Origin of the sequence: uncultured Alsobacter sp., assembly GCF_945952055.1 — a bacterium.
In the GTDB taxonomy this organism is placed as follows: domain Bacteria; phylum Pseudomonadota; class Alphaproteobacteria; order Rhizobiales; family Beijerinckiaceae; genus Alsobacter.
Genome location: NZ_CAMFHB010000002.1, coordinates 110,474 through 220,762 on the forward strand (window position 1 = coordinate 110,474; position 110,289 = coordinate 220,762).

Here is a 110,289-nt window from a genome sequence, read left to right on the forward strand (position 1 = left end):
GGTCCCAGGCGAGCTTGGCGGTCTTCTCGTCGTAGCGCGGCGTCGAGTCGTTGTGGAAGCCGTGGTTCACGCCTTCGTAGATGTAGGCCTCGTAGACCTTGTTGTTGTCCTTGAGCGCCTTCTCGTAGGCGGGCCAGCCGTCGTTGATGCCCTTGTCGAGGCCGGCATAGTGGATGAGCAGCGGGGCCTTGATGCGCGGCACGTCCTCGGCGCGGGGCTGGCGGCCGTAGAAGGGCACCGAGGCGGCGAGTTCGGGATAGGCGACCGCGGCCGCGTTGCACACGCCGCCGCCGTAGCAGAAGCCGACGATGCCGACCTTGCCGTTGCCGGCCGGGTCCTTCATCTGGGTCTCGATCGCGGCGAAGAAGTCGTTCATGAGCTTGGTCGGATCGACCTTGCGCTGCAGCTCCACGCCCTTCTCGTCATTGCCCGGGTAGCCGCCCTGGGACGTCAGGCCGTCCGGCGCCATGGCGATGAAGCCCGCCTTCGCGACGCGGCGCGCCACGTCCTCGATGTAGGGGTTGAGCCCGCGGTTCTCGTGCACCACGATCACGCTGCCGACCTTCTCCGTGACCTTGGCCGGCCGCACACGGTAGGCGCGCACCTTGCCGTTGCCGTTCGGCGAGTCGTAGGTCACGTACTCGGCCACGATCTCGGGATCGGTGAACTGCACCTGCTGCGCCAGCGCGTAGTTCGGCGCCAGCGAGTTCAGGATGGTGAGCGCGGTGGCGCCGCCGACCGCGTATTTGGCGGCGCGGTCCAGGAACTCGCGCTTCGTGATCTTGCCGTGCGCGTAATAGTCGTAAAGGTCCAGGAGCTCCTGCGGGAAGTCCTTGGCGGTCAGGCGCGTCATGGTCGTTGTCCTCGTTGTCATTTTTTGTCGACGGGGCGCGCCAGTTAAGGCGAAGCGGCCCGCGGGCGTCCCATCACGATCGTGTGTGCCCATCGTCGCGATGCCTGGGGTGGGCGGCGAGGAAGCGCTCGGTCACGGGCGTGCCCTCGGCCCAGGTGTGGCAACCGCCGATCCAGTAGGGCTTCTCGCCTTCGTACTGGCCTTCTCCGCGGGCGATGCGCTGCATCTGGCGCAGCGCGGTGGTGGCCTGGATGAAGGCGGTCGGCGCGCTGCCCAGCATCTCGCGCAGGTGCGTGCAGCCGCAGGTGCCGCCGAGAATCTCGGCCAGCGCCTTGCGCCAGCCCCTCGTGAGCGAGCGGCCGACGAGCCCCTGCGCCGCCGCGGTGCTGCCCTCGCACATGTCGTAGGGCCTGTCGCGCATCGTCACGGCAACGGCGTTCACGAGGCCCTCGCCATCGGCGGTCAGCGTGCAGGCGATGTCGTGAATGAAGCCTCCCGGCGGAATGACGCCGCGGTCGCGGTCGGGATAGGCGAAGGGTTTCGAGTCCTGCACCGTGCACTCGACGTCGATCAGCCCGTCCTCGCGCTCATAGACATCGAAGGTCACCGCGCGCTTGTGAATGGGCCGGCGCGCCACCGGTGAAGTCATGCTCTCGTCCTCTGCTGGCCGGCTCCTGGAGCCTGGGCGCAGAGGTTGTCCCATGGCCGTTGCAGCAGTGGCAAGCGCGTGCCGGGCGGTGCCGGCATGCGCGTCGTGTCGCGGAAGGGATGCAGGGCGGCTCAGCCCAGACTGACCGCGCCCGCCAGCGTCGTCACCCCGTCGAAGGTGGCGATCAGCGTGGCGTCCTCCGCGCCGCCGCCCGTCCGGTCGAGATAGAGCCCCCGGCTGGTCGTGTCGAACAGGAGGTAGGCGGCCGCCGTGTCGCGCGAGAAGCCGGCCCGCGGAGCCTCGAAGATCGACGACAGGTTCGACAGGCCGAACCCGGCGGACCGGACGACGACGAGGTCGCCCGCCGCGAAGTCGGTGACGCGGGCGACCCCGGGCGCGCCGTCGAAGATGAACAGGTCGTTTCCGGCCCCGCCGGTCAGCACGTCCGCGCCACCGCCCCCCGTCAGCTCGTCGTCCCCCGCCTCGCCATCGAGCGTCTCCGCGCCCGCACCACCGACGAGGGTGTCGCCGAAGCGCCCCGCCGTGACGGCCTCGACCCCGGCGATGGCCCCCTGGGCAAGGCTCCCGACCCTCCACCGGCCCGCGCCGAGGTCGACGTTCAGGCTGCCGAGAGTCTCGAAGTTGGTAAACACGACATGGTCCGCTCCGGCCCCGCCCGTCACGTCGTAGAGGCTCGCGGATGCGCCTTCGAACTTGACCGCGTAGAGGGCCTTGTAGACGTCGTACACGAGGGTGGTGACTTCGGCGGGTTGCTCGACGACCGTGTCGAAGGCCTCCACTAGCGCCGTCATGGCCGCCGGGCGCCGCAGGTCCTCGGCCGTCCTGTCACCGTTGGCGAAGCGGAAGGTGCCGATGCCGGACACGAGGTCGATCCCCTCGCCGGCCTGGCGCCGGTCGGCGATGGTGAAGCGTCCCGCCGCGGCGTCCCAGTCGATCGCGTAGTGCGTGTCGGCGCCGGCGAGAACGAGCATGTCCGTGCCGCTTCCCCGGATCGTGTCGTCGCCACTTCCCCCGGCGAGGGTGTCCGCCCCCGTGCCGATCAGCAGGTCCGCGCCGTCCCCTCCCGACAGGTAGGCGCCCGCGCCGCCTCCCTGAAGGGTGTCGGCCCCGTCCCCGCCGAAGGCCGCGTCCGCCCCTGCCCCTGCCGTCAGGAGATCGTCGCCTCCCTCCCCGTAGAGGACCGCGGCGTCGTCCTCGGCCAGGGACCCGACGAGGGTGTCGTCGCCCTCCCCGGCATAGAGCACGTCCGAGCCGGACCCCGCCGTCAGAGAGTCGCGGCCGGCCCCGGCGAAGAGCACGTCGTCGCCCCCGCCGGCCTCCAGCGTGTCGTCGCCCGCCCCTCCATCGATCAGGTCGGCGCCCTCGCCGCCCGAGAGCCTGTCGGCGCCGGCGCCGCCCAACAGGGTGTCGTTGCCCTCCCCGCCGTCGAGCCAGTCGTCGCCGGCCTCGCCCACCACGGAGTCGTCGCCGAGCGATCCCAGCGCCGTGTCGTTGCCGTTGCCCATGGCGATGACGTAACGGGTGCCCCGGTTTCCGTAGCCGGTCAGCGCGAGGCGGTCGGCCCCGGCGCCGAAGGAGAAAGCCTCGACCGAGCGGATGTTGTCCGCCGCGTAGGCGACGAGCGTCGCCGCGTCGGCCCCGGTCAGCCGATCCCAACCCCGCCCGCCGTCGATGCTGCCGGACAGGACGGCGCCGAAGCGCCGGCCGTCCCGGTCGACCCCGGCGTCGGCTCCCGACAAGGATATCGTGTCGTCGCCGTCCCCCGCGTCGATGACGTTGGTGCCCCCTTCGCCGGCGATGCGATCGGCCCCCGTGCCGCCCCGGATCGTGTCGTTTCCGCCGCCACCCCAGATGTGGTCGCGGCCGGAACCGCCGTCGATCCGGTCGTCGCGATCGCGACCGATGACAGTGTCGTCCCCGTCGCCGGCGTCGAACACGGCGTCGGCTTCCAGCGCGGACAGCGGCACGCCGGCGGAGGCCAGGACGACCTCGTCGTCCCCGCCGAGGGCCGCGAAACGGCGCAGGGCCGCGATGGGCAGCCCGTCGAAGTCGACGCGGTCGGAGCCGGTCGTAAAGACGCCGTCGGCCCGTGCCGCGGCATCGGACGGATCACCACGGACCTGGACGTCCAGCGCCTCAAACCCCGACGCCTCCAGTTTCAAGGGTGCTGCGGCCAGGCCAGCCGTCAGCTGCGAGAAATCGATCGCCTCACCCATCATGTGCCGCAGCAGCGGCGCCAGCACCGATGCGAAGGCCTCGTACTGCGCGGGCGAGAGAACGAGGCGCAAGGTATCCGAGCCTTCGCCTCCGCGGACGACCTCGTTGCGCTGCTGGCGGGGATCGCTGGTGAAGATGACAAGGTCGTCGCCCCCGCCCCCGTCCACGGTGTCGGCGCCCGCGCCGCCGTCGAGAACGTCGCCGTCGGCACCGCCGTCGAGCAGGTCGTTCCCCGTTCCTCCGAACAGGGTATCGCGTCCGGCGCCGCCGGCCAGCGTGTCGTCGCCGCCGTCCCCGGAGAGCCTGTCACGCCCCTCGCCGCCGTCGAGGCTGTCGCGGCCGCCCTCGCCGGCGATCCAGTCCTGGCCGAGCCCGCCGCTCAGGGTGTCACCCGCTTCGGCATCGCCTTCGTTGCCGCCCCAGATGGTGTCGTTGCCGTCCTCCCCGTCGATCTCGTCGGCCCCGGCCCCGCCAAAGATCACGTCCGCTCCGCGATCGCCCAGGATCGTGTCGCGGCCGGCGTCCCCGGCCAGCGTGTCGTTGCCGTCGCCACCATCGATGACGTCGTCGCCGGTTCCGCCCGAGACCACGTCGTTGCCGCCGCCGGCGAGGATCCGGTCGTCGCCGGAGCCGCCATGCACCGTGTCGTGACCCTGGCCCGCGAAGATGACGTCGGCGCCCGATCCCCCGTCGATGACGTCCGACAGGCTGCGCTGCTGGTCGGCGTCGAGCGGGCCGCCGCCGGCGATCTCGCGGGCTATCGCTGCATCGAGATAGCGAGCCGCCGCCCGGTCGTCCTCGATCCGGGCGCGGCCGGTGCGCGAGGCCACCCGGGCGGGGGACCAGATGGCTGCCGGCACCGAGAGGTCGGCCCACACGATGGCGTCACCCGCGCCGGCGTCGATGATGTCGCTGCCCAGTCCGCCCTGCAGGACCGCGTCCGACGGCGAGCCGACGACGACGCTGCGCGCCCTGCGACGACCAGATGATCCTAACGCCATGACCCCTACCCCACCGACCCGGACGGGAGCACGATACACAGCGGCGGGATGGATGAATACTTGTCATGATAGTTGCGTTACTGCCGCGCTCAGCCGATCCATGGACCATCTCTACTTTTCCGACACTCGCCCGCCGGGAGCGTCCGCGGAAAGGGCGGATGGTGCGACATTGAACGGCATGCTGTTTTCAGCTAAATAGACCGAGCATCCTTCATCAGTATTCGACGGCATATACTTTGAGTTGTTTTTTTGATCGAAATTGTTTGCCTGCACGTCTCTGGCAGAACGTGATCGCGGGCGGTTCCGGTCGGGCCGCGCGCGATGGGGCGGGGCCCGGCGCGCGGGCTGGCCTTTGCAGCGGATGACCCATGCAACGCCCCAGTCCCCAGCCTGAGGCGCACGCGCCCGTGGACTCCGGGCTGATGGCCCTCACCGGCGTCGCCGCCTTCTACCGGATCGCGGCGGACGTCGCGGGGCTGCGGCACGAGCTCGCGCTCGGGTCGCGGCCGGCCGACGAGGACGACCTGGTGCGCGCCGCCGCGCTGCTGGGGCTGAAGGCGCGGGTCATCAGGCCGGCGTCGGTGGCGCGGCTCGCCGCCCTGCCCACGCCCGCGCTGGCCCGCACGCGCGAAGGCGGGTTCATCGTCCTCGGCGGCGTCGACGCCAACCGGCAATGCCGCACCGTCGATCCGGTGACGCGGCTCGACCGGCAGCGGCCGCTCGACGAGGTGGTGGGGGAACTCGCAGGCCCGATCGTGCTGGTGCAACGCAGGATCGGCGGTGCGGGGCAGGATCCGGTCGCCTTCTCCATGCGCTGGTTCGTGCCGTCGATCTGGCGCTACCGTCGCCCGCTCGCCCATGTGCTGCTGGCGTCGCTGTGCGTCCAGCTCTTCGCGCTGGTCTCGCCGCTGTTCTTCCAGGTCGTGATCGACAAGGTGCTGGTGCACCGCAGCCCGTCCACGCTCTACGTGCTGGTGTTCGGCCTGGTCGCCATCGCGGTGTTCGACGCGCTGCTGCAATGGCTGCGCAGCTACGCCCTGAACCACACGACCAACCGGATCGACGTGGAGCTCGGGCGCAGGCTGTTCGCGCATCTTCTGCGCCTGCCGGTCGGCTATTTCGAGACGCGCCCCACCGGCCAGACCGTGGCGCGCATGCGCGAGCTGGAGACCATCCGGAGCTTCCTCACGGGCCAGGGCCTGTTCGCGGCGCTCGATCTCGTCTTCACGACGCTCTTCCTCGCCGTGCTCTTCGCCTATTCGACCGTCCTCGCCCTGGTGGTCGTGGCGACGATCCCGCTCTACGTCGCGATCGCCGCCCTGATCGGGCCCGCCCTGCGCGAGCGGGTCAAGGAACGCTTCAGCCGCGGAGCGGAGAGCCAGCAGTTCCTGGTCGAGACCGTGGTCGGGGCGGGCACCGTGAAGGCCGCGGCGGTCGAGCCCGCCATGCGGCTCGAGTGGGAGGAGCGGCTGGCCGCCTATGTCCGGTCGAGCTTCGACGCCTCCATCCTGGCGACCACGGGCCAGGGCGCGGTGCAGTTCGTGAGCAAGCTGTCCGCGGCCCTGCTGCTGCTGCTGGGCGCCGAGGCCGTCATGCGCGGCGACATGACCGTGGGCGCCCTCGTCGCCTTCAACATGATCGCAGGCCAGGTGTCGCAACCGGTCCTGCGCCTGTCACAGGTGTGGCAGGAGCTGCAGCAGGTGCGCATCTCGGTGCATCGGCTGGCCGACATCCTGGACGCGGCGCCCGAGCCCGGCAATCCCGCCATGGCCGCGCTGCCGCCGCCCAAGGGCGCCATCGCGCTGCGCAACGTGGGCTTCCGCTATACCCCGTCCGGCCAGGACGTGCTGCGCGGCGTCACCCTCACGATCAAGCCCGGCGAGGTCGTGGGGATCGTGGGTCCCTCGGGATCCGGCAAATCCACCCTCACAAAGCTCATCCAGCGCTTCTACGTGCCGCAGGAGGGGCAGATCCTGATCGACGGGCTCGACCTGTCGCACGTCGATCCGGGCTGGCTGCGCCGCCACGTCGGCGTGGTGCTGCAGGAGAACCTCCTGTTCAACCGCAGCCTGCACGACAACATCGCCCTGGCCGATCCTGCCCTGCCCCGGGCGCGGGTCATCGAAGCGGCGCGGCTCGCCGGCGCCGACGCGTTCATCGCGCAGTTGCCCCAGGGCTACGACACGCTCATCGAGGAGCGGGGCAGCAACCTCTCCGGCGGCCAGCGCCAGCGCATCGCGCTCGCCCGCGCCCTCGTGACCAATCCGCGCATCCTCATCCTCGACGAGGCGACGAGCGCGCTCGACTACGAGAGCGAGCGGATCATCCGTGCCAACATGCGCCACATCGTGCGCGGCCGGACGGTGATCATGATCGCGCATCGGCTGACGACGGTCCGCGAGGCGGACTGCATCCATGGCATGGTCGACGGGCGGATCGTCGAGTCCGGCACGCATGACGATCTGCTGCGCAAGCCCGGCGGCCTCTATGCGCGGCTGTGGGCGCTGCAGGGTGCCGAGGGCGCGCCGTGAGCGTCGCCCGGCTGTCCAACCATCTGCGCCGCGTCTTGTCGGTCTCCGATCAGCAGGCCCACCGCGACGACCAGGAGTTCCTGCCGGCCGCGCTCGCGGTGATGGAGCGGCCGCCCTCGCCGATCGCCATGGCGATGATCCTGTCGATCTGCGCCATGGCCGCCGCCGCCCTCCTGTGGGCGACCTTCGGCTGGACCGACATCGTCGCCGTCGCGCCCGGCAAGGTGCAACCGGACGGGCGGGTGCGCACCGTCCAACCGCTCGAGACCGGCAGAGTCAGGCGCATCGCCGCCCGCAACGGCCAGCACGTGGACACCGGCGACGTCCTCGTGGAACTCGACCCCGACGAGGCGGGCGAGGACGTGCGCATGCTGGCCCAGGGCCTCGCGGCGGCCCAGGCCGAGGTCGCCCGCCGGGATCTGGCATTGGCGGCCGCGGTCGCCGAGCCTGCGGCCAAACCGCTCCAGTCGCGCTGGCCCGCGGACCTGCCCCCGCCCATCCGCCAGCGCGAGGAGGCGGTGCTGGAGGCCGAACTGGCGTCCCTCGGGGCGCAGATGCGCAGCCTGGATGCCCAACGCGCCCAGAAGGACGCGGAGGTGGCGCGGCTGACCGAGACCATCGCCCGCCAGGAAGATCTCGTCGACGCGCTGGGCCAGCGGGTGCAGATGCGGCAGTCCCTGCTCAGCAAGGACGCGGGAACGCGCGGCGGCCTCATCGACGCCCAGGAAAGCCTGCTGACCCAGCTCACGGTGCTCGCCGGGCAGCGCGGCCAGCTCAACGAATCCCGCAGGGCCGCGGAAACGCTGGCGGCCGAGCGCGACCGGACGCTCCGCCAGTTCCGCGCGGAGCAGGCCACAAAGCGCAGCGAGGCCTCCCGGCAGGCCGACGAGCTGGCGCCGCGCCTGGCCAAGGCACGCCTGCGCGTGGAGCGCATGGTCCTGCGCAGCCCGGTGAAAGGCACCGTGCAGGCCTCCTCGGTCACCAGCGTCGGGCAGGTCCTCACCGTCGGCCAGGAAGCAATGCGCGTGGTGCCGGACCTCGAGGCGCTGGAGCTGGAGGTCTACCTGCCCAACAAGGATGCCGGTTTCGTCCGCGAGGGCCAGTCGGCCAGCATCAAGGTCGATGCCTTTCCCTTCACCCGCTACGGCACGCTCGACGCCACGGTGGTGCGGGTCGCGACCGATGCCATCCCCGAGCCCGATGCCCGCGTTTCCGAGGCGGACCCCACCCGCGGCGGCGAGGGCCGGCTGGTGGGCGCCGGGCAGCGCGTGCAGAACCTGGTCTATCCCGTTGTGCTGCGGACCGGCGCCACCGGCTTCACGGTCGACGGGCAGCTGCTGCCGCTCACGCCGGGCATGGCCATCGTGGCCGAAATCAAGACGGGCAAGCGACGGCTCATCGACTACGTGCTCAGCCCCCTCGTCGAGGTCACCTCCACGGCCGGCCGGGAGCGCTGAGGCTCAGACGACCAGCCGGTCCAGGTCCGCGTCCGTCACGCGTCCGCCGGTCGCCGCCCGCACGAAGCTGCGCGCGCCGCCATGGTGGGCGCGGACCTCCTCGAACGCGGCGGCGAGGTAGTCGGCGTCGGCCAGCAGGACCGGCTGGACGGCCGGATGGTCGAGCGGCATGTGGCCGCGCACGCTGGCGCGATCCCAGGCCCGGTTGGTGGTCAGATAGTCCTCGACGATGTCGGCCTCGTCGGCGCCCAGCGCGGCCTGCAGCACGCCCACGATGAAGCCGGTGCGGTCCTTGCCGGCGGTGCAGTGCACGAGCGCCGGTCGGCCGGCCTGGACGATCGCCGTCAGCGCCCCGCCGAAATCGGCCGCATGGTGCGTGACGTAGGCGCGATAGGCCGTGATCATGAGATCCTTGGTCACCGGCGCGGACGCGGTGCCCGCCTGCAGCATCGCGAACAGGGCGCCGGACGTGCGCGGCTCGACGGGATGCGACAGCACCTCGAAGCCCGCGTCGGCGAAGCCGGCATGCGAGGAGGGTCCGCGCTCGACCCGGCCACGCAGGTCCACGACCACCGACACGTGCTGCCCGAGCGCGGCGAGGCCTGCCTGCTCCAGAGTGAGCGGCGCCGCCGAGCGGAAGAAGCGCCCCGTCACGATCCGGCCCCCGCCGGCCACCGGCAGCCCGCCGAAATCGCGGAAGTTCGACAGTCCGGGCGGACCCGCGATCCCTTCGGCGGTGCCGTTTCCCGTGCCTGCGCGCGCCATCACCTTGCCCCCGCCGTCGATTGGCCTAGGCTGTCAGTGAACGCCTGCCGGCACGGGTGCTGTCAAGGCCGCGATCGGCGAGGAGGCGCATGAGCGGGTTCGATTTCATCGTGGTGGGGGCCGGCGTTTCCGGCGCCTCGGCCGCGGCGGCGCTCGCCGAATGGGGGCGGGTCGCCCTCGTCGAGGCGGAAGACGCGCCGGGCATGCACAGCACGGGGCGCTCGGCCGCGCTCTACACGCCCAACTACGGCGGCCCCGTCGCACGGCGGATCAACATCGCCAGCGGCATCTTCTACACCAGCCCGCCGGAGGGTTTCTCCGATGCTCCCCTGCTCGCCCCGCGCGGCGCCCTGACGCTGGCGAGGCCGGGCCAGGAGGCCCTCCTGGACGAGGTGCTGGCCAATGCCAACGTCCGGCATCCGATCGAGCGCGTGACGGCGGCCCGCGCCAGCGAACTCGCCGCCTTCATCCGCCCCGAATTCATCGCCGACGCCGCCTACGAGGCCGGCGTGATGGACATGGACGTCGCCGCCATTCACCAGGGCTTCCTGCGGGCCCACCGGCAGCGCGGCGGCACCCTCCTCTGCCGGGCGCCCGTGGAGAACCTGCGCCGCGTCGGCGGAGTGTGGCAGGTGCAGGCGGGGCGGCACGCGCTGGAAGCGCCCGTCCTCGTCAACGCCTCCGGCGCCTGGGGCGACGTCGTGGCGGCCAGGGCCGGAGCGCGGCCGGTCGGCCTGGTGCCGAAGCGCCGCACCGCCATCGTTGTCGAGCCGCCCGCCGGGATGGATGTGTCCCGCATGCCGGTGATCGAGTTCGCCGGCCACGGACCCTACATGAAGCCGCAGGCCAGCGGCATCATGTGCTCGCCCGCGGACGAGACGCCCGACGTCCCCCGGGACGTCCAGCCCGACGACATGGACGTCGCCGTGCTCGTCGACTGGGTGGAGCGCCATTCCTTCGTCACCGTCCGCAAGGCGCCGCGCACCTGGGCGGGCCTGCGCAGCTTCGTGACGGACGCGGCGCCCGTGGTGGGCTTCGACCCCGCCGCGGAGGGCTTCTTCTGGCTGGTCGGCCAGGGCGGCTTCGGCATCATGATGGCGCCGGTCCTGGCGCGGGTGACCGCGGCACTGGCGACCGGCGGCGCGATGCCCGCCGACTTGGCCGAGCGCGGGATCACCGCGGCGGACCTGGCGCCGGACAGGCCTTCGCTGGCGGCGTGAAGGTCAGGCGCCCGAGAAGCGGGCCATGAAGCGGCGGTCGATCCAGTCCTTCCAGCGCCAGACCCAGGAGCCCTCCACCGCGAGCCAGCGGCCTTTCCCGGCGATCGCGCGCCCATCGCCGGTCGACAGGATCACGAGGAAGGTCCGCTGCGCGTGATGCCGGCGCAACGGTTCGCCACGCGCCTTTCGAAGCAGGTTGTCGGCCAGCACGGGCCCTTGCCGGACGGCGAAGACCCCCGCCTTCTCGCGCGGCTCGTCGGTGCGCGTTGCGCAATCGCCCACGGCGAAGATGGCCTCCTCGCCCTCGACCTGAAGCGTTGGACCAATGCGCAGGAAGCCGTCCGGCGTCGTCGGCAATCCCGTCGCCGTGAGCCAGCCGGGCGCACGCGCGGCGGTGGAGACGAGGACGAGGCCAGCCTCGTGCACCTGCCCATCCGCCGCGGTCACGCGCGAACCATGGAGAGACGCGGCCCGAAAGTCGCGGACGACGTCGATCCCCAGCCGTGCCAACGCCTTCTCCAACCGCCGGCGGACGCCACCGTTCAGCGTGGACACGAGCGGCGCGGCCGTGAGGATCGCGATCGCGGGCGTGGTGCCGAACCGGGCGCGCAGCGCGCAGGCGAGTTCGACCCCGGCCGCGCCGCCACCGACAATGGCGATGCGGCGGGGGATCCCCTCGGTCTCCGCGGCCTCCAGGCGCTCCAGGAAGGTGCTGATCGGCTTCACGAGAAGGGCGTTCCTGTCGGCGCCCGCGATGGCCGAGACGTCCGGGGTGATGCCGACGTCGAGCGACAGCGTGTCGTAGGCCAGCGGCGGCCGATCGGCGAAGAGCACCTGCCGCGAGCCGCGATCGACGCCCGTCGCCGGCGCATGGACCAGGCTTGTGCCGGTCGCATGGGCGAGCCGCGCGAGATCGATGTGCATCTCGTCGCGGTCATAGAAGCCGGCCACGTGTCCTGGCAGCATGCCCGAATAGGGCGTCGTCAGCCGGTCCGTGACCAGCATCAGGCGCACGCCGCTCTCCGGGCGCATTGCGAAGTCCGTCATGACCTGCACATGGGCATGTCCACCGCCGACAAGGACGACGTGGTGGGCGGTGCCCGTGCCTTGCCCTGCGGCCATCACTTCGACATCACTGTTCGCGAACCTGTCACAGGGGCTTGGATCATGACCGTTGGTACACGTGCGGACTGAGGCAGCTTACATCACGAAGTCTTTCCGTCCGCCACCGTCACGGGAGGGTGCCGACACCCCTGCCGGAGCACTCGAGCACCGGGCGACCGCGGTCGCGGCCAGCCTCCAGGCGCCCGTGTCGAAGGCATGAGCCAAAGGTGATGAACCGCATGTCGGGGCGCTGGTCCCTCAGGTCGTTTGCGATCGCGCTCCTCGGCATGATGGCCGCCGCCTATGTCGCGGCCGTCGGCACGCTCCACGTCAAGCAGCGTACGATGGTGTTCAATGCCAGCCCCGCCTTCCATGGCGTAGCGGAGCTGAACCTGCCGGGCTTTCGCGACGCGACCATCGCCACGTCCGACGGCGAACGCCTCGTCGCGCTCTACCGGCCTGCCGACCAGGGGCGACCGACGGTCCTCTACTTCCACGGCAACAGCGGAACGATGCCGCGCATCTCCCGTCGGCTGCGGGCCCTCGCGGCGGAAGGCTTCGGCGTCCTGGCCCCCGCATACCGGGGCTACAACGGCTCCACGGGCACCCCGACCGAGGAAGGGCTCGCCGAAGACGCGCGGGCGTCCTTCGACTGGCTCGCCCGGACGGCGCCGGGCGCCACGGTGGTGGTCTACGGGGAATCGCTGGGCTCCGGTGTCGCCGTGCGGCTTGCCACCGAGCGGCGGTTCGCCGCCCTCGTCCTCGATGCGCCCTACACGGAACTCCCCGACGTCGCCGCCGAGCGCTATCCGTGGGTGCCGGTCCATGCACTCATGAAGGACCGGTTCCCCTCGGCTTCGCGCATCGCCGGCATCGCTCGCCCGCTGCTGATCCTGCACGGCGACGCCGACACCGTCGTGCCGTTCCGGTTCGGCGAGCGGCTCTATGCCCTCGCCCAGTCCCCGAAGCGTTTCGTCAGGATCCCCGGCGGCAACCACGCCGACAACATGGAAGCCGCCTGGGACGATGTGCGGGCGTTCATCGCGAGCGCGGGGACCGGCACGCGGTAGCGGTCGACCTTCGATGTCGGGTTGAGGCCGACGGAGAGCATGGCCCCGGTGACGGAGGCGCCTGATCTAGGCTGGGAGGACGATCACCTTCGTGCCGTCGGGAGTCCGCCCGTACAGGTGGATCATGTCCTGGTTGATCAGGCGTACGCAGCCCGACGACACGTTGGTGCCCACCGTCTCTGGCTCGGTCGTGCCGTGGATGCGGTAACCCGTGTCGCCGCTCGCCGTGTAAAGGTACATGGCCCGCGCGCCGAGCGGGTTGCGCGGCCCGCCGGGAACGCCGGCGCCGCGCGACGTCGAGACGAGCTGCGCCTTCACGTCCGGATCGCGCTCGACCATCTCCTTCGGCGGCACCCAGTCGGGCCAGCTGCGGTGCATGTTGATCTGCGCCGCACCGGACCAGGCGAAGCCTTCGCGGCCCACGCCGACCCCGTAGCGCGTGGCGCGCTGCCCAGGCTCGACCAGATAGAGGAGCCGCTCCGACGTCGCCACGACGATCGTGCCGGGTGCCTCTGGCCCGCGATACTCCACCTCCTGCCGCAGGAAGGTCGGGTCTACGGAGGTGTAGGCAAAGGCATTCACCGGATGGGGCTCGCCGGGGTATTTCGCGTAGACGTCCGCATAGTTAGGGCGGCTCAGCGTCCGCCCACTGCGCTTCTCGGCGGGCATCAACCCCGCGAAGAGCTGGTTGTCGAACATGGTGCCGCAGCCAGACAGTGGAAGCGCGAGCGCGCCTCCGAGACCCAGAAGCGCGTTTCGTCGTGTCAGCATCGATCGCTCCAGCCGTGTGCCCTCTTGATGGGGTAACGGCGGGCAGGGTCAACGGATCCTGGCTTGGATCTCTTTTCCTTGCAGCAGAGCGACAGCACCTGCCTGTCAGCCCTGCGCCCCCAACGCCCCCAACTCCATCTGCGTCTGCAGCGCCAGTTCGTCGTACACGGTCCACTCGTCGACGATCTTCCCGTCGATGACGTGGTAGTGCGACATGCCCAGCACGAAGAGCCGCTGGCCGGACGGGACGCCCAGAATGCCGTGGCCGGTGTGATGGCCTTCCATGATCCAGCGCACCGCCACCTTCTCGCCGCCCTCCTCGCAGGGGTTCGAGCAGACGTGCTGGGGCACGAAGGAGCAGTCGGGGAACGAGCCGACGAGGCCGAGCGTCTGGTGGAGCACGGCGGCGGGGCCGTAGAACTCCTTCATCAGCGGGCCATGCCACTGGCACGTCGGCGCGTAGATGTCGCGGATGCGGCCGAACATGCGCTTGTTGAAGATGTGGTGGAGCTGTGTGAGCAGCCAGGCTTCCGTGTCGGTGTGGGCGATCGAGACGTCGGCCTCGCTCTCCGGCGGATACTGGCCGAGCAGGCGACGGTTCTCGCCGATGTCGATGTTGCGCACACCCCTGGCGAACATGTCCTTGGCGCGGGCGGCGGCGATGGCGCGGCCATCGAGGCCGAGCTGCTGGATGATGGCCATCTGGTCGGCCACGACCCATTCCCGGTAGATCTTGTTCTCCAGGATCATGCAGTCGGCCACCGTGCGCGACGAGAACATGCGCCCGGTCGGCTTGCCGAAGTGGCCGTACTGGGTGTGCCGGCCGACGCCGGTCACGAGGTGGGACGTGTAGAAGCCGTCCACGTCGTTGCCGCGCCAGATCACCTGGGTCGCCATGCCACGGCGCTCGGGGAACGACACGAGCCGCTGGATGGTGTCGTGCACCACCTCCTCGCGCGAGTAGAGCGCGCCAGTGGTGTGGTAGAGAACCGCGTTGTGCGTGTAGTGCGTGTAGATGAGCCCGATGTCGCGCTCATCCCAGATCTTGTGGGTGCAACGGACGATGTAGTCGACGATGTCGGTGTAGCAGTCGTCGAAGCCGCGCAGGCTCTGCACGCGCGGACGGTTGTCGGGCGCGAGCTCGGTGTAGTCGCGCCGCTCTACCTGCAGCACGGCGCCGCCCTGGGCCGCTCCGTTCGCCGTTGCCATGTCGTTCATCGCCCGCCCCTTCTTCGCCATCGTGCGCCCCGTCGTCCTTAGAGCCTCAAACAGTGTCCGTCTGACTGCCGGTATCCGGTCAGTGCGCCCTCCCTCCCCTGCAGGGGAGGGTGGATCGCGCGCAGCGCGAGACGGGTGGGGGCGGTGGTGCCGGAGAAGCGAGAGGCCGGGGCCGGCCCCAGCCGCTCACATCGCCCTCTGCGCGTTCCCCACCCGTCAGCCGCTTCGCGGCTGCCACCCTCCCCTGCAGGGGAGGGAGAGCGCCTATCGCCTCGTCGTCGTGTTCTCCTGACCGTCTCTTTGTCTCTCAGTTCTGGCCCGGCACCGGGCGCTGCAGCCATTCCAGCCGCAGGGCCGCGGCCCGGCGGTGTCCTTCCAACCCTTCGCTGGCGCTCTGGCGCACGGCGGGCGGGGCGACGGCGTCGACGCCGCGCTCGTCCAGCCACTGGTGCGTGCAGATCTTGACGTAGGAGCCGACCCACAGGCCGCCCGTGTAGCGGCCGGCGCCACCCGTCGGCAGCGTGTGGTTGGTGCCGCAGCACTTGTCGGAATAGACGACGCTGGCCAGCTTGCCGATGAACAGCGAGCCGTAGTTGCGCAGCTTCTTGGCCATGCCCTGCGCGTCGGCCGTGTGCACCTGCAGGTGCTCGGCCGCGACGTGGTCCGAATAGGCGATCATCGCCGCCTCGTCGTCGCAAAGCACGATCTCGCCGGCATTGTCCCAGGACTTGCCGGCGACGCCCGCCGTGGAGAGGCCTTGGAGCTGGCGCTCGACCTCCTTCAGCGTCGCCTCGGCGAGCGCCCTGTCGGTGGTGATGAGGCCGACGCGGGTGTGGATGTCGTGCTCGGCCTGCGCCAGCAGGTCGGTGGCGATCGTGACGGCGTCGCCGGTCGAGTCCGCCACGACGAAGATCTCGCTGGGGCCGGCGAGCTGGTCGATGCCGACGGGGCCGAAGACCTGGCGCTTGGCCTCGTTCACATAGGCGTTGCCCGGGCCGAAGATCTTGTTCACCGCCGGCACGGACTGCGTGCCGTAGGCCATGGCGGCGATGGCCTGCGCGCCGCCGATGCGGAAGATGCGGTCGGCGCCCGACAGATGGCAGCCGGCGATCATGGCCGGATGGGCGGTTGGCGGCAGGCAGGCGATCACTTCGTCGCAGCCGGCGACCTTGGCCGGCACCAGCGTCATGATGGGCGCCGAGAGCAGCGGGTAGCGCCCGCCCGGCACGTAGCAGCCCACGCGCTCGATCGGGATGACGCGGTGGCCGAGATGCAGGCCGGGCAGCGCCTCGACCTCCAGCGGCAGGATGGTGGCGAGTTGCGCCTGCGCGAAGGCCTTCACCCGGCCGATGGCGAACTCGGTGTCGGCGCGGGTCTGCGGCGCGAGCTCTGCGAGCGCGGCCTCGCGTTCCTCCATCGTCACTTCGAGCGCGCCGACCTCGGTCTTGTCGAAGTCCCTGGAATAGCGGCGGACGGCGTCATCGCCGCCCTCGCGGACATTGCGCAGGATCTCGGCGACGGTGGCGCCGATGGCGGCGGCCTCGGCGGCCGCGCCCGCGCGCGGCGCCTTGACGTAGCGGGTGCCGGCGACGGGCGGGGTGGGCTGCGCGGTCATGGGTCGGGTCCTTTGTCGGAAGGGTCGCGTCAGGCCTTGTCGAGGCCAGCGAGGGCCTCGAAGGTCTCGAGGATGGAATAGATGTCGCGCTTGCCACGGCCGGCGGCCTGGGCGGCAGCCTGGAGCTGGCGCACGGTGGAGGCGAGCGGCAGCGGCATCGCGTCCCGGCGCGCGGTGTCGAGGATGAGGTCCATGTCCTTGGCCGCCGTGTCGATGTCGGAGGGCGGCGAGGTGAACCGGCGCTCCTTCAGGATCGGCGCCTTGAGGGTCAGCTGGCGCGAGCCCAGCGGCCCGGCCTCGAGGATGTCGATCATGGTGTCGAGATCGAGCCCGCCACGCTCGCCGAAGGCCAGCGCCTCGCCGATCATCGAGGAGTAGACGCCGACGATGAGGCTGTGCACGAGCTTCAGGTAGGCGGCGGAACTCCCCTCCCCCACATGGTGCACCTTGGCGGCCATGGCCTCGAAGGCCGGGCGACAGCGCTCGAAGTCCCCGGCAGCGCCCGAGCCGAACAAGGTCAGTCCCGCCGTCTCGGCGAGGCCGATGCTGCCGGCGACCTTGGCGCAGACATAGCCGACGCCGGCCTTCGCGGCCGCCGCCTCGACCTCGCCGGAGGCCTTCGGCGACACGGTCGAGAGATCGGCGAAGACGTGGCCAGGCTTCGCCCCCGCCAGCACGCCCGAGGGCCCCAGCGCGACGGCGCGCAGGATGTCGTCGTTCATGATGATCGAGAAGGTCACGTCGGCCTGCGCCGCCGCGTCTGCGGCGGTCGCGGCGACGGTGGCGCCCTTGGCGGCGAGTGCCGCCGTGCGCGCCGTGTCGAGGTCGCAGCCGACGACGGAAAAGCCGCGCGCCAGCAGGTTCGAGGCCATGGGCAGGCCCATGCGGCCAAGCCCGATAAAGGCGATCGTGGTCATCTCACGAGGCCTTCTGAAGTTGCGCCGCCTTCACCTGCACCATGAGCGAGAAGATGTCGTAGACGGTCCAGTCGTCGACGATCTGCCCGTCCTGGACGTGGAAGTGGTTCATGCCCATGAGCACGAGCGGGCAGCCCGTCGGCGCGCCGAGCACGCCCCAGCCCATGTGATGGCCGTGCATGATCCAGCGCACCGCGATCTTCTCGCCGCCTTCCTCGCAGGGGATGGAGCAGACGTGCAGGGGCGTGAAGGCCAGATCCGGGATCATGGCGGCAAGGCGCACCACCTGCGTGATCAGCGAGGCTATGCCGGTCAGCTCCGCCATGGCCGGCCCGTGCCAGCGCACGCCGGGCGCATAGACCTCGTTGAGATGGCCATACATGCGCCGGTTCCACACCTCGTGCATCCACCGCAGGCAGGCCGCCTCGCTCTCGGTGTGGGCGATGGAGGTGTCGCATTTCGCGTTGGGCGGATACTGGCCGACGCGGTGGCCGTTCTCGCCGAGGTCGGTGAGCACGACGTTGCGGGCGATCAGGTCCTTCGCGGTGCGCTCCGCGTGGGCCCAGACGTCGATGCCCAGCGAGCGGAACATGGCGTAGCCGTCGCGCACCAGCCACTCGCGGTAGATCTTGTTCTCGTAGACCATGCAGTCGGCAATGGTCCGCATCACGAAGGTACGGTTGGTGGGCGGCCCGAGGGGCCCGGGCTCCGTGTGCCGTCCGGTGCTCGTCACGAGGTGGGAGGTGTAGAAGCCCTCGTCCTCGTTGCCGCGCCAGATCACCTGCGTCGCCATGCCCCGCCGGTCGGGGAACTCGGCGATGCGCTGGATGGTGGCGCGCACCACCTCCTCGCGGTCGTAGATCGTGCCGAGCGGCGTGTAGACGACCGAATTGTGGGTGTAGTGCGAGTAGATGAGCCCCACATTGCGCTCGTCCCAAATGCGGTGGGTGCAGCGCACGATGTAGTCGACGATGTCGGTGTATTCGGGATCGAAGCCGCGCAGTCCATGCGCCCGCGGCCGGTCGGTCGGAACGAGATCGACGAAGTCCCGCCGCTCGGACTGCAGGACCTCGCGCACATTGCTGCTGCCGGGATCGGTGGGCCTCTGGTCGGTCATGACGCAGTCCTTTTCACGCGGACGTCGGAGTGAGACGGGATGTCGAGGTCGAGCCAGTCGCGCAGGGCGGCGGCGACGGCATCGGGATCCTCGATCAGGGCGAAGTGGCCGGTGCGCGGCACCTGGACGAGACGTGCGCCGGGAATGCCGGCCGCCATCTCCTCGTGCACGGCGGGGGTGCAGAGCTTGTCCTCGGCGCCGCACAGCACGAGCGTCGGCACGCGGATCGCGCCGAGGCGCGGGCGGCTGTCGGCACGGCTGATGGCCAGTTCGCTCTGGCTCCGGAACGTGTCGAGGCCGGCTGCGGCCGACATGGCGGCGACGAGGCTGCGCTTCGCCTCGTCGGCCACGTGGTCGCCGCTGACATACACCGACCACAGCTTGTCGGAGACGTAGCGTTCCATGCCGAGCTGCGCGGCCCGTTCGACCGCGTTGCGACGGGCGGTGTGGTTGGCCGGCGGATCCGGGCGGGCGTTCGTGTCGACAAGGGCAAGGCGCGCGATGCGCTCCGGCGCCTGGGCGATCATCTCGAGCGCCACGATGCCGCCGAGCGAGAAGCCGGCCAGCGAAAAGCGCGCGGGCAGTTCCGCGAGCAGTCGGCGCGCCATGGCGGCCGTGCTGGATTCGCCGACGAGCGGCTTCACGATGACGGGCCGGTGCAGGAGGCGGCAGACGACGGGCTGCCAGACGCGCTCGTCGCACAGCGTGCCGGGCAAGAGCACGAGGGGCTCGGCGGGACCAGGCGCCGCGGCGGACACGGGGCGCGCCGTGCCTGGCACCAGGGTGGTCACGGCTGCGGCCCGCGGGCGGCGGCGATGGCGGCCTTCGACGCCTTGGAGAGCAGGCCGACGTCGTTGCCGGGCGTCACGAGGCCAAAGCCCTCGCGGATGCGCCGCGCGGCCGCTTCGCCCGACGAGCAGAAGATGCCGGCGATCCGGCCCGCGGCGCGGGTCGTCTGGCAGAGCGACAGGATCGTGCCCGCGACCTCGGGATCGTCCGGCTCGGCCGAGGGCCGGCGGCCCATGGCGAGCGACAGGTCGTTGGGGCCGACATAGATGCCGTCGAGGCCCGGCACCGCCAGGATCGCGTCGGCATTGGCGACCGCCTCGGCCGTCTCCAGCATGGCGAGCGTCAGGATCTCGCCGTCCGCGTGGTCGAAGTAGTCCGGCCCGCCGTAGAGCAGCCCGCGCGCCGGGCCGAACGAGCGCTGGCCCTTCGGCGGGTAGCGGCAAGCGGAGACGAAGAGCTCGGCCTCGGCGACCGTCGAGATCATCGGGCAGATGATGCCGTAGGCGCCGGCGTCGAGGAGTTGCATCACCAGCGCCGGCTCGTTGCGCGACACGCGGGCGAGCGGCACCGCGGGGGTCGAGGCGATCGCCTGCAGCATCGCCACGGCGGCGTCGAAGCCGACCATGCCGTGCTGCAGGTCGACAGTGACGCTGTCGAACCCCTGGTGCCCCATCACCTCGGCCGAATAGGCCGAGGGGATCGCGAGCCAGGCGTTGACGGCGGGCGTGCCCGCCGCCGCAAGCTGCTTGAGCCGGTTGGGGCGCATGGGATCAGAGCTTGCCCATGGCGTAGACCGGCAGCAGGTCGGCGCGCGCGATGAAGCCGCTCTTATCGACGGCGCGGCCCATGGCCCTCGCCGCTTCCAGCACCTCCGGCGCCCATTCCGGCGTCTTGCGGCCGTCGCCGGCGGTCACGACCACGATCTCGGCGTCCGTGTCACCGAGGTTGCGGATGGAACGCCAGGCATGGGCCGGGATCGAGGCCGTATCCCACGGTCCGGCCTGCATCTCGACCTCCTCGCCAGGGCCGTTCAGGGTCACGGCCACCGTGCCCGTCAGGATCTGCAGGACCTGCTTTTCCTTGACGCGGAAGCGGGACACGGACTGGCCCGGGGGCAGCTTCAGCCACTCGATCGAAAACCCGTGGGGGTTGGTGATCTTGGGCGCGTGATTTCGGTCCTGGGTGATGCCGTAGCCGATCACCGGCGCCATCTCCGAGGCATGACCCGGCAGGCCGCTGTCGAGCAGCGCGTCCTTCGACCAGGCGCGCTCCTCCCGGGTGACGATGCGCTGGCGCATCTCATCCACCGTGTAGCGGCGCAGCTTGGCGATCTCCTCGTCCGGGATGACCTTGATGAGATCCTCGTCGGCGGGCTTCTCCTGGCCCTTGGTGGTGTCGACGAGGAAGTTGTCCTTGGTCAGGTAGAGACCATACTGGGCCGCTTCCTTGATGATGGACGGATGCCAGATGATGCCGCCGGTATCGTCGCCGCCGAGCGTCGTGAAGATCCAGCCGTCATCCGGGCCCACATTGGTGAAGCCCCGGAAGATCCAGGTCGGCACCGAGACGATGTCGCCGGTCTTGCCGACGATCTCGCCGTCGTCGCCGTTCGGTCCCCAGCGGAACTTCCACTCGCCCTTGAAGACGAGGAACACTTCCGCGGTGAAGTGGATGTGCAGGTTGTTGGTGATGCCGTGCGGCATGGCGGCCGCGCCGACGTTGAAGCCGTGCGGCTCGCGCAGGTTGATGACCTGGTCGGTGGACGTGGTCACGCCTGGCCCGATCATCGAGTAGTTCTGCTTAAGGTGCGAGCCCGGCTTCTTGCAGTCGATGAAGGCGACGGAGCACGAGACGTACTGGTCGCGCCGGATGAGGCGTTCCTGCGCCTCCCGGGCGGAAACGACGATGTCGGTCATGGCGGTCCTCTTTCCTTAAAGGCGAATGCGGTTCTCGGTGGCGGCGTCGAACAGGTAGGCCCGCTGGGGGTCCACCGCGACGCCGACCACTTCGCCGATCTCGCAGCGGAAGTGGCGGTCGCCGCGCGCGCAGACATGCCTGCCGCCGACGTTGAAGGTGACGAGCGTGGACTCGCCGGTGAGTTCGGAGGAATAGACGGGGGCGTCGAAGACGCCCTGGCCCGGACCGACGACCCGCAGGTCTTCGGGACGGATGCCGAGGACGACACCGGTGCGCGAGCCGCCGCCGATGCCGGGCACGGCGACGCCTTCGGCCCGGAAGGTGCCGTCGACGAGGTCGCCGTGGACGAGGTTCATGCTCGGTGAGCCGATGAAGCCGGCGACGAACATGTTGGCGGGGTCGTTGTAGACCTCCTCCGGGGGCGCGAGCTGTTGCATCACGCCCTTGTTCATCACGCCGACGCGGGTGGCGAGCGTCATCGCCTCCATCTGGTCGTGGGTGACGTAGATGGTGGTGATGCGCAGCTCGTGGTGCAGATGCTTGAGCTCGGCGCGCATGGTGACGCGCAGCTTGGCGTCGAGGTTCGACAGCGGCTCGTCCATGAGGAAGACGCGCGGGGTGCGCACCAGAGAACGCGCCAGCGCCACGCGCTGGCGCTGACCGCCGGAGAGCTGGGCGGGCTTGCGCTCGAGAAACGGCCCGAGTTCGACCTTGGCGGCGGCCGCGTCGATGCGCTTCTGTGCGTCCTCGCGGGGGATGCCGCGGACCTTCAGCGGATAGCCGATGTTGTCGCGCACGCTCATGTGCGGGTAGAGGCCATAGTTCTGGAACACCATCGCGATGTCGCGCTCGCGCGGCGGCATGTCGTTGACGAGATCGTCGCCGATGAAGATCTCGCCGCTCGAGGGCTCCTCCAGCCCGGCGACCATCCGCATGGTCGTTGTCTTGCCGCAGCCCGAGGGGCCCAGCAGCACCAGGAACTCCTGGTCGGCGACCGCGAGGTCGAGCTCGCGGACCCCGAAGAAGTCGCCCCAGCGCTTGGTGACGGCGTTGAACTGGATGCTGGCCATGGGTGCTCCGCTCTCAGCGCACGGCGCCGAGATTCATGCCTTTCGTGAAGTGCCGCTGGATGATGAGCGCGAAGAAGAACATCGGGATGGTGATGATGATGCCGGTGGCGGCGATGAGCTCCCACACGGGCCCGCGCTCCAACAGGAAGCCGATGATGCCGACCGGCAGTGGCACGGCCTTCTGGCGCGACAGCAGGTAGCCGAACAGGAACTCGTTCCAGGTGAGGATGAAGCAGAAGATCGCCGCGGTGAGGATACCGGGGCGCGCCATCGGCACCACGATGTCCCAGATCACGCGCAGCCGGCTCGCGCCGTCGATGATCGCCGCCTCCTCCGCCTCCAGCGGGATCGCGTCGATGAAACCCTTGATGGTCCAGATCGCGTAGGGGAGCACGATGGCGAGGTCGACGATGATCAGCGCGGCGTAGGTGTCCAGCAGGCCGAGCTTCCTGAACATCACGTAGAACGGCAGGACGATCGTCACCGCCGGGATGAACTGGGTGAGCAGGATCCACTGGAAGGTGACGCGCTTCAGCGGGAACTGCAGGCGGGAGAAGGCGTAGGCCGCGCTGACCGCGATGGGGATGGCGATCACCACCGTCGAGCAGGCGATGATGGTCGAGTTCACGACCTTCTGCGCGATGCCCCAGCGCGGGTTGAACACCTCGCGGAAGTTGTCGAGCGTCGGCTGGAACCAGATCGTGTAGGAATAGACCGTGATCGGCGTCTTGAAGGCCGTCATCACCATCCAGGCGATGGGGAAGACGATGAGCGCCGCCACGAACAGCAGCACGCCGACTTCCAGCACCTTCAGGACCGCGCGGCGGCGCTGCGCGCGCTGGCGCCGCCGTGCGGCCTCCGGCGTGACGACCGGCCGGGACAGGGAGGTGGCGACCGCGTTCATGCCGTCCTCCGGAACGCGAAGCGCATGTAGGACAGCGAGAACAGGAACAGGATCGCCGTGAGCACGTAGGCGACCGCGGCGGCGTAGCCGAACTGATAGTCGCGGAAGCCGATGTGATAGGCGAAGAAGGCGAGCGTGGTGGTGGAGCGCCCCGGCCCCCCGCCCGTCATCGTCACGATGCTGTCGAAGACCTTCAGCGCGAAGACCGACTTCAGGATGATGGCGACCAGCAGCACGGGGGCGAGCTGGGGCAGCGTGACGTCGCGGAAGACGCGCCAGTCGCTGGCACCGTCGATGCGCGCGGCCTCCTGCGTCTCCGGCGGGATGGAGGCGAGGCCGCCCATCAGCATGAAGGTGAAGTACGGCGCCCAGTGCCACACGTCGGCCGAGATCAGCGCGCCCATCGCCATGGTGGGGCTCGCCAGGTAGTCGGTGTTGCGCATGAAGGGCAGCACCGCCGCGATGGTGCGGTTGAAGGCGCCGAAGTCGGGGTTCAGCATGAACCGCCAGGAGATGCCGATCAGCGCGGGGCTCATCGCGAAAGGCAGGATCAGCAGCGTGCGCAGGATGGACGTGCCGAAGCCCTGGCGCAGAAGCAGGATGGCGAGGCCGAGCGCCGCGAGGATGGTGAAGGTCACGTCGAGCACCACGAAGGCCGCGGTGACGCGCATCACCTGCCAGAACTCGGGGTCCTCGTTGAAGGCCTCGGTGTAGTTCTCGATGCCGATGAAGCGGCCGAGCTCGATGCTCCTTGACAGGTTCAGGATGTGGAAGCTCGTCCAGAACGAGCTCAGCATCGGATACACCGTGGTGAAGGCCACGATGGCGAGCGCGGGAGCCAGCAATCCGAAGGCGAGAGCGCGCTGACGCATGCGAGACGGGGTCCGATCGATCAAGGCCGAGACACGGGGAAACTGGTCCGCCGCCGGCTCGCGCCGGCGGCGGTGTCAACGAGGGGGAAGGAGCCGGCTCAGCCGGCGCGCTTCATGATGCGGGTGGCCTGCGCGGCGGCGCCGTCCAGGGCCTCCTTCACGCCCTTGCCGGAGGTGACGACCTCCGACATGGCGGAGGCCAGTGAATCGACGATCGGCAGGAACTCGGGGATGTTCGGGATCGACTTCGTGGTGCTCTCGAGCGCCTTGGCGGCGATCCCGTGCATGCCGCGGAAGCGGGCGTTGACGGCCGGGTCGCGCAGGTTCTGCCAGTGCACGCACACCACGTCGTTCTCGGCCGGGTCGACCAGGATCTGGCGCTCGATGTCGGCCGAGGTGATGTAGTCCATGAACTCCATCGCCGCATCGCGGTTCTTCGACTTGCCGTTGACGCCGTAGATCCACTGGTTGGTGTAGGTCGTCGGCCCCGAGCCCGGGTAGGACGGCAGCGGCACGAAGCCCGCCTGGTCCGGCTTGATCGTCGCGTCGGGGAGGAACAGGCGGTTGTAGACGTGCCACCAGGTCGGCACCATGGCCGCCTTGCCCTGGAAGAACACCGTGTTGGCATCCGCCTCGTTGAACGAGCCCGCGCCGGGAGGCGCGATCTTGTGCTTGAGGATGATGTCCACGAAGTCCTGCGCCGCGGCAATGCCCTGCGGGCTGTTGAAGATCGGCTTCATGTTGGCGTCGAACAGGTCGCCGCCCTTGCCCCACAGGAAGTTGTACCAGACCATCAGGTTCTGGCCGTCATTGCGGCCGTAGGGGATGGTCACGCCGGCCACGCCGGGATTGGCCTCCTGCAGCGCCTTGCCGCTGGTGACGAGCTCTTCCCAGGTCTTGGGCGGCTGCAGGCCGGCCTTGTCGAACAGGTCCTTGCGGTACCAGAGCAGCTGGATGTGGCAGCGCACCGGCAGGCCGTAGGTGCCGGTGGAGAAAGCGCCCGCGCTGCGGAACGCCGACGGATAGCGGTTGAGGTCGATCTTGCGGGCCGCCAGCTCCTTGTCGAGCGGGATCAGGTACTTGTCGACCAGCGGCGGAATCCAGACGTCCATGGCCGTGATCAGGTCGAAGTCGTCCGAGCCGCCGACCATCTCGGCGGTCAGGCGCTCGCGCAGCGCGGCGAAGGGGACGTAGACGTAGGTGACCTTGATGCCCGTCTGCTCGGTGAAGGCCGCGACCTTCTTCGCGTGGGCGGTGAACTGGGTCGAGGTGACCGCGAGGACCTTGATCTCTTTGCCGGCAAAGGGCTTGCCGGGGGTGATTCCGGCCAGCGCGCGCTGCTGGCCCAAAAGCCCTGCGGTGGCCATGGCGGCGGCTCCGCCCAGAGCCTGGCGACGTGTGATTGTCATGGGTGTCCCTCCTGCGCTTGTTCTCGCGAGCAGGCTTCCACACGTTGACTGCGAATGCAAGGCGGCGTGCATTGAAATTCGTTGTTGCAATGCGGTAGATCAATGCATTCCAATTTTCGCACGAAAAACACGCTTGCAATTCCCTTCTGTTCCCCCGCATTTCTTGTCGCAGAGGACAAATCGCTGATGCATTCGCAATCAGAAGCGGATTGGGAGGACCGGGTGGATGCGCTGCTGGGCGACAGCGCCCGCCGCGTCACGTCCTACGATGTCGCCAAGCTCGCCGGCGTTTCGCAGTCGGCCGTCTCGCGCACCTTCCGCGACGGCGGCTCGGTCTCGCCCGAGACGCGGGCCAAGGTCGAGCGGGCCGCGCAGGCGCTGGGCTATGCGCCCAACATCGTCGCCCGGTCGCTCATCACGCGCCGCTCCAACCTCATCGCCGTGCTGGTGACCGCCCAGACCAGCCGCAACTACCCCGAAGTGCTGTTCCAGCTCGGCCAGGAGATCCAGGCCCGCGGCAACCGCATGCTCGTGTTCACCGTGGACTTCGACGCGCTGGCCGCCGAGGTCTTCAACGACCTCGCCGGCTACCACGTCGACGGAATCGTCGCGGCGACGTCGATGGAGCCCGACCTCCTGGAAGCCTGCGAGCGCCACCGCATTCCGCTCGTCCTCTACAACCGCGTGCCGCGGGGCGGCTTCGCCTCGGCGGTGGGCTGCGACCATGCCACCGGCATGTCCGACCTCGTCGACCACCTGGTGGGCGGCACTCCGCGCCGGGTGGCCTTCGTCGCCGGACCCAAGGGCGCCGTGGTCAGCGAGGACCGCCTCGCCGGCGCCCGGCAGGCGTTGGTCCGCCATGGCCTGGCGATCGACGAGGTCATCCACGCGGACTATTCCTACGACGGCGGCCGCGCCGTCGGCCGGGACCTCCTGGCCCGCAAGAAGCGCCCCGACACCGTCCTGTGCGCCAACGATGCCATGGCGCTCGGCCTGATGGACTCGGCCCGCTTCGACCTCGGGCTCAGCGTGCCGGCCGACGTGCAGGTGACGGGCTTCGACGACCTGCCCGAATCCGCCTGGCCGTCGCACGACCTGACCACGCTGCGCCAGCCGGTCGAGATGCTCACCCGCGCAGCCATCCGCATGCTCGAGGAGCACATCGCGGGCACGGCGATCGGTTCCGAGCGCCGCCTCATGCCGGCCGAACTGAAGATCCGCGGATCGACGCGCCGGCCGGCCGGCTGACCGCCCTCCCCTTCCACTCCCCTCACTGTACAGGTACGCCATGGCTCTCGCCCTCGCCCACTACAAGGACGTCCCGGACTTCATCTACGGCATCACCCGTGAGATCTGGGAAGACCGCGGCATCGGCGGCAAGATCAAGCGCTACTACGCCGACGACTGCCTGGTGCGGGCCGCCACGGGCGTCACCACCGACAACACCGGCGTGACCGCGCAGACCCTGCAGACGCTGCACCAGTTCCCCGACCGCCAACTCGTGGGCGAGGACGTGATCTGGACGGGTTACGAGGATGGCTCGTTCCTGTCCTCCCACCGCCTGATCTCGGTCATGCGCCACACCGGCGCCGGCATCTACGGGCCGGCCACCGGCCGCGTGGTGCGTTCGCGCATCATCGCCGACTGCTGGGTCGTCGACACGCAGGTCAAGGAGGAGTGGCTCGCCCGCGACCAGTCGGCCTTCGCCCGCTGCATGGGCATCGACTCGCGCCAGATGGCGCACGACATGGTGCAGCTCGACATCAAGCGCAGCGGCGAGGTCGGCTTCTTCACGCCCGAGCGGGACGTGCCCGGCCGCTACCGCCCGGAGCACCAGAAGGGCGCCGACATCGAGCGCTACTGCGAAGGCTGGCAGCGCATCTGGGGCCTCAAGGAGACCGCCGAGATCCAGGAGCTCTACTTCCATGGCGCAGCGGTGGCGGTCCCGGGCGGAGACATGCTCTACGGCTGGGGCGACATCGACCGGTTCGCGCTGTCCTACCTCGCCTCCTTCCCGGACGCGGTCTTCACCATGGAAAGCGCCATCGTGAACCGTGACCCGGGCCAGGCGATCCGCATTGCCACCCGCTGGTCGCTGCGCGGCACCCATTCCGGCTTCGGGCTCTTCGGCCGCCCCACCGGCGCCGAGGTCTACGTGATGGGCTACAGCCACGCCCAGATGGTCGACGGCCGCGTCATCGCGGAATGGATCGTCACCGACGAAGTGTCGGTGTGGAAGCAGATCCTGGCCCACGAGGAAGGCCGCGCCGGGGCCTGATGCCCGGGCCGCCTTTTCGCCCGCAACGAGTCCCGGCTGCGCCGGAGAGGAAACGCCAGATGACCCTGGACCAGCAGCTCGCCGACATCGATCCGGCGGCCTACGCGCCCTACCGCGACCCGCGGGACTACATCCTGAGCTGGACCGACGCCATCTGGATCGACCGCGGACTCGGCCGGCTGACCGAGCACTACGCGAAGGACGTGCTCGTCCACACCGCTTACGGCGAGACCTACGACTGGGACTTCGTCGTCAACAACTCGCTGCAGAAGTTTTCCGCCTTCCCGAACGGCGGCGGCGGGCATGGCGAGGACGTGGTCTGGGAAGCGCGGGGGCGCAACGGCTTCATCTCGTCGCACCGCGTGCTCAAGACCGGCACGCACACGGGCTACTGGACCTATGGGGCGCCCACCGGCCGGCACTGGATCTCGCGCACGGTGGCGCACTGCCTGGTGGTCGACAACCAGGTCAAGGAAGAGTGGCTGGTGCGCGACGAGTGGGCCGTGCTCGAGCACCTCGGCATGAACCCCTACGAGATCGCGGCCAAGCTCGCCGAGTCGAGCCCCGTTCTGGGCAAGGCCATGGCGCTGGCCGGCGACACGGGCGCCTTCGCCGGCGTCATCGAGAACGCGGCCCTGAAGGGCGTGTCGGGCGAGCGTCCGCGCCGCTACCTGAAGGAGTGCGAGACGCTCCAGTCCATGTTCGACGAGGTGTGGAACAAGCGCCTCTTCAACCGGGTGCCGCACTATTTCGACAGCAAGATCGTCTGCCACAGCACGCGCCTGCGCCGCGTGCAGGGCATCGATCCCTACCAGATCGAACTCATCGATCTGCTGGCGAGCTTCCCGGACTGCCAGGTCGAGGTGCGCGACATCGTGGTCCTCGAGGGTCCCGAACTCGGCCTGCGCATCGCGGTGCTGTGGCTCCTGCGCGGCACCTATTCGGGCGTGCCCACCTACGGCCCCATCACCCGCACGCCCGTGAACGTGCTCGGCTGCAGCCACTACGAGATGCACGACGGCAAGGTGCTGCGCGAGTTCCGCATCATCGACGAGATCGCGATCCTGGCCCAGATCCATGCGGGGCGGATGGCGAAGGGGTGACGCCTCCGCCCGTCACTCCGGGCCATAGACGTCCAGGCCGAGGGACAGGCCACGGTCGCCCAGCATCGAGAGCACGGCGGGCTCCAGATCGACGCCCTCGTTGGCTTCACGCATGAAGGCGCCGCAGAAGACGTCGCAGCGGTAGCGGCGCGCGAGGGAGTGCCAGATCGCCGGATCCTCAGGAAGCGCGCCGAGAAGTGCGGCGATGCGCTCGCCGAGCGTGCCTTGGACATCCGTTTCCAGCAACCAGGAGCCCGATCGCGCCACGATCCTGCGGCCGCTCTCTCCGATCCGAACGTCGCCCTTGCGGCCGCACCGGGTGGGCGCGACCCCGAGAAGGCTGGTCACCTCGTCGGGGTCGAGCGTGTCGCCGAAGAGCCGGAGGCAGACTTTGGTGCGCGCGAAGACGGGCATGCCACCGATCTTGGCCCATCGAGGTTCAGGCCACCAGACCTCGCATGGGGGCGATGGCCAGGGAGCCGGGGAAGACGGCCTCGCCCAGCGCCGCCGGCGAGCAGCCCAGGAGGTCGACGGCGATGCCCTTCACGATGGCGCGCAGGTCCGTGGTGGCGGCAAGGTCGCGGCCGTCGCGCAGTTGCTGAGGCTTGAGGCCCGGCCAGTCCGCGATGACCCGTCCGCCCTTCACGGCGCCGCCTACGAGGAAGGCGGCCGTGCCGGTGCCGTGGTCGGTGCCGTCGGTTCCGTTCACGCGGGCCGTGCGGCCGAATTCCGTGACGACGAGGATGACCGTGTCCTTCCAGGTCTCACCCAGTTCCCGCTCGAATGCAGCCAGGGCACCGTCCAGCCCGCCCAGCAGGCGCCCCAGCCGGCCGACCTCCTGCGCGTGGGTGTCCCACCCCTCGAAGGCCAGGGCCGCGATGCGCGGGCCGTCGGGCTGCGCGATCAGGCGGGCGGCGCCCGTCGCCATCTGGGCCATGCCGATCGGGTCTCCCGGTCCACCCTGGGCCCTGACGTCGAGACCGGAGGCGATCTTGCCCGTCTCGATCGCCTCGTGCAGCGTCCGGGCGAGAAGCGGGTCGGTGCTGCCGTAGAGGTCGGCGAGCCGCGGCGCCAGGTCTCCCGCCGCCGGCTTCAGGGCCGGGGGCGCCCAGCCCAGGACCGGTGCGGGCCCGCGGATCACGAGCGGTGCCACGGTGCCGACGGAGACGCCCTTCAGCTTCGGCCCGGGATTGACGCCCGCACCTGCCGGCACGGTGGCCAGGAGCCTGTTGAGCCAGCCTGACTCCGTCCGGCCCGGTCGTTCGAACCCGGATTCCAGCACGTCCTGCCCGTCGAAATGCGAGCGGTCGCGATAGGCCGTGGCGCTGGCATGCACGATGGCCGCCTGCCCCTGCGCGTAGAGCCGGGCCAGGTTGACCATGGCGGGATGCAGCGCGAAGAACCCGTCGAGCGGAAGGGCGGCGTTGGGGCCCGTGGTCGACAGGGCGATGGACCTGCGCAGGTCCTGATAGGCGGGATCGCCGACCGGAGGCACCGCGGTGAGCCCGTCCATGGCGCCGCGCAGGATGATGGTGACGAAGCGCGCGTCGCGGTTGCCCGCGGCGAAGGCGAAGCGGGGCATCGCGGCCCAGGCGAAAAGGGCGCCGGCGGTGCCCAGGACCGCGCGGCGGCTGGGCGTGAGGGCTTCACAGGTCATGGTCAACGCCTCTGGAATTCGGGGGAGAGGAACAGCAGGGCGAGGCCCTGCCGGCGCGTCTCGGCGCGCGCGACGGCCTCGCGGGTGGCGGCGGACAGGAGCGGTCCGGACAGGCTCTCGGCCAGCTGGCGGGGATCCTGGCCGGTCGCCTGCTCCGCCGCCCAGGACGCCACGTCCATGCGGGCGCTGAGTCCTTCGGCGGACGCCCAGGTGGCGGTCATGTCGGAGAAGCCGTTGGGCCCGGGCGGCGCCCACAGCGGCTGGCCCATGCTGGCGAGCGCACCGGCGAAGCGCGGGACCCGGGGGGTCATGGCCGTCGCCCTGACGAGCGCGATGGCGAACTCGAGCGGAGAGCGCATCTTGCCGCGCTCGGCCTGCCAGGCGAGATCGTGGCTCACCAGGGTCTCGCTGACGGCCGCGAGGTCGCCGTCCGTCCGGGTGAAGGTGGACGCCAGGGCGTCCACGAGTTCGGGCGGCGGCGTGTCGGCCACGAAATGGCGGGCCAGCTTCAAGGCCAGGTGACGGGCGGTGGCGGGATGGCGGGCCAGCGCCAGCAGGGCGGCGCGCCCCTGCTCCTGCCCGCCTGCCGGATAGCGCACGCCGAGCAGCGTACGCGGCCCGGGCTCGTGGGCCCGGGGGTTGAACACGAAGGTGCCGGGCTGCCCCAGCCGCGCCTGCGGACCGACGATGGTCCAGCCCGTGATGATCTCGGCGAGGGCCGTGACGTCGGCCTGGGTGTAGCCACCGCCCACCCCGAGGGTGTGGAGCTCGAGGATCTCGCGGGCGAGGTTCTCGTTCAGGCCGCGCTTCGAGGAGGCGCCGGCCCGCGACTCGGCGCCCACCGAGCGCTGGTTGTCGAGATAGACGAGCATCGCCGGGTGCGTCTCCACGGCCATCAGCATGTCGGCGAAGCGGCCGAACACGTGCGGGCGAATGGCCTCCCGCTCGAAGGCTCCCGCGATGACGCGGACGATGGGGCCCTTCGCCGCCGACACCGCGAAGTGGTTGCTCCAGAACAGGACCATGCGCTCGGCAAAGCCCAGCGCCGGTTCGCGGTAGGCCTTCGACAGCCGGGCCTCGACCTCCGCAAGGAAGACGCGGCGCGGCAACGGCGGACCCATCGCGTCGTCGCCCGGCCTGGCGCCGCGCCCCTGGCGGCCCTGCGCCATGGGTTCATCCTGTTTGGCCGTGTCTTGTGCGGCCATGTCTTGTGCGGCACCGTCCTGCCTGGCGCCGTCTTGCCTGGGCGGCGCGCGGTCCCTGGCTTCCCGGCGTTTTTCGCGGAAGTCGTAGAACTCCCGCAGGATCTCGTCGCTGGGGCTGAGCCCGGGCGCGCCCTGCAGGGACGGCGCGCCGGCACGGATCTCCTGGCGAAGGGCGTCGCGGACGTCGCCCTGGGCCGGCGACGGATCGCCCGGGCGGGCGCCGAGGCCGAAGCGGGACTGGGCGAGTGCGGAGCGAAGGGCAGGATCGGCAGCGGGCATGAGGTCTGGTCCTTTCGTCTTTTGGTTGAACGAACCTCCTTCTGCAATCCGTCGCTGGGCTCCGCGATTTATGGCTCAGCCGCTTTCGACCGCCGCGCCGGGGGCAGGATCGCGTCCGCGATCGCCCGCCTCCGGTCCGCCGGCACGTCGGCCAGCGCACGGGCCACGCGCGGCTCAAGGCCGGTGCGGAGGGCAACCTCCGCCTGCCGCAGGCGGCCGAGCCCGGCCTGCACGGCGTCGGGCGTCGCGGCCGGCTGGGCCAGGATCTCGGCGAAGGCGGCGCGCGCCGCCTGGACGTCGCGGACCAGTTGCGGCGAGGCGCGGCGGCCCTCCTGCAGGGCCGCGCGGTAGGCGCGCCGCCCCGCCGGATCGCCGTACACCTGGATGGCCCGTGCCAGTCCGAGGGTCGCACCGGGCTGGCGGGCCTGGTACCACCAGATGGCCGCGCCGCCCACGACGCCTCCGGCCAGGAAGGTGACCAGGGCCACGAGACCGATCACCCACCGGCGCAGGATGCGCACCTGGGCCGCCAGCTCACTGTGCCCGAGATCCGTCTCGGGCGTGGTCCGCCGAGGGGCGTCGCTGAAGCCGTCTGCGCTCACAGGGCGTCCCTCCCCAGGTCGATGTCGACATCGTCACCGCCGCCCCAGACCCCGGCATCGGTGGCCATGCCCCAGCCGGCGTCGGACCGCGGCAGGATGACGGTCGCCGCCGTGGCCGCGACGATCGCGCCGGCGAGACCGACGCCGGCCAGCCCCAGGCCAGCCCACCACCGCTGCATGGTGCGGCGGCGGCGCGCCAGGCCGCCGGCCCGCGCCAGCACACGCCCGGCCAGCGCCGAGGACGGCCCCGGCACGCGGTAGGCATCGAGCAGGGCATCAAGCTCGCCCGCTCTTTCGAGGATGGCGCGGCCCTCCGCCGTCCGCGCCAAGGGCACGGCGGCTTCGCGCTCGGCCGCCGGCCAGCGCTCCAGCACGGCGCCGTAGGCCTCGGCCAGGGCGGCGAAGCGCGCGAGGCTCATGCTCGGTGATGGGTCAGCCATGGGCGGGATCCTTGGTCAGAACGGCCTGCAACGCGCGTCGTCCGCGTGCCAGCAGGCTTTCGAGCGCGTCCACGCTGACCTCCATGGTCCGGGCCGCCTCGATGTTGGAGAGCTCCTGGTAGTAGACGAGGACGATGGCCTCGCGCTGGCGCGGCGGCAGGGCCTGCAGCGCCTCTTCGACACGGACCCGGCGCTGCTCGCCCGCGTCGCCCTCGCCGGGGCCCTCGCTCGTCAGCGTGGCGAGGTCGGCATCGGTGACCGGGCGGGTCCTGGATGGCCGGCGCAGCCTGTCGTAGCACAGGTTCAGTACCACCCGGTGGACCCAGGTGTCGAAGCGCGCGGTTCCGCGACGCCACGACGTCGCCTGGCGCCAGATGCGCAGGCAGGCCTCCTGCGCCACGTCCTCGGCATCGGCCCGGTTGCCCAGCATGCGGCGCGCCAGCGCCATCACGCGCGGCAGCTTGCTCTCCACGAGCGTGCGCAGGGCGCGCGGATCGCCCCGGCCGATGGCCTGCACCAATTCGTCGTCGGGATCCACCGTCACCAGACAAGCCTGCCGCGATCATCGATCTTCGCGCGCCTGGATTGTGGGCGCCAGCCCGGTAGGTGCTCGTTTCAACCGGCGTGACGTTCGCCGATCGCAGCCGCCGCCGTCCGGCCGGGACGGAGTGGTCGGGAGGACGAGCATGGGGACAAGCAGCACGCGCACGGTTTCACCTTCGAGGGACATCGTCCCCTTGAACGCGCGCCGCGCGCCGATCCGTCGCGGCGCTCCGCGGAAAATGACGGGTGGCGTTAAATGGCAAGCCACCGTCGGGTTGGACGAGCTAGTCCCGCGTCCGGGCACCTCTCCCCTGCCCGATGGGATGACAATGATGAAGATCAGCGTGACACTTCTGCCGGCCGTCCTCGCCTGTACCCTGGGCCTCTCGAGCCCCGGCCAGGCCCAGGTCCAGTACGACATGAGCAGGGCGACCTGCACCGACTATTCGATCATGTCCCCGCCGGCGCAGCGCGACTTCGCGGCCTGGATGAGCGGCTGGTACAACGGCAAGGCCGGCCGCACGGAGATCAACCTCCAGGTCTACCAGGCCAATCTCGCCACCATGCAGAAGTGGTGCACGGCCAACCCCTCGGCGACGGTCATGTCGCTCATCGAGACGGCGTTCCGCAACGCCTCCTCGGTTCCCGGCGGCCCCGCCTCGATCGACGTCTCCGGCATCACCTGCGGCGACTTCGTCGCCTCCCCGCCGGAAACCCAGTTGATCGTCAGCGCCTGGACCGCCGGCTACGCGTCGGCCGGCAAGGACGCCGCGAAGATCGACGTCAAGGCCTTCGCCCGCCACGAGAAGGCCGTGCACGCCGCCTGCACCAAGAACAAGAAGCAGCTTCTCCTGCCGACGGTCGGCAAGAGCTGGCAGTAAGGGCCGAACCGGTCGGGTCACGGCGACCCGGCCGGTCCAGTCCTGCAGGGGCGGGTTGGTGACGGGCGCCGGCCCGTCGGCAAGCTGGTGCGATGATCTGAACCGTTTGCATCTTTTGCCGGGCCCATGTCGGAATGCGGCGATAGGCTGCGTCCTTGAGGGCACGGACGCAGCGATGGCCGGGCAAGGCCGTCGGCGCCGACACCAACGCGGAGGTTCGCCCATGAAGATCACCGTCGAGACCCTTGTTCCGGCCCCCGTCGACGTCGTGTGGAGCGCCTACACCACGCCTGCCGACATCGTGCAGTGGAACGCGGCATCGGACGACTGGCACACGACGAAGGCCACGGTCGACCTGCGCGAAGGCGGCGCCTTCTCGTCGCGCATGGAGGCGAAGGACGGCAGCATGGGGTTCGACTTCGCCGGCACCTACACGAAGATCGAGCCGCACAGGCGCATCGAATACGCCTTCGGCGACCGGCAGGCAGAGGTCGAGTTCATCCCCGGCGACACGGGAACGACCGTTCGGGTCGTGTTCGACCCCGAAACGACACACCCCGTGGAGATGCAACGCAGCGGCTGGCAGGCCATCCTCGACAGCTTCGCACGCCACGTGCGGGCCCTTCGAAAAGCCGGCTAGTGCGGGCCATGCGCCCGACCCCCGCCGCCGGGCGCACTTGGCGTGACAAACGAACTCCGGGCAGCTAGGCCTCGGCGGTGCGGTCGGCACGGCGCAGCGCGGCTGCGTCGATGCACGGTTGCGCGGTGCAGGTTTGGGAGGAATCGAGAATGGCCAGAGACCTGGTGGGCAAGGTTGCGGCGGTCACGGGGGCGGCGTCCGGCATCGGGCTTGCGTCCTGCGAGGCCATGCTGGCCGCGGGCGCGACGGTCGTGCTCGTGGACAGGGACGAAGCGGCTCTGGATGCCGCCTGCCGGCGGCTCGGGGACAAGGCCCTGCCGCTCGCCCTCGATCTCCTCGATGCACCGGCGTGCGCGAGCCTCCTCGACCGCATTCTCGCCAAGGCGGGTCGCCTGGACATCTTTCACGCCAATGCCGGGACCTACATCGGCGGCGACCTCACCGAGACGACGCACGAGGCGATCGATCGGATGCTGAACCTCAACGTCAACGTCGTGATCAAGAACGTCCACAGCGTTGCCCCGCACATGATCGCGCGGGGATCGGGAGACATCATCGTGACGAGTTCGGTCGCCGGCCATTTCCCGGTGCCGTGGGAGCCGGTCTACTCGCCGTCCAAATGGGCGATGACGAGCTTCGTGCAGACCATGCGGCGACAGTTCCTGAAGCACGGCGTGCGGGTCGGCTCGGTTTCGCCCGGTCCCGTGATCAGCGCGCTGCTCAAGGACTGGCCCGAGGAGAACCTGCGCAAGGCCAAGGAGGCCGGAGCCCTGATCGAGCCGAGCGAAGTGGCCGATGCGGTGATCTTCATGCTGACGCGCCCGCGCACGGTGACGATCCGTGACGTCGTCATCCTCCCCAGCGCCTTCGACATCTAGCCGTCGGAGCGTCGGCGGCTGCCGAACGATCAGCCCGGGAAATGCTCCACGTGCATCTCGGCGGTGCGGCCGTAGTAGACGACGCGTCGTCCCGGGAACGAGACGAGATAGCCAGCGCAACCGGCCGCCTTGGCCTTCTCCGAGAAGGCGGCGTAGCTGTAGTCCGGGCCGTTCGCCTGGGCCCAGCGCACAAGTGCGGCCATCTGGCCGGCGTCGAACGACGCGTCGACGGGGCCCTCGTGATGCGGAAGGTCGAGGGTGACGCTGTCGCCGTCGGGCCGGTAGAAGGTCTGGAGGTCGGCGCGGTAGTCCACCGCGTAGCCTTCGAAGCCGGCCTCGATCAGCGTTCCCACGATGGCGGGAAAGCTCATGCTGCCGTCGTTGGCCGAGCGCAGACACGTGGTTGCAATGGCGATCTTGTCCGCGTCCATGGCGGCTTTCTCCTTACCTGGAATGGTGGTGACGGTGCCGGTCAGTCGACCGGCACGCCTTTCAGTCCTCGCCGCTCGACGAGGGCGGCGAGCGCTCGCTCGAGGGCATGCCGCTCCTCGCGTGACAGCACGCCGAAGAACTCCGCGTCGTTGCGGTCGGCGAGAGCCGCCAGCCGGGGCACCAGGGCCCGGCCCGCATCCGTCAGGGCCAGGCTGTGCGCCCGCCGGTCCCGCGCATTGTCCGTTCGCGCCACCAGGCCCTTGGCCTCGAGGCGATCGGCCAGCTTGCTGATGGCGCCGCGGGTCATGCCCATGTCGCCGGCGAGGACGGAGGGCGCCACCCCCTCCCCGCCATGGAGCGCCCGCATGAAGGCCCACTCCGCGACCGTGACCTGCTCTCCGGCCACCTTGCGGGCGAAGGCGTGCGACACGGCGTTGGAGACCAGCCTCAGCCAGTAGCCGGTGTGATCGGACAACGCGGACACCTTCGCCATGCACGCCTCTTTTCGTTTCCTAGGAAACATATACGACCAGTTAGTTTCCTAGTCAACTCGATCGCGGATCCCGCCCGTCGGCTGCAAAGAGGGCCTGCGCGGGGTGGAGGACCCGGTCTCCGCCCCTCCCCCACCGCGCCGCTCTCGCTTGACCCTAGGATCGAAAGCCGGAATGAAGAGGGTGAGTCTCAGAAAGGGCCTACGGTGGGAAGCAGTCCCGTTCCGGTTTTGCGGGCCCTCTTGCTGGCCTGCATCTGCGTACCGCTCGTCCTGTTCGCCTATGCGACCTGGGCCACCTACAAGACGGTGCGGGCGGACGCCGACAAGGCCATCCTGAAGAACATCGACATCCTCCAGGAGCATACGCTCAAGGTCTTCGAGACCGTGGACCGGTCGCTGGCCGAGGTGGAGGAGATCGTCGCGCCGCTGGACGACGCCCAGATCCGGGAGCAGCAGGCCGCCGTCAGCAAGCGACTGTCTGCCATCGTCGGCGCGCTGCCGCAGATCTACAGCCTGACGATCGTCGACATCGAGGGGCACCCGCTGGTCACCAGTGCGTCGCCCTCGATCCCGGCCGATACAGACCTGACACAACGGGAATACTTCCGGGGGGCGGTCGCCGACAGGGCCCAGCCCTTCTACATCTCCGCCCTGACCGACCCGAAGCTGTTCAAGGGCCCCGCCTTCTTCGCGCTGTCGCGGCTCACGGCCCGCCCGAACGCCTCCGGGCGTCCCCGGGTGGTTTCGGCAGCCGTCTCGCCCGCGTATTTTCACGGCTTCTATGCCAAGACGATCGTCGGACCGCTGGATCAGGCGGCCCTGGTGAGGGAGGACGGTTCGTTCCTCGCGCGGATCCCGCTGTTCGCCAGCCCGGTCAAGCTGCCTCCCACCAGCAACTTCATGCAGGCCCTGGCACGGCAGCCCGAGTTCGGCCTGCTCGACTCCCTGTCGCAGGTCGACAACGTGGACCGTCGGCTCGGCTATCGCCGCGTGCCGGGCTACCCGGTCTACGTGCAGTCCGCCATCGAGACGTCCACCATCCAGCACCGTGTCGTCGATGCCATGGTGCCCCATCTCTACTACGGCCTGCCGGCCACGCTGGGCCTGCTCGGCCTGTGCTGGCTGGCGCTGATCTCGGTCCGCCGCGCGGAGCGCGAGGAGGGAGGCCGCCTCCGCGCCGAGGCCGCGCTGCGCGAGAGCCAGCGGCTGGAAGCCCTGGGCCAGCTCACCGGAGGGGTCGCGCACGATTTCAACAACCTGCTCATGGTGGTGCAGGGCAACCTGGACATCCTGCGCCGGCGCACGACCGACGACGGCGCGCTCAAGCGCATCTCCATGATGGAGCGTGCGGTGGCGCGTGGAACGGGCCTGACCCGCCAGCTCCTCGCCTTCGGCCGGCGCCAGCCGCTCTCCCCGCGGGCGATCGCCCTGCGCGGGCGCCTGCGGCGAACCGCCGACATGCTCGCGCCGATGCTGCCCGGCACCGTCTCCCTCGACATCAAGGTGCCCGACGGGGTGTGGCCCGTGGTCGCCGATCCGGGCGAGTTCGAGGTCGCCCTCCTGAACGTCGCCGTCAATGCGCGCGACGCCATGCCAGACGGCGGGCGGATGACGCTGACGGCGCGCAACGTGGCGGCCGCCGAACTGGAGGACCCGGCGCTCTCCGGTGCCTTCGTCGCGATCTCACTCTCCGACACCGGGACCGGCATGTCGCCGGAGGTTCTGGGCCGTGCCTTCGAGCCGTTCTTCACCACCAAGCCGCAGGACAAGGGCACGGGCCTCGGCCTCAGCCAGGTCTACGGCTTCGCCAAGCAGTCCGGCGGCACCGTGCAGGTGGCGAGCCGCGAGGGCGAGGGCACGGTGGTCACGCTCTACCTGCCGCGCTCGCCGACCCCCGCGACCGAGGCCGAGGAGGCGCCCGCACCGGCCGGGAGGCCGCCCGGCGGCCAGGTCCTGCTGGCGGAGGACAACCCGGAGGTCCGCGCCGTGGTCGAAGGCCAGCTCAGGGACCTGGGCTATGCCGTCACCACGGCCACCGACGCCGCCGCGGCCCTGGAGATCTTTCGCCGGTCGAGGCACTTCGACCTGCTCGTCTCCGACATCGTGATGCCCGGCGAGATGAACGGCATCGACCTCGCCCGCGCCGTGCGCGCGGCGGACCCCGCCATGCGGATCATTCTCGCCACCGGCTATTCCGACCGGCTGGAGGGCGGCGCCGAGCGGGACTGGACCATCCTGCGCAAGCCGTTCACCCGATCGGACCTCGAGCAGGTCCTGGCGCGGCAGAGCACGGCCGCCTGAGGCGAAGGACCGATCCCGGGGCGGAGGCGCTTTCCCTCATCGCCCGCGCAACCGTTCCAAGTCTTCGCGCAGCACCCGGATGGTCTCGTCGCGCTCGGCCAGCGCCGCGGCCACCTCGGCCGCGTCGAAGCGCTGGGGGATGTGCTTGGGGCAGTTCACGTCGAAGGCGGCGATGCGCAGCAGGATCGCCCGCTCAGGGCGGGCGGCGTAGCCTTCAGGCATCAACCGACGCACCAGATCGTCGTCGCCCTCCACCGCTTCGGCCGTGCCCCAGATCTTGATGCGCTGGCGGGTGCGGTAGTCAATCAGGAACAGGTGCGCCTTCGGATTGTCACGCAGGTTGCCGAGCGTCACGTATTGCCGGTTCCCGCTGAAGTCGGCGAAGCCGAGGGTGCGCGCGTCGACCACCTTGATGAACCCGGGAGGCCCTCCCCGGTGCTGGATATACGGCTGGCCCTCGGCATTGACCGTGGCGAGGAAGGCGCTGGTCTGGTTCGCCAGGAAGGCCGCGAGGTCGGGCGTGACGCGGTCGGGCCACCCGCCCGCCTCCTCCTGCCTGGCATAGGCGCGGCGCGAGCCCTTCTCGCGCTGAATGGCCTTCACCGTGGGCGTGAAGGCGACGTCGCTCGAAGGCGCGGCGTGCGGTTCATGGGTGGGCATGGCAACCTCCTGGAACGCGATGCCGGAGAGATAGCCACTCGACGCGATCCGGAATACTGGCCGCTTTTTGTCATCACTCTTCCAGAAATCGGAACAATGGACCGGCTCGACGCGCCCGCCGAGGACCGTGAGCCGGCCAGATCCCGATGCCGCGCGAGCGGCGCGCCTTCATCGACTTCGCAGGGCCTCGCCTGGCGGATCGCCCGGCGCGGTTCGGGTGAAGCGGGCGGCATGGTCGGAGAACTGCCGGCGGACCGACGCCGTGTAGGGGTTCAGCACCGCGATGGCCTGCAAGACCTCGGGCGCGTCGTGCCGGACCATGTCGACGCCCTGCATGATCGCCTCGAAGCTGCGGGTGGTCATCTGCGCCGGGAACGGCTCCATCGAGACCAGCACTTGCGCGATCAGATGCGTCAGCCCCTGGACGATCGCGGCGTCGCGGTCGTGGGCGTCAGGCGTCGTGACGATGACCTCGAGGCCCAGCACCCGGCGCAGGAAGGCGGCCACCCGCCTGCCCTGCCCGCCCCTCACGGGACACAGCACGATCTTGAGGCCCCGGAGGCCGCGCGCGGCGCTCTGGGGGCCGAACAGGGGATGGGTCCCGAGGATGTGGACGTGAGGCGGCAACTTCGCCTGCATCACCTGGACGGGGACCGTCTTCACGGAACCGACGTCGACCACGAGAGCCCCGGCCTGCAGGTGTGGCGATACCGCCTCGACGGCCTCCTCGAGACTGGACACGGGAACGGCCAGGATCACGATAGAGCATCGTGCCGCGTCCTCCAGGCTGCCCACCAGGGCCGCGTGCTGGCGTCGGTCCTCCTCGCTGAGCCGCGGATCGTAGACCCGAAGCCGCGCATAGGGCGCGAGATGGCGCGCGACGAGGCGGCCAAAGGCGCCAAATCCGACGATGCCGATATCGGCTTGCGACGTGCGGGCGGGAGACAACACGGGTGACCTCATCGAGAGAAGAGGCCGACGGTCGTCTGACGAGGTCCAACCGGCGGCGACGCGGCGGTTGGAGACGACAAGCAACCCACCGCTATGGCAGCGGGGCGTAATAGGATCCGGTCAGGGGCAGGTTGGTCGTCATGACGGTCCCATAAGCGGATGCCGCGGCCACGTCAATGCGGCCGCCTTGGCTTCGCGCGCCACTTCCAGCACACTGGCCGCCTGGCGAGGATGATGGCGGGAGGAGCCCATGCGGATCGGCGTGACGGTTGCTGCGACCCTGTTTTCGATGGCGTCCTCGGTGGCATGCGAGATCGGTCCGCAGGCGAACGTGCCTCTCGAACCGAAGGACCAGGCGGTCCTCGTCGCGCTGGGCAAGCACATCGGCGCGCCCGCCCTCTTCAAGGGAGCGCCGGTCGCCTCGTTGTTTGCCACCCCGCCTGCCGCACTGACGCTCTCGGCGGCGGACGGAAAGGCGGTGGCGCAGGCTCTGTCGGGCCTGCGCAAGGTCACGGCCTGCGGCGCCGACGGCATCCCGATGCAGCGGATCCTGGAAGACAACACGCCCGGCATCCGCTTCCTGCGGCTGCTGGAGGAGTGCCTGGCCGACGCCTGCGTCGACAACAAGTAGGCCCGGGGCCGCGGCGGCTCGGCGCGGCTCAGGCGAGAGCGGCGCGCACCGTCTCGGACATCGGCGTCGTCGGGCGGCCGATCAGGCCAGACAGCGCGCGCGACTCGTCGTCGAGGAGCCCCATGGCGATGGCCCGGGCATCCACCTCGGCGAGCACGCGCGCCAAGGGCTCCGGCAGGCCGGCCTGCAGCATGACCTGCGCATAGGCATCCTCCGGAAGATCGGCGTAGGTGACCGTCCGCCCCGTCTGACGCGAGACCTCGGCCGCGAGGTCGGCCAGGGTGAGCGCCCGGTCGCCCGCCAGCTCGTAGATCTGCCCGTGGTGGATGTCGCCGCCCAGCAGGACGGTGGCCGCGGCCTCGGCATAGTCGCGGCGGGCCGCCCAGGCGATCCGTCCGGATCCCGCCGCCCCGAGGATCGCGCCATGGGCGAGCGCCTGTGCGAGGCCGATGGTGTTGTTCTCGCCGTACCAGCCGTTGCGCAGGATCGCGAAGGACAGCCCGGAGGCCCGCACGATGGCCTCGGTCTCGGCATGGCTGCGGAAGGCGGCCACCGGCCAGCGGTCGGCGTGCAGGACGCTGGTGTAGGCCAGGAACGCCACCCCGGCCCGGCGCGCGGCCTCGACGACGTTGCCATGGTGCCGGACCCTCTCGTTCATGTCCGTGGCGGCGATCAGCAGCACGCGCCGGACGCCCTGGAGGGCTGCCGCGAGCGCATCGGCATCGCCGTAGTCGGCCTGCCTCACCGTCACGCCGAGATCGGACGCCTTCGCGGCATCCCGGACCACGGCAACGATCGAGGACCTGGGGACGTGGTCGGTGAGGGCCTCGACGACGAGGCGCCCGAGCTGTCCGGTCGCGGCTGTGACGGCGTACATCCTGGTCTCCATGATGCCTTGCGCACGACGGCGCTGGTCAGTCCCGCCGCAACTCGAGCCGGCCCATCGCCCCGGCCCTGAACAGGGCGGCAGCCTCGATCTGGGCTGGTGTGTTCATGATGAAGGGCCCGGCGGCGCAGACGGGTTCGTCGAGTGCCGGACCCGACAGCACGAGCACGTCCGCGCGGTCCACACCCGCCGGCTGCAGCACGCAGTCGCCGTCGCCCTGGAGCGCCACGGCGCAAGAGGCCGGGAGCGCGATGCGCCGCTCGCCCGCGGCGAGCCGGACACCGCCCGACCGCACGTAGATGACCGTGTTCCACCCGACCACCTGCGGCAGCGAGACGGACCGCGCGACCAAGGCGTGCAGGAGGCGGAAAGGCTCGCGCGGCACCAGCGGCGACGCGATGCCGGCATAGGTGCCCACCAGGATGCTGACGCGATCTCCGCCCCCATCAGTCCACGCGGGAACGGCTTCGGGCTGCAGCCAGTGCGTGGCCGCCGCGCCGGCCTTTCCGCGAGCGCTGAGATTGACGTAGATCTGCGCGCCCGTCAGCGGCACGCCGTCCGAGGCCGGGGTCTCCTCGTGAAGCGCGCCCGAGGCGGCCTCGAGCCAGACGAGACCGCCGGGGCGGATCACCACGTCCGTCCCGAGCGAGCCACGGCTGCGCAGGGACCCTGGCGAATCCTCGAAGACGTATGTGACGGCGGAGAAGCCGGCATGCGGATGAGGCCCGAAGGGCCGCCCGCTGACCCGAAAATCGTCCAGAAGCGCCACCGGCGACACATCGGTCCCGAAGGCGCCGAGGTCCACCCTTCTGACGGACATCGTCCGGCCCCCGAACGACTCGACGGGCAGGACTTCGGAGGTGCTGAGAGGCACGGCGGCGGTTCCGGTTCAAGTCCCCGCCACCCTGCCGCGTCTCGAACGACCTAAAAAGCCGATGAAATTCGATCGGATCCATCGGAATGGACGATGGATCTCTCGCCCGGAAAGGCCGTTTGCTGCCCCGCTGGGATCAGGGGTGCTTGTGGATGGGGTCCACCCAGTAGACGGTCTCGGGCCGCTCGGCCGGTTCGACGTCGGTGATGTTGACCACCACCGCCTCGTTGTCGGAGCGCACGAGCACGCATTCCAGCGTCTCGTCCGGGTTGGCGTTGATTTCCTGGTGCGGCACGTAGGGCGGTACGTAGATGAAGTCGCCAGGACCGGCCTCGGCGGTGAATTCGAGCCGCTCGCCCCAGCGCATGCGGGCACGGTCGCGGACGACGAAGATCACGCTCTCCAGGTCGCCGTGGTGGTGCACGCCGGTCTTCGCGTTGGGCTCGATGGAGACGGTGCCGGCCCAGATCTTCTGCGCGCCGACCCGGGCGTGATTGATGGCCGCCTGGCGGAACATGCCGGGTGTCTGCGCCGTGTTGGGATCGAGCTGGTCGCCCTTGATCACCCGCACGCCGTCGTGTTTCCAGCGCGGCTCGTCGTGAGAATGGTCGTGGTGATGGTCGCCGTGATCGTGTCCCATGCTGCCTCCGCTGTCGCGTCGGCAGGGCGCGCCCGGGGCGACGCGGCGCCGACACCGGCCACCCTGCGCCGAGCCTTCCGCCCAGGCAAGCACGTGGCGCGCCGGCAGCCCCTTGCCGGGAGCATGCCGGCGCGCCGCCGTCCTGCGTCACGCCTGGGGCGGGTCCCGGCGGTCCGCCTGGGCGGCGACCTCGGTGCGGTAGGTGCCCAGCGCCAGCCAGGTCGCGCCGGACACGACACCGACGCTGTAGAGGGCGAGATGGGTCGTCTCCTCGAACACGAGGGTTCCCATGCCGACCATGCTGCCGGCCATGCCGACGAACAGGAGCAGTGCGCACCCGATGGCTCTTGCCTTGCTCATTCTACGATTGTCCTTTTGGGCGGCGCGCCGGTGCGTTCACGGCGGCCACCGCGGAAGGGTCCGGCGCCCGCGCCCGTGCGGCCTCTCGGGAGGCGAGCGGGCACGGTTGGTCCGGCGGATCACACGCCGGGCGCCGTTGCGATGTCAGGAGAGCGGAAGAGATCCGGGAGGACCACGCGGCCAGGCGGCGGCCAGCCCCACGCCGACGGCGCCTGCGGCCGCGTGCGGGAGAACCGTCCGGCCGACCGCACGGGCGGCGGGACGGGTCGCGGACGGCGGCAGGGCATGGGGGCCGGACGCGCCGGGAACGAGCGTGGCGGCGGCCGCGGCCTGGCGGGCGACGACCGTCTGGCCCTGGGGCCGGATCTGATGGACCGGGCCGTCGGCCTGCCAGGCGGGAGCATCGCCCGGCGCACCGAGGCGCGCCTGGGCAACCGGCGATGCCGCGAGCATCCACACGCAGCACGAGACCACGAGCGCGGCCAGGAAGGCCGAGGCTCCGGTGACGTGCAGGCGCGGGAAAAGGCGCATGGATCCCCTGGCGGAAGGCGGCGAGCGATGGTCGAAGAGCCGCAATAGCCGCTGCGCCCTCCCCCGGCAAGCATGAGCGGCAGCGTGGCGTGTCGAAGAACACACGCCCGCAAGATCTGCGTCTTTCTTTGCGAGAACCCTCCCACAAGGGGCCCTTCACCCCCTATATACAGGCATCGAGTGTGGAGGATGGGTGCAGTGGGCGTCCCGTTGTCGAAATGATCGATCTTGCAGTCGCAGGCTTTCTGATCCTGCTCAATGGTTTGTTTAGTCTTTCGGAACTGGCGATCGTCTCCTCGCGCCGCGTGCGGCTGAAGGCGATGGCCGATGCCGGCCGCCGTGGCGCGGCCGCAGCCCTGGCCCTGTCGGAGGATCCCGGGCGCTTCCTGTCCACGGTGCAGATCGGCATCACGCTCGTCGGCATCCTGGCCGGCGCGTTCTCGGGCGCGGCGCTCGGCCAGCAGCTCAGCGCCGTGCTCGCGGGCTGGGGCCTGTCCGCCTCGCTTTCGGAGACGCTGGGCTTCGGCGTGGTGATCGTCGCGATCACCTATCTGTCGGTGGTGGTGGGCGAACTCGTGCCCAAGACCATCGCGTTGCGCCATGCGGAGACCATCGCCTGCCTCACCGCCGGGCCGATGTCGCTGCTGTCGCGCGTCGGCTCCCCGGTCGTGTGGCTGCTCGACGCCTCCACCAAGCTCATCTTCCGCCTGCTGGGCTCGCGCGCGGAGGACAGCGCCGGCGTCACCGAAGACGAGATCCGGACCGTCGTGGCCGAGGCGCAGACGGCCGGCGCCATCGAGGAGCACGAGCAGGACATGATCGCCGGCGTGCTGCGCCTCGGCGACCGCACCGTTCGCGCGATCATGACGCCGCGCACCGAGGTGGAATGGATCGACCTCGACGGCGGCGAGGCCGACATCCGCGCCCGGCTGCGCGGCGTGCACCATTCGCGCCTTCCCGTGGGCCACGGCGGACCCGACGCCCTGACCGGCGTCGTCGCCGTGCGCGACCTCATGGAGCCACTGCTGTCCGGCGGGCCGCTCGACCTGACGCGCTATCGGCGCGACGCGCCGTCCATTCCCGATACGCTTGACGCCCTCGTGGCGCTGGACATCCTGCGCCGGGCCGAGGTGCCCATGGCCCTCGTCCACGACGAGTACGGCCACTTCGAGGGCGTGGTCACCCCCGCCGACATCCTCGACGCCATCGCCGGTGCGTTCCATTCCGACGAGGGCGAGACGGAAGCCGTGCAGCGCGAGGACGGCTCCTGGCTCGTGGCCGGCTGGATGCCCGTGGACGAGATGGCCGACCTCCTGTCCCTCAAGCTCCCGGACCGGCGCGCCTACGACACCGCCGCGGGCCTGGTGATCAGCGAGATGCGCCGCCTGCCCGCGCTGGGCGAAGCCGTGGAGGCCGCGGGCTGGCGCTTCGAGGTGGTCGACATGGACGGTCGGCGCATCGACAAGCTGCTGGTGAGCCGGATGGACAGGGCCGCCTGATCCGCGGGCGCGTCAGCTCGGATTTTCCAGGCTGAACACGCCCGCACCCTCGTCATAGGCGAACACCTCGCCGTAGCGCGCCCACGAGATCACCGCGTGCAGCGTCCGGTCGGCGAACTCCGGGGACATGAAGTCCTCGAGTTCGTCCTGGAAACGGGCGCGCGGCGCCTTGTGCGACGGGCGGTCGTCGAGGATCCGCCGGATGTGGGAGACGGCGGGCACATAGGCCATGAGATTCTGCGCGAAGAGCCGCTTGCGCTCGTCGACCCCGCCCGTCGCGAAGCGGCGCGCCGCATCGGTCAGGTGGATGTCGCCTCCCTCGACCTCGGCGAAGCGCAGGAGTTGCAGGGTTTCGGCGATGGGGAAGAGCTCGTCGACCTCCATCTGCAGCGCCGATGCGAGCGCCGGCAGGTCGGCGCGACCGTCGTAGGGTGGCCCGCTCAGCGTCTCCATGAGCCCGGCGAGCAGGTTCGTCGAGACGTGGGGCAGGATCATGCCGATCCCCGTCCCGGGAAAGCCGCCCTCCTTCGGCGCATTGCCCACCGCCCGCGCGGTCATGCGCGCGTAGATGTCGTCGACGATCTGGCGGAAGGCCGGGTCCAGGCGGTTGCGCGGCTGGGGCAGCGTCACCTTGATCTCGGCGATCACGCGGCCGGGGTTCGAGGAGAAGACGAGGATCCTGTCCGACATCAGCACGGCCTCCTCGATGTTGTGCGTCACCAGGAGCATGGCGCGGATCGGCATCCGCCCCTCGCACCACAAGTCCAGGAGGTCGGTGCGCAGCGTCTCCGCCGTCAGCACGTCGAGCGCCGAGAAGGGCTCGTCCATCAGCAGCACCGCCGGATGCACGACGAGGGCGCGCGCGAGCCCGACGCGCTGGCGCATGCCGCCCGAGAGCTCCTTGGGATAGGCGCTCTCGAAGCCGTCGAGGCCGATGAGGTCGATGGCCGCCAGCGCGCGCCTGCGGCGCTCCGGTGCCGGGACGCCCTGGGCCTCGAGGCCGATCTCCACGTTGTCCAGCACCGTGAGCCAGGGGAACAGCGCGAAGGACTGGAACACCATGGCGACGTCGGGGGCCGGACCGCTCACCAGGCGCTCGCGGATCGCCACGCGCCCCTCGCTCGCGGGCATCAGGCCGGCGATGATGCGCAGCAGCGTGGACTTGCCCGACCCCGATCGCCCGAGCAGCGACACGATCTCGTTGTCGTGCAGCGTGAGGTCGACGTGGTCGAGGACGAGCAGGTCGGAGCTGCCACCCTTGTGGTAGAAGTGGCGGACGTCGCGAACGGTGACGACGTCCCGGTCGAGTGCGTTGGCGGACATGGCGGGTCCTCCTCAGGTCATGCGGAGCCGGCGCTCGGCGAAGCGGTAAAGCGGACGCCACAGCACCTGGTTGAAGATCACGACGTAGAGCGACATCACGGCCACCCCCAGGACCACGCGCTGGTAGTCCCCCGCGTCGGTCGCATTGGCGATGTACGAGCCCAGCCCGGACGCCTGCAGCCTCGTGTCGCCCCAGCTCGCGACCTCGGCGACGATGCTGGCGTTCCACGATCCTCCCGAGGCGGTGAGTGCGCCGGTGACGTAGTAGGGAAAGATCCCCGGCAGGATCACCTTGCGCCACCATTGGGCCGGTCTGAGACGGAAGAGACTGGACGCCTCCCGCAGGTCCGTCGGGAACGCGCTGGCGCCGGCGATGACGTTGAACAGGATGTACCACTGGGTGCCCAGCACCATCAGCGGCGAGAGCCAGACGTCGGGGTCGAGCCCGAGCCGGACGATGGCGACGACGGCGAAGGGAAAGAGCACGTTGGCCGGAAACGCGGCCAGGAACTGGGCCACCGGCTGTACGCGCTGCGACACCGCCGGCCTGAGACCGATCCACACCCCGATCGGGACCCAGACGAGGCTGGCGACCGCGATGAGCACGAGGACCCGCATGAGGGTCAGCGCCCCGAGCCCGACGGCGCCGGCGACGTCGGCCCACCCGAGTGTGGTCGAGACGAAGCGGGCCGTCGTCCACGCGGCCGCCGCGACGGCGGCGGCGACGAGGCCGTACCAGGCCAGGTCCAGGGCGCGGCCGACGCCGGGCGGCAAGGCCACGGCCTGCCATGCGACGCGGGGCATGGGCAGACGCCCGACCGAGGTCGCCACGGCAGCCACGGGTTCGAACAGCCTCTTCACGAGGCGCGTCCGCCGCACGAGATCGTAGAGCCAGGAGCGCGGCCGCTCCTGTGCCGCCGTCGTCTCGGCGCGGAACTTGTCCGCCCAGGCGACGATCGGGCGGAACACGAGCTGGTCGTAGAGCAGGATGACGACGCCGATGGCGGCAACCGCCATTCCGACCGCGCCGATGTCGCGCCGTTCGATGGCGAGCGACAGCCAGGCGCCGATCCCGGGCAACGCGATCTTGGTATCGCCGACCGAGATCGCTTCCGACGCCACCACGAAAAACCAGCTGCCGGACATGGACATCATGGCGTTCCACACCAGGCCGGGCGTGGCATAGGGCGCCTCGAGCCGCCAGAAGCGCAGCCAGGGCGAGAGGCGGAAATGGCGGCTCACCTCCTCCAGGTCCTGCGGGAGGGTCCGAAGGGACTGGTAGAAGGAAAAAGCCATGTTCCAGGCCTGCGCCGTGAAGATCGCGAAGATCGCCGCGCACTCGGCGCCGAGCTGGCTGGCCGGGAACAGGTTCAGGAAGAAGATGACGGTGAAGGTCAGAAAGCCCAGCACCGGCACGCTCTGCAGGATGTCGAGCGCCGGGACGATCAGGAGCTCGGCCTTGCGACTCTTGGCGGCGAGCGTCGCCACCACGAATGTGAAGACGAGCGAGGCGGCCATGGCGGCGAACATCCGCAGGGTGGTGCGGGCCGCATAGTCGGGCAGGAGCCAGGGATCCAGCGTGACGGGCGCGATGTCGAGCTGCGACAGCGGCGCCCGCATCGCGCCGGCCGCGTGCGCGACGAGCGCCAGCACGGCGACCACGAGCACCAGGGCGACGGCGTCGTAGAGGTTGGGCACGAGCGTGGACCGGCGCAGGCCGAGGCCCGCCATCCGCGCGTCGGGGACGGGGCGAGAAGTCATGGCTCACCTTTGACGTGGTCGCGTGCCGCCACGACCACGGGTGAGCCCGATCAAGCGATCAGGTCGATCCGTGAGCCGTCGGCGGCCCGGGCAATCGGTTGCTACTGTCGCTTGGCATGGCGGACGGTTTCTCCACGCGCCCCCGGACGAAGGCCGAGCGCGCTGACCCGGGGATGATCCCCCGCGGCGTCACAGTCAAGTTACGTCCAGGACAGGTGGCGGCGACCGGCGCAGGTCGCGCGACGAGCCACGCTGATGGCCAGACGTGTTCGACACGGGGCTGGGCGATGCCCCGGGCTGGCGCGGCACAGGGATGGCACCGCCCTCTCCGCGCGAGCCTGGGCAGGACGGTTGAGAGCCCCGTTACAGCCGAGCGGGCGTTCGCGCCGCGAACTGCGTCGTGACGCTAAAGATCCACCTGCAGCCAGCGCGGCGAGTGGTGGATGTCGATCGTCTGCAGGCGGCCGGGGCCGAGGTTCTCGAAGCGGTGGGGTAGGCCCTTGGGGCCGAACACGACGTCCCCGGCCTCGGCCTCGATCACCTGGTCGCCGACGAAGAAGCGCGCGCGGCCGGCGACGACGATGAAGGTCTCGTCATAGGGATGCATGTGGAGCTTCGGCCCCATCCCGACCGTGTCGTTGCCATAGGCGAGCACGGTGCAGGCGCCCTCCATCGCCTGGCCTTCCACGTTGCCCCGCCACGGCTGCGTTCCGTCGGGCGTGAAGAGCCGGCCCTTCGACGGCGCGCGGCCGTCGGGGATGACGCTGGCGGGATCGAAGTCGTGGCGTGGCATGGCTGGCGCGTCCTGATGGGCCCGAAGGCCCGTGATCTTGCACGATCGCGGCGCCCCCTGTCGCGTCCCGCGTGGGACGAACGACGTGTCCGGCGTTCGCCGCGACCGGCAAGATCGGGAGAGAGCGTCGCCAAGGCCCAGCCTAGAGCGACTGCGTCGCCCCCTGCCCGCACTTCGGCTGGCGCAGACAGCTGTCCAGGGCGGTCCGGAAGGTCGTGGTGTCCTTGCCGTCGATCTGGACATCGTCGAAGCCGTTGCGGCGCAGGTGCAGCTGGAGCTTCAGGATGAACTTCAGGCCCCCACGCCCGACGAGGTCGTCGAGGTCGGCCTTGGCGTCCTCGACGCGTCCGAGCCTGGCCAGGAGCATGGCCCGCGTGATCGCCATGCGGGCCATGGCAGGCATGTTGGGGCGGACGTTCACGGGCGCGCCGGGGCGGCCCAGGATCAGTTGCAGGTCGGCCAGGGCACCTTCCGCGTCGCCGACCGACAGCTTCACGCCGCTGCGCATGTCCAGGGCCGCCAGGTCGCGCGGCGACAGCGCGACGACCCTGTCGAGATCGGCCAGGGCGCCGGCGGTGTCCATCCGGCGCAGCCGGATGTCGGCGCGCATCATGGACGGGCGCGGATCCGTCGGCGTGGCCGCGATCACCGCCGTCAGGTCCTGATCGGCGAGCTCAAAGCGATTCATGTCCTTGTAGATCGATGCGCGGAAGCGCAGGGCATCGACATGCCCGGGCCAGGCCTTCAGGGCCGCATTGGTGTCGGCCAGGGCGAAATCCAGCCGTCGCAGCTGGAGGTTCCAGTACGCGCGGGAGGCGAGCGCGTCGGCGTGGTCGGGCTTGACCGCCAGGATGACGTTGAGGTCTTCGTCCGGCGATCCGCTGCCGGGCATGGAGAACCTGAACCGGGACCGGAACAGGCGGGCGTCGAGGTTGCCGGGGTCCGTTTCCACCGCGGCGTTGGCGGCCTTCAGGACCTCGGCGTCGCGCATCAGCCCGAGCAGGCGCCTGGCGCGGTCGAGATGGGCCTGGGAGCGCTCGGCGGGCGTCAGCCCGAGGTCCACCGGCGCCGGGTCGCAGGCCCCCGCCTGCGCCTCCATGAACGACATATCGCAGCCGACGAAGGTGCGCATGGCGAAGGGGCCGGCGCTCCCCGACGTCATGTCGGCGCTGGCCGGCGCGATCCAGAGCAGCAGTCCGAGGGCGAGGATGGTTCGATTCATCGCAGGCTCCTCAGTTGCAGTCCGTGTCGATCATGCAGGCCCGAACAGCGTCCAGGAAATCGCGCGTCGGGGCCTTGGGCGGCGGGCCTCTCCAGTAGCCGGCCTGCGTCAGGCTTGCGGCCATCCGCCCGACCTGCGCGGTGTCGACCGTCATCGCCTCCACGGCGGCCTTCACGGCGTCGTCGGTCTGGCCGGCAGCCCGCAGCATCCGGGCCCGCATCGCATGGGCGCTGCCCATGGCCGGCTTGACCCGGATGGCGTCGTCGAACGCCGCGAGGGCCTGGCCGTAGGATTTGAGCGTCGCGAGGGCCAAGCCCTTGAGGTAGTGCGCCTGCGGGTCGGCAGGTTCGATCCGCAACGCACGATCGAGATCCGCCAGGGCGGCGCGCGCGTCGCCGCTGCCTTCCAGGAGAAAACTGGCCCGCTCCCGATAGGGGCGTTCCCAGTCGCCTCCCTCGACGGCCCGGTCGAAGTCCGCCTTGGCCGCGGCGCGCTCGCCCAGCCTGACGAACGTCGTGGCCCGGTCGAGCAGCGCCACGGTGCGCATGTCGCGCGAGCGGCCCTTCTCGTCCACGTAACCGCTCAGGTTGGCGGCGTCGAAGTCCAGGGCGATGAGCGCCGTGAGATCCGCCAGGGCATCCTTGTGGCGGCGCTCGTCGGTGTTGAGGCGACTGCGTTCGTAGAGCGTCTGCGCGAAGCCCGGCGACACGGCGAGGGCACGATCCAGCAACTCGCGCGCGTCGAACGGCCGTCCCGCGATCCGCATGATGAAGGCCATCGCGGTGAGCGCGCGGGGCGAGACCGGATCGATCTCGAGGGCACGCTCGATCAGCTCCACGGCCTCCTGGAATTCGTCGCGCCGGAGATGCGCGTTCGACCGGGTGACGAGCACGTCGGGCGCATCGGGCACCAGAGCCAGGGACGCGTCGAGGTCGCGGATCGCGAGGTCGAGGCGGTCGGTGCGGAAATAGGCCCGTCCCCGCAGGAACAGTGCCGTCGCGCGCTCGCCCGGGGTCGCGTCGGCGAAGGCGATGGCCGCCGTGCACGGCGCGATGGCTTCGTCGGGCAGCCGGTTGACCGTCGCGGGATCGCAGGCGGGCGCCGCGCCGGCCGGGGCGCTGGCGAGGACGAGCAGCAAGGATACGGCAGTCGATCTCAGCACAACATGCGGCACGGCGCGCGAACTTCCGACATTTCACAAGTCATGTCACCGTACCCGCGCGGCAAAGGCGAGCGCTGCTCTCGTCGATGGTGAATGGATGGCCAATGCAAAGAGTGTTCGGAAAGAGTCGCGAGGAGAAAAATCCGTCTTTGCCGCCTTGAGCTCGGCGTTTGTTGTTCCACCCGTCAACCATCCGGGACGAATGGGACCTGCCAGGATTGGACTGTGAAGCCCGCTTCGGCCACAAAAGCGACGACGCCAGCCGGACATGCCGCATGCTTCTCACGCTTGCCATCGCGAACTACCGGTCGCTTCGGCAGCTGGTGATCCCGCTCTCGAGGCTGAACCTCGTCACCGGGCCCAACGGCTCAGGCAAGTCCAGCCTCTACCGGGCCTTGCGCCTTCTCGCGGAAACGTCGACGGGCGGCCTCGTGCCGGCATTGGCCCGCGAGGGCGGGCTTCCCTCGACGCTGTGGGCGGGGCCGGAATCCTTCGGGCGCAAGGTGCTCTCCGGCGAATACGAGGTCCAGGGAACGGTCCGGTCGAAGTCCGTCAGCCTCAAGCTCGGGTTCTCGACGGAGGATTTCGGCTACCTTTGCGACCTCGGCTTGCCCCCGCCGGTGCCCGCATCGGCCTTCATGCTCGATCCAGAGCTCAAGCGGGAATGGATCTTCACGGGCGAAAGCCCACGCCCGAGCGCGCTGCTGGTGGACCGCAACGGCCCGGCCGTCCGCGCCCGGACCGTCGGCGGAAGCTGGGATGCGCTGCCGCTGCGCCTCGCCCCGTTCGAGAGCGTGATGGCCCACTGTTCCGATCCGGGGCGGACGCCGGAACTGCTGTCCCTGCGCGAGCGAATGCGGGCGTGGCGGTTCTACGATCATTTCCGCACGGATGCCGGCGCGCCGGCCCGCCAGGCGCAGATCGGCACGCACACGCCCATCCTCAACCACGACGGCGCGGACCTCGCCGCCGCCGTTCAGACGATCCACGAAATCGGCGACCGGCAGGCCTTTGCCGAGACGATCGACGATGCCTTTCCCGGTGCGCGCGTGCGGGTCGAGGTCGCGGCGGGGCGCTTCTCGCTGGTCATGGAGCAGCACGGCCTGCTGCGCCCGTTGCAGGTGGCCGAGTTGTCGGACGGCACGCTGCGCTTCCTGCTGCTGGCGACGGCCCTCCATTCACCGCGGCCGCCGGAGCTCCTGATCCTGAACGAACCGGAGACGAGCCTCCATCCCGACCTGCTGCCGGCTCTCGGGCGGCTCATCGTGAGCGCGGCCGAACGGTCGCAGGTGATCGTCGTCTCGCACGCCGTCGCCCTGGTGGGCGCGCTCGCCGAGAACCCGGATTGCGCCGTGGTCGCGCTGGAGAAGCGGCTGGGCGAGACCCACGTGGTGGGCAGCGGGCCGCTCGACCGTCCCGCCTGGACCTGGCCCGAGCGCTGAGGCGCGGACGAGCACCGGCGGCCGGCCTTTTGATGCCGAACCCGGAGTTCCGGATCGCGTTGAAGGGTCACGCACGCCCGATCATCGGACGCTGCAAACCGGAAGGTGGCCCGATGACCAAGCACGAGGGCGGCTGCGACTGCGGGCGGGTCCGGTACGCCGTCACCGGCGATCCGACCCGGGTCGGTCTCTGCCATTGCCGGGATTGCCGACACGAGAGCGGCAGCGCTTTCACGTTCTTCGCGTCCTGGCCCCGCGAGGCTTTTTCGGGCGGAGGTCCTGCTGCGGTCTGGAAGGGGCGCAGTTTCTGCCCCACCTGCGGAACACGCCTCTACACCCTCTCCGAGACGGAAGTGGGCATCCGGCTGGGATCGCTCGACGACGCGCCCTGCGGGTTCGCTCCGCACATGGAGGTCTGGGTGAAGCGCCGCGAACCGTGGTGCCCGGCGTTGGCCGATGAACAGTACTCGGAAGATCCGCCGCTTCGCCCCTGACGGCGGCACGTTGCCGCGACGGTTGCGCCGCAACCAAACGCGCGTCCCCGTGTTGCCGCCAGCGGATGCTGGACGGCAAGGGAGCGCCTCATGGAGCACGACGACGAACGCTGGATGCGCGAGGCCCTGCGGGTGGCCACCGCGCGGGGCAGCGACCCGGCGGTCACGCCGATCGGGGCCGTGATCGTGCATGACGGTCGGATCGTGGCGGAGGCCCGCAACGAGTGCGACACGCTGCACGATGCCACGGCCCATGCCGAGATGGTCGCCTTCCGGCGCGCCGGCCCGCGGGTGGCGGACGCCGACAATCCCGGGGGCGAACTGCGCGGGGCCACCCTCTACTCGACCCTGCAGCCCTGCGGCATGTGCACCATGGCCTCGATCTGGGCCAAGGTGGGCCGCGTCGTGTACGGCGCCGGGCGCGAGGACGTACACCGCATGTATTTCGAAGCCCGGCACACCGACACCATCGCGTTCATCAAGGATGCGTACCGCGACGACGTCAGCATCGCGGGCGGCGTGCTGCGCGAGGAGTGCGTGGCGCTCTACTACGGGCCGGACGATCCCGTGAGCACGGACGACCAGGGCAATCTCTGATAGGCTTCGCGAGGCCTGGGACCTCGGCTGGACGGCATTCACGAGCAGGCCCGACGCATGCACGCGGATCAGATCGCCATCGACGTGGCCACGGCCCGCGCACTCATCCAGTCCCAGTTCCCCGACCTCTGCGCGGAGACCGTCGAGCCCGTCCAGGGTTCAGGGACGGAAAATGCGATCTTCAGGGTCGGAGCCTCGGCCTGTGCGCGCTTTCCGCTTCGTCCTTCGCAGCCCGGGCCATGCTTGGCCGCGATCGGGGCACAGGCATCGGCCATGAGCGCGTTCGCGGATCGATCACCGGTGCCGGCACCTCGCCCACTCGGCATCGGTCGGCCGGGGGACCGCTATCCCTTGCCGTGGATGCTCGTGTCGTGGGTGCCGGGCGACGTCGTCACGCCCGCGGCGATGGAGGCGTCGGAGCCCTTTGCACACGATCTCGCCCGTCTCGTGATCGCGTTGCGCAACTCTTCGACGGGCGGACGACGGTTCGACGGGCAGGGCCGCGGCGGCAGCCTGACCGATCACGATGCCTGGGTGTCCGAATGCATCGCCAGGAGCGCCACCGATGTCGACCCGCGGCGCGTCGAGGCGCTCTGGCATGCGCTGCGGGCGATGCCGGCCTGCGGCCCCGACGTCATGAGCCACCGCGACCTCATCCCTTTCAACCTGCTCGTCCATGCCGGTCGTCTCGCCGGCGTACTCGACACGGGGCAGTTCGGGCCCGCTGATCCGGCGCTCGACCTGGTCGTGGCCTGGCACACCCTCGACCGGCCCCGTCGCGCCGCATTTCGGGCCCGGCTCGGATCGGGCGACACGGAATGGCGGCGCGGTGCCGCCTGGGCGCTTCAGCAGGCCCTCGGCCTCGTATGGTACTATCGCGAAAGCGTACCAGCGATGAGCCAACTGGGGTTGAGCACGGTGGGTCGTCTTCTGTCGGATCCGGACCTTCCGAGGTGAGCCACCGGGGACGACCGAAATCAGCGGATCAGCCGTGAGTGTCGAAGGATGAGCGCTCTTCCACAAGGCATCGTCGAGACCCTGGCCCGCGTCCCCGGGATCGCCGCGGTCGTGCTGGGCGGCTCGCGCGCCCGCGGCCGGGCGACAGAGGGGTCGGACTGGGACCTGGGGCTCGTCTTCCATGAGGAGCGGCCCTTCGATCCCGGGAGGCTGGCCACGGCGCTTGAACCCATCGTCGACGCGGGGTCGTCCGTGCCCACGGGCATCGGCGCCTGGGGCCCCTGGATCGTGGGCGGGGCGTGGCTGAAGGTCGGAGGCACCGCCGTCGACCTCCTCTACCGTCCGGCGGCGCGCCTGCGCGCGGTGATCGCCGCTTGCCGGGACGGCGCCGTGAGCGTGGACTACCAGCCGGGCCATCCGCACGGCTTCGTGTCGGCGATCTGGATGGGCGAGATCGCCCTGTGCCGGCCGCTGCACGATCCCACCGGCCTCGTGGCCGAACTCAAGGCTCTCGCCGATCCCTATCCCGAGGCGCTGGCTTCTGCGCTCGTCGGCCGGTTCGGCTGGGAGGCGACGTTTTCGGCCCAGAACGCCCGCAAGGCCGCGGTGCGCGGCGACGCCACGCACGTCGCGGGCTGCGCCTACCGGACGCTCGCCTGCGTCGCGCAGGTGCTCTTCGCGCTCAATCGCCGCCATCTGATCAACGAGAAGGGGGCTCTCGCCGAAGCGGCAGCGCTGCCCCTCACGCTCGCCGACCTCGGCGGGCGCGAGGCGGCCGTCTGGCAGGCCGTCGGCGACGGCGCCCTCGCCGAGGCCGTCGCCATGCTGGAGGAGATGGCCTCGGCGCTCGGCGACCTCTGTTCCCGCCACGCCGACGACGTCACCCCTTCAACGGAATCGACCTCCTGAGCCCCGACGCGGACGGCCGGCTCCTCCGTGGGGACGGGGCGCCCTGAGACGATCGACCCCGCCCGTGGTTCAGGGCCCCGCGGTCGGGTCGCGCTCGGGACGACGGTTGAGCGGCCCGCGCCCGTCGAGGAGCCCGATGTCGCGCTTCTGCTGGTCCGAGAGCGCCTCCGGATCGAGCGCGACGCTGCCGGCGCGCCTCCACAGCCGAGCCAGGATTCGGCCGAGGGCCGGCACGGGCATGCCTTGACGGCTCGCCTGAGCGAAAAGCCGGGGGAACGAGAGGGTCATGGTGCATGTCTCCACGGGGTTCGTGGCAGCGACATTCGGCTTGCGGCGGCGCGAAAACCAATCGATCCTCGGTTACACCCCATAAGGTGGCTTGATGACCTCAGCACCGTCCTCCCTGCCGCCGCTGACCGCCGTCCGGGTCTTCGAGGCCGCGGCACGGCACCAGAGCTTCACCCGTGCGGCCGGTGAGCTCGGCATGACTCAGGCCGCCGTCAGCTACCAGATCAAGGTGCTCGAGGAGCGCGTCGGGCAGCCCCTGTTCCTGCGCGCCAAAGGGCGCGTGGTGCTGTCGGACGCCGGGGAGAGGTTAGCCGGTCCCGTGAGCCGCGCCTTCGACGACCTGCGCGCCACCTTCGCGACCGTTCGCGAGGAGGCGAGCGGCACGCTTTCGATCAGCACCGTCCAGACCTTCGCGACGCACTGGCTCGTGCCCCGGCTCGGCAGCTTTCGGGCCGAGCGGCCTAACCTCGCCGTGAGGCTCGACACGCAACCGCGCCTCGTGGACTTCGCGGCCGAGGATGTGGACGTCGGCATCCGCTCCGGCACAGGCCCCTGGCCGGGGCTCGCCAGCCATCTGCTGATGCGCACGACCTTCACGCCCATGATGGCGCCCTCCCTCATCGAGCGGCTCGGGCGGCCCGACGGCCCCGCGGACCTCCTGCGCTTTCCCCTGATCGGGGTCACCGATCCGTGGTGGCTCTCGTGGTTCCGCCTCGCCGGGGTCCCGGAGCCCACCTTGTCGGCCCAGGCGGACGTGAGCCTCGGCTCGCAGCAGCTCGAGGCGAGCGCCGCCATGGCGGGCCAGGGGGTGGCGATCCTCACGCCGGGGTTCTTCGGCGAGGACCTCGCGGCCGGCCGGCTCGTGCAACCCTTCGACATCGTGGGGGACGACGGCCATTCCTACTGGCTCGTCTACCCGCAGGCCCGGCGCCACGTGCCCAAGATCAAGGCGTTCCGCGACTGGGCCTGCCGGCAGGCCCGCCTGGCGGGCGTCACCGGGTGAGCGCGAACGCGGCCTCCACCGATGCCGCTTTCGCGATATGGTAGTCGTCCCACGCCACGCGCTCCTCAGGTGACGCCCATGCGCAAGTCCGCCCTGGCCCGCTCGCTCCTCACGGCCGGCATCGTGCTGGCCTCCGCCGGGCAGGTGCCGCTCGCCCGGGCCGCGCAGCCGCAGTTCACCGCCCTCAGCGTGGCCCCCCTGTACCCGCCACGGGCCGTCCTCGCCACCGACGGCCGCACCCACCTCGCCTACGAGCTCACGGTGGTGAACGTCACGAGCCTCGTGGTGGCGATCGACGCGCTCGAAGCGGTCGATGCCGCGACCGGAGCGGTCCTCGCCTCCTGGAGCAAGGAGGCGCTTCGCGCGATCTTCCGGCTGAACGGCCACGACCCCGCCGACACTCTCGGGCCGGGGCAGTCGGCCATGGTGTTCCTGGACGTGGCCCTGCCGCCCGGAGTTCCCGTCCCGCAGGCGATCGCGCACCGGCTGACCACGCTGCGCATGGTGAAGACGCCGGGCGCCGACATGCACACCGGAACGCCGGTCGATCCCGCGCTCGGAATCCCGGCCAGGATCACCTTCGAAGGCGCCCGCGTGGACGTGGACAGGCAGCCGGCCGTGCGGCTCGAGCCGCCGCTGCGCGGGCCGGGCTGGGTCGTCGTGAACGGCTGCTGCGCCACCATCACCTCCCACCGCGGCGCGGCCATGGCTTTCGACGGCACGGTCAAGGTGCCGGAGCGCTTCGCCATCGACTTCATCCAGATCGACGCGAACCGCCGCATGTTCAACGGACCCGCGGACAAGGTGGAGAGCTACCCGCAATTCGGCGTCACGATCCACGCCGCCGCCCCGGGCACCGTCGTCGGCGTCGTCAACGACATGCCGGAGGAGGTGCCGGGCGCCGTGCGCAAAGGCATCACCACCGACAACGCGGCCGGCAACCACGTCGTCGTCGACATGGGCAGCGGCAACTTCGCGCTCTATGCCCACCTCAAGACGGGCTCGGCGACAGTGAAACCGGGCGATCGGGTCGCGACCGGGCAGGTCCTCGGCCTGCTCGGCAGCACGGGCAATTCCGACGCCCCGCACCTGCACTTCCACGTGATGGACGGCCCCTCCCCGCTGGCCTCGCAGGGGCTGCCCTACACCTTCAGCAGCCTCACCCTGCGCGGGCGCGCCGTGCTCGACGACGCCACCGTCGACAAGGGCGGACCCGTCACCGTCGATCCCGGCAGCGCGCCGGGACCGCGGACGAACGTCCTGCCGCTCGACCAGGAGGTCGTCGACTTCCCGTCGAACTGAGAGATCTAGGATCGTCCAGGCTGGACCGGCCCCTGCAAGTCAAGCGGCCGGCTTCACAGCGCCGAAATAGGCGCCCTGGGGATCGCGGCCCTGGAACACCCAGCTGCCGCCGGGAACCTCCATCGGGCCCATCACCACCGAGCCGCCCGACGCCGTCGTGCGGGCGGCCGCGGCCTGGATGTCGTCGACGATGAAGTAGAAGTTCCAATGCGGCCGGGGCATGTGCGGCGGCAGGGTCATCGTCCCGATGGTCTCCTTGCCGTCGATGGCGAGGATTTCGTAGACGCCCATGGGCCCCATGTCGTGCCCGCGAACCTTGGACCAGCCGAACATCGCCCCGTAGAAGGACAGCGCACCGGCCTGGTCCGTCGTGAACAGTTCATGCCAGCCGCACTGCCCGGGCATCCCCTCCGGCGGACGGGGCGGCGGCGGATCCATCGGCAGCGGAGTCATCACGTTGATGAAGGCGCCCTGCGGATCGGTGATCACCGCGAAGCGGCCCACCTCCGGAATGTCGGTGGGCGGCACCATCACTTGTCCGCCGAGCGACGCCGCCTTCTGCGCCGCAGCGTCGGTGTCGGGAACCATCACGTAGGCGCTCCAGTGCGGCGGCGCGCCATTGGCGAGCGCCGGCGGCGGGAAGTCCATGATCCCTCCGCTCATCGCCCCGCCACCGCCGAACATCAGGTAGGGCATGGCGCCCTCGCCGGCCTTCCCCTGCCAGGGGGCAATGTCCCAGCCCAGCGCGACGCGGTAGAAATCGGCCGCGGCCCGGTGGTCGGACGTGAGCAGCTCGTACCAGATGATCGGATTGGCCATCGCCTGTCTCCTGTTCGACGGGCGAGAGACGGTTCGCCCACGTCATGATGACGGTCGAGCTGCGCCCCTGCCGACATCGCCTCCCGGAAATCGCCGTCGCCGCGCCTCGCACGTGTCGGAACGCGTGAAGGCGCCGCGTCTTCCAGGCAGAGTGTCGCCAATATCGTCGCCCGTCGAGAGGAGACCCGCATGCCGGAAGAGAAGGCCAAAGGGCCCGCGTCCTACTTCCCCTCCATCGAGAAGACCTATGGGCGTCCGATCGCCGAGTGGCAGGACCTCGTGCGGGCGCGATGCCCGGCCAGGCACATGGACCTCGTGGCCTTCCTCAAGACGGAGCATGGCATGGGGCATGGCCACGCGAACGCCATCGTCGCCCACGTCCTGGCCCATCCGCGAGATTGAGGAGCCGAGCGCTCAGCAGCCGGTCGGACGACCCAGCTTCTCGATGCGTTGTTCGTGCCGGCCGCCGGCGAAGGCCGTCTGGAGGAAGGCCGTGATGCAGGCCTTGGCCATGTCCAGCCCGACGAGGCGTGCGCCGAGCGCGATGACGTTGGCGTCGTTGTGCTCGCGCGAGAGCGCCGCCGACAGGGGCTCGGCGACGAGCGCGCAGCGGCAGGCGGGATTGCGGTTCACGGCGATCGAGATGCCGATGCCGGACCCACAGAGCGCGATGCCGCGGTCCGCCCGTCCCGCCGCCACGTGGGTGGCCAGCTTGTAGCCGAAGTCGGGATAGTCGACGCGGGCATCGCTGTCCGGTCCCAGGTCGCTGACCTCGTGGCCCTCGTCCCGCAGCCAGGCCGCGAGCGCGGACTTGAGATCGAAGGCGGCGTGATCCGAGGCGATGGCGATGCGCATGGGCGTGGACCTTTTCGGGCGGGTGGACGGCGGCCCGGGGGCCGTTCCCCGCTCATAGGCCGCCGGGGGCACGCGACGCAATGGCCGCAGCCGCGCCATCCCCGGTCACGATGCGGGCCTGGTGGATTCGATCTCGTCCAGCACCACCTCCGGCGCCACGTCCTGCTTGATCTCCTCGAGCTCCTCCTCGGCCTCGGTCCGCACGCCGAGGTGGTCGGCGATGGAGGCCGCGAGCGTCGTGAGCTTGGTGATCTCGTGCTCCACGAGCAGGCTGATCTGGAGGTCGAGGTCGGCGCGCTTGTCGGCCGTCGCCTGGTTCCGGTTCTGGCTGATCAGCACGAAGGTCGACAGGAAGATCGCCTCCACGGACGCCCACATCGCCAGCACGACGAAGGATGCGTCCCACACGGGGACGCCGGGGATCCAGCCCAGGTTCGCCACGATCCAGAAGGCGAAGAACGCCAGATGGATGTAGACGAACATGATGCTGCCGGTGAACCGGGTGATCGTCAGGGCCAGGCGGTCCTCGAAGGACGCCTGTTCCTCCTCCGCCTTGCGCCGGTCGTTCAGCATCGCGATGTTGCGCTGAAGGACCGTGCCGAGGCCCGGTGGGCCCTGCGTGGACGGTTGTGCCCGGCTTCGGGTGCTGGCGCGGGACGTCTGGTCGGTCATCGGGGTGGCTCACGGGCGCAGGAGCCTGACAACGCCGCTGGCCGCCGTTCGGTTTGGTCCGATGGCGCCCGCCGGACCGCAGCCAGCCCGGCAGGCGCCGCAGCACTCAGTCGAAGAAGTCGGCATCCCCTTCCGACAGATACTTCCTGGCCTTCGCGGCGATCAGCTCGACGCCGAGGCCCGGACGGTCCGGCACGTCGATGAGGCCGTTCCTGACCGGCATCCCGTCGAAGCCCTCGGTGATGTCGTACCAGAACGGCTCGAAGCGGGCCGGATACTCGAACGCGATCAGGTTGTCGGGCAGCGTGGCGCAGACCTGGATCAGCGATGCCAGGCCGAAGATGCCGTTGGCCGTGCCGTGGGGCGCCATGGCGATGCCGTGCAGGTCGGCATATTCGGCGATCCACTTGAGCTCGGCGATGCCGCCCACGTCGCAGGGGTCGGGACCGATGACGTCCACCGCGCGCGTCTCGATCAGTTCCTTGAAGTTCTGGCGCAGGTAGATCTGCTCGCCGGTGTGGATGGGCGTCGTCGTGTGCGGCGTGACTTCGCGGTAGTTGTGGGCGCTGACGTGTGGCACGTAGTCCCCCGTGATCATGTCCTCGATCCACAGGAGGTGCAGGTCCTCCACCGCCTTGGCGAAGCGCAGCGCGTCGTGCACGAGGAAGCCCGGGCCGGCATCGACCGCCAGGCCGTGCCTGCTGCCGAGCGTCTCCTTGGCCGCCCGCACGCAGGCGACCATGTGGTTGAAGCCGTCCTCGCTCAGGAGGCCCTTGTGCGGATAGGGAAACGGCGCGTCATGCTGGACGGCGCCGTAGTGGAAGTCGGGGAAGTCGCGCACCATCGACGAGTGGAACGAGGTGGGCAGCTTGAACATGGTGAAGCCGCCCTCCAGCGCCATGCCGTACTCGGCCCAGCGGCGGTAGTCGTCCGGCGTGTGCTTCACGCCCGCCTCGTTGTGGTAGAGCGTGCGGTAGGTGCGCACCTGGTCTCGCACCTTGCCCCCCATGAGGCGGTAGACGGGCAGGTTGGCGGCCTTGCCGGCGATGTCCCACAGCGCAATCTCGATGGCGCTCACGGCCGCGCCGAACGGCTTGAAGCCGCCGCGCACGCGGATCCGCTTGACCACGCGCTCGACGTTCACCGGGTCTTGCCCCACCAGCCACGACTTGAGCTGCAGCACGATGGGCTGCAGGTAGGGCTTGGGAGTCTCGATCTGGCTCCAGCCGGTGATGCCCTCGTCCGTCGTGATCCGGATCACGGGGCTGCTGGCGATGACGGCACATTTCACGTCGGTGATCTTCACGCGTAACCTCCCTGGCCTTGCTGCATGACGGCGGCAAGGCTCGTCCCCTGCTCACGGCGGGCCCGGCTCGCGTCGAGGCGTGCCCGCCCGGCGAGCCTATCGCCGCCTGCGCCGGCGTGCCACCGCCCGCATGATCCTGCATGGCGGGGTTGCCGGCACCGGCCGGCCGGGTTCACGCCTTTTCAACGCACCTGCTTCACCCTGTGGGGCAACGTTTTCGGAGCCGTCCCCATGCCAGACCTCTCGCGCCGCGCCGTGATCGCCACCGCGGCCGTCGTCCCGCTGGCCGCCTGCGTCCCCGCCGGACGCGGTGGCGGACCGGTTCCCGCCGCGACGACGGCGCCGGCGGGCGAGCCGTCCTTCTTCGCGCCGGACATCTATGCCGCCGTGACCACCGAGCCGTTCCCGGTGCCTGCCGTTCCGCTGGGCGAGATCGATCCGCAGTTCCGGCGCCGGGTGGTCGACGCTCCCGCCAACCAGCCTCCCGGCACCGTCGTGGTCGACCCGAAGGCGCGCTATCTCTACCTTGTCATGCCCAACGGCCGCGCCATCCGCTACGGCGTCGGCGTCGGCCGCGAGGGCTTCGCCTGGGCGGGCTCGGCGGTGATCCACGACAAGCAGGCCTGGCCGGACTGGTATCCGCCCAAGGAAATGTTCATGCGCCAGCCCGAGCTCAAGAAGCAGATGACCGAGCTGCGCAGCGGCATCGGCATGAAGGGCGGGCCGGGCAATCCGCTCGGCGCCCGTGCCCTGTACCTGTGGCAGAACAACAAGGACACGCTCTACCGCATCCACGGCACCATCGAGCCCTCCACCATCGGCAAGAACGTGTCCTCGGGGTGCATCCGCATGGTGAACCAGGACGTGATGGACCTCTACGAGCGGGCTCCGGTGAACACCACCGTCGTCGTGCTGGCGGGCTGACGAGCCGCGCCGAAGCCATGGGTCTTGCAAGGCCCGAGCTTGCCAATCGTGCCGCTTGGCGGCAGTGTCTCGCCCGCCAGGGCGTCCAGCTAAGGTGTATGACGATGAAAAGCAGTTCTCTCGACCGCCGGTCCTTCGTGTTCGGATCCGCGGCCGGCCTCGGTGCGCTGGGCCTCGCCGGCTGCACGACGATCGACGGCATGACCACGGCCGAGGCCGAGAAGGTGTACGGCCCGCTGCCCCAGGAGAAGTTCCCGGTGCCGGCGGTCGACGTGACCAAGCTCGACCGCAAGTACTACCGTCGGACGGTTCGCTACGACAGCAAGGAAGCGCCGGGCACGATCATCGTCGATCCCGGCAACTACTACGTCTACCGCATCGAAGAGGACGGCATGGCGACCCGCTATGGCGCCAATGTCGGGCGCGACGGGTTCCGGTGGAGCGGCGACGCCTATATCGGGCGCAAGGCGGAATGGCCCATCTGGACCCCGCCTGCCGAGATGATCAAGCGCCAGCCCGAAGCCGCCAAATACGCTGGCGGCATGGCGCCCGGCCTCGACAATCCGCTCGGCGCCCGCACGCTCTACCTCTACCAGAACAACCGCTACACGCTGTACACGATCTACAGCACGAGCGACCCCGAGACGATCGGCAACGGCATCACCAGCGGCTGCGTCGGCCTGCTCACCCAGGACATGATGCACCTCTACGAGCAGACGCCGGTGAAGACCAAGGTCGTCGTGCTGCCGGCGTAAGCCTCGCCCGCACGGACCTCGCCCGCGCTATCCGAGCGCGGGCCCAACCCAGGTTGGGTTGCTCCGTCGAACGACCTGCCCTCCGCCCGCGTTTGTGGGTGGAGGCCAAGCCATGTTCGATGCCCTTCGACAGTTCCTGAGAGGCGCGCTCGCCGCCGCCGCGCGGCCGGTGTCCCGGTCGCGCAGCAAGGCGGGCATCGCCCTGCTGCCGTACCGCGGCTACGGTTCGCGGGACGAGCTGTTCCTCATCGGGCGGGTCTTCCGCCAGCGCCCCGGAGCGCGGCAGGACAAGGGCCTGAGCCTCTCCGGCCAGGTTCGCAACGTGATGCGCCGGATCACGCGGCATCCCGTGCAGGACATGGGCGTGACGGCCCGGTTCGGGGATGCGAGCCTGCGCACGCGGACCGACGCGGACGGGTATTTCCGCATCCGCATGGCGCTCCCCTCCCCCCCTCCGGACACGACCTGCTGGCACGATGTGACCCTGACGCTCGACGGCGCCCCGGTGACGGCCAAGGCCCCGGTGTTCATCCCCCCGCCCGACTGCCGCTTCGTGGTGATCAGCGACATCGACGACACCGTCGTCGAGACGGGCGTGGCCAACACGGTCCTGATGCTCTGGCGCCTGTTCGTCGCCGACGCGAAGAGCCGGACGGCCTTTCCCGGCGTGGCGGCGCTCTATCGCGGCCTGCACCGCGGGCGCTCCGACGCCGAGTTCAACCCGCTGCTCTACGTCTCGCGCGCGCCCTGGGGCACCTACGAGGTGCTCGATGCCTTCTTCAGGCTCCACGGCATCCCGGTCGGGCCCGTCCTCTTCCTGCGCGAGTGGGGCGTACGCTGGACATCGCCCATTCCGCGCAAGGCCCGGACGCACAAGGAGGACCTCATCCGGCACATGCTGGCCCTCTACGGCACATTGCCCTTCGTCCTGATCGGCGACAGCGGCCAGCAGGACCCCGAGATCTATGCCCGCATCGTGGCCGACCATCCCGGCCGGGTCCTCACGGTGATGATCCGTGACGTCAGCGGGGACCCCGCCCGGACCCGGGCGATCGCCGATTTGTCGGAGGCCGTGGCGAAGGCGGGCGCCAGCCTGCTGCTCGCCGCCGACAGCGTCGCGATGGCGCGGCACGCGCTGTCGCTCGGGCTGGTGCCCGCCGAGGTCGTCGAGGCGACCGCAGCGGATCGGCGACACGAGGCGCCTGCCGAGGACGATGCACCGGGCGCCAGTGTCGTCATCGACGCGGGCGAGCGAGGACCAGCCAGGATACAGGGCCGTTGAGACGACGCATCCTTGCGAAGCTGGAGGCGGAAAATCCTATCGTCGCCGCTCCGGACACGGGCGCGCGGCCTTCTCCCGGCCGTGCCGCAGGGGCGTTCCACCCGGCCGATTTCCAGGGCCAGGGACATCGTCGGGACTGCGGCCCTGGAACCAACATTGCTGACCGAGAATTGCCGACCCGGGGCGGATCGGAGAATTAAATCATGACTTCATCAGCTCTCAAGGCAGTCCTTGCCGCTGCCATCGTTGGTCTTCCCATCGCCGCCTGCGGCAGCAGCACGACGACGGGCGCGGCCGGCGGTGCGGTCGCCGGTGCCGTGGTCGGTGGCCCCGTCGGGGCGGCCGTCGGCGGTGTCGCCGGCGCCGCGGTGGGTGCGGCGCTCAGCCCGGACCAGAGCACGAGGGTCCGGCAGTACGTGGTCGCCCAGCGCCGTCCTTCCGTCGCCCTGCGCGACGAGGTGGTCGTGGGCTATGCGGTGCCGAGCCGCGTTCGTGTCTATCCCGTGCCGGCGAATGTCGGCCTGACGACCCAGTACGACTACGCGGTGATCAACGGCCGCACCGTTCTGGTCGAGCCGGGCACCCGCCAGGTCGTCTACATCGTCGAATAGCCTGGCCTTCGGGGACCCGGCAGGCGCCGGGTCCCCTCTCCGGCTAGCTTCTGACGAGACCGAGTTCGGCGATGATGCCGTCGGCCACCCTGGCGGGCGAGACCGAGACCTCGACCGACAGGACGTCCTCGTCGGACCCCGGCGGCTCGAGGGTGGCGAACTGGCTGTCCAGCAGGGACGTCGGCATGAAGTGGTTGCTGCGCCGGGCCATGCGCTCGCCGATCAGGGCGCGGTTGCCGACGAGGTGGACGAGCCTCGCGCCCGGCTTGCCGGCCATGATCACGTCGCGGTAGGCGCGCTTGAGCGCCGAGCACGTCACGATGCCATGCTCGCCGCGGGCGATGCGCTCCTGGATCCAGGCAGCGATGGCGGCCAGCCACGGCGCCCTGTCGCCGTCGTCGAGCGGGATGCCGCGCGACATCTTCTCCACATTGGCGGGCGGGTGGAAGCTGTCCGCATCGCGGAACGGCCAGCCGAGCCGCTCGCTGAGCGCCGTGGCGGTCGTCGTCTTGCCGGAGCTCGACACGCCCATGATCACGATGACGCTGACGGGCGCGGCCTCTGCGTTCGGACCGGCCATCACTTGCCCTTCCCGGGTTCCTGGTGGCCGCCGAAGCCCTTGCGCATGGCCGACAGCACCTTCTCGGCGAAGGTGTGGTCCTGGCGCGACCTGAAGCGCGTGTACAGGGCTGCCGTGAGCACCTCGGCAGGCACGGCCTCCTCGACCGCGGCCTGCACGGTCCAGCGGCCTTCGCCGCTGTCCTCGACATGGCCGGAATAGCTGGCGAGGTCGTTTTCCTGCGCCAGCGCGGCGGAGGTCAGGTCCAGCAGCCACGAAGTGATCACGCTGCCGCGCCGCCACACCTCGGCGATGCCGGGCAGATCCAGCTCGAGGCGGTGCTCGGGGGGCAGCGACGGGCTGTCGGCGTGCTTGAGGATGTCGAAGCCCTCGGCGATGGCCTGCATCATCCCGTATTCGATGCCGTTGTGGATCATCTTCACGAAATGGCCGGCGCCGGTCGGACCGGCATGGATGTAGCCCCGCTCGACGCGCGGATCGAGGTGGTCGACGCCGGGGGTGCGCGGGATGTCGCCGCGGCCGGGCGCGAGCGCGCTGAACAGGGGGTCGAGCCGGTCCACGGGCTCCTTGGGACCGCCGATCATCAGGCAGTAGCCGCGCTCGAGGCCCCACACGCCGCCACTGGTGCCGATGTCGAGGTAGTGGATCCCGCGCGCGCGGAGCTCGGCGCCGCGCCGGACGTCGTCCTTCCAGAAGGAGTTGCCGCCGTCGATGATGACGTCGCCCGGCTCCATGTGCCCGGCGAGTTCCTGGACCGCGGCCTCGGTGGCCTGGCCGGCCGGCAGCATGATCCAGACCGCCCGGGGGGCGGCGAGGCCCGCCACCACGCCGGCGAGATCGGACGCCGCGGTGGCGCCCGCTTCCGCGGCGAGGATCTTCCCCGGCTCGGGGTTGCGGTCGTAGACCACGCAGGTGTGCCCGCTGAGGGCCAGCCGGCGGACGATGTTCGCTCCCATGCGGCCGAGGCCGACGACGCCGAGTTGCATGTCCGTGTTCTCCTGAGCCCGACGGGACGTGTCCCGGTCCAATCCCGCGTCCGCACCGGACAAGTCAAGGGTGGCGACGACGCGCTCCCCCGCAAGGGTTGTGGCCGATCCCTGTCAGGTCAGGGACTTGGCGGCCTTTTGCCGCCCGCCCCTTCGTGCGCTGCATGGGTGTCCGGCCCCCGCCGCACGGGCGGCGGCCTACTGCAGCGCGGCCGTGAGCCGGGCGAGGTTCTCCGCCGCGCGCGTCAGGAAGGGGCGCTGGCGCCAGCGATCGAGGTCGACGGGGACGGCGCGGGCCGCATAGGCCTCCAGGATGGTCCTGAGCGGCCCCACGGCGTTCTCGCCGTAGAGCAGGACCGAGACCTCCATGTTCAGCGTGAACGAGCGGATGTCCAGGTTGCTTGAGCCGATGGCGGCGAGGTCGTCGTCCACCACCATGGCCTTGGCGTGCAGCAGCGTCGGCGCCGGATAGAGCCGCACGTCGACGCCCGCCCGCAGCAGCTCCGCGTAGAACGAGCGCTGGGCGTGGACGACGAACGTCTGGTCCACCGCCTGGGAGTTGATGAGCGTCACCTTCACCCCGCGCCGCGCCGCGTTGGTGATGGCGAGCATCAGGGCGTCGTCCGGGACGAAATAGGGGGTGGCCACGACGAGGCTGTGACGGGCGGCGTGCATCAGTCCGGTGAAGAGACGCAGGTTGTTCTCGTCGTCGAACCCCGAGCCGCTGGGGAGCACCTGCGCGATCACGCCCCCGCCGGGCGCGAAGGGCGTCGCCTCCACCGGCGGGTGCAGCGACGCGTCGAGCAGTTCGCCCGACTCCGAGTACCAGTCGGTGACGAACACCGCCTCGAGCTCGAACACGGCCGGTCCGGTCAGGCGCAGCCCCAGCTCCTCGTAGAACAGGTCGTCGGAGCGATGGTAGGCCTTCTCGATCAGGTTCAGGGACCCCGTATAGGCCTCCAGACTGTCGATCACGAGGATCTTGCGGTGGTTGCGCAGGTCGATCCGCAGGAACTCGCGCGGGTTGAGCAGCGGAAGCATGTAGCGCCACTGGATGCCAGCCGCCGTCATCCGGGCCTCCATCTCCTTGCGCCGCGGAAACTTGCGCGAGCCCATCTGGTCGAGGAGCAGACGCACGGTGACGCCCCGCGCCACGGCCGCCTCGAGCGCGGCGAACAGGGGCTCGGTCGTGGCGTCGAGCGCGACGATGTAGAATTCCACGTGCACGTAGTGGCGCGCCCGGGCGACGGACGCGACCATCTCGGCGACGATGCCGTCATAGCCGTGCAGGAAGGCGATGGTGTTGCCCTCCATCGGCGGCATGCCGCCGAGGCGCTCGGCCAGGAGCCCGAACGGCGCGCCGCGCTCACCCAGGCGCTGCGGCGGCACTGGACCCGCGAGGTCGGCGCTGCCGGCCTTGGCCAGGGTGCCGGCGATCATCTGGGTCATCTGGCGCTGCAGCTTGCGCCGCCGCGCCGGCAGCTTCGGGCTGCCGATGGCCAGGAACAGCATCACGCCCACGAAAGGCGCCGCCACGATGAGCAGGAGCCAGGCGGTGGCGGACGATGGCTTGCGGTTGATGGGCACCGTCAGGAAGGCGACGATGACGACCGCCGTGTGAAGCGCGAGCGGGAGCAGGCTCCAGAGGGTGGCGGTCATGCGAGGCGGGTCCGGTCGGGATGGGCTGGCGGCGCCAACCTAACCGAGAATCGACGCTTGTCGCCCGCCGCGCGCGTCAGCGGCGCTTCCGCCCGGCCCGGCTCACCCGGCGGCGACGAGCGTCCGCCCCTGCCCGTCGGGCACGCAGCCGCGCTCGATCATCTCCATGATCTCGTCGGCCGTCGCCAGGGACGGATCGAAGGTGCGCTGGGTGTCGTTGAGCCGGAAGTTCGGGTCGCCGTTGACCAGGCGCATGCTCCACGACCTGAACATGCGCGCATGCACCTCCCGGGCGAGGCACAGCCGGATGTTGTCATGGCGGTGGTCGGCGAGGATCCGCCCGAGCGTCTCGGTGACACGCAGGCGCGGGCCCTCGAGCAGTTGGACGAAGAAGCGGTGCGAGAACAGCAGGACGCCGGAGATATCGGCTTCCCGGTTGTGGTGGGTCGAGACGTCGTGGATGGCGCGCAGTTGCGGCAGGAGGTCGCCGCTGGCGATGTTGACCTCGCTCAGATAGACCACGCGGATCAGAAGACCCATGCTTGCTCCGGTTCCTTCACGCCAGACGTTTGGCCAATGGCCGACCTCAAGCTAACCGGGAAGCCTTAAGGTTCGGGGATCCAGGGGACAGTTTGCGAAACCGGGCGCCGGCCTTTGGCCGGTGAGCGAAAGTCGCCGCCGGGTCCGGCCGCAGCGCGGAAACGCACGTTGGTAAAACTACTTATCTGCAACTCTCGGTTGTAGGCCCCGCGCACGGCGGCTTCCGCAGGGCTCCGGCGCTTTAACGCTTCGTTTGCCCTGCTGCCAATTCGAGCCCCGCCAGGCGACCCGCATGGGGCCGCCGGGGCGATGCTAGCCCACGCCCGGCGCCTCGTGGCCGGTACGGGCCACGTAGTCGAGATAGCCGCCGCCATACTGGTGCACGCCGTCGGGCGTCAGCTCCAGCACGCGGTTCGACAGCTGGGCGAGGAAGTGGCGGTCGTGGGACACGAACAGCATCGTCCCCTCGTACTGCGCCAGCGCCTCGACCAGCATGTCCTTGGTGGCCATGTCCAGGTGGTTCGTGGGCTCGTCCAGGACCAGCAGGTTCGGCGGGTCGTACAGCATCAGCGCCATCACCAGCCGGGCCTTCTCGCCGCCCGAGAGCACCCGGCAGCGCTTCTCGACGTCGTCGCCCGAGAAGCCGAAGCAGCCCGACAGCGTGCGCAGCGAGCCCTGGTTGGCCTGCGGGAAGGCGCTCTCCAGCGTCTCGAACACGGTCTGCTCGCCGTCGAGCAGGTCCATCGCATGCTGGGCGAAATAGCCGAGCTTGACGCTGCCGCCGAGCGTCACCGTGCCGGTGTCCGGCGTGGTGGCCCCGGCCACGAGCTTGAGCAAGGTGGACTTGCCCGCGCCGTTGACGCCCATGATGCACCAGCGCTCCCGGCGCTGGACCTGGAAGTCGAGGCCCTCGTAGATGCGACGGCTGCCATAGGCCTTGTGCACGGCCTTGAGGCTCACGACGTCGTCGCCCGAGCGCGGCGCCGGGGGAAACTCGAAGGACACCGCCTGGCGCCGGCGCGGCGGCTCGACGCGCTCGATCTTGTCGAGCTTCTTCACGCGGCTCTGCACCTGGGCGGCATGGGACGCGCGGGCCTTGAAGCGCTCGATGAACTTGATCTCCTTGGCGAGCATGGCCTGCTGGCGCTCGAACTGCGCCTGCTGCTGGCGCTCGTTCATGGCCCGCTGCTGCTCGTAGAAGGCGTAGTCGCCCGAATAGGTCGTCAGCGATCCCGCATCGATCTCGACCACCTTCCGGACGATCCGGTTCATGAACTCGCGGTCGTGCGAGGTCATCATGAGCGCGCCGTCGTAGCCCTTGAGGAAGGTCTCCAGCCAGATGAGGCTCTCGATGTCCAGGTGGTTGCTCGGCTCGTCCAGCAGCATCACGTCGGGGCGCATGAGCAGGATGCGGGCGAGCGCGACGCGCATCTTCCAGCCGCCCGACAGCGCTCCCACGTCGCCGTCCATCATCTCCTGGCTGAAGCTGAGCCCGGCCAGCACCTCGCGTGCGCGGCCTTCCAGCGCGTAACCGCCGAGCTCCTCGAAGCGGGCCTGCACCTCGCCGTAACGTTCGATCAGCGCCTCCAGCTCGTCGGCCCGGTCGGGATCGGTCATGGCCGCCTCGAGCTCGCGCAGCTCCTCCGCGACCGTGCTGACGGGCCCCGCGCCGTCCATGACCTCGGCCACCGCGCTGCGGCCGGCCATCTCGCCCACGTCCTGGCTGAAATAGCCGATGGTCACGCCGCGATCGATCGCGACCTGTCCCTCGTCGGGCACGTCACGGCCGGTCATCATGCGGAACAGGGTCGACTTGCCAGCGCCGTTCGGCCCCACGAGACCCACCTTCTCCCCGCGTTGCAGGGTGGCCGAGGCCTCGATGAACAGGATCTGGTGGCCGTTCTGCTTGCTGATGTTCTCGAGGCGTATCATGGGATCCTGCCGCAGGTGGGTCGCGCGGCGCCCTTATGGCCCGCCCGCGCCGGAAGCGGAAGCCTCATGCCCGCACATGCCCTGCCCCGGATCAGTCCAATGCCGGATTGCGCCCGCCGGCACCTCGCGTGCTAAGCCGTCTGCGCGCCGCGACGGCGCCTGCGGAGAACGATCGATGTCCGGCGACGATGACTATGTTTTCGACGAGGAGACCGGCGAATGGATGCCGGCCGCCGACCTCGCGGCACGACGGGCCGCGGCCGACACGGTGGTGGTCCGCGACAGCGAAGGCAACACGCTCGCCGATGGCGACCAGGTGATCGTGATCAAGGATTTGCCGGTGAAGGGCACGGGCCAGGTCATCAAGCGCGGCACGGTGATCAAGTCGATCCGCCTGACCGGCGATCCGCAGGAGATCGACTGCCGGCACGAGACCATCAAGGGATTGGTGCTGCGGGCGGAGTTCGTGCGCAAGCGGACGGGCTGAGGCGGCAGGGACACGTCTCCCGCCTGCCTGTCACCATCCGCCTCATCCCGAGCGGGCCGCAGCGCGGCCAGGCCGGGATGACGCAGGATGCCCGCGGCGGCACGGTCGTGCCGCCTGCGACTCACGGCCTTCACGGGCCGTGTCTCGGGACGGGGCTCTCGACGAGCCCCGGCGCCGGACGGCGATCAGGCCGTCTTTGCCCGAACGCGCTTCTTCGGGGCCGCGGCGGCCTGGGCAGCGGCCTCCTCGGCGGCCACCTTCGCCAGGGCGGCGTCGCGCTCGAGGCGCAGCGCCTTCAGCTTCTCGGTCTTGACGGCCCGGCGCTGGTCGATGAGCCGCTGCTCCTCCACCCTCTTGGCGTCGGCCGTCTGCTGGCGCTCCACCCTGTCGTTGAAGGCGGTGGCCGCCTTGCGGCGGGCGGTCTGGTTCTGCGTCGAATGGGCTTCGCTCATCGAAGTCCTCCTTTGAAGAGATCGCTTCAGTGCTTCGAGCCGGACGGCTTCTGGGGCACGGTGCCCTTGGTCGAAGGAGCCGCTGCGATCGTCTTCGGCTTTTCCTTCTTCGGTTTCTTGGCTTCTCGATTGCCGCGCTGTTCGCCCTTTGCCACGTCGATCTCTCCCAACCAAAAAACATCCATAGCATAATCCTTACGATTCTTTTTGGCGCGAATAAGTTCCCGCTGCCGTTTTTCTGTCGGACGCGGTCCCAGCGGCCGGCGAAAATTGATGATCCGCCTGGGAATTTCTCGGCATCTTTTGGCTCGTAAGCTTGACTGGGTGCAATGGGCTTGCAATCTGGACGCTGCTGGCCTAGTGTGCGCAGATCGACGTTTGGCCGGACGACTGGGCCGTTTTCGCCTGCATGGCGTAGCGCAAGTTCAGATTTCTCTCCAAAATTCGACTGAACCGGAGTTGGGCGTCGCCCTTCTTCCATGCGCACATCTATGCAGAGGACAGATCACATGATCGTCGGCACCGTGAAGTTCTACAACGACCAGAAGGGCTTCGGCTTCATCCAGCCGAACGACGGCAGCAAGGACGTCTTCGTCCACGCGACCGCTCTCGAGCGCGCTGGCATGCGCGGCCTCGTCGAGGGCCAGAAGGTGGCCTTCGACACCGCCGAAGACCGTCGGACGGGCAAGATCGCCGTCAACAACATCGCGACGGCGTAATCGCCTCGCCGAGACGCGAAGGCCGTCCTTTCGGGGCGGCCTTTTCCTTTTTCGCACCACCCACGACCACTGAAGACACCTCTCCAGGAGACCGAAACAGATGGACTTCCGCTCTTCCCTCAACGATCGCCTCGCCGCTGCGGAAAAGGCCCGCAAGGCCATGCAGGAGCGGTTCGCGGCGAAGAATCCGGCCACAGACCCGGCTGCCGCAGCGCGCCGGGCCGCACGCGCCGAAATGGCGAGCGCCCGCGATGAGCGTCGCAAGGAGCGCGAGATCCGCGTGGCCGCCGAGAAGCTCCAGCGCGCCGAAGAAGAAGCCCGGCTGAAGGCCGAGCGCGAACAGGAGGCGATCAGGCTCGCCACCGAGAAGGCCGAGCAGGAGCGCGAACTCCTGGCGCGGCAGAAGGCGGCTCGCGACGAGCGCTATGCGGCGCGCAAGGCCCGCCGCAAGTAAGCTCGTCACCGCACGGGCGCGGTCGGGCAGGCTCCCGGACGCGGCGATCTGGTAGAGTGAACCGATCGCCGCATCGTCCGGACCGACCCATGAGACACCCGACCTCCTCCCGCATCCGGCTCGAACCCGAACGGCGGACCGCCCTCGTCAAGGCGGTCCAGGCCCATTTCCGCACCGAGTTCGACGAGACCCTGAGCGACTTCCGCGCCAACGCCCTGCTCGATTACTTCGTCGGGGCCGTCGGGCCGGCGGTCTACAACCAGGGTGTCCGGGATGCGGCGGCCTTCATGCAGGGCCATCTCTCCGACATCGAGACCGAAGTCTACGAGCGCGACACCGACAGGTGACCGCCCAGATCGCCGTCTCGCCAGAACGGCGGCAGGACCTTGAAGTCGGGCGTGGCGGGCGTCGCCGGCAGGCGCAGGGCGCGCAGCCGTCCCGGCGTGCCGCTGATCGGTTCCGCCGTCCATCCCATGACCGTTTCGAAATAGGCGGAGGCCAGCGCCACGCCCGGCCACCAGTGGTCGTCCAGGATGACGAGCCCGCCGGGCTTGACCAGCGTCTGCAGGAAATAGACGTCCACGAAGACCTGGTGGAAGACGTGGCTGCCGTCGACGAAGGCGGCATCGGCCACGACGCCCTCCTCGATCAGGCGCGGCAGGGCGTTCTGGGACGGCTGCCGCAGCAGCTCCGAGATCCCTTCGAGCCCCGCCCCGCGCACCGCGGTCCACCCGGCATCGCGGAAGGCGCTCTCCTGGTAGGGATCGACGATGACGTGCCTGCGGCCGCCGGTGGCCACCAGCGCCTCGCCGATCGCGAGGGCCGAGCTGCCATAGGCGAGCCCGATCTCCACGACCGTGGCGGGCCGCTCGGCCGCCATGGCATCGCGGATGGCGTCGCAGTCCTCGACGGGCAACGTCACCACCCCGAAGTCGCCTTCTGAACGGACCCAGTTCGGACCTTCGGCGGCCAGGGTCCGCCGCGCCTCGCGCACACGATCAAGACGGGTTTGCGACATCGCTTCCTCCTCCGACGTTGGTTCGGGCCCGCTGTCGCGCGGCCGGGGGTCGCGGGGACACGAGTGCCGCGCGCCGCGCGCGTTGGTCGTGACGGCAAGAATGCCGCGCGTCGCGCGCGGCTTGCCGTCACTGCAGCAAGTGCCCCGTCTGCTTGTCGAACAGCCTGATGCTGGTCGGCGCCATTGTGAACCGAAGAGGCTGGCCGGGGGAATAGGCGTGGATCGAGGGCGCCCGCGCGACGATCTGTCCTGACGGGAGGTCGAGCACGACGAACGTCTCGGACCCCTGCGGCTCGGCCACGCGCACCACACCGCGCACGCTCATGGGCCCTGCCTGGTCGCTGTCCGAGCACAGCTGCAGCTCCTGGGGGCGCACCCCGAGCGATACGGCCTGGCCGGGAGAGGCCATGGCCGGCATCCCGGAGCCCTGCGGTGCCTGCACCGCGCCGGCGTTGGGGCCGAAATCCAGCCCTCCCGGCCCCACCGTGGCCTCGATCATGTTCATTTCGGGCGTGCCGATGAAGCGCGCGGTGAACACGTCGCCCGGCCGGTTGTAGAGCTCCATCGGCGTGCCGACCTGGAGGATGTGGCCGTCCCGCATGACCACGATCCTGTCGGCGAGCGACATGGCTTCCACCTGATCGTGGGTCACGAAGACGACGGTGCGGCCGAGCCGCTGGTGGAGTTGCTTGATCTCGAGCCGCATCTGCCCGCGCAGCTGCGCGTCGAGGTTGGACAGGGGCTCGTCGAACAGGAAGGCGACAGGGTCGCGCACCATGGCCCGCCCGATGGCGACGCGCTGGCGCTGACCGCCGGACAAGGCCGCGGGGCGACGCTCGAGGTAGGGCTCCAGGCTCAGCATGCGGGCCGTCTCGGCAATGCGGGCCTGCTTCTCGGCCTTGGACAGCTTCGACGTGTAAAGACCGAAGCCGATGTTCTGGGCCACCGTGAGGTGCGGGTAGATGGCGTAGTTCTGGAACACCATCGCGATGTTGCGATGCTTGGGCTCGCGCTCGTTCATCACCGCGCCGCCGATGCGCAGCGTGCCCGCGCTGATTTCCTCGAGCCCCGCGATCATGCGCAGCGTCGTCGACTTGCCGCAGCCCGACGGACCGACGAGCACCACGAATTCGCCGTCGGCGATCGACAGGTCGATGCCATGCACCGTCTCGATGGGCCCGTAGCGCTTGACGACCTTCTGGAGTTCGATCGCGGCCATCATGCTCCCCTTGCGATTTCGTCGATCCTGGTGTCGAGGTCCCGCGCCGCGGCGGCCTCGAAGGCCGACCGCGACGCCGCGCGCTCGTGGAAGGCGTCCAGGGACGTCCGATAGCCGCGGATGGCCGCGTCGAGCGCCGCCGGGGCCGGCCCGCCGAAGCGGTCGCGGATCGCCACGAAGTGCTCCGGCGAAACCATGCTCGCGAACTCGCCCTGCCCGGCCCGCGGAGGCCGGCCGACATGCCGGGTGAACGACTCGACGAACGGCGCGAAGCCGTCCCTGGGCAGATCGCCGCCGGTCGCGACGACCGCACGCGCGACGTCTGCCGCGATCTCGTGGCCCAGCCGGAACGACAGGCCCTCGCTGCGCACCAGCCAGTCGGCGAGTTCGGTGATGGTCGCGCACGATCGGCTCAGATTGGCGGAGACCCTCTCCGGGTCGATCTGGCCGGCACCCACAGTCGCGGTGAGCAGACCCAGCACGCGCTGGGCGACATCGAAGGCCTGGTATCCCATCTCCTGGGTCTCGGCCTCGCTGTCGGTCATGTCCGTGAACGGCGTGTTGTGCATCACGTCGACCACCGCGCGAGCCCGGCCCACGGTCTGGCTCGCCAGATGGCGCAGATGCTCGAACGGCACGGGATTGCGCTTCTGCGGCATGATCGACGAAATCTGGACGAAGGCATTCGGCAGGTAGAGCTGCCCCACCTCGAAGCTCGACCAGAACTGGAAGTCCTGGATGGGGCGGCCGAGATGCAGGAACAGGAGCGAGAGGGCGCTGTAGACAGAGGTCAGGTAGTCGGTGGCGGCAATGCAGGAATAGGCGTTCTGCAAGGGCGCGGCGAAGCCCAGCAGCTGCGCGACGCGGTGCCTGTCGATGGGAAAGCCCGAGGTGGTGATCGCCGCCGCGCCCATGGGGCACAGGTCCACGATGGTGCGCGCCGCCTCCAGCCTCTCCAGGTCGCGGATCAGCACCTCGATCACGGCGGCGAGGTAATGGCCGTGGGTCGTCGGCTGGGCCGGCTGCCCGTGGGTGTAGGCCACGATGAGGACGTCCCGGTCGCGCGCGGCGACGTCGATGAGCGTGCCGAGAAGCCCCCGTCCCGCCTGCAGCAGGGCGTCGATCCTCGGCTTCAGCCCGAGCTTGAGAAAGGTGTGGTCGATGTCGTTGCGGGAGCGGGCCGTATGGAGGCGTCCTCCCACGTCGGGGCCGGCCCGATGCTTGAGCTCCCGCTCGCGATGGAAGAAGTAGTCCTCCACGTCGCCGCCATAGGTCAGGCTGCCGGGGTCGATCTCGCGGTCCATCGCGACGAGGGCTCGCGCGATCGCGGCGCCCTGCGCGGCGTCCAGGATGCCGGTCTCCACGAGCATCACGAGATGCGCCCGGTCGATGCGGGCGAGCGCCGCGGCGTGATGGTGGGTGGCGCCGTCGAAGAGGGGCTTCAGCACGGTGGCGCGATAGACCGGATCGGGAAAGACGGAGCGGTCGTTGGCCTGCAGGATGCTCATGGCGATCAGCCCTTCACGCCGGCGAGCATGACGCCGCGGACGATGTAGCGTTGGAAGAAGAGGAAGATGAGCAGCGTGGGAACGGTGGCGAGCGCGGCGCCCGTCATGATCAGTTCCCACTGGATGGATTGCTCCACCGCGAAGCTCGAGAGACCGACCGGGAGCGTGTAGAGCGTCTGGTCCGTGGTCACGATCAGCGGCCAGAAGAAGGCCGTCCAGTTGCCGAGAAAGGTGAAGATGGCGAGCGCCGAGAGCGCCGGCGTCACCAGCGGCAGGGCGACCTTCCACCAGATGGCGAACTCGTTCAGACCATCGATGCGCGCGGCTTCGAGGAAGTCGTCGGGGACCGTCTCGAAGAACTGCTTCATCAGGAAGACGCCGAAGGCCGTCATCATCCCCGGGAACATGATGCCCCAGTAGGTGTCGAGCCAACCGAACTTGCTGGCCATGAGGTACCAGGGAATGACGAGCATTTCGGTTGGGATCATCAGGGTCGACAGGATGGCGAGGAACACCGCCTGTCGGCCCGGGAAGCGGAACTTGGCCAGCGTGTAGGCGATGAGGCTGTCGAAGAAGACGCAGGACAGCGTGACCACCGTGGCCACCAGCACCGAGTTGAAGAACCAGCGCGCGAAGCGACCGTCGCCCAGGACCTTGACGTAGTTCTCCCACGTCGGATGGAGCGGCACGAGACGCAGGTCGTAGACCTGGCCCGCCGACTTCAGCGACGTCGAGAACATGAACAACAGCGGCGTCACCATGACCACGCCGCCCAGGAAGAGCACGGTCCATGCGGCGATCCGGCCTGGACGCACCGATGCGAAGCGGGCCGGCGGGGTTGCGCGCGGGTCCATCTCAGCGGCTCCTCAGGATCCAGAGTTGCGCCATGGAAATCGTGAACAGGATGGTGAAGAGCACCACCGTCTGCGCGGCGGCGTAGCCCATCTGGTAGGACGAGAACGCCGTCTGGTAGATCATCAGCACCAGCGGCTTGGTCGAGTTCAGCGGTCCGCCGGGATCGTTGCTGGTCATGTTGTAGACCTGGTCGAAGATCCGCAGGAACCCGATCGACGAGAAGACGACGAGGAACACGGTCGTGGGCTTCAGCAGCGGAATGGTGATGCGGGTGAGGATGGCGCCCTCCCCCAGGCCGTCGACCCGGGCGGCCTCGTAGTAGCTGACCGGAATGGCCCGCAGCCCGGCCAGGAAGATGATGATCTGGAAGCCGAGATGGGCCCAGATCGACGTCACCATGATGGCCGGGAGCGCCTGGTCCACCGAGCGCAGGAACGGCTGGGCCGGGATGCCGGCCCAGGCCAGGAGGCTGTTGATCACCCCGATGGGCGGCGGCTGGTAGAACCAGCGCCAGACCCAGGCCATGGCCGCGGCGGTGGTGAGATAGGGCAGAAAGTAGAGCGCGCGGATGAAGCCGTGCAGAACCGTGACGCGGTCCAGGTAATAGGCGATGGCGAAGGACAGGACGATCGCGATGGGCGTCCCAAGAATAAGGTAGGCGAACGTGTTGCGGAAGACCTGCCAGAAGGCGGGATCGGCAAAGAGCCGCCTGTAGTTGTCGAGCCCCACGTATTTCGCGGGATTGAGCAGATCCCAATCGGTCGTGGACAGATAGAACGCCTCCAGCGTCGGGTAGAAGCGTACGACGGTGAAGAACAGGAGCGGCACGGCGAGGAAGGCCCAGGCCCAGACGACGCGCTTCGCCGACATGGACAGCCGCCCCCACAGCCCGGTGCGTCCCTCGGTCTCATTCACGGTTGCATCGGTCATGGGTCCTCCGGGCCATCCGCAGCCTCGGGCCGCGCCTGGCGAAGGACGCCTGCGTGCCCGGGGGCAGGCTCGCGTCCTTCGCCGACTGACTGACGGGACGATCGCCCGTCGTTACTTGCCCTTCGCCTTGTCGAGGACGGCCTGCTCACGCTCGGCCGCGGCCTTGACGGCGTCGGCGACGGGCGTGTCCTTCAGAAGCACGGAGTTGATCATGTCGATCGACACCTGCCGCTGCGCCAGCTCGTCCGTCATCGGCGGGGTGGCTGCATAGTCGAGAGCGCGGATGAAGGGGCCGTAGATCGGGTCCTTGATGTTCTCCTCGGTCAGCGCGACGCGGCGACGCGCCGGCAGCTCGCCCACCTTCTCCAGCCAGATGGTCATGGCCTTGGGCGAGGAGACGTAGGCCAGGAATTTCTCCGCCGCGGCGAGTTTCTCGCCCGTCGCCGAGGCGCCGATGGCGTTGGCGAAGTAGCTGCCGAAATTGGCCCTCTTGCCGTCCTGGCTGGGCAGTTCGGTGACGCCCCAGGTGAAGGTCTTGATGGTCTTGTACGACGCGATGCGGAACGTGCCGTCGACGACCATGCCGGCGAGCCCGGCGCGGAAGGCCGCCTGCCCCTCGTCCATGAAGCTCTCCTGGCCCACTTTGTGGACCTTCTGGAAGCTGGTGTAGAACGTGAGCGCCTTTCGCCCCGCCTCGCTGTCGTAGGCGACCTTGCTGCCGTCGGCCGAGTAGGACTCGCCGCCGAACTGGCGCACCAGGATCTCACGCCACCAGTTGTGGTCCTGCCGGGCGATGTCGAGCGCCATGCCGACCTGCTGGTAGTTCCCGGCGCCATCGCGAACGGTCATCGCCTTGGCGGCGGCGACCATCTCGTCCAGGGTCTGCGGCGGCTTCTCCGGGTCCAGGCCTGCCTTCTTGAACAAGTCCTTGTTGTAGAAGAGCGCCATCGTCCGCACGGCCGTGGGCAGGCCGTAGTACTGGCCGTTGCGCTTCATGGCCGTGACGATGGGGAAGAACTCGCTCTCGATCTCGGCGGCCTTGAAGACCTCGGGCGAGAGGGGTTGCACCAGCTTGCCGGCGATGAAGGTGTCGAGCCAGCCGTAGAAGAGCTGCATCACCTCCGGGCTGCGGCCGGCCGCGCGCGCCGCGATCAGGCGCGTCTGGTAGTCGGCGTAGGGGAATGTCACCTGCTTGACGGTGATGCCGGGGTTCTCGGCCTCGAAGGCCTTGATCACCTCGGTCATGGCCTGGACGCGCGTGTCGAAGACATACTGCCAGTACTGGATCTCGACGGCGGCGGCCGGACCGGCCGACAGCGCCAGCGCTCCGGCGAAGAGCCCGCCGGCGAGAGTGCGCAGAGACCGGGCGAACTTCGGGAGAAGCGGCATCGGGCATTCCTCCTGGTTGACTGATGTTTATGCAAGCGCTTGCGTAAACGGTCATGCCAAGGTTGTCAAATCGCGGCGGCCCGGGATAAGGTCTCCGCATTCGAATTGCGGCCAAGACCAAGTCTGCAATGGATTTGAGACGAGATGAGTACAACACCCACCAAGGGCCTTTTGCCCGACAAGCGCTTGCACAAAGGGGCTGATCTCAAGTCGCTCGCCATCCAGCTCGGCTTGTCGCAATCCACCGTCAGCCGGGCGCTTCGTGGCCATCACGCGATTCCGGAGAGCACGCGCCGGCGGGTCGAGGCCGCGGCCGAGGCGGCGGGCTATCGGCCCAACGCCAGGGCGCGCAGCCTGGCGATCGGACGGGCCGAGACGATCGGCCTCGTCTTCCCGCTGGAGAGACTGCAGCTTCCCGAGACCAACTTCGTGGACGTGCTCGCCGGCATCTCGACCGTCGTCACGCAGCGCAACTACTCGCTGTTGCTCTCGCCGTTCAGGGACGACGAGGTGGCCGTCCTGGGCAAGCTCGCCTCGTCCAAGTCGGTGGACGGGGTCATCATCACCCGCCCTCTCGTCGTCGACCCGCGCATTGCGCTCCTGAACCAGCTCGGCCTGACCTTCGTGCTGCACGGACGCACCGAGGTGCAGGAGCCCTACAGTTTCGTCGACACCGACAACGACGCGTCCTTCGAGCGATTGACCGGCCTCCTGCTCGACTACGGCCATCGGGACATCGTGGCGGTGAACGGTCTTTCGCACTTCCGCTACGCGGCGGCCCGGGCGGCCGCGTTCCATCGTGCATTCAGCGCGAGAGGCCTCGAGGCTCCGACCGAAGCGGTCGAGTTCGTGTCGATGACCGAGGCGACCGGCTTCGAGACCGCCATGCGGCATCTGGCGGCGCCCGTGCGTCCCACGGCCTTCGTCTGCGGCTCGGTCTTCCAGGCGCGCGGCGTCTACCGCGCCGCGGCCGCCTGCGGCCTCACGGTGGGTCGCGACCTTTCCGTGGTAGCCCATGACGACGGCGTGCGCGGTTGCCAGGCCACCGACCTGACGCCCGCGCTGACCGCGACGACCACCCCGATCAGCGCCTCCGGCGAGGGGCTGGCCGGGATGCTCATCGACCTGGTCGAGGGGCGGATCAAGGGCCCCGTGGGCCGGATCCTGCCCTTCGACCTCATCCTGCGCGACTCCGTGCACGTGGTGCGGTAGGCCCCGGCCGCCGCCCGCCGCAGAGCGTTGGGCCGGCTGGACAGCCGATCAAACCAGTCCCGCCTTGTCGAGCCCATAGAGCTTGTCGGTGGAGCCCGGCTCGGCCCGGAATGCGACGCTGGCACGGTTCCAGGCGTTGATCGTCATGACCGCGTAGGTGAGGTCGGCGAGTTCCTTGTCCGAGAATTCGTCGCGCACTCTGGCGTAGAGATCGTCCGGGACGCCCTTCGCCGGCAGGTGCGTCACGGCCTCCGTCCAGGCGAGCGCCGCCCGCTCGCGGGCGGAAAAGAGCGGCGACTCGTGCCAGACGGCGACGTGGTGGAGCCGCAATTCGCGCTCACCGTGGAGCCGCGCCTCCTTCACGTGCATGTCGACGCAGAAGGCGCAGCCGTTGAGCTGAGACGCGCGGATCTCGACAAGGCTGAAGAGTGTGGGCTCGACGGCCTTCTTGACCGCCATGGAGAGGTCGGCGAGCGTCCTGAAGAGCTCGGGCGACTGCTGGGCATGGTTGAGGCGCTGGATCATCGTGGTCTCCCGTGAGCACAGAATGGGTCTGCTCGAGACGAGACGATGGGCAGGCGAACGATGTGACGCGGAGCCGACATGACGGGACCGCGCAGCCTCGATGTCACATCGGCGACCGCGATCTCGTCGATCGGTCGGCAGGCCCGTGGGGGGCCGCCCGCCGAACGAGAGATGTGCCATGTCGACCGCTGCCGGAACCGCCCTCGCCTCGCTCCGGGCGCCCGCCATGACGGCCGATGACCCGGTAGCGTCCTTCGAGGCGCAGCGGCCGCGCCTGGTACGGCTCGCCTGCCGCATGCTCGGCTCGCGCAGTGACGCCGAGGACGTGGTCCAGAGCGCGTGGATCCGCTGGATGGGCACCGATCGAGGCGAAGTTCGCTCAGTCCCGGCGTTCCTGGCGCGGGTCGTGACGCGCTTGTGCCTCGACGAGATGAAGTCGGCGAGAGCCCGTCGCGAAATCTATGTCGGCGCCTGGCTGCCGGAGCCCGTCCTCGACCGGGCCGAGGAGGATATCGACGGGGATGACCTCACGCTGACGCTGATGCTGGCGTTGGAGCGCCTGTCGCCATTGGAGCGCGCCGCCTTTCTGCTGCACGACGTGTTCGGCATGCCTCTGGACGCCGTGGCCGATACGCTCGGCCGCAAGGGGCCAGCCGTGCGCCAGCTCGCCGCTCGCGCGCGCCGCCACGTGCGGGAGGCGAGGCCCCGCTTCCCGGTGGATCGCGCCGAGGGAGAGCGGATCGCGAAGGCCTTCTTCGCCGCGACGGCGAGCGGCGACCTCACGGCCCTGCGCGGGCTGCTCGCCGAGAATGCCGAGCTGCGATCCGACGGCGGAGGCAAGGTGCTCGCCTTCCCCAACCCGGTCCGCGGGATCGAGCGCCTGCTGCGGCTCTATGCCAGCCTGAGCCGCAAATGGGGCTCCGCCTGGGCCGAGATGATCGAGCCGGTTTGGATCGACGGGCTTCCAGGCTACATCAGCCGCGAGCGCGGCGCGATCCTGCAGACGACCGCCCTGGCGATCGAGTGCGGCCGGGTCGTGGGCATCTACGTGACCCGCAACCCGGACAAGCTGCAGCGGGTGCCGCGGCCCGCTTCAGGAGCGGTCGATCGGGATGCGCTTGCGCCCATAGACGATGCCGTCGAGGGACCAGGCTCCGGGCCCCAGGAGCATCAGGCTGAGGCTGCCGCCCGCCAGCGCCAGGCAGGACGCCAGTGGCGGACCTGAACCGGCGAAGACCACGCTGAGCGCGAGCAGCGGGCTCGTCAGCGGCGTCCCGGCGCCCAGGAGGACGCATGTGGCCAGGACGAGGGGAGCGGCGCGAAGCGCCAGGCCGAGTGCTCCGCCCAGGACCGCGTCCGCGGCCGTCTCGGACGCGACGGCGATGGCAAGGGCCGACAGACCCAGCGTCATCCGCAGGATCAGCAGTCCTAGACCCGGCCACGACCCCGGAAAGGTGGAGAACAAGCGCTGCACGCGAACCTCTCGGCGAGGTTACGCGCGCCAGCCGATCCGGCACACCCCGATCGAGGGGGTGCGCGCCGCCTCTCACGAGGGGGCGTAGGGATCGAGCAAACCGCGCGCCATGCCGAGCGCGACGGCATGGGTGCGGTCGCGGGCGCCGAGCTTGACCAGGATGTTCTTGACGTGCCCCTTGACCGTCTCTTCCGCCAGGCCGAGCAGCCCCGCGACGGCCTTGTTGGAGTTGCCGGCCGCGATCAGTTGCAGGACCTGCTGCTCGCGCGGGCTCAAATCCTCCGCGCCGATGGCGCCGGCCATGGCGCAGGCGACGTCCGACGACACCCGCGTCTGCCCGCGATGCACCGCGCGGATGGTGTCCATCAGGTCCTTGCGAACCGAACTCTTCAGCAGGTAGGCCTGGGCCCCGGCCTTCAGGGCGCGCCTCGCCAGGAGATCGCCGCCATAGGTGGTGAGGACGATGATGCGGGCCGCCGGGGACTCGGCGCGGATCGCCTCGATGGCTTCCAGTCCGCCAGCGCCCGGCATCTGCAGGTCCATAAGGGTCACCTGTGGCCGCAGCGCCCGGTGCAGGGCCAGCGCCTGGTCCCCGTTGGCGGCTTCGCCCACCAGGCGGAGATCCGGCTCCTGGGCGAGCAGCGCGGCGATCCCCTCGCGGATGAGCGGATGGTCGTCCACGACGAGGACAGTGATGGGATGTGCGCCCGCGGGGCGGGCCGTGACCGTTTCAACCGACATGGGTTCGGGCTTTCTCACTGTCGACGGGGCGGACCCAGCCGGCGCCCCCATAGGCCGCGGCGGCCGGTATCACGAGTTCGATCTCGGTGCCGGCGCCGGGCTGGCTCCACACCGTGAGCCGTCCGCCGATCCGCTCCGCGCGCTCGTGCATGCCGGCCAGGCCCCAGTGGCCCTCCCGCCTGCCGGACGCGGCGACCTTGGCGTCGAGACCCACGCCGTCGTCCCGCACGCGCAGGACGAGGAGCTTGCGGCCGTAGGACAGCTCCACCTCGATGTGGGCCGCGGCCGCGTGCTGGGCGGCGTTGCGCACCGCCTCGCGCGCCACCAGGAAGACCTCGTCCACGAGGAGCGGCGTCACGTGGCGCGTGCGCCCCTCGATCAGGAAGGAGATGGCGGCGCCCGCGGCGGTGCCCGCCACCTCGTCGCGAAGGGAGGCAAGCGCGGCGGGAAGATCGCGCTCGCCGTCGGCCATGGCCCGCAGGTCGCTCACCGTGTCCCTGCCCTCTCCGATCGCCTGGTCGGCCCGGTCGAGCGCCAGGTCGAGCATGTCGGCAGCCTCCTGCGGCCGCGCGGGCAGCATGTTGCGGACCGCCTGCAGGCGGAGCACCAGCCCCTGGAAACCCTGCAGCAGGGAATCGTGGATCTCGCGGGCGATCCGCGTGCGCTCGTTCACCCGCTCGTCGAGCCGCATGGCGTAGTGCCGGCCGATCTGGGCGAGCCGCATCCGGTAGGCCGTGGCGCTGGCGGCGAACAGGAGGCCCAGCGCCACGAGCTTGACCCAGCCCCGCTCCCACCAGGGCGGCAGCACCGTGATCGTGAGAGCCTGCCCCGGCGCGCTCCAGCCACTTCGGCCCGTCCGGGCCTGCACCTCGAAGCGATAGGTCCCCGCGGGCACCGCCGTGTAGCTCGCCAGACGAAGGTCGCTGCCGCCTTCGTGCCAGCCGGTGTCGAGCCCCTGGAGCCTGTAGCGGTACTGGACCGCGTTGGGATTGCGGAAGCACAGGGCGGCGAAGGCGATCGCGAACTCGTTGCCGTCGCTGGGCACCTCCAGCCGGGCGGTTCCGCCGCCCTCGAGCCGCGTGCGCTCCGCCGCGGTGACGGGCCGGCCGGAGAGGCGGACGTCGGTGAGGACGAGCGGCGGCTCCACCTCGCCGCGCATGGCCTGCGCCGGATCGAACACCGTGGCGCCGGAGAACCCGCCGAACACCATCTCGCCGGACGGCGCCCGGTGACAGGCGTTCCAGCCGCTCAGATCGTTGCCCGGAAGGCCGTCGGCGATAGAGAACGCCGTGAAGGCCATGGTGTCGACCTGCAGCCGGGCGATCCCGTTGTTCGTGCTCATCCAGAGCGTGCCGGGCCGTTCCTCGAGGATGCAGCTCACGACGTCGCCGGGCAGCCCGTCCGCCTTGCCGAAGACCTTGAACGTGCCCTGCGCCCGGTCGAGCAGGTTCAGGCCGTTCTGGGTCCCGACCCAAAGCGCGCCGCGCCCGTCGACCAGCACCGTGTTGACCGTGTTGTTGCTCAGCGTCGAGCGCACAGACGGGTCGTGTCGAAAGCCCGCGAAGCGTCCCGTGCCGGGCTCGAAGCGGTAGAGACCTGCGGTGCTGCCGAGCCAGAGGTCCCCGGAGGGGTCCTCGGCGATGGAGAAGTAGCCCTCGGCGGCGCTCTGCGGGTCGCGCTTGAACACCTGCGCGCGGCCGGTCGCCGGATCGAAGCGGTTCAGCCCGTTCCACGTGGCGAGCCACATCGCGCCGCCGCGGGCGACGAAGATGCGCGTGACGATGTCGCTGCCGATGGAGGCCGGATCGGCGGGATCGTGGCGGTAGTGGGTCGTGGCGCCGCTCGCGAGGTCGAGGCGGAAGAGGCCGCGCCCGAGCGATCCGGCCCACAGGACCCCGGCGGGGTTCTCCCTGATGGCGAGCATCTCGACCGCGCCTTCGCCGGGCAGGGCCACGGGCCGGCTCTCGCCGCTCTTGCGGTCGATGCGCCCCAGCGCACCCCCGGCGCCGGCCCAGAGGATGCCGGCGGCGTCCGTGTAGACGGTGTTGACCAGCGTCTCGCCGACCGACTTGGGATCGGCGACCGGCGTCGCCACGCGCTTGAACGGCAGCTCGCTCGCCGCGAAGCTGTTGGGCGGGCTGGCGTGGAGCCCGACCCACACGTTCTGCTGGGTGTCCTCGAACAGCGCGATGATGCGGTTCTCGGCCAGCGACTCGAGCGACCCCGGATCGTGCCGATAAGCCCGGAAGGCGTGCCGTTGCCGGTCGTAGCGCAGCAGGCCCTCGCCCATGGTACCGAGCCAGATCGTGCCCTCGTGGTCCTCGAGGATGGCGTAGACGCCCGTGAGGCCGGATCCTCCCGCGGACCCGCCCTGGACGGCGAAGCGCGTGAGCGTGTTGCTGGTCCGGTCGAACTGGGCGAGCCCGTTGCCGGACCCGTAGACGATCCAGAACGTCCCGGCCTTGTCCTCGTGGAAATAGAATTCGCGGACGGCCTCGCGGATGGGAATGCGAAAGGTCACCCGGCCCGTGGCCCGGTCGAACGTCTCCAGCCCCTCCCCCGTCGCCACCCAGAACCGCCCCTGGCGGTCCAGGCCCGACGACTTCACGTCGTTGCTGGCCAGGCTCGCGTCGTCGACGGGATCATGGAGGAAACGGGTGACCGCACCGGTGCGGGGATCGTGGCGATAGAGCCCCTGCACCGTCGCGAGCCACAGGACGCCGTCCTCGTCTTGGCTGACGTGGTTGACCACGGGGTTGCCGTCGTCGAGCCGGACGTGACGGAAGGCTTCCGTGCGCGGGTCGTAGGCATCGAGCCCCTGGTCGCTGCCCACCCAGAGCGTGCCGTCGCGATCCTTGAACAGGGCGTAGATGAACACGCCGCTGAGGCTGCCGGGGTCGCCGGCCTCGTGCTTGAAGAGCCGATAGCTGCGGCCGTCGTAGCGGTTCAGCCCATGCTGCGTGCCGAACCAGAGGAAGCCGCGGTCGTCCTGGACGATGTGGGACACGCGGGTCTGCGACAGTCCGTCTTCCAGCCGGGTCCGCCGGAACAGGATGTCGTTGCGCGTCTCGACCGGCAGGACGACGACCTCTTGGGCCACCGTGGCGCTGGGCACGGCGGCAGGGGCGGCGCCGGCGAAAAGGCACCAGGCGGCCACGAGACAGAGGGCTGCGGCGAGCCAACGGTCGATCCTCATGGCGGGCCAGGGCACCGGGGCCGACATCACCACTCCCGTTTGCTATCGCGATAATAAATATTGCACGATGCATTCGTCTCGGTCAATGTCGGTGGCATCGGGCCGGGGGGCTCGGCGCCTTGGCGGCCGCACGGAAAAGAAGAAAAAAATGCTCGAGCTCGACCAGCATTTCTGCTTCGCGGTGTACTCCACCGCGCACATGTTCAACCGCGTCTACCGGCCCCTCCTCGACGAGTTGGGCCTGACCTATCCGCAGTACCTCGTCCTCGTCGTGCTGTGGCACGAGGGACCCGGGTCGGTCACCGCGCTCGCCGAGCGGCTGAAGCTGGAGACGAGCACGCTCACGCCGTTGCTGAAGCGCCTGGAGAAGGCCGGCCTCGTCACGCGCACGCGCAGCCGGGCGGACGAGCGCAAGGTGACGATCGCTCTGACCGACGCGGGGCGCGCGGCGGCCAGCCGTGTCCCGCCGATCAACGCCGCCATCGCGGACGCCATCGGCGAGACCCCGGAGGAGCGCGCGGCGATCCAGAAAGCCCTGCTGCGCATCCGCGAAAGGCTGGAAGCGGCCATCGCGTGAGCTCTGGCGACGGCGTCAGGCGAAGCGCTTGGCCCCGGCCACGCAGGCCACGACGGCGGCCGCAGCCGCGAACATCGTCCAGGACACCGGTTCGGCGAGAAGAAGGGCTGCCAGGCCCAGCCCCAGGAACGGCTGCAGCAACTGCAACTGGCCCACGCCCGCGATACCGCCCAGGGCGAGGCCCCTGTACCAGAAGACGAAGCCCACCAGCATGCTGAAGACCGACACGTAGCCGAGCCCCGCCCAGGCCGGGGCGGCGACGGCGCTCCAGTCGGCGGGCCACACCGCGACGGCCGCCACTCCCATCAGCGGCAGGGACGCCAGCAAGGCCCACGAGATGACCTGCCAGCCGCCGAGCCGGCGCGACAGGGCCGCGCCTTCCGCATAGCCCAGCCCGCACAAAAGCACCGCGCCGATCATCAGGAGGTCGCCCTGCAGCGAGGCGCTGCTGCCCTGGGTGAGCGCGAAGCCCGCGACGCAGGCAGCACCCGTGGCCGCGAAGATCCAGAAGACCGGCCGCGGCCGCTCTCCGGCGCGCATGACGCCGAAGAGCGCCGTGGCGAGCGGCAGGAGCCCGATGAAGACGATCGAATGGGCCGAGGTCATGTGCTGGAGGGCGAGCGCGGTGAGCAGCGGAAAGCCCACCACGACGCCGGCCGCGACGACCGCGATCGCGGCGAGATCCCTGCGCGCGGGCAGCGGCTGGCGGAGCACCAGGAGCAGCAGTCCGCCCAGGAGGGCCGCGATCACCGCGCGGGCGGAGGTGAGGAACAGCGGCGTGAAGCCGTGCACCGCCACGCGGGTGGCCGGCAAGGATCCGCTGAAGATCACCACGCCCACGAGGCCGCTGCCCCAACCCGCCATCGACCGCTGCATGCGGCACCCTCCCGATCCTGCGTCCTCCTTCTAGACGCTGGACGCCGGCCCGGACAGATACGGTTGCAGTACAGTTCTCAAAACTGTATGCCTCGATTGCGCGATACGGTGGCCCCTGAGGGCGGGTGACGATGTCGGGACGGACGCAGCAGGTCGTCGAAGCCATCCGGGCGAGGATCGGCGGCAAGTCGCTGGCGCCCGGCGAGAAACTGCCCTCCGTGCGCCGCCTGGCGCGCGAGATGGCGGCGTCGCCATCGACCGTGGTGGACGCCTACGACCGTCTGGTGAACGAAGGGCTCGTGCACGCGCGGCCAGGGTCGGGCTTCTACGTCTCGGCCGCACGCACCCCGCCCCCGCTCGCCGTGGCCGAACCGCGGCGCGACAGGGCCATCGATCCGCTGTGGGTGTCCCGGCAGGCGCTGGACGCCGGAGCCGGGGCCTTCACGCCGGGCTGCGGCTGGCTGCCCGCCGACTGGATGCCGCTGGACTCGCTCCGCCGCGCCCTGCGCCACGCGGCACGCGGTCCGGACGCGGCGATCGCCGAATACGGCGGCACCCAGGGCCCGCTCGCGCTGCGCGCCCTGCTGGCGCGCCGGCTGGCGGGCCAGGGTCTCGACGTCGGCCCGGACCGGGTTCTGCTCACCGCGTCGGGAACGGAAGCCATCGATCTCGTCTGCCGGTCGCTCCTCAATCCGGGCGACACGGTGCTGCTCGACGACCCGTGCTACTTCAATTTCCAGGCGCTGCTGCGCGCCCACCGCGCCACCATCGTGAGCGTGCCCTACACGCCGGCCGGGCCGGATCCGGTCGCCTTCGCCGCCGCCGTGGAGGCCCACCGGCCGCGCCTCTACATCACCAATTCGGCGCTCCACAATCCCACCGGCGCCACGCTGTCCCCCCAGGTCGCGCACAAGCTCCTGCTGGCCGCGGCCGGCTGCGGCATGACGATCGTCGAGGACGACATCTTCTCGGAGTTCGAGCCCGAGCCGTCCCCTCGCCTCGCCGCCCTCGACGGGCTGGCGAGCGTCATCCGCATCGGCAGCTTCTCCAAGACGGTCTCGGCCTCGCTTCGCTGCGGCTACATCGCGGCCTCGGCCGAGCACATCGACGCGCTCGTCGATTTGCAGGTGGCCACACGCTTCGGCGGCCCGAGCCCGGTCACCGCCCATGCGCTGCTCGCCGTCCTGGGCGACGGGGCTTACCGCCGCCATCTCGACCAGTTGCGGCGGCGGCTCGCCACGGCTCGGGTCGAGGCGGCCGAACGCCTGTCGTCCGTCGGCATCACGCCCTGGATCATGCCGCGGGGCGGCTTCTATCTCTGGTGCCGGCTGCCCGCTGGCTGCGATGCCGCAGCTCTCGCCCGCAGCGCGCTCGCGGACGGGGTCGTCCTGGCGCCCGGCAACGTGTTCAGCCCCACCGAAAGCGCCCCCGACTTCATGCGCTTCAACGTCGCCCACCTGGAGGATCCGCGCGTCCTCGCGACGCTGGCCCGGCACATCGCCGCCGCTCCCCGGGACGCCGGGATCGTCGCGTCTGCCTCGGTGTCGGCTCGCTGAGGCGCCTCGTGGTGATGCCGGGGCGGCAGGTTCTGTCTGCCTTGCGTAGAATTGTTCGTATTCACGGCTTCTCTGATGGCTTGCCAGCCTAATCGTGGCCGTCATTCCCTGTATTCATCGCCGCAATCTCGGAACCGTTGACGACGTGTCTGCATTTCTGGCCGGCAGACAACGTCCTGAGACCTGAGGAAAGGGATCACATCATGAAACGCCTCTTGATCACTGCAGGCACGATCGTCCTTCTTGCTGCACCGGCGATGGCGCAAAGCGGAGCCGCCGGCGGCGCGGCCGCGGGTGCCGTGGGTGGAGCCGTGGTCGGCGGCCCGGTGGGCGCCGCGGTTGGCGGCGTGACCGGCGCGATCGTCGGCGGAGCCTTGTCGGCCCCGGACCAGACGCGCGTCCGCGAATACGTCGTGAAGGAGCACCACCCGTCGGTGAAGGTGCAGGAAGACGTCCGCGTCGGCACCGTTCTGCCTGGCACGGTGACCTACTACGAGATCCCCAACAAGGTCGGCGTGAAGACGACCTACCGCTACGCGGTCGTCAACGACCGTACGGTGCTGGTCGATCCGGCCACCCACAAGGTGATCCAGGTCATCGAGTAAGCGATGGCGCGCCGGTTCGCCGGGCGATCCCGCCCGAGGGAACCCGGCGCCGCTCCGCGCATTCACTCGCATATCGGTGAACATTCAAGCGATGACGGCGGGTCCCACGCGGGGCCCGCCGTCGTCCGCATCTTCGCGGAGACGACATGACACATGCCGAGGCCATCGGACGGCGTTCCGTCCTGCTCCACCCTGGCCTGGTGGCATCCGGCGCGACCCTGCTGATCGCCGCCTTCGTCAGCGACGTCCTGTACTGGCGGACCCTCCTCTACCAGTGGAACAACCTGTCGCAATGGCTCGTGGCCGGAGGCATGCTGATGGCGCTTCTGGCGGCCATCGCCTTCGTCGTCGACCTGCTGCGCGGAGCAGTGCATCGCGTGGCGTGGCTCCGCTTCGCGGGCCTCGGCGTCGCCGCGCTGCTCGGGTTCCTCAACGCATTGGTCCACAGCCGCGATGCCTACACGGCCATCGTGCCGCAGGGCCTCACGCTGTCGGCGATTGTCGCCGCTCTCCTCCTGATCGTGGGACTGACGGGAGGCTGGTCGCTGGCCCATCGCCGGGCCGTGGTCGTGTCGCACAACCCGGATGTCCGCCCATGACCCGCACCAACTCCTCCGCCCGCCCCCTGCTTCTCGCCATGGTCGCGGTGGCGCCCGCGCTTCTGCTGGCCGCCTGCAACGACCAGGCCGGCGACCCCCGCACCCAGTATGGCGGCGATCCGAAGCTGCCGGAGGCCAAGCAGTATCTCGTGCCGCCGATGAAGGTGATGCCGGCGCGCGGCTGGCAGGACGGCGAGGCGCCGACCGTCGCCGCGGGCCTGCGCGTGCAGCTCGTCGCCAACGGCTTCGAGCATCCGCGCATCGTCTACCCGCTGCCCAACGGCGACATCCTGGTGGTCGAGACGAACGGGGCCGGCGGGCCCGTCTACCGGCCGAAGGATTGGATCCAAGGCATGATCAAGGGTCTGTCCGGGTCCGGCGGCAAGGCCGGCCAGCGCATCACCCTGCTGCGCGACAAGGACGGGGACGGCGTGCCCGAAACCCGCTCGGTGTTCATCGACCACCTGAACGCGCCCTACGGCATCGCGCTCGTCGGATCGGACCTTTACGTCGCCAACACGGACGCCATCCTGCGCTTCCCCTACAAGGATGGGGACACGCAGATCGCGACAGCGGGCGAGAAGCTCACGGACCTGCCGGCGCAGACGCCCAACCACCATTGGACGAAGGCCATGACGGCCAGCCCCGACGGGTCGAAGCTCTATGTCGGCGTGGGGTCGAACAGCAACATCACCGAGAACGGGATCGGTGCCGAGGAAGGCCGCGCCGCCATCTGGGAGGTCGACCGCTCGACGGGCCTGAAGCGCATCTACGCGGCCGGCGTCCGCAATCCCACGGGCCTCGCCTTCGAACCGACGACGGGCCAGCTCTGGGCCGTGGCCAACGAACGCGACGAGATCGGGCCGGACCTGGTGCCGGACTATCTGACCTCCGTGAAGGAGGACGGCTTCTACGGCTGGCCCTACAGCTACTGGGGTCAGCACCTGGACAGCCGCGTCCAGCCGCAGCGCCCGGACCTGGTGGAGAAGGCGATCAAGCCGGACTACGCGCTGGGCTCGCACGTCGCGCCGCTGAGCCTCGCCTTCACCCAGGCGAACGCTCTGCCGCCCCAGTTCCAGAACGGAGCCTTCATCGGCGAGCACGGAAGCTGGAACCGGGATCCGGTGTCCGGATACAAGGTGGTCTTCGTGCCCTTCAAGGACGGGCGCCCGAGCGGCGATCCGGTCGACGTCGTCACCGGCTTCTACACCAACGACGGCAAGACACGCGGCCGACCGGTCGGCGTGGCGCTCGACAAGACGGGCGCCCTGCTGGTGGCTGACGACGTCGGCAACGCGGTCTGGCGCGTGACCGCGGGCTCGGCCTCGGCTTCCGCGGCCGTGCCGATGCACTGAGGCCGACAGGATCGACCCGCAGGGTCGGGGCCCGTGCCCCGATCAGGGATGGATCGCCAGGCGGTCGATGGCGTCCCGGTCCCAGGCGATGCCGAGGCCCGGGACGGTCGGCGCGACGGCCATGCCGCCGGGCTCGACCTGCATCAGGTCCGCGGTGGTGATGGCCCGAAGCTGCGGGATGTGCTCGACATAGATGGCGTTGGGCACGGCCGCGCAGAGGCTCACGTGGATTTCCATCAGGAAATGCGGGGCGACCTTCACGTTGAAGGCCTCGGCCATGTGCGCCACCTTCAGCCAGGGCGTGATGCCGCCGATGCGTGCGACGTCGGGCTGGACGATGCCCGCCGCACCATGCGCGAGGTATTCGCGGAAATGGCTCGCGGAGTAGATGCTCTCCCCGACCGCGATGGGGATCGACGTGGAGCGAGCCAGCTGGACGTGCCCCGACATGTCCTCGGCCGGCAGCGGTTCCTCGAACCAGAAGGGGTCGAACTCCTCGATCAGCCGGGCCCGGCGGATCGCGTCCGCCGCCGTCATCGACTGGTTGGCGTCGACCATGATGTTCGTGGTGGGACCCAGCGCCTCGCGCAGGGCGCCGAGCCGCTCGCGGTCCTCGGCTGGGTCGGGCTTGCCGATCTTGACCTTGATGCCGCTCCATCCGCGTGCCTTGGCGGCGAGCGCGTCGGCGACGAGTTCGTCCGTGGTCAGGTGCAGCCAGCCGCCCTCGGTGTTGTAGATCGGGATCCGCGATTTCGCGCCGCCGGCCATGATGCCGAGCGGCTGGCCCGCGGCCTTGCAGCGGATGTCCCACAGGGCACAGTCGACGGCGGCCAGGGCGAGGCTGGTGATGGCGCCGACCGCCGTGGCGTGCGTGCGCCAGAACAGGAGCTGCCACAGGGCCTCGATCTGGCGGGCATCCTGGCCGATCAGCGCCGGCAGGAGATCGTGGTGCAGCAGGGCCATGACCGAATGGCCGCCGGTGCCGATGGTGTAGGTGTAGCCGAGCCCCGCGACGCCGGCGTCCGTCTCGATCTCGACGAAGATCGTCTCCTGCTTGACGAAAGCCTGGATGGCATCCGTGCGCGGCGTCTCCGGCACGAGGTCGACTTTCCAGGTTCTGGCGGCGGTGATGCGCATGGCACGGTCCGGGGTTCTGACGCACGGGTGCGCCGAGCCTGCCATGCCGCCGCGGCCCGCGAAAGGCCCGTGACGGCCACGCTTCAGCCGCGGCCGGCTCCGCCGATCAGGTGCCGCAGCCTGCGGACCAGGTCGTCGTGGTCGTAGGGCTTGCCGACGATCTCCGTGCACAACTCCTTGGCGAGTTCCGCCGACTTGACGTAGCCGGAGGTGAGCAGCACGGGAAGACCCGGGCGGGTGCTGCGCACCCAGCGTGCCAGGGAGAAGCCGTCGAGGCTCCCGGGCATCTGGATGTCGCTGAACACGAGGTCCACGGTCTCTCCGGCCTCGAAGATGCGTCGCGCCTCGTCTCCGCTGGCGGCCTCGAGAACCCGGAAACCGCATTCACGCAGGTGATCCGACACGGTCATGCGGATCAGCACCTCGTCTTCCACGACGAGGATGATCGGCGGCACTCCATTCTCGGAGGCCGATGAGAGAAGTGTCTGTGCCATGCCGGAGAATGTCGGGAGCGGAGCCGTAGTTCCGTGGAGGCCGGTGCGACATGACGTCCTCATTCCCGGGGCGTCTCCGCCGGTCGAAGGATTTGTCACAATCTGTCCCGGCTTCGGTCACGATCGCGAAAGAGAGTGCATGTCATCGTGTAAACGCTCTGGTGACCTGCCATGAACTTTGTTAGCGTTCGGTTCGGCTGCCGACGCAGCCCAAAAGACTGACAAGGGTAAGAAGACGTCGTGAGGCACGCGCAACAGGGAGAGCGCGACCATGCTCACCGTTAGGGACCCCGGGCTCGAAGACATGTTGTCCGAGCCGATGATCGTGAAGCTGATGGCCAGCGATCGCATCAGCGCCGACGAAGCGCGTGCCCTCTTCGCCGATATCGCGAAAAGGCTGCAGGATCGGCACCTCCAGACATCGGACGAAAGCGACGGGATGCGCCATTCCGCATCCGGTGGGATCGTCTACGCCTGAAGAGCACCACGCTCGCAGCGCAACCGGCTTGGCCTCTCGACAGTTCATGTCTAAACTGTCTTGAGCCAAACGGAGCTTCCGCGTGTCGCATCACTCAGGCCCGCCCTCCGCCGGGCGCCTCATTGCCGGCGCCGAGAAGCGCGCCGATGCCGTCGTCCACGCGATCGGCGTCACGGCCGGTGCCGTCGGGGCCGTCCTGCTGCTGGCAAGTGCCGTCGATCCTCGCCCCCTGCATGCCTTGTCGGCGATCGTCTATGCGGTCGGCCTCATGGCGATGCTGAGCTGCTCGGCGGCCTACAATCTCGCCCGCCCGTCGCGCACGAAGTGGTGGCTGCGCCGGTTCGACCACGCCGCCATCTTCCTGATGATCGCCGCCACCTACACGCCTTTCCTCGTGCGCCTGAAGGACGCGTCGACCGCAACGGTGCTCGCAGCCGTGGTGTGGGCCGGGGCCGTGGCCGGCATGGTGCTGAAGATCGGCTGGCCGGGACGGTTCGACCGTCTCTCCGTCGCCCTCTACCTGGTGCTGGGCTGGGCCATCGTCCTGGCCTTCGGGCCCCTGACCCAGTCGGTCACGATGCTGTCCCTGGCCCTGCTGATCGCGGGCGGCGCGCTCTACAGCATCGGCGTGATCTTCCACCTGTGGGACAGCCTGCGCTTCGGGACGGCGATCTGGCACGGCTTCGTCGTGGCCGCCGCCTGCTGCCACTACGGCGCGGTGTTCGACCTGCTCGTGCTGTCCCCCGGGTGAACCGCCGGGGGACCTCTCCGGGACCGCGTCAGGGCTGGCGGAAGGCCCGGTTGAACTGCTCCGTCATGGGCTTGCCGAGGTAGGACAGCACCGTGCGCATGCCTGTCTGGATGAAGGCCTCGACGGGCATGCCGGGCAGGAGCTTCAGCGTTTTCAGCTTGGAGAGTTCGTCCGGGGGCACGGCCAGGCGGGCCGTATAGTAGCCCGCGCCGGTGCGCTGGTCCGTGGTCAGGTCGGCCGAGATCAGGCTCACCTCGGAGAAGAGCTCGGGCGTGGTGCGCTGGTTGAAGGCGGAGAACCGCAGCGTGGCCCGCTGGCCGATGCTCAGGTTGTCGATGTCCTGGGGCGACACCTTCACCTCGACCACCAGTTGCTCGCCTTCCGGCACGATGGTCATCATCGCCTCGCCCGGAGCGACAACCCCGCCCACGGTGTGGACGGCGAGCTGATGCACGATGCCGGTTTGCGGCGAGCGGATCTCGACGCGCGACAGCTGGTCGACGGCCGCCACCTTGCGCTCCGCCAGCTCGGCCGACTTGGCCTGGATCTCGCGCAGCTCCTTGGCGACCTCGGAGCGCAGCTCGTTGTCGATCTGGAGGATCTGCATCTGGATTTCGCTGATCTTGCCCTTGGCCTGGGCCGCGCTGGCGATCAGCGCGCCCCGCTCGCCGTCCAGCCGCGCGTCCTCGCGCTCGAGCGCCGTCAGGCGGGGCAGCTGCACGAGGTTGCGCTTGTAGAGATCGCGCACGCCCTCGAGCTCGCGCCGGATGAGCTCGATCTCGCGGCCCTTGGAGGCCACCTGCCCCTCGACGCCGCGGATCTCCTCGCGCAACTGGGCGATGCGCTGCTCCAGCTGGCTCTTCTGCCCCGCCCGCGACGAGCGGCGGAGATCGAACAGGCGGCGCTCCGCTTCCATGGTGCGGCGCACGTCCGGGTCGTCGGCGCGCTCGGCGAGACGCTCCCGGAAGAGCAACGCCGGCAGGTCGTCGCGCTCGGCCTCGAGTCGGGCCTGGCGCGCATCCAGCTCGTCCAGGCTCTTGAGGATGATCGACAGGTTCGAGCGCAGCACCGTCTCGTCGAGGCGCAGCAGGACGTCGCCGGCCCTGACGCGCTGGCCCTCGCGCACCGCCAGCTCGCCCACGATCCCGCCCGTCTGGTGCTGGACCTTCTTGACGCTCGTGTCGACCACGAGCTGGCCGGGCGCGATCACCGCGCCCGCGATCTCGGTGGTGGCGGCGACCATGCCCATGCCGCCCCCCAGGCCGAGCGCGACCACGAGGCCGACCGTCAGGTAGCGGCGGACCTGCTCGGCCGCCGTCTCGCGCACCGTTCCGCGTGCGCCGCGATGGTCGAGCATCATCATGCGCCTCCCTCGGCTCCGACGGCCTTCAGCCGGGTCGGAGCGACCGCACGGCGCACGAATTTCTCGAAGACCTCGTCCTTGGGCCCGAAGCCCTGCATCCGTCCCTCGTTCATCACCAGGATGAGGTCCACGCCGGCCAGCGCGCTCGGGCGATGGGCCACCACGACGACGATCCCGCCCCGGTTGCGCACGCCGACGATGGCCTCGGTCAGCGCTTCCTCGCCGGCGCTGTCGAGATTGGAGTTCGGCTCGTCGAGCACCACGAGGAACGGGTCCCCGTAGAGGGCGCGCGCGAGCCCGATGCGTTGGCGCTGCCCGGCCGACAGGGCGAGGCCGCCCTCCCCCACCCGCGTCTCGTAGCCCTGGGGCAGGCGCAGCACGAGGTCATGGACGCCGGCATGCGTGGCGGCGGCGATGATGTCCTGCGGGCGCGCGTCGGGTTCGAAGCGCGAGATGTTCTCGGCGATGGTGCCGTCGAACAGCTCGATGTCCTGGGGCAGGTAGCCCACGTGGCGCCCGAGCTCCTCGCTCGACCACTGGTCCAGCGAGGCCCCGTCCAGCCGGATGGTGCCCCGCACCAGCGGCCAGACGCCCGTCAGGCCCCGCACCAGCGAGGACTTGCCGGAGGCGCTCGGCCCGATGATGCCCAGGCCCTGCCCCCTCGCGAGCGAGAAGCTGACGTCCTGCACGACGATGCGCCGTTCGCCGGGCGGGGCGATGACGAGCGTCTCGGCGGTGATCTGGCCCATCGGCGCCGGCAAGGCCATGGGCTCGGGCTCGGCGGGCATCTGCGAGAGCAGCGCCATGAGCCGCGTCCAGGACTGGCGCGCGCCGATGAAGGGCCGCCAGTTGGCGATGGCCAGCTCGACCGGCTGCATGGCCCGCGACATCAGCACCGAGCACGCGATGATGGAGCCCGAGCTCACCTCCTGGTGGATGGCGAGGTAGGCTCCCAGGCCGAGGATCATCGACTGCAGCATCAGCCGCAGCGTGCGCGACATCGTGCCCAGCCCGCCGCCGATGTCACTGCTGCGCTGGCTCTCGTCCAGGTGCTTCAGGTGGGTGTCGGACCAGCGCGTCGCCAGGCGGCGCCCCATGCCCATCGCGCGGATGGCCTCGGCATTCCTGCGGGTCGATTCCGTGAAGGCGTTGCGCTGCGCCAGGGCCTGGCTGGCCGCTCGGGAGGGTTCGCGCGTCCGGGTTTCGGCGGCGATGGTCAGGGCCACGAGGATGAGCGAGCCGACAACGGCGGCCAGACCGATATAGGGATGGAACAGGAAGGCGATGGCCAGGTAGAGCGGCATCCACGGAAGGTCGAAGAGGGCCGTGGGACCGGCACTGGCCATGAAGCTCCGGACCGTGTCGAGATCGCGAAGGGGCTGCATCCCGTCGCCGCCGGTGCGGGCCAGCAGCGGCATGCGGATGATGGACTCGTAGACCCGGGTGCCGAAGCTCTCGTCGAGCGCCGCGCCGATGCGCGACAGGACGCGGGAGCGCAGGAACTCCAGCACGCCCTGCATGAGGAACAGCGCGGCGGCGATGGCCGAGATGCCGACGAGGGTCGGGACGCTGCGGCTGGGCAGCACCCGGTCGTAGACCTCGAGCATGTAGATGGTGCCGGTCAGCGTCAGGACGTTGATGACGGCGCTCATGGCGCCGATGCCCAGGAAGGCCGAGCGGTAGGCCCGCACGAAGGCACGCATCTCGGCCAGGGCCGTGCTTCGGGTCTGATCTTGCAAGCTCACGGGTGTCCCCCCTGATGCCGATGATCAGTGTCTTGCCACCGAAGCACAGAGTTAAGCCGAGTATGACCGATGCGCGCCCTTCCAAGCTTCGAAAGACGCGAAACCAAGGCTTCTGGCCTCAGCCTTGATTTCGCTCATTCGAACTCTTTACGTCCAACTACGTGTAGTGTCCGGCGCAGGTGGAGCTTAGGTCGATCACATTGATCGACCGTAAACGTCCTCGATCCGGATGATGTCGTCCTCACCCGTATAGCTACCGACCTGGACCTCGATGATCTCCAGCGCGATGCGCCCGGGATTTGCCAGGCGGTGCACGGAGCCGAGCGGCAGGTAGGCCGCCTCGTTCTCCTGCATGAGCCAGCAGCGCTCGTCGACGGTGACCTCGGCGGTGCCGCGCACGACCACCCAGTGCTCGGCCCGGTGCATGTGCTTCTGCAGCGACAGGCGGGCGCCCGGCTTCACCATGATGCGCTTCACCTGGAAGCGCGGGCCGATCTCGATGCGCTCGTACCAGCCCCAGGGCCGGTGGACGCGCAGGTGGGCTTCCACCTCGGGCGCCTGGTTGGCCTTCAGCTGGGCGACGAGGTCCTTCACCTCGCCGGAGCGCTCACGGCTCGTGACGAGCACGGCGTCCTTGGTCGCCACGACGACGACGTTGTCGAGGCCGACCACGCCGGTGAGCATGTCCTCGCTGTGGACGAGGCTGTCGCGGGTGTTCACGAGCGAGGCATGGCCCGTGACCACGTTGCCGCTCGGATCGCGCTTGCAGACCTCCCACAGGGCGCCCCAGGTGCCGACGTCGGACCAGCCGCAGTCGACGGGCACGACGCCCGCCTTCGACGTCTTCTCCATGACGGCGTAGTCGATGGAGGTCTTGGGCGCCTTGCCGAAGGCCTTCTCGTCCAGGCGCACGAAATCCAGGTCACGCGAGGCCGTGTCGAGGGCGGAGCGTGCGGCGCCGAGGATCTCGGGGACGTAGCTCTCCAGTTCGCCGACCATGGTCTTGGCCAGGAACATGAAGTTGCCGCTGTTCCACAGGTAGCCCTCGGCCACGTAGCCCTTGGCCGTGGAGAGGTCGGGCTTCTCGACGAAGCGGGCCACCTCGGTGCACTCGGTTCCCTCGATGGCGCGGCCCGGCCGGATGTAGCCATAGGCCGTGGACGGCGCCGTGGGCGTAATGCCCAGGGTCATGATGTAGCCCTTGGCCGCGCCGGCAGAAGCCCGCGTGCAGGCCGCGACGAACGACTCGGGATCGGCGACGACGTGGTCCGCCGCCAGGACGAAGGCGATGCCGCGCGGGTCGCGGCGCGCGACGGTCTCGGCCGCCACGGCGACCGCGGCCGCGGAATCGCGGCGGCACGGCTCCAGGATGATCTCGGCCTGCATGTCGAGCTGCTGCAGCTGCTCGGCCACGATGAACCGCACGTCGTTGCCCGCGATGATGACCGGCTTGCCGAACACGGCCGGGTCCGACACGCGCCGAAGGGTCGCCTGGAACGTGGATTCCTGGCCCAGGAGCTGGATGAACTGCTTGGGCATCGTTTCGCGCGACGCCGGCCACAACCTGGTGCCGGCACCGCCGCACATGATGACGGGGATGATGTGCGATGCCGAATGCGCTGCCATGAACCGAATCTCCAGAAATGCCGCGCCCGAGCCCGGGCGCCGATGTCGAGGCTGATGTCCGCAGACTTAGCACGCCCGTCTCGACGGCGAACAGACGTCGGACCCCGCTGAGGGGTTATCCTTCGTGTCTATCACGTCTAGGTTGTAACATTATTTCATCGGCGCGCCGCTTTCGCAGTCACGTTTTCCTAACCACGACGGGCGAGGCTTCGTTCGACTTTTCAGGACACCCGCCGGACTTTCCCGCCCACCCGGCGGACCGCACCCTGGTGTCGCTTCAGGTCGTCCATGGATATTCTCTTCGTTCACAACAACTTTCCCGGCCAGTACCTGCATCTGGCGACGCATCTGGCGAAGCGACCGGGTTACCGGGTCTTCGCCATCGGCAACGACAAGTGTGCCGGTGTCCCGGGCGTGACGATCGCGCGGTACAAGATCCGCAAGCTGCCCCCCGAGGGGCTCCATCCCTTCGCCGCGCGCTTCGACAGCGAGTCGCGGCGGGCGGAAGGCGTGCTGCAGGCCGCGCTGGCCCTGCGCAAGGCGGGGGTCGAGCCCGCCGTCATCGCCGTGCACCCGGGCTGGGGCGAGAATCTGCCGCTGAAGGACGTCTGGCCCGATGCCAGGCTGGTCGTGTTCTGCGAGTTCTTCTACCGGCCCGAAGGCGCCGACGTCGGCTTCGACCCGGAGTTCGCGCAGACCGACGTCGCGCGGATGGTGCGCCTGCGGGCCAAGAACGCGGCGCAGCTCCTCGCGCTCGTCGACGCCCAGGCCGGCGTCGCGCCGACCCGGTGGCAGCGCAGCCTCTATCCCGACGCGTTCCTGGACAGGATCTCGGTCGTCCACGACGGCATCGACACGCGCTGGATCCGCCCGGACACGCCGGAGCGAATCGTCCTTCCGACCGGGCACGCGCTGAACCCTGGAGAGGAGATCGTCACCTTCGTCGGCCGGAACCTGGAGCCCTATCGCGGCTACCACGTGTTCATGCGCGCCCTGCCCGCGATCATGGCCGCCCGCCCGCAGGCCAGGATCGTCATCGTGGGCGGCGAAGGGGTCTCCTACGGCGCGGCGGCGCCGGAGGGCACCACCTGGAAGCAGGTCTTCCTGGACGAGGTCAGGGGCCGGATCGACCCGACCCGGGTGATCTTCGCCGGCATGCTGGACCATCCGACCTTCGTGAAGCTGTTCCGCCTGTCCAGCGTCCACGTCTACCTGACCTATCCCTTCGTTCTGTCGTGGTCGATGCTGGAGGCCATGGCGACGGGGTGCCTCGTGGTCGGGTCCGCCACGCCGCCCGTCGAGGAGATCATCCGCGACGGCCAGAACGGCCTGCTCGTGCCCTTCTTCGACACGGCGGCGCTGGCCGAGCGGGTGATCGAGGCCTGCGCCAGGCCCGGCGCGTTCCGCCCGTTGCGGGAAGCGGCACGCCGGCTCGTCGTCGAGCAGTACGATCTGGCCACCGTCTGCCTGCCGGCGCAGCTCGCGCTGATGGGTCTCGGCGACGCGTGACGAGAGCCGGCTTGTCGGGCCAGCCATGAGGCTCTATCACGCCTAGGACCGACCCGTTGCCAACAGGTGCTCCCCCGTGACGAATTCTCCGACTGAGACCCCGGTCCTCGTGACGGGCGCGGCCGGATTCATCGGGTTCCACGTCGCCCGCCGGCTGCTCCAGTCCGGCCGCCGGGTCGTCGGTTTCGACAACGTCAACGCCTACTACGATCCGTCCCTGAAGCGGGCCCGGCTCGGCATGCTCGCCGCCCTGCCCGGCTTCACCTTCATCGAGGCGGGGCTGCAGGATCGCGAGGCCGTCGACGCGGCCTTCGCGGCGCACCGCTTCGGCCACGTGGTGAACCTCGCGGCGCAGGCCGGCGTGCGGTACTCCAAGGTCAACCCCTATGCCTATGGCGACGCTAACCTCACCGGCTTCCTGAACATCCTGGAAGCCAGCCGGCGCCACGCGGTCGAGCATCTGGTCTTCGCCTCCTCGTCCTCCGTCTACGGGGCCAACACGGCGATGCCGTTCTCCGCCCACCAGGGCGCCGACCACCCCCTGTCGCTGTATGCCGCCACGAAGAAGGCCAACGAGGTGATGGCGCACAGCTACGCGCACACCTATGGCCTGGCGTGCACGGGCCTCAGGTTCTTCACGGTCTATGGACCGTGGGGACGCCCCGACATGGCCATGTGGATCTTCACCCGCGCGATTCTCGCGGGCGAGCCGGTGACGCTGTTCAACCAGGGGCGGATGCGGCGGGACTTCACCTACGTGGACGACATCGTCGAGAGCATCGTCCGCCTGATCCCGCTGCCGGCCCGGCCGAATCCCGACTGGTCCGGAGCGTCGCCCGACCCGGCCACGAGCCTCGACCCGTTCCGGCTCTACAACATCGGCAACAACAACCCGGTCGAACTGGAGCGCCTGATCGTGGCGCTCGAAAAGGTCCTCGACCGCGCGGCCATCCGCGACTACGCGCCGCTGCAGATCGGTGACGTGCCGGAGACCTATGCCGACGTGGCGGACCTCTCGGCCGCGGTGGGCTTCTCCCCGTCCACCAGCATCGAGGACGGCGTGGCTCGCTTCGCGGCCTGGTACCGGGACTACCATGGCCTCTGACGCGGCCCCTTCCGGCACCTGGACCCGTTTCCTGGTGACCGCGGGCGTTTCCGCCGCGCTTCTCTCCGTCGCCGTCGTCCTCTTCGCCTTCGTGTTCGACCCGTTCGGCGTCGGGCCCTTCGCCCGGCGCGCGAACCCGGTCCTCATGGATCTCAACCAGCGGTTCATGTACCCGCAGATCGTCCGGTCGGGCCGGTTCGACGCGGCGATTGCCGGGACGTCGACGATCCGGCTCGTCGACCCGCAGGCCCTGGACGCCGCCTATGGGGCCCGTTTCGCCAATCTCGCGATGAACTCGGCCACCGCCTGGGAGCAGACCCAGATCGTCGACCTGTTCCTGCGGCAGGTGCCGGCGCCCAGGGCGCTCATCTGGAGCCTCGATCCGCTGTGGTGTGCCCCGGACGCCGCCGACCCGCGCCAGCGGCTGACCTTCCGGGCGTTCCCTGCGACCTTCTACGACGACAATCCCTGGAACGACTGGCCGGAACTGTTCAACCTCAAGTCCCTGGAACTGGCCTGGCGCATGTTGCTCTACCGCGCCGGCGCCATGCCCGAGCGCTACCGCAACGACGGCTACGAGGTCTTCACGCCGCCCGAGTCGACCTATGACCTCGCGCGTGCCCGGCAGCACCTGTGGGGCGGGCCACCCCGCGTGATTACCCCGCGCGAACCGCCCTACGTGCCTGCCGCCGGCGAGCGCGAGGGCTGGGTCATGCCCGCGCTGGCCTGGCTCGACCAGAGGCTTTCCGGGCTGCCGGCCGCGACTCGCGTGGTGCTGGTCTTTCCGCCGACCCATGTCTCCGCGCACCCGCAGCCCGGCTCCGAGGCGGCCGCCAAGGCCGCGGAGTGCAAGGGCCGGGTGGCGCGAATCGCGACTCGGCGCGGAGCGACCGTCCTGGATTTCCAGCAGGCGAGCCCGGTGACGCTCGACGACAGCCGCTACTGGGATCCCCTGCACTACCGCCTCGACGTGGCGCGGCGGATCGAGAGTGCCCTGAACGCGGTGGCCACGGGCCAGGCCGCCCTCGCCGCCCAGCCCCAGCCGTTCTGGACCGTCCTGGTCCCGCCCACGCGGTGAGGCCGCGCGGCCGCGGCCCCGCCGAGGCGTTTCCCCGCCGGATCGCGGCACGAACGCCCGCAACCGCGGCGTGCGGCACGCAAACGAGGCCATCGTCTTAACGGCTGGTTAACACCCCGCTTCTGCCTCGATCCGAACTATTGCGTTTGTGCAACATCCGCTCGGAAACAAGGCAAAGTTGTGCATCTAGGTACACTTCCAAGTTGAACGGCGCGTCGGCACGCGTAGGTTGCACTCGTGGCAGGGGAATCCCTGTCGCGCCTTCGGTTCCCCGGTGCCCGCACCGGAGGACCGGCGGACAGGGGTTAGGGACTCTTCGCTGAGAGGGCCTTCGGGGGCCGATCGGAGAAGACACAGCCCACTCCCGACGGGTCTCGAAAACGTCTCTTGGAGGTTACCAAATGAAGCTCATGAAGAGCCTTCTCCTCGGATCGGCCGCTGGTTTCGCCGCGGTCGCCGGGGCACAGGCCGCCGACCTTCCCGCACGGAAGGCCGCTCCGGTCGAGTTCGTGCGTGTTTGCTCGCAGTTCGGCGCTGGCTTCTTCTACGTCCCCGGTTCGGACACCTGCCTGAAGGTCAGCGGTCGCGTCCGTGCCGACTACATCTGGAACGAGCCGCTCACCCGCGCCAGCAACACCACGACGTTCCGCGCTCGTGGCTACCTCGCGCTCGACTCGTTCACCCCGACCGATTGGGGTCCCCTGCGTGCCACGACCCGCGTCTACGTGACGCGTGACTCGGGCCGCGGCTTCAACGGCAACGGCGTGAACCTCGCCAACGTCGGCAACGGCGCCGGCTCGACCAACGCTGACGTCGCGCTCGACTGGGCCTACATCCAGTTCGCCGGCATCACCGCCGGTCGCGTTGCGGTCTCGTTCTTCGAGTTCGCTCCGTTCGGCGGCGTGACGTACCTGGGCGGCGGCGCCAACGGCCGCGGTTCGGACTACGGCGCGATCGACGCCCTCGCCTACACCGCCACCTTCGGCGGCGGCTTCTCGGCCACGATCGCCATCGAAGACGGCACCGAGCGTCGCGCTGCGGCCCTCGTCAACGGCGGCGCCACGTTCCTGACCACCGGCGTCACCGCCGGCAACCTGAACTACGCCGGCCACGTGATGCCCGACATCGTCGGTCGTCTCGACTACACCGGTCCGTGGGGTTCGGCCGCTCTGACCGGCGCCGTGCACCAGATCCGCACCACCGGCATCTTCCCGGCGGCCGGCAATGCGATCGGCGAGACCGACTACGGCTTCGCCATCCAGGGCGGCGTGAAGGTCAACCTGCCGATGCTGGCTCCGGGCGACGCCCTGTTCCTGCAGGCGGCCTACGCTGACGGCGCCAACTCCTACACGGGTTGGGGCGCGCTCGGCATCGGCTCGCAGAACCTCGTCGGCCAGGCGGTCATCACGCCGGATACGGTCTACGACGTGCTCGGCAACTCGCACACGACGAAGACCTGGTCGATCGTCGGTGGCCTGCTCCACTACTGGACCCCGACCCTGCGTCAGGGCGTTGCGGTGGCTTACGGCAAGCACGACGCCTACGGTTCGTTCTATGACGCCGCGGCCCTCACGGTTGCGACGAACATGATCTGGACCCCGGTGAAGGGCTTCGACATCGGCGCCGAAGTCGGCTACCAGCGCCTGACGGACGTTCCGAACATCGTCTACTCGCCGGTCAACGCGCCGACGTCGCTGTTCGGTCTCCAGAAGGACGGCTGGTTCGGTCGTCTGCGCTTCCAGCGCGACTTCTGATCCAGACCTTCGGGTACGGAACAAGAAACCCCGGTGCGCGAGCACCGGGGTTTTTTCTTGGGCGGCGTTCATGCGCGGCCTTCAAGGGCGGGCGGCGCGTCTCTCCAGCACCGCGAGCGCATCGGCCATAAGCACGGCGGCGAGCGCCACGATGCCCCCGCCCTGCGCGACGAAGGCCGCATTGTCGGAGAGCAGCCCCGCGATGATGACCTCGCCCAGGCCCGGGGCCGCGACGGTGGATCCTATTGTCGCCGTCCCCATCGCCACGATGGCCGAGACGCGGATGCCGGACAGGATCTGCGGCAGCGCCAGCGGCAGTTCCGCCGACACCAGCACCTGGCCCGGCGTGAGCCCCATCCCCTGCGCGCTGTCGCGCACATCCTCCGGGACGAGCCTCAGGCCGGCCAGTGCCCCCTCGAAGACGGGGAGCAGGCCGTAGGCGAACAAGGCGATGCAGGTGGGCCAGACGCCGAACCCCACCAGCGGCACGGTGATCGCGAGGACAGCCACCGGCGGCACCGTCTGGCCGAGATTGACCAGCAGGCGGGCCAGCGGCTGGTACGCCGCGCCGGACGGGCGCGTCACCACGATGGCGAGCGGCACCGCGACGAGCACCGCGGCGACGGTGGCGCCGGCCACCATGGCGGCATGGGCCGCGAAAAGGGCGGCCAGCGAGGCCCGGTCGTAGAGCACGGGGGCACCGGCGGGCGCCAGCGGCGCGATGAATGGGAGCAGGACCTGCGGCGCCACCAGAACGGCGATCAGCGCGGCCCACCCCACCAGCCTGAGGATCGCCGGCCCCATCCGGCTCACTCCTGCCGGGCCCGGGCCAGGATGGCGCGAAGCGTCACCTCGCGGGGTGGACCACCGGGCGGGCCATCGACCGCGAGGCTGTCCGCGCCCGCCCAGAGCAGGACCGACAACGCCTCTTCCAGGGAGGCCTCGGCATCGATGCGCGGCCGGCCGGCAAGGCCGACGGCCGCGGGATCGGCCGGCTCGGCGGCGTCGCCCACGCTGACGAGGGCGAGGAGCCGCAGGGCGCGCCTGGCCCCTTCCATCAGGGCCGCGACGGCCGGGTGCGCGGGCCGGCGCAGCAGCTCCTCGGGCGGCCCCTCCTGAAGCAGGCGCCCCTCCTCCATCACCGCGATCCGGTCGCCCAGGCGCAGGGCCTCGTCGAGATCGTGGGTGACGATCACCACGGTGGTGCCCAGCCGGGCCCGCAGGGCGAGAAGATCCTGCTGGGCCTTGCGGCGGATCAGGGGGTCGAGCGCGCCGAACGGCTCGTCCATGAGGAGCACCGGCGGATCGGCCGCGAGCGCCCGGGCGATTCCCACCCTTTGCTGCTCGCCGCCAGACAGCGCGGAGGGATAGCGCTCGCCGAAGCTTCGCGGCAGCCCCAGAAGGTCGAGGAGTTCGCCGACCCGATCGGCGACGCGCTGCCGCGGCCAGCCGAGAAGGCGCGGCACGGTCGCGACGTTGTCGAAGACGGTGCGGTGCGGGAACAGCCCGATGCCCTGGATGACGTAGCCGATGCGGCGGCGCAGCATCGGGCCGGGCTCCTCGGCGACGTCGCGCCCGCCCACGAGGACGCGGCCGGCGCTGGGCTCGACGAGGCGGTTGATCATGCGCAGCAAGGTCGACTTGCCCGAGCCGGACTTGCCGACGACGGCCGTGATCGCGCCGCGCGGCACGGCGAACGACACGCCGTCCACCACGGTCCGGTCGCCGTAGCGGCGCGACACCGCGTCGACGACGATCATGGGGTCCATCGCAAGCCCTCCGCCGCCGCGTCGAGGAGGATGCCGGCGGTCACGGCCATGGCCACGATGGGAAGCGTGCCGAGCAGGACCAGATCGATCGCCGTCTGGCCGAGGCCCTGGAAGACGAAGGTCCCGAGCCCGCCCCCGCCGATCAGCGCCGCCACCGTGGTCAGGCCGATGGTCTGGACGAGCACGACGCGGACGCCCGACAGCACCGCGGCGAAGGCCAGGGGCAACTCGACCGCCCGCAGGATCTGGCCGCGCGTCATGCCCGCGCCGCGCGCCGCATCGACCGCCGTCGGCGGGACCCCGGCAAGGCCGGTCACCGTGGCGGCGACGATGGGCAGGAGCGCGTAGAGCGTCAGCGCGATGAAGGCCGGCGCCGCCCCGATCCCCCGCACGCCCAGCGCCCCGACGGCGGGCACCGCATGGGCGAGCCAGGCGAGCGGCGCCATCAGGAGACCGAACAGGGCAATGCTCGGGATCGCCTGGATGGCGGTGAGCACGGCCAGCACCGGATCGCGCGCACCCGCCCTCGCATGGATCGCCAGGCCGATGGGCAGCCCCAGCGCGATGGCCGCCGCTGCGGACCCGAGCGCCAGCGCGACGTGCCGGGCCATTTCCCGCCAGAACACCTCGGACCGGACCGCGTATTCGCGCATCACCGACAGTCCGTCGAGAAGGCCGGCCTGCAGGACGGCCAGAACCAGGAGCCACGTGACGGCGACGGCCAGGACGCGCAGACCCGGGGAAGGCCGGGCGCGGGCGGCCGAATCGGTCAGGGCCAGGGCCATGCAGGTCGCCGCGAGCCAAAAGCCCCAGTCCGGAGACACGCGGGCGAGCTTGTCGCCGGCCGGAACGAGCGTCGCCGACGCTGCGATGACCCCGGCGAACACGGCGGCGAGGCCTGAGGCGGGCGCCAGGATCCGGACGGCGGGCTTGGGAAAGGTCGCCAGCGCGCCGAGGCCGGCCAGCAGCAGCCCGAGGACCGCCGCGGCCGCCGGACCGGAAACCGCGGACCACAGCATCAGCGGCTCGCCCTCCGCGATGCGGTTGGGCTTCAACGACACGAACGGCCCGAGGCACAGGGCACACAGGGCCAGCGCCACGAGGACGGCGGCCAGCGCGTCCGCGCCACGGCGGGCCGCCGGCAACGGCAGCGTGCCGGCAGCCGGCACGGTCATGGAGGGCCGCCGCCTACTTCAGGAAGCCCTTGGACTTGAGATAGTCCTCGGCCACCGCCTTCACCGGCTCGCCGTTGACCTGGATGCGTGCGTTCAGCTCCTGCAGCGTTTCGCGCGTGAAGCTCTCGAAGAC

General features: G+C 69.9%; 110 protein-coding genes (2 of these 110 only partly in view). 42 read left to right on the forward strand and 68 right to left on the reverse strand.

Annotated elements, in window-relative coordinates; translation table 11 throughout:
• From yghX to Q0Q47_RS01890, 3 genes are all read right to left on the reverse strand, one after another.
• Positions 1–853, reverse strand: the 5' portion of a protein-coding gene (gene yghX, locus Q0Q47_RS01880; protein ID WP_293853697.1) for a YghX family hydrolase. It extends 35 nt beyond the left edge of the window; 853 of the gene's 888 nt are visible here — the first part of the coding sequence; it begins with the start codon at positions 851–853; the stop codon falls past the left edge of the window.
• A 73-nt stretch (positions 854–926) separates the two neighbouring features.
• Positions 927–1,502, reverse strand: coding sequence for a DUF2889 domain-containing protein (locus Q0Q47_RS01885; protein WP_293853699.1), 576 nt, complete (start codon positions 1,500–1,502; stop codon positions 927–929).
• Positions 1,503–1,633: 131 nt separating this feature from the next.
• The gene (locus tag Q0Q47_RS01890; RefSeq protein ID WP_293853701.1) at positions 1,634–4,741 is read right to left on the reverse strand and encodes a calcium-binding protein; all 3,108 of its coding nucleotides are present in this window, start codon (positions 4,739–4,741) and stop codon (positions 1,634–1,636) included.
• A 368-nt stretch (positions 4,742–5,109) separates the two neighbouring features.
• Here Q0Q47_RS01890 and Q0Q47_RS01895 point away from each other — a divergent pair, with 368 nt between their 5' ends.
• Entirely contained in the window at positions 5,110–7,272 is a 2,163-nt protein-coding gene (locus tag Q0Q47_RS01895; protein WP_293853703.1) for a type I secretion system permease/ATPase, read from the forward strand.
• Positions 7,269–8,729 (forward strand): HlyD family type I secretion periplasmic adaptor subunit, encoded by a 1,461-nt coding sequence (locus tag Q0Q47_RS01900; protein WP_293853705.1) that lies wholly within the window; start codon positions 7,269–7,271, stop codon positions 8,727–8,729. Before Q0Q47_RS01895 ends, Q0Q47_RS01900 begins: the two co-directional genes overlap by 4 nt.
• 3 nt (positions 8,730–8,732) lie before the next feature.
• On the opposite strand, the gene Q0Q47_RS01905 is transcribed toward Q0Q47_RS01900, so the two are convergent.
• Entirely contained in the window at positions 8,733–9,494 is a 762-nt protein-coding gene (locus Q0Q47_RS01905) for a tyrosine-protein phosphatase (RefSeq protein WP_293853706.1), read from the reverse strand.
• Between the two features lie 89 nt (positions 9,495–9,583).
• On the opposite strand from Q0Q47_RS01905, the gene Q0Q47_RS01910 reads away from it, so the two are divergent.
• The gene (locus Q0Q47_RS01910) at positions 9,584–10,714 is read left to right on the forward strand and encodes an FAD-binding oxidoreductase (RefSeq protein ID WP_293853708.1); all 1,131 of its coding nucleotides are present in this window, start codon (positions 9,584–9,586) and stop codon (positions 10,712–10,714) included.
• A 3-nt stretch (positions 10,715–10,717) separates the two neighbouring features.
• Here the strand turns inward: Q0Q47_RS01910 and Q0Q47_RS01915 are convergent, their stop codons facing one another.
• Positions 10,718–11,836, reverse strand: a complete 1,119-nt coding sequence (locus Q0Q47_RS01915; protein WP_293853709.1) for an FAD-dependent oxidoreductase — start codon at positions 11,834–11,836, stop codon at positions 10,718–10,720.
• 212 nt (positions 11,837–12,048) lie between these two features.
• Between Q0Q47_RS01915 and Q0Q47_RS01920 the strand changes: the two genes are divergently transcribed.
• Entirely contained in the window at positions 12,049–12,888 is an 840-nt protein-coding gene (locus Q0Q47_RS01920; protein WP_293853711.1) for an alpha/beta hydrolase, read from the forward strand.
• Positions 12,889–12,954: 66 nt separating this feature from the next.
• Here Q0Q47_RS01920 and Q0Q47_RS01925 read toward each other — a convergent pair whose 3' ends face one another.
• The 12 genes from Q0Q47_RS01925 to Q0Q47_RS01980 form a co-directional block, all read right to left on the reverse strand.
• Positions 12,955–13,659, reverse strand: a complete 705-nt coding sequence (locus tag Q0Q47_RS01925) for a L,D-transpeptidase (protein WP_293853713.1) — start codon at positions 13,657–13,659, stop codon at positions 12,955–12,957.
• Between the two features lie 105 nt (positions 13,660–13,764).
• Complete coding sequence (locus Q0Q47_RS01930) at positions 13,765–14,877, reverse strand: ester cyclase (protein WP_293853715.1); 1,113 nt, start codon at positions 14,875–14,877, stop codon at positions 13,765–13,767.
• Between the two features lie 307 nt (positions 14,878–15,184).
• On the reverse strand, positions 15,185–16,492 hold the full coding sequence (gene hisD, locus Q0Q47_RS01935) for a histidinol dehydrogenase (RefSeq protein ID WP_293853717.1): 1,308 nt from the start codon (positions 16,490–16,492) through the stop codon (positions 15,185–15,187).
• Positions 16,493–16,521: 29 nt separating this feature from the next.
• A complete protein-coding gene (locus Q0Q47_RS01940; RefSeq protein ID WP_293853719.1) occupies positions 16,522–17,409 on the reverse strand; it encodes an NAD(P)-dependent oxidoreductase in 888 nt (295 codons plus the stop codon).
• A gap of 1 nt (position 17,410) precedes the next feature.
• Positions 17,411–18,526, reverse strand: coding sequence for an ester cyclase (locus Q0Q47_RS01945; RefSeq protein ID WP_293853720.1), 1,116 nt, complete (start codon positions 18,524–18,526; stop codon positions 17,411–17,413).
• Complete coding sequence (locus Q0Q47_RS01950) at positions 18,523–19,317, reverse strand: alpha/beta fold hydrolase (protein WP_293853722.1); 795 nt, start codon at positions 19,315–19,317, stop codon at positions 18,523–18,525. Before Q0Q47_RS01950 ends, Q0Q47_RS01945 begins: the two co-directional genes overlap by 4 nt.
• Entirely contained in the window at positions 19,314–20,081 is a 768-nt protein-coding gene (locus tag Q0Q47_RS01955) for an aldolase/citrate lyase family protein (RefSeq protein ID WP_293853724.1), read from the reverse strand. The genes Q0Q47_RS01950 and Q0Q47_RS01955 overlap by 4 nt, the downstream gene beginning before the upstream one ends.
• A 4-nt stretch (positions 20,082–20,085) precedes the next feature.
• Entirely contained in the window at positions 20,086–21,231 is a 1,146-nt protein-coding gene (locus tag Q0Q47_RS01960) for a cupin domain-containing protein (protein ID WP_293853726.1), read from the reverse strand.
• 15 nt (positions 21,232–21,246) lie between these two features.
• Positions 21,247–22,302: an ABC transporter ATP-binding protein gene (locus Q0Q47_RS01965; RefSeq protein WP_293853728.1), complete on the reverse strand. Its 1,056-nt coding sequence runs from the start codon at positions 22,300–22,302 to the stop codon at positions 21,247–21,249.
• 13 nt (positions 22,303–22,315) lie between these two features.
• Positions 22,316–23,206, reverse strand: a complete 891-nt coding sequence (locus tag Q0Q47_RS01970; protein WP_293853729.1) for a carbohydrate ABC transporter permease — start codon at positions 23,204–23,206, stop codon at positions 22,316–22,318.
• The gene (locus Q0Q47_RS01975; protein WP_293853731.1) at positions 23,203–24,078 is read right to left on the reverse strand and encodes a carbohydrate ABC transporter permease; all 876 of its coding nucleotides are present in this window, start codon (positions 24,076–24,078) and stop codon (positions 23,203–23,205) included. The genes Q0Q47_RS01970 and Q0Q47_RS01975 overlap by 4 nt, the downstream gene beginning before the upstream one ends.
• A 98-nt stretch (positions 24,079–24,176) precedes the next feature.
• Complete coding sequence (locus Q0Q47_RS01980; protein WP_293853733.1) at positions 24,177–25,487, reverse strand: ABC transporter substrate-binding protein; 1,311 nt, start codon at positions 25,485–25,487, stop codon at positions 24,177–24,179.
• Between the two features lie 186 nt (positions 25,488–25,673).
• Between Q0Q47_RS01980 and Q0Q47_RS01985 the strand changes: the two genes are divergently transcribed.
• Genes Q0Q47_RS01985 through Q0Q47_RS01995 form a run of 3 tightly spaced genes read left to right on the forward strand, consistent with a single transcriptional unit; the run spans position 25,674 to position 28,868 of the window.
• Entirely contained in the window at positions 25,674–26,735 is a 1,062-nt protein-coding gene (locus Q0Q47_RS01985) for a LacI family DNA-binding transcriptional regulator (RefSeq protein WP_293853734.1), read from the forward strand.
• Positions 26,736–26,775: 40 nt separating this feature from the next.
• Positions 26,776–27,765, forward strand: coding sequence for an ester cyclase (locus Q0Q47_RS01990; protein WP_293853736.1), 990 nt, complete (start codon positions 26,776–26,778; stop codon positions 27,763–27,765).
• Between the two features lie 59 nt (positions 27,766–27,824).
• Entirely contained in the window at positions 27,825–28,868 is a 1,044-nt protein-coding gene (locus Q0Q47_RS01995) for an ester cyclase (protein ID WP_293853738.1), read from the forward strand.
• A 12-nt stretch (positions 28,869–28,880) separates the two neighbouring features.
• Here the strand turns inward: Q0Q47_RS01995 and Q0Q47_RS02000 are convergent, their stop codons facing one another.
• From Q0Q47_RS02000 to Q0Q47_RS02025, 6 genes are all read right to left on the reverse strand, one after another.
• A complete protein-coding gene (locus Q0Q47_RS02000) occupies positions 28,881–29,282 on the reverse strand; it encodes a DUF4279 domain-containing protein (RefSeq protein WP_293853740.1) in 402 nt (133 codons plus the stop codon).
• A gap of 25 nt (positions 29,283–29,307) precedes the next feature.
• Positions 29,308–30,525, reverse strand: coding sequence for a DUF1501 domain-containing protein (locus Q0Q47_RS02005; RefSeq protein WP_293853741.1), 1,218 nt, complete (start codon positions 30,523–30,525; stop codon positions 29,308–29,310).
• 2 nt (positions 30,526–30,527) lie between these two features.
• A complete protein-coding gene (locus Q0Q47_RS02010) occupies positions 30,528–32,009 on the reverse strand; it encodes a DUF1800 family protein (RefSeq protein WP_293853743.1) in 1,482 nt (493 codons plus the stop codon).
• Between the two features lie 68 nt (positions 32,010–32,077).
• Positions 32,078–32,611 carry a periplasmic heavy metal sensor gene (locus Q0Q47_RS02015; protein ID WP_293853745.1) on the reverse strand — a complete coding sequence of 178 codons (534 nt, stop codon included), beginning with the start codon at positions 32,609–32,611 and terminating at the stop codon, positions 32,078–32,080.
• On the reverse strand, positions 32,608–33,051 hold the full coding sequence (locus tag Q0Q47_RS02020) for a hypothetical protein (protein WP_293853746.1): 444 nt from the start codon (positions 33,049–33,051) through the stop codon (positions 32,608–32,610). The genes Q0Q47_RS02015 and Q0Q47_RS02020 overlap by 4 nt, the downstream gene beginning before the upstream one ends.
• Complete coding sequence (locus tag Q0Q47_RS02025) at positions 33,044–33,595, reverse strand: RNA polymerase sigma factor (protein WP_293853748.1); 552 nt, start codon at positions 33,593–33,595, stop codon at positions 33,044–33,046. Before Q0Q47_RS02025 ends, Q0Q47_RS02020 begins: the two co-directional genes overlap by 8 nt.
• 343 nt (positions 33,596–33,938) lie before the next feature.
• On the opposite strand from Q0Q47_RS02025, the gene Q0Q47_RS02030 reads away from it, so the two are divergent.
• The 3 genes from Q0Q47_RS02030 to Q0Q47_RS02040 all read left to right on the forward strand — a co-directional run bounded on the left by Q0Q47_RS02030 (position 33,939) and on the right by Q0Q47_RS02040 (position 35,993).
• Positions 33,939–34,475, forward strand: a complete 537-nt coding sequence (locus Q0Q47_RS02030) for an HdeA/HdeB family chaperone (RefSeq protein WP_293853749.1) — start codon at positions 33,939–33,941, stop codon at positions 34,473–34,475.
• A gap of 223 nt (positions 34,476–34,698) precedes the next feature.
• A complete protein-coding gene (locus Q0Q47_RS02035) occupies positions 34,699–35,115 on the forward strand; it encodes an SRPBCC family protein (RefSeq protein ID WP_293853751.1) in 417 nt (138 codons plus the stop codon).
• A gap of 149 nt (positions 35,116–35,264) precedes the next feature.
• Positions 35,265–35,993, forward strand: a complete 729-nt coding sequence (locus tag Q0Q47_RS02040) for an SDR family oxidoreductase (protein ID WP_293853753.1) — start codon at positions 35,265–35,267, stop codon at positions 35,991–35,993.
• A gap of 29 nt (positions 35,994–36,022) precedes the next feature.
• Here the strand turns inward: Q0Q47_RS02040 and Q0Q47_RS02045 are convergent, their stop codons facing one another.
• A complete protein-coding gene (locus Q0Q47_RS02045; RefSeq protein WP_293853755.1) occupies positions 36,023–36,424 on the reverse strand; it encodes a DUF1398 domain-containing protein in 402 nt (133 codons plus the stop codon).
• Between the two features lie 41 nt (positions 36,425–36,465).
• Positions 36,466–36,918, reverse strand: a complete 453-nt coding sequence (locus tag Q0Q47_RS02050) for a MarR family transcriptional regulator (protein WP_293853757.1) — start codon at positions 36,916–36,918, stop codon at positions 36,466–36,468.
• A gap of 204 nt (positions 36,919–37,122) precedes the next feature.
• Between Q0Q47_RS02050 and Q0Q47_RS02055 the strand changes: the two genes are divergently transcribed.
• Positions 37,123–39,219, forward strand: coding sequence for a hybrid sensor histidine kinase/response regulator (locus Q0Q47_RS02055; protein WP_293853759.1), 2,097 nt, complete (start codon positions 37,123–37,125; stop codon positions 39,217–39,219).
• 36 nt (positions 39,220–39,255) lie between these two features.
• Here the strand turns inward: Q0Q47_RS02055 and Q0Q47_RS02060 are convergent, their stop codons facing one another.
• Positions 39,256–39,879 carry a pyridoxamine 5'-phosphate oxidase family protein gene (locus tag Q0Q47_RS02060; protein ID WP_293853761.1) on the reverse strand — a complete coding sequence of 208 codons (624 nt, stop codon included), beginning with the start codon at positions 39,877–39,879 and terminating at the stop codon, positions 39,256–39,258.
• A 168-nt stretch (positions 39,880–40,047) separates the two neighbouring features.
• Positions 40,048–40,830 (reverse strand): prephenate dehydrogenase, encoded by a 783-nt coding sequence (locus tag Q0Q47_RS02065; protein WP_293853762.1) that lies wholly within the window; start codon positions 40,828–40,830, stop codon positions 40,048–40,050.
• A 250-nt stretch (positions 40,831–41,080) separates the two neighbouring features.
• On the opposite strand from Q0Q47_RS02065, the gene Q0Q47_RS02070 reads away from it, so the two are divergent.
• The gene (locus Q0Q47_RS02070) at positions 41,081–41,461 is read left to right on the forward strand and encodes a hypothetical protein (RefSeq protein WP_293853764.1); all 381 of its coding nucleotides are present in this window, start codon (positions 41,081–41,083) and stop codon (positions 41,459–41,461) included.
• A gap of 28 nt (positions 41,462–41,489) precedes the next feature.
• Here Q0Q47_RS02070 and Q0Q47_RS02075 read toward each other — a convergent pair whose 3' ends face one another.
• From Q0Q47_RS02075 to Q0Q47_RS02095, 5 genes are all read right to left on the reverse strand, one after another.
• A complete protein-coding gene (locus Q0Q47_RS02075) occupies positions 41,490–42,338 on the reverse strand; it encodes an SDR family oxidoreductase (protein ID WP_293853766.1) in 849 nt (282 codons plus the stop codon).
• A gap of 37 nt (positions 42,339–42,375) precedes the next feature.
• Complete coding sequence (locus Q0Q47_RS02080; protein ID WP_293853767.1) at positions 42,376–43,167, reverse strand: pirin family protein; 792 nt, start codon at positions 43,165–43,167, stop codon at positions 42,376–42,378.
• Between the two features lie 190 nt (positions 43,168–43,357).
• The gene (locus Q0Q47_RS02085; protein ID WP_293853769.1) at positions 43,358–43,861 is read right to left on the reverse strand and encodes a cupin domain-containing protein; all 504 of its coding nucleotides are present in this window, start codon (positions 43,859–43,861) and stop codon (positions 43,358–43,360) included.
• A gap of 147 nt (positions 43,862–44,008) precedes the next feature.
• Positions 44,009–44,221, reverse strand: a complete 213-nt coding sequence (locus Q0Q47_RS02090) for a hypothetical protein (protein ID WP_293853771.1) — start codon at positions 44,219–44,221, stop codon at positions 44,009–44,011.
• Between the two features lie 144 nt (positions 44,222–44,365).
• Positions 44,366–44,752, reverse strand: a complete 387-nt coding sequence (locus Q0Q47_RS02095) for a hypothetical protein (RefSeq protein WP_293853773.1) — start codon at positions 44,750–44,752, stop codon at positions 44,366–44,368.
• Positions 44,753–44,970: 218 nt separating this feature from the next.
• Here Q0Q47_RS02095 and Q0Q47_RS02100 point away from each other — a divergent pair, with 218 nt between their 5' ends.
• Entirely contained in the window at positions 44,971–46,251 is a 1,281-nt protein-coding gene (locus Q0Q47_RS02100) for a hemolysin family protein (protein WP_293853775.1), read from the forward strand.
• A gap of 12 nt (positions 46,252–46,263) precedes the next feature.
• Here Q0Q47_RS02100 and Q0Q47_RS02105 read toward each other — a convergent pair whose 3' ends face one another.
• The 5 genes from Q0Q47_RS02105 to Q0Q47_RS02125 form a co-directional block, all read right to left on the reverse strand.
• A complete protein-coding gene (locus Q0Q47_RS02105) occupies positions 46,264–47,574 on the reverse strand; it encodes an AAA-associated domain-containing protein (protein ID WP_293853776.1) in 1,311 nt (436 codons plus the stop codon).
• A gap of 12 nt (positions 47,575–47,586) precedes the next feature.
• Positions 47,587–49,335 carry an ABC transporter permease subunit gene (locus Q0Q47_RS02110; protein WP_293853778.1) on the reverse strand — a complete coding sequence of 583 codons (1,749 nt, stop codon included), beginning with the start codon at positions 49,333–49,335 and terminating at the stop codon, positions 47,587–47,589.
• 406 nt (positions 49,336–49,741) lie between these two features.
• The gene (locus Q0Q47_RS02115) at positions 49,742–50,128 is read right to left on the reverse strand and encodes a cupin domain-containing protein (RefSeq protein WP_293853780.1); all 387 of its coding nucleotides are present in this window, start codon (positions 50,126–50,128) and stop codon (positions 49,742–49,744) included.
• Between the two features lie 142 nt (positions 50,129–50,270).
• Complete coding sequence (locus tag Q0Q47_RS02120; RefSeq protein ID WP_293853782.1) at positions 50,271–51,350, reverse strand: hypothetical protein; 1,080 nt, start codon at positions 51,348–51,350, stop codon at positions 50,271–50,273.
• A gap of 10 nt (positions 51,351–51,360) precedes the next feature.
• Complete coding sequence (locus Q0Q47_RS02125) at positions 51,361–52,488, reverse strand: tetratricopeptide repeat protein (protein ID WP_293853783.1); 1,128 nt, start codon at positions 52,486–52,488, stop codon at positions 51,361–51,363.
• Positions 52,489–52,787: 299 nt separating this feature from the next.
• Between Q0Q47_RS02125 and Q0Q47_RS02130 the strand changes: the two genes are divergently transcribed.
• From Q0Q47_RS02130 to Q0Q47_RS02150, 5 genes are all read left to right on the forward strand, one after another.
• Positions 52,788–53,954, forward strand: a complete 1,167-nt coding sequence (locus Q0Q47_RS02130) for an AAA family ATPase (protein WP_293853785.1) — start codon at positions 52,788–52,790, stop codon at positions 53,952–53,954.
• A 113-nt stretch (positions 53,955–54,067) separates the two neighbouring features.
• Positions 54,068–54,448, forward strand: a complete 381-nt coding sequence (locus Q0Q47_RS02135; RefSeq protein WP_293853787.1) for a GFA family protein — start codon at positions 54,068–54,070, stop codon at positions 54,446–54,448.
• Positions 54,449–54,538: 90 nt separating this feature from the next.
• Positions 54,539–55,045 carry a nucleoside deaminase gene (locus tag Q0Q47_RS02140; RefSeq protein WP_293853788.1) on the forward strand — a complete coding sequence of 169 codons (507 nt, stop codon included), beginning with the start codon at positions 54,539–54,541 and terminating at the stop codon, positions 55,043–55,045.
• Between the two features lie 57 nt (positions 55,046–55,102).
• Positions 55,103–56,002, forward strand: coding sequence for a phosphotransferase (locus Q0Q47_RS02145; protein ID WP_293853790.1), 900 nt, complete (start codon positions 55,103–55,105; stop codon positions 56,000–56,002).
• Positions 56,003–56,050: 48 nt separating this feature from the next.
• Positions 56,051–56,911, forward strand: coding sequence for a nucleotidyltransferase domain-containing protein (locus tag Q0Q47_RS02150; RefSeq protein ID WP_293853792.1), 861 nt, complete (start codon positions 56,051–56,053; stop codon positions 56,909–56,911).
• 69 nt (positions 56,912–56,980) lie between these two features.
• On the opposite strand, the gene Q0Q47_RS02155 is transcribed toward Q0Q47_RS02150, so the two are convergent.
• The gene (locus tag Q0Q47_RS02155) at positions 56,981–57,199 is read right to left on the reverse strand and encodes a hypothetical protein (RefSeq protein WP_293853794.1); all 219 of its coding nucleotides are present in this window, start codon (positions 57,197–57,199) and stop codon (positions 56,981–56,983) included.
• Positions 57,200–57,293: 94 nt separating this feature from the next.
• On the opposite strand from Q0Q47_RS02155, the gene Q0Q47_RS02160 reads away from it, so the two are divergent.
• Positions 57,294–58,202, forward strand: a complete 909-nt coding sequence (locus tag Q0Q47_RS02160) for a LysR substrate-binding domain-containing protein (protein WP_293853796.1) — start codon at positions 57,294–57,296, stop codon at positions 58,200–58,202.
• 78 nt (positions 58,203–58,280) lie between these two features.
• A complete protein-coding gene (locus tag Q0Q47_RS02165; protein ID WP_293853797.1) occupies positions 58,281–59,504 on the forward strand; it encodes a M23 family metallopeptidase in 1,224 nt (407 codons plus the stop codon).
• A gap of 39 nt (positions 59,505–59,543) precedes the next feature.
• Here the strand turns inward: Q0Q47_RS02165 and Q0Q47_RS02170 are convergent, their stop codons facing one another.
• Positions 59,544–60,323: a VOC family protein gene (locus Q0Q47_RS02170; protein WP_293853799.1), complete on the reverse strand. Its 780-nt coding sequence runs from the start codon at positions 60,321–60,323 to the stop codon at positions 59,544–59,546.
• A gap of 189 nt (positions 60,324–60,512) precedes the next feature.
• Here Q0Q47_RS02170 and Q0Q47_RS02175 point away from each other — a divergent pair, with 189 nt between their 5' ends.
• Positions 60,513–60,725 (forward strand): DUF4287 domain-containing protein, encoded by a 213-nt coding sequence (locus Q0Q47_RS02175; RefSeq protein WP_293853801.1) that lies wholly within the window; start codon positions 60,513–60,515, stop codon positions 60,723–60,725.
• 12 nt (positions 60,726–60,737) lie between these two features.
• On the opposite strand, the gene rpiB is transcribed toward Q0Q47_RS02175, so the two are convergent.
• From rpiB to Q0Q47_RS02190, 3 genes are all read right to left on the reverse strand, one after another.
• Entirely contained in the window at positions 60,738–61,178 is a 441-nt protein-coding gene (gene rpiB, locus Q0Q47_RS02180; protein ID WP_293853802.1) for a ribose 5-phosphate isomerase B, read from the reverse strand.
• Between the two features lie 105 nt (positions 61,179–61,283).
• Complete coding sequence (locus Q0Q47_RS02185; protein WP_293853804.1) at positions 61,284–61,850, reverse strand: DUF1003 domain-containing protein; 567 nt, start codon at positions 61,848–61,850, stop codon at positions 61,284–61,286.
• A gap of 106 nt (positions 61,851–61,956) precedes the next feature.
• The gene (locus Q0Q47_RS02190; protein ID WP_293853805.1) at positions 61,957–63,156 is read right to left on the reverse strand and encodes a mandelate racemase/muconate lactonizing enzyme family protein; all 1,200 of its coding nucleotides are present in this window, start codon (positions 63,154–63,156) and stop codon (positions 61,957–61,959) included.
• A gap of 231 nt (positions 63,157–63,387) precedes the next feature.
• Here Q0Q47_RS02190 and Q0Q47_RS02195 point away from each other — a divergent pair, with 231 nt between their 5' ends.
• From Q0Q47_RS02195 to Q0Q47_RS02210, 4 genes are all read left to right on the forward strand, one after another.
• Complete coding sequence (locus tag Q0Q47_RS02195) at positions 63,388–64,080, forward strand: L,D-transpeptidase (RefSeq protein WP_293853807.1); 693 nt, start codon at positions 63,388–63,390, stop codon at positions 64,078–64,080.
• A gap of 104 nt (positions 64,081–64,184) precedes the next feature.
• Positions 64,185–64,835, forward strand: coding sequence for a L,D-transpeptidase (locus Q0Q47_RS02200; protein ID WP_293853809.1), 651 nt, complete (start codon positions 64,185–64,187; stop codon positions 64,833–64,835).
• 112 nt (positions 64,836–64,947) lie between these two features.
• Positions 64,948–66,117, forward strand: a complete 1,170-nt coding sequence (locus Q0Q47_RS02205) for an App1 family protein (protein WP_293853811.1) — start codon at positions 64,948–64,950, stop codon at positions 66,115–66,117.
• 203 nt (positions 66,118–66,320) lie between these two features.
• Positions 66,321–66,728 carry a DUF1236 domain-containing protein gene (locus tag Q0Q47_RS02210; RefSeq protein WP_293853813.1) on the forward strand — a complete coding sequence of 136 codons (408 nt, stop codon included), beginning with the start codon at positions 66,321–66,323 and terminating at the stop codon, positions 66,726–66,728.
• 43 nt (positions 66,729–66,771) lie between these two features.
• Here Q0Q47_RS02210 and Q0Q47_RS02215 read toward each other — a convergent pair whose 3' ends face one another.
• The 5 genes from Q0Q47_RS02215 to abc-f all read right to left on the reverse strand — a co-directional run bounded on the left by Q0Q47_RS02215 (position 66,772) and on the right by abc-f (position 72,425).
• Entirely contained in the window at positions 66,772–67,308 is a 537-nt protein-coding gene (locus Q0Q47_RS02215) for a gluconokinase (RefSeq protein WP_293853814.1), read from the reverse strand.
• Entirely contained in the window at positions 67,308–68,336 is a 1,029-nt protein-coding gene (gene gnd / locus Q0Q47_RS02220) for a phosphogluconate dehydrogenase (NAD(+)-dependent, decarboxylating) (RefSeq protein ID WP_293853816.1), read from the reverse strand. The genes Q0Q47_RS02215 and gnd overlap by 1 nt, the downstream gene beginning before the upstream one ends.
• 156 nt (positions 68,337–68,492) lie before the next feature.
• Positions 68,493–69,953 (reverse strand): cardiolipin synthase, encoded by a 1,461-nt coding sequence (cls, locus tag Q0Q47_RS02225; RefSeq protein WP_293853817.1) that lies wholly within the window; start codon positions 69,951–69,953, stop codon positions 68,493–68,495.
• A gap of 102 nt (positions 69,954–70,055) precedes the next feature.
• Positions 70,056–70,493, reverse strand: coding sequence for a BLUF domain-containing protein (locus Q0Q47_RS02230; protein WP_293853819.1), 438 nt, complete (start codon positions 70,491–70,493; stop codon positions 70,056–70,058).
• Positions 70,494–70,805: 312 nt separating this feature from the next.
• On the reverse strand, positions 70,806–72,425 hold the full coding sequence (abc-f, locus tag Q0Q47_RS02235) for a ribosomal protection-like ABC-F family protein (RefSeq protein WP_293853820.1): 1,620 nt from the start codon (positions 72,423–72,425) through the stop codon (positions 70,806–70,808).
• A 175-nt stretch (positions 72,426–72,600) separates the two neighbouring features.
• Here abc-f and Q0Q47_RS02240 point away from each other — a divergent pair, with 175 nt between their 5' ends.
• Complete coding sequence (locus tag Q0Q47_RS02240) at positions 72,601–72,912, forward strand: alkylphosphonate utilization protein (protein ID WP_293853822.1); 312 nt, start codon at positions 72,601–72,603, stop codon at positions 72,910–72,912.
• 185 nt (positions 72,913–73,097) lie between these two features.
• Here Q0Q47_RS02240 and Q0Q47_RS02245 read toward each other — a convergent pair whose 3' ends face one another.
• Positions 73,098–73,364, reverse strand: coding sequence for a hypothetical protein (locus Q0Q47_RS02245; RefSeq protein ID WP_293853824.1), 267 nt, complete (start codon positions 73,362–73,364; stop codon positions 73,098–73,100).
• Positions 73,365–73,390: 26 nt separating this feature from the next.
• Positions 73,391–73,534, reverse strand: a complete 144-nt coding sequence (locus tag Q0Q47_RS02250; protein ID WP_293854085.1) for a hypothetical protein — start codon at positions 73,532–73,534, stop codon at positions 73,391–73,393.
• 339 nt (positions 73,535–73,873) lie between these two features.
• On the opposite strand from Q0Q47_RS02250, the gene Q0Q47_RS02255 reads away from it, so the two are divergent.
• The 3 genes from Q0Q47_RS02255 (at position 73,874) to Q0Q47_RS02265 (ending at position 74,884) form a co-directional block, all read left to right on the forward strand.
• Positions 73,874–74,083: a cold-shock protein gene (locus tag Q0Q47_RS02255; RefSeq protein ID WP_293853825.1), complete on the forward strand. Its 210-nt coding sequence runs from the start codon at positions 73,874–73,876 to the stop codon at positions 74,081–74,083.
• 100 nt (positions 74,084–74,183) lie between these two features.
• Positions 74,184–74,537 (forward strand): DUF6481 family protein, encoded by a 354-nt coding sequence (locus Q0Q47_RS02260; protein ID WP_293853827.1) that lies wholly within the window; start codon positions 74,184–74,186, stop codon positions 74,535–74,537.
• Positions 74,538–74,626: 89 nt separating this feature from the next.
• Positions 74,627–74,884, forward strand: coding sequence for a DUF2164 domain-containing protein (locus Q0Q47_RS02265; protein WP_293853828.1), 258 nt, complete (start codon positions 74,627–74,629; stop codon positions 74,882–74,884).
• On the opposite strand, the gene Q0Q47_RS02270 is transcribed toward Q0Q47_RS02265, so the two are convergent.
• The 6 genes from Q0Q47_RS02270 to Q0Q47_RS02295 all read right to left on the reverse strand — a co-directional run bounded on the left by Q0Q47_RS02270 (position 74,860) and on the right by Q0Q47_RS02295 (position 81,456).
• Positions 74,860–75,555 (reverse strand): class I SAM-dependent methyltransferase, encoded by a 696-nt coding sequence (locus Q0Q47_RS02270; protein ID WP_293853830.1) that lies wholly within the window; start codon positions 75,553–75,555, stop codon positions 74,860–74,862. The two genes, Q0Q47_RS02265 and Q0Q47_RS02270, sit on opposite strands and share 25 nt — an antisense overlap.
• A 127-nt stretch (positions 75,556–75,682) precedes the next feature.
• Positions 75,683–76,774 (reverse strand): ABC transporter ATP-binding protein, encoded by a 1,092-nt coding sequence (locus tag Q0Q47_RS02275; RefSeq protein ID WP_293853832.1) that lies wholly within the window; start codon positions 76,772–76,774, stop codon positions 75,683–75,685.
• On the reverse strand, positions 76,774–78,282 hold the full coding sequence (locus tag Q0Q47_RS02280) for an argininosuccinate lyase (RefSeq protein WP_293853834.1): 1,509 nt from the start codon (positions 78,280–78,282) through the stop codon (positions 76,774–76,776). Before Q0Q47_RS02280 ends, Q0Q47_RS02275 begins: the two co-directional genes overlap by 1 nt.
• Before the next feature lie 5 nt (positions 78,283–78,287).
• Positions 78,288–79,136, reverse strand: a complete 849-nt coding sequence (locus Q0Q47_RS02285; protein ID WP_293853836.1) for a carbohydrate ABC transporter permease — start codon at positions 79,134–79,136, stop codon at positions 78,288–78,290.
• Position 79,137: 1 nt separating this feature from the next.
• Positions 79,138–80,067 carry a carbohydrate ABC transporter permease gene (locus tag Q0Q47_RS02290; RefSeq protein WP_293853837.1) on the reverse strand — a complete coding sequence of 310 codons (930 nt, stop codon included), beginning with the start codon at positions 80,065–80,067 and terminating at the stop codon, positions 79,138–79,140.
• A 111-nt stretch (positions 80,068–80,178) separates the two neighbouring features.
• Positions 80,179–81,456, reverse strand: a complete 1,278-nt coding sequence (locus Q0Q47_RS02295) for an extracellular solute-binding protein (RefSeq protein WP_293853839.1) — start codon at positions 81,454–81,456, stop codon at positions 80,179–80,181.
• Positions 81,457–81,642: 186 nt separating this feature from the next.
• Here Q0Q47_RS02295 and Q0Q47_RS02300 point away from each other — a divergent pair, with 186 nt between their 5' ends.
• On the forward strand, positions 81,643–82,668 hold the full coding sequence (locus Q0Q47_RS02300; protein ID WP_293853841.1) for a substrate-binding domain-containing protein: 1,026 nt from the start codon (positions 81,643–81,645) through the stop codon (positions 82,666–82,668).
• 48 nt (positions 82,669–82,716) lie between these two features.
• Here Q0Q47_RS02300 and Q0Q47_RS02305 read toward each other — a convergent pair whose 3' ends face one another.
• Entirely contained in the window at positions 82,717–83,193 is a 477-nt protein-coding gene (locus tag Q0Q47_RS02305) for a carboxymuconolactone decarboxylase family protein (protein WP_293853842.1), read from the reverse strand.
• Positions 83,194–83,419: 226 nt separating this feature from the next.
• On the opposite strand from Q0Q47_RS02305, the gene Q0Q47_RS02310 reads away from it, so the two are divergent.
• Positions 83,420–84,418: a sigma-70 family RNA polymerase sigma factor gene (locus Q0Q47_RS02310; RefSeq protein WP_293854072.1), complete on the forward strand. Its 999-nt coding sequence runs from the start codon at positions 83,420–83,422 to the stop codon at positions 84,416–84,418.
• Between the two features lie 321 nt (positions 84,419–84,739).
• Here the strand turns inward: Q0Q47_RS02310 and Q0Q47_RS02315 are convergent, their stop codons facing one another.
• Both Q0Q47_RS02315 and Q0Q47_RS02320 read right to left on the reverse strand, forming a co-directional pair.
• Positions 84,740–85,408 (reverse strand): response regulator transcription factor, encoded by a 669-nt coding sequence (locus Q0Q47_RS02315; RefSeq protein WP_293853844.1) that lies wholly within the window; start codon positions 85,406–85,408, stop codon positions 84,740–84,742.
• Positions 85,398–88,631 (reverse strand): sensor histidine kinase, encoded by a 3,234-nt coding sequence (locus tag Q0Q47_RS02320; RefSeq protein ID WP_293853845.1) that lies wholly within the window; start codon positions 88,629–88,631, stop codon positions 85,398–85,400. The genes Q0Q47_RS02315 and Q0Q47_RS02320 overlap by 11 nt, the downstream gene beginning before the upstream one ends.
• A gap of 121 nt (positions 88,632–88,752) precedes the next feature.
• Between Q0Q47_RS02320 and Q0Q47_RS02325 the strand changes: the two genes are divergently transcribed.
• Positions 88,753–89,181: a MarR family winged helix-turn-helix transcriptional regulator gene (locus Q0Q47_RS02325; protein ID WP_293853847.1), complete on the forward strand. Its 429-nt coding sequence runs from the start codon at positions 88,753–88,755 to the stop codon at positions 89,179–89,181.
• A gap of 15 nt (positions 89,182–89,196) precedes the next feature.
• Here the strand turns inward: Q0Q47_RS02325 and Q0Q47_RS02330 are convergent, their stop codons facing one another.
• The gene (locus Q0Q47_RS02330) at positions 89,197–90,057 is read right to left on the reverse strand and encodes a DMT family transporter (protein WP_293853849.1); all 861 of its coding nucleotides are present in this window, start codon (positions 90,055–90,057) and stop codon (positions 89,197–89,199) included.
• Between the two features lie 131 nt (positions 90,058–90,188).
• Here Q0Q47_RS02330 and Q0Q47_RS02335 point away from each other — a divergent pair, with 131 nt between their 5' ends.
• The 4 genes from Q0Q47_RS02335 (at position 90,189) to Q0Q47_RS02350 (ending at position 94,172) form a co-directional block, all read left to right on the forward strand.
• Complete coding sequence (locus tag Q0Q47_RS02335; protein ID WP_293853850.1) at positions 90,189–91,613, forward strand: PLP-dependent aminotransferase family protein; 1,425 nt, start codon at positions 90,189–90,191, stop codon at positions 91,611–91,613.
• 203 nt (positions 91,614–91,816) lie between these two features.
• Positions 91,817–92,218: a DUF1236 domain-containing protein gene (locus tag Q0Q47_RS02340; protein ID WP_293853852.1), complete on the forward strand. Its 402-nt coding sequence runs from the start codon at positions 91,817–91,819 to the stop codon at positions 92,216–92,218.
• 146 nt (positions 92,219–92,364) lie between these two features.
• Positions 92,365–92,817 carry a DUF2231 domain-containing protein gene (locus Q0Q47_RS02345; protein WP_293853854.1) on the forward strand — a complete coding sequence of 151 codons (453 nt, stop codon included), beginning with the start codon at positions 92,365–92,367 and terminating at the stop codon, positions 92,815–92,817.
• Positions 92,814–94,172, forward strand: coding sequence for a sorbosone dehydrogenase family protein (locus tag Q0Q47_RS02350; RefSeq protein WP_293853855.1), 1,359 nt, complete (start codon positions 92,814–92,816; stop codon positions 94,170–94,172). The genes Q0Q47_RS02345 and Q0Q47_RS02350 overlap by 4 nt, the downstream gene beginning before the upstream one ends.
• A gap of 42 nt (positions 94,173–94,214) precedes the next feature.
• Here Q0Q47_RS02350 and Q0Q47_RS02355 read toward each other — a convergent pair whose 3' ends face one another.
• Together Q0Q47_RS02355 and Q0Q47_RS02360 are read right to left on the reverse strand one after the other, a co-directional pair.
• Entirely contained in the window at positions 94,215–95,309 is a 1,095-nt protein-coding gene (locus Q0Q47_RS02355; RefSeq protein ID WP_293853857.1) for a mandelate racemase/muconate lactonizing enzyme family protein, read from the reverse strand.
• An 83-nt stretch (positions 95,310–95,392) separates the two neighbouring features.
• On the reverse strand, positions 95,393–95,764 hold the full coding sequence (locus Q0Q47_RS02360) for a response regulator (protein ID WP_293853858.1): 372 nt from the start codon (positions 95,762–95,764) through the stop codon (positions 95,393–95,395).
• Positions 95,765–96,122: 358 nt separating this feature from the next.
• On the opposite strand from Q0Q47_RS02360, the gene Q0Q47_RS02365 reads away from it, so the two are divergent.
• Together Q0Q47_RS02365 and Q0Q47_RS02370 are read left to right on the forward strand one after the other, a co-directional pair.
• Entirely contained in the window at positions 96,123–96,281 is a 159-nt protein-coding gene (locus Q0Q47_RS02365; protein ID WP_293853860.1) for a hypothetical protein, read from the forward strand.
• 82 nt (positions 96,282–96,363) lie between these two features.
• Positions 96,364–97,032, forward strand: coding sequence for a hemolysin III family protein (locus tag Q0Q47_RS02370; protein WP_293853861.1), 669 nt, complete (start codon positions 96,364–96,366; stop codon positions 97,030–97,032).
• Positions 97,033–97,060: 28 nt separating this feature from the next.
• On the opposite strand, the gene Q0Q47_RS02375 is transcribed toward Q0Q47_RS02370, so the two are convergent.
• The 3 genes from Q0Q47_RS02375 to Q0Q47_RS02385 form a co-directional block, all read right to left on the reverse strand.
• Entirely contained in the window at positions 97,061–98,395 is a 1,335-nt protein-coding gene (locus Q0Q47_RS02375; RefSeq protein ID WP_293853863.1) for an HlyD family type I secretion periplasmic adaptor subunit, read from the reverse strand.
• The gene (locus tag Q0Q47_RS02380; protein ID WP_293854074.1) at positions 98,392–100,098 is read right to left on the reverse strand and encodes a type I secretion system permease/ATPase; all 1,707 of its coding nucleotides are present in this window, start codon (positions 100,096–100,098) and stop codon (positions 98,392–98,394) included. The genes Q0Q47_RS02375 and Q0Q47_RS02380 overlap by 4 nt, the downstream gene beginning before the upstream one ends.
• Before the next feature lie 237 nt (positions 100,099–100,335).
• Positions 100,336–101,766, reverse strand: a complete 1,431-nt coding sequence (locus Q0Q47_RS02385; protein ID WP_293853865.1) for a mannose-1-phosphate guanylyltransferase/mannose-6-phosphate isomerase — start codon at positions 101,764–101,766, stop codon at positions 100,336–100,338.
• A 288-nt stretch (positions 101,767–102,054) separates the two neighbouring features.
• On the opposite strand from Q0Q47_RS02385, the gene Q0Q47_RS02390 reads away from it, so the two are divergent.
• The 4 genes from Q0Q47_RS02390 (at position 102,055) to Q0Q47_RS02405 (ending at position 107,212) form a co-directional block, all read left to right on the forward strand.
• Positions 102,055–103,275, forward strand: coding sequence for a glycosyltransferase family 4 protein (locus Q0Q47_RS02390; protein WP_293853867.1), 1,221 nt, complete (start codon positions 102,055–102,057; stop codon positions 103,273–103,275).
• Between the two features lie 76 nt (positions 103,276–103,351).
• Positions 103,352–104,380 (forward strand): NAD-dependent epimerase, encoded by a 1,029-nt coding sequence (locus tag Q0Q47_RS02395; RefSeq protein ID WP_293853869.1) that lies wholly within the window; start codon positions 103,352–103,354, stop codon positions 104,378–104,380.
• Complete coding sequence (locus tag Q0Q47_RS02400; protein ID WP_293853870.1) at positions 104,370–105,458, forward strand: hypothetical protein; 1,089 nt, start codon at positions 104,370–104,372, stop codon at positions 105,456–105,458. The genes Q0Q47_RS02395 and Q0Q47_RS02400 overlap by 11 nt, the downstream gene beginning before the upstream one ends.
• Before the next feature lie 401 nt (positions 105,459–105,859).
• The gene (locus Q0Q47_RS02405; RefSeq protein ID WP_293853872.1) at positions 105,860–107,212 is read left to right on the forward strand and encodes a porin; all 1,353 of its coding nucleotides are present in this window, start codon (positions 105,860–105,862) and stop codon (positions 107,210–107,212) included.
• 81 nt (positions 107,213–107,293) lie between these two features.
• Here Q0Q47_RS02405 and Q0Q47_RS02410 read toward each other — a convergent pair whose 3' ends face one another.
• The 4 genes in view from Q0Q47_RS02410 to Q0Q47_RS02425 are tightly spaced (at most 13 nt apart) and all read right to left on the reverse strand, a layout consistent with a single transcriptional unit that may run on beyond the window.
• Positions 107,294–108,016 (reverse strand): ABC transporter permease, encoded by a 723-nt coding sequence (locus Q0Q47_RS02410; RefSeq protein ID WP_293853874.1) that lies wholly within the window; start codon positions 108,014–108,016, stop codon positions 107,294–107,296.
• Between the two features lie 5 nt (positions 108,017–108,021).
• The gene (locus Q0Q47_RS02415) at positions 108,022–108,972 is read right to left on the reverse strand and encodes an ABC transporter ATP-binding protein (protein ID WP_293854077.1); all 951 of its coding nucleotides are present in this window, start codon (positions 108,970–108,972) and stop codon (positions 108,022–108,024) included.
• Complete coding sequence (locus Q0Q47_RS02420) at positions 108,969–110,156, reverse strand: ABC transporter permease (RefSeq protein ID WP_293853876.1); 1,188 nt, start codon at positions 110,154–110,156, stop codon at positions 108,969–108,971. The genes Q0Q47_RS02415 and Q0Q47_RS02420 overlap by 4 nt, the downstream gene beginning before the upstream one ends.
• Before the next feature lie 13 nt (positions 110,157–110,169).
• Positions 110,170–110,289: the end of an ABC transporter substrate-binding protein gene (locus tag Q0Q47_RS02425; RefSeq protein ID WP_293853877.1), read on the reverse strand. It continues 792 nt past the right edge of the window; the window shows 120 of its 912 coding nt (coding positions 793–912); the start codon falls outside the window, past its right edge; the stop codon is at positions 110,170–110,172.

Coding starts and splice junctions, on each gene's coding strand:
- Q0Q47_RS01910 (WP_293853708.1), top strand. CDS start 9,584: ATGAGCGGGTTCGATTTCATCGTGGTGGGGGCCGGCGTTTCCGGCGCC.
- Q0Q47_RS02290 (WP_293853837.1), bottom strand. CDS start 80,067: ATGACCGATGCAACCGTGAATGAGACCGAGGGACGCACCGGGCTGTGG.
- Q0Q47_RS02080 (WP_293853767.1), bottom strand. CDS start 43,167: ATGTCCGTCAGAAGGGTGGACCTCGGCGCCTTCGGGACCGATGTGTCG.
- Q0Q47_RS02355 (WP_293853857.1), bottom strand. CDS start 95,309: ATGCGCATCACCGCCGCCAGAACCTGGAAAGTCGACCTCGTGCCGGAG.
- Q0Q47_RS01885 (WP_293853699.1), bottom strand. CDS start 1,502: ATGACTTCACCGGTGGCGCGCCGGCCCATTCACAAGCGCGCGGTGACC.
- Q0Q47_RS02295 (WP_293853839.1), bottom strand. CDS start 81,456: ATGCCGCTTCTCCCGAAGTTCGCCCGGTCTCTGCGCACTCTCGCCGGC.
- Q0Q47_RS01925 (WP_293853713.1), bottom strand. CDS start 13,659: ATGCTGACACGACGAAACGCGCTTCTGGGTCTCGGAGGCGCGCTCGCG.
- Q0Q47_RS02270 (WP_293853830.1), bottom strand. CDS start 75,555: ATGTCGCAAACCCGTCTTGATCGTGTGCGCGAGGCGCGGCGGACCCTG.
- Q0Q47_RS02135 (WP_293853787.1), top strand. CDS start 54,068: ATGACCAAGCACGAGGGCGGCTGCGACTGCGGGCGGGTCCGGTACGCC.
- Q0Q47_RS01955 (WP_293853724.1), bottom strand. CDS start 20,081: ATGCGCCCCAACCGGCTCAAGCAGCTTGCGGCGGCGGGCACGCCCGCC.
- Q0Q47_RS02070 (WP_293853764.1), top strand. CDS start 41,081: ATGCGGATCGGCGTGACGGTTGCTGCGACCCTGTTTTCGATGGCGTCC.
- Q0Q47_RS02200 (WP_293853809.1), top strand. CDS start 64,185: ATGAAAAGCAGTTCTCTCGACCGCCGGTCCTTCGTGTTCGGATCCGCG.
- Q0Q47_RS02385 (WP_293853865.1), bottom strand. CDS start 101,766: ATGGCAGCGCATTCGGCATCGCACATCATCCCCGTCATCATGTGCGGC.
- Q0Q47_RS02000 (WP_293853740.1), bottom strand. CDS start 29,282: ATGCCCGTCTTCGCGCGCACCAAAGTCTGCCTCCGGCTCTTCGGCGAC.
- Q0Q47_RS02150 (WP_293853792.1), top strand. CDS start 56,051: ATGAGCGCTCTTCCACAAGGCATCGTCGAGACCCTGGCCCGCGTCCCC.
- cls (WP_293853817.1), bottom strand. CDS start 69,953: ATGACCGCCACCCTCTGGAGCCTGCTCCCGCTCGCGCTTCACACGGCG.
- Q0Q47_RS01945 (WP_293853720.1), bottom strand. CDS start 18,526: ATGACCGACCAGAGGCCCACCGATCCCGGCAGCAGCAATGTGCGCGAG.
- Q0Q47_RS01895 (WP_293853703.1), top strand. CDS start 5,110: ATGCAACGCCCCAGTCCCCAGCCTGAGGCGCACGCGCCCGTGGACTCC.
- Q0Q47_RS02335 (WP_293853850.1), top strand. CDS start 90,189: ATGTCGGGACGGACGCAGCAGGTCGTCGAAGCCATCCGGGCGAGGATC.
- Q0Q47_RS02095 (WP_293853773.1), bottom strand. CDS start 44,752: ATGCGCCTTTTCCCGCGCCTGCACGTCACCGGAGCCTCGGCCTTCCTG.
- Q0Q47_RS02260 (WP_293853827.1), top strand. CDS start 74,184: ATGGACTTCCGCTCTTCCCTCAACGATCGCCTCGCCGCTGCGGAAAAG.
- Q0Q47_RS02315 (WP_293853844.1), bottom strand. CDS start 85,408: ATGTCGGTTGAAACGGTCACGGCCCGCCCCGCGGGCGCACATCCCATC.
- Q0Q47_RS01975 (WP_293853731.1), bottom strand. CDS start 24,078: ATGCGTCAGCGCGCTCTCGCCTTCGGATTGCTGGCTCCCGCGCTCGCC.
- Q0Q47_RS02405 (WP_293853872.1), top strand. CDS start 105,860: ATGAAGCTCATGAAGAGCCTTCTCCTCGGATCGGCCGCTGGTTTCGCC.
- Q0Q47_RS02420 (WP_293853876.1), bottom strand. CDS start 110,156: ATGACCGTGCCGGCTGCCGGCACGCTGCCGTTGCCGGCGGCCCGCCGT.
- Q0Q47_RS02210 (WP_293853813.1), top strand. CDS start 66,321: ATGACTTCATCAGCTCTCAAGGCAGTCCTTGCCGCTGCCATCGTTGGT.
- Q0Q47_RS02105 (WP_293853776.1), bottom strand. CDS start 47,574: ATGTCCGCCAACGCACTCGACCGGGACGTCGTCACCGTTCGCGACGTC.
- Q0Q47_RS02085 (WP_293853769.1), bottom strand. CDS start 43,861: ATGGGACACGATCACGGCGACCATCACCACGACCATTCTCACGACGAG.
- Q0Q47_RS01960 (WP_293853726.1), bottom strand. CDS start 21,231: ATGACCGACATCGTCGTTTCCGCCCGGGAGGCGCAGGAACGCCTCATC.
- Q0Q47_RS01995 (WP_293853738.1), top strand. CDS start 27,825: ATGACCCTGGACCAGCAGCTCGCCGACATCGATCCGGCGGCCTACGCG.
- Q0Q47_RS01985 (WP_293853734.1), top strand. CDS start 25,674: ATGCATTCGCAATCAGAAGCGGATTGGGAGGACCGGGTGGATGCGCTG.
- Q0Q47_RS02325 (WP_293853847.1), top strand. CDS start 88,753: ATGCTCGAGCTCGACCAGCATTTCTGCTTCGCGGTGTACTCCACCGCG.
- Q0Q47_RS02195 (WP_293853807.1), top strand. CDS start 63,388: ATGCCAGACCTCTCGCGCCGCGCCGTGATCGCCACCGCGGCCGTCGTC.
- Q0Q47_RS01965 (WP_293853728.1), bottom strand. CDS start 22,302: ATGGCCAGCATCCAGTTCAACGCCGTCACCAAGCGCTGGGGCGACTTC.
- Q0Q47_RS02050 (WP_293853757.1), bottom strand. CDS start 36,918: ATGGCGAAGGTGTCCGCGTTGTCCGATCACACCGGCTACTGGCTGAGG.
- hisD (WP_293853717.1), bottom strand. CDS start 16,492: ATGACCGCGCAGCCCACCCCGCCCGTCGCCGGCACCCGCTACGTCAAG.
- Q0Q47_RS02175 (WP_293853801.1), top strand. CDS start 60,513: ATGCCGGAAGAGAAGGCCAAAGGGCCCGCGTCCTACTTCCCCTCCATC.
- Q0Q47_RS02330 (WP_293853849.1), bottom strand. CDS start 90,057: ATGCAGCGGTCGATGGCGGGTTGGGGCAGCGGCCTCGTGGGCGTGGTG.
- Q0Q47_RS02410 (WP_293853874.1), bottom strand. CDS start 108,016: ATGGGGCCGGCGATCCTCAGGCTGGTGGGGTGGGCCGCGCTGATCGCC.
- Q0Q47_RS02075 (WP_293853766.1), bottom strand. CDS start 42,338: ATGTACGCCGTCACAGCCGCGACCGGACAGCTCGGGCGCCTCGTCGTC.
- Q0Q47_RS01930 (WP_293853715.1), bottom strand. CDS start 14,877: ATGAACGACATGGCAACGGCGAACGGAGCGGCCCAGGGCGGCGCCGTG.
- Q0Q47_RS02340 (WP_293853852.1), top strand. CDS start 91,817: ATGAAACGCCTCTTGATCACTGCAGGCACGATCGTCCTTCTTGCTGCA.
- Q0Q47_RS02185 (WP_293853804.1), bottom strand. CDS start 61,850: ATGACCGACCAGACGTCCCGCGCCAGCACCCGAAGCCGGGCACAACCG.
- Q0Q47_RS02400 (WP_293853870.1), top strand. CDS start 104,370: ATGGCCTCTGACGCGGCCCCTTCCGGCACCTGGACCCGTTTCCTGGTG.
- Q0Q47_RS02020 (WP_293853746.1), bottom strand. CDS start 33,051: ATGGCTGACCCATCACCGAGCATGAGCCTCGCGCGCTTCGCCGCCCTG.
- Q0Q47_RS01915 (WP_293853709.1), bottom strand. CDS start 11,836: ATGGCCGCAGGGCAAGGCACGGGCACCGCCCACCACGTCGTCCTTGTC.
- Q0Q47_RS02240 (WP_293853822.1), top strand. CDS start 72,601: ATGTCCGGCGACGATGACTATGTTTTCGACGAGGAGACCGGCGAATGG.
- rpiB (WP_293853802.1), bottom strand. CDS start 61,178: ATGCGCATCGCCATCGCCTCGGATCACGCCGCCTTCGATCTCAAGTCC.
- Q0Q47_RS02045 (WP_293853755.1), bottom strand. CDS start 36,424: ATGGACGCGGACAAGATCGCCATTGCAACCACGTGTCTGCGCTCGGCC.
- Q0Q47_RS02390 (WP_293853867.1), top strand. CDS start 102,055: ATGGATATTCTCTTCGTTCACAACAACTTTCCCGGCCAGTACCTGCAT.
- Q0Q47_RS01990 (WP_293853736.1), top strand. CDS start 26,776: ATGGCTCTCGCCCTCGCCCACTACAAGGACGTCCCGGACTTCATCTAC.
- Q0Q47_RS02040 (WP_293853753.1), top strand. CDS start 35,265: ATGGCCAGAGACCTGGTGGGCAAGGTTGCGGCGGTCACGGGGGCGGCG.
- Q0Q47_RS02375 (WP_293853863.1), bottom strand. CDS start 98,395: ATGATGATGCTCGACCATCGCGGCGCACGCGGAACGGTGCGCGAGACG.
- Q0Q47_RS02130 (WP_293853785.1), top strand. CDS start 52,788: ATGCTTCTCACGCTTGCCATCGCGAACTACCGGTCGCTTCGGCAGCTG.
- Q0Q47_RS02275 (WP_293853832.1), bottom strand. CDS start 76,774: ATGGCCGCGATCGAACTCCAGAAGGTCGTCAAGCGCTACGGGCCCATC.
- Q0Q47_RS02310 (WP_293854072.1), top strand. CDS start 83,420: ATGACGGCCGATGACCCGGTAGCGTCCTTCGAGGCGCAGCGGCCGCGC.
- Q0Q47_RS02345 (WP_293853854.1), top strand. CDS start 92,365: ATGACACATGCCGAGGCCATCGGACGGCGTTCCGTCCTGCTCCACCCT.
- Q0Q47_RS01970 (WP_293853729.1), bottom strand. CDS start 23,206: ATGAACGCGGTCGCCACCTCCCTGTCCCGGCCGGTCGTCACGCCGGAG.
- Q0Q47_RS01890 (WP_293853701.1), bottom strand. CDS start 4,741: ATGGCGTTAGGATCATCTGGTCGTCGCAGGGCGCGCAGCGTCGTCGTC.
- Q0Q47_RS02155 (WP_293853794.1), bottom strand. CDS start 57,199: ATGACCCTCTCGTTCCCCCGGCTTTTCGCTCAGGCGAGCCGTCAAGGC.
- Q0Q47_RS02255 (WP_293853825.1), top strand. CDS start 73,874: ATGATCGTCGGCACCGTGAAGTTCTACAACGACCAGAAGGGCTTCGGC.
- Q0Q47_RS02140 (WP_293853788.1), top strand. CDS start 54,539: ATGGAGCACGACGACGAACGCTGGATGCGCGAGGCCCTGCGGGTGGCC.
- Q0Q47_RS02215 (WP_293853814.1), bottom strand. CDS start 67,308: ATGGCCGGTCCGAACGCAGAGGCCGCGCCCGTCAGCGTCATCGTGATC.
- Q0Q47_RS01940 (WP_293853719.1), bottom strand. CDS start 17,409: ATGACCACGATCGCCTTTATCGGGCTTGGCCGCATGGGCCTGCCCATG.
- Q0Q47_RS02320 (WP_293853845.1), bottom strand. CDS start 88,631: ATGTCGGCCCCGGTGCCCTGGCCCGCCATGAGGATCGACCGTTGGCTC.
- Q0Q47_RS02115 (WP_293853780.1), bottom strand. CDS start 50,128: ATGCCACGCCACGACTTCGATCCCGCCAGCGTCATCCCCGACGGCCGC.
- Q0Q47_RS02245 (WP_293853824.1), bottom strand. CDS start 73,364: ATGAGCGAAGCCCATTCGACGCAGAACCAGACCGCCCGCCGCAAGGCG.
- Q0Q47_RS02305 (WP_293853842.1), bottom strand. CDS start 83,193: ATGATCCAGCGCCTCAACCATGCCCAGCAGTCGCCCGAGCTCTTCAGG.
- Q0Q47_RS02230 (WP_293853819.1), bottom strand. CDS start 70,493: ATGGGTCTTCTGATCCGCGTGGTCTATCTGAGCGAGGTCAACATCGCC.
- Q0Q47_RS02285 (WP_293853836.1), bottom strand. CDS start 79,136: ATGGACCCGCGCGCAACCCCGCCGGCCCGCTTCGCATCGGTGCGTCCA.
- Q0Q47_RS02010 (WP_293853743.1), bottom strand. CDS start 32,009: ATGCCCGCTGCCGATCCTGCCCTTCGCTCCGCACTCGCCCAGTCCCGC.
- Q0Q47_RS02035 (WP_293853751.1), top strand. CDS start 34,699: ATGAAGATCACCGTCGAGACCCTTGTTCCGGCCCCCGTCGACGTCGTG.
- abc-f (WP_293853820.1), bottom strand. CDS start 72,425: ATGATACGCCTCGAGAACATCAGCAAGCAGAACGGCCACCAGATCCTG.
- Q0Q47_RS02100 (WP_293853775.1), top strand. CDS start 44,971: ATGATCGATCTTGCAGTCGCAGGCTTTCTGATCCTGCTCAATGGTTTG.
- Q0Q47_RS02165 (WP_293853797.1), top strand. CDS start 58,281: ATGCGCAAGTCCGCCCTGGCCCGCTCGCTCCTCACGGCCGGCATCGTG.
- Q0Q47_RS02110 (WP_293853778.1), bottom strand. CDS start 49,335: ATGACTTCTCGCCCCGTCCCCGACGCGCGGATGGCGGGCCTCGGCCTG.
- Q0Q47_RS02205 (WP_293853811.1), top strand. CDS start 64,948: ATGTTCGATGCCCTTCGACAGTTCCTGAGAGGCGCGCTCGCCGCCGCC.
- Q0Q47_RS02120 (WP_293853782.1), bottom strand. CDS start 51,350: ATGAATCGAACCATCCTCGCCCTCGGACTGCTGCTCTGGATCGCGCCG.
- Q0Q47_RS01905 (WP_293853706.1), bottom strand. CDS start 9,494: ATGGCGCGCGCAGGCACGGGAAACGGCACCGCCGAAGGGATCGCGGGT.
- Q0Q47_RS02160 (WP_293853796.1), top strand. CDS start 57,294: ATGACCTCAGCACCGTCCTCCCTGCCGCCGCTGACCGCCGTCCGGGTC.
- Q0Q47_RS02280 (WP_293853834.1), bottom strand. CDS start 78,282: ATGAGCATCCTGCAGGCCAACGACCGCTCCGTCTTTCCCGATCCGGTC.
- Q0Q47_RS02265 (WP_293853828.1), top strand. CDS start 74,627: ATGAGACACCCGACCTCCTCCCGCATCCGGCTCGAACCCGAACGGCGG.
- Q0Q47_RS02415 (WP_293854077.1), bottom strand. CDS start 108,972: ATGATCGTCGTCGACGCGGTGTCGCGCCGCTACGGCGACCGGACCGTG.
- Q0Q47_RS02005 (WP_293853741.1), bottom strand. CDS start 30,525: ATGACCTGTGAAGCCCTCACGCCCAGCCGCCGCGCGGTCCTGGGCACC.
- Q0Q47_RS02365 (WP_293853860.1), top strand. CDS start 96,123: ATGATCGTGAAGCTGATGGCCAGCGATCGCATCAGCGCCGACGAAGCG.
- Q0Q47_RS01920 (WP_293853711.1), top strand. CDS start 12,049: ATGAACCGCATGTCGGGGCGCTGGTCCCTCAGGTCGTTTGCGATCGCG.
- Q0Q47_RS02145 (WP_293853790.1), top strand. CDS start 55,103: ATGCACGCGGATCAGATCGCCATCGACGTGGCCACGGCCCGCGCACTC.
- Q0Q47_RS02090 (WP_293853771.1), bottom strand. CDS start 44,221: ATGAGCAAGGCAAGAGCCATCGGGTGCGCACTGCTCCTGTTCGTCGGC.
- Q0Q47_RS02350 (WP_293853855.1), top strand. CDS start 92,814: ATGACCCGCACCAACTCCTCCGCCCGCCCCCTGCTTCTCGCCATGGTC.
- Q0Q47_RS02060 (WP_293853761.1), bottom strand. CDS start 39,879: ATGCCCACCCATGAACCGCACGCCGCGCCTTCGAGCGACGTCGCCTTC.
- Q0Q47_RS02170 (WP_293853799.1), bottom strand. CDS start 60,323: ATGGCCAATCCGATCATCTGGTACGAGCTGCTCACGTCCGACCACCGG.
- Q0Q47_RS01980 (WP_293853733.1), bottom strand. CDS start 25,487: ATGACAATCACACGTCGCCAGGCTCTGGGCGGAGCCGCCGCCATGGCC.
- Q0Q47_RS02380 (WP_293854074.1), bottom strand. CDS start 100,098: ATGCGTGCCTTCGTGCGGGCCTACCGCTCGGCCTTCCTGGGCATCGGC.